General features: G+C 43.4%; 100 protein-coding genes, 2 tRNA genes, 2 rRNA genes, 1 riboswitch and 1 other annotated feature (2 of these 106 cut by a window edge). Of the genes, 20 read left to right on the forward strand and 84 right to left on the reverse strand.

Annotation, left to right across the window (positions count from 1 at the left end):
• From ACSYSR_RS02520 to dut, 7 genes are all read right to left on the reverse strand, one after another.
• A 23S ribosomal RNA gene (locus ACSYSR_RS02520) occupies nt 1–440 on the reverse strand; it reaches 2,466 nt to the left of the window's first position.
• Nucleotides 441–633: 193 nt separating this feature from the next.
• Nucleotides 634–706 (reverse strand) — tRNA-Ala (locus tag ACSYSR_RS02525).
• A gap of 95 nt (nt 707–801) precedes the next feature.
• Nucleotides 802–2,352, reverse strand: a 16S ribosomal RNA gene (locus tag ACSYSR_RS02530).
• Together the 16S and 23S rRNA genes with 1 tRNA gene alongside form the textbook arrangement of a ribosomal RNA operon.
• 538 nt (nt 2,353–2,890) lie before the next feature.
• Entirely contained in the window at nt 2,891–4,303 is a 1,413-nt protein-coding gene (gene cysS, locus ACSYSR_RS02535; protein ID WP_489816228.1) for a cysteine--tRNA ligase, read from the reverse strand.
• A 98-nt stretch (nt 4,304–4,401) separates the two neighbouring features.
• Nucleotides 4,402–5,898 carry a glutamate--tRNA ligase gene (gene gltX, locus ACSYSR_RS02540; RefSeq protein WP_252774378.1) on the reverse strand — a complete coding sequence of 499 codons (1,497 nt, stop codon included), beginning with the start codon at nt 5,896–5,898 and terminating at the stop codon, nt 4,402–4,404.
• Nucleotides 5,899–6,076: 178 nt separating this feature from the next.
• On the reverse strand, nt 6,077–7,447 hold the full coding sequence (radA, locus tag ACSYSR_RS02545) for a DNA repair protein RadA (RefSeq protein ID WP_489816227.1): 1,371 nt from the start codon (nt 7,445–7,447) through the stop codon (nt 6,077–6,079).
• Nucleotides 7,447–7,917: a dUTP diphosphatase gene (dut, locus tag ACSYSR_RS02550; protein WP_252774380.1), complete on the reverse strand. Its 471-nt coding sequence runs from the start codon at nt 7,915–7,917 to the stop codon at nt 7,447–7,449. The genes radA and dut overlap by 1 nt, the downstream gene beginning before the upstream one ends.
• A 116-nt stretch (nt 7,918–8,033) precedes the next feature.
• Between dut and ACSYSR_RS02555 the strand changes: the two genes are divergently transcribed.
• The gene (locus tag ACSYSR_RS02555; RefSeq protein ID WP_489816226.1) at nt 8,034–8,330 is read left to right on the forward strand and encodes a GNAT family N-acetyltransferase; all 297 of its coding nucleotides are present in this window, start codon (nt 8,034–8,036) and stop codon (nt 8,328–8,330) included.
• A gap of 394 nt (nt 8,331–8,724) precedes the next feature.
• Here the strand turns inward: ACSYSR_RS02555 and ACSYSR_RS02560 are convergent, their stop codons facing one another.
• Entirely contained in the window at nt 8,725–10,887 is a 2,163-nt protein-coding gene (locus ACSYSR_RS02560; protein ID WP_252774382.1) for an AAA family ATPase, read from the reverse strand.
• A 61-nt stretch (nt 10,888–10,948) separates the two neighbouring features.
• Nucleotides 10,949–11,230: a transcriptional regulator gene (locus ACSYSR_RS02565; RefSeq protein WP_252774383.1), complete on the reverse strand. Its 282-nt coding sequence runs from the start codon at nt 11,228–11,230 to the stop codon at nt 10,949–10,951.
• Between the two features lie 211 nt (nt 11,231–11,441).
• Between ACSYSR_RS02565 and ACSYSR_RS02570 the strand changes: the two genes are divergently transcribed.
• From ACSYSR_RS02570 to ACSYSR_RS02580, 3 genes are all read left to right on the forward strand, one after another.
• Nucleotides 11,442–12,614, forward strand: a complete 1,173-nt coding sequence (locus tag ACSYSR_RS02570; RefSeq protein ID WP_489816225.1) for a DUF998 domain-containing protein — start codon at nt 11,442–11,444, stop codon at nt 12,612–12,614.
• A 41-nt stretch (nt 12,615–12,655) separates the two neighbouring features.
• The gene (gene rlmD / locus ACSYSR_RS02575) at nt 12,656–14,155 is read left to right on the forward strand and encodes a 23S rRNA (uracil(1939)-C(5))-methyltransferase RlmD (protein ID WP_489816224.1); all 1,500 of its coding nucleotides are present in this window, start codon (nt 12,656–12,658) and stop codon (nt 14,153–14,155) included.
• A gap of 91 nt (nt 14,156–14,246) precedes the next feature.
• On the forward strand, nt 14,247–14,957 hold the full coding sequence (locus ACSYSR_RS02580) for a DUF6198 family protein (RefSeq protein ID WP_489816223.1): 711 nt from the start codon (nt 14,247–14,249) through the stop codon (nt 14,955–14,957).
• Nucleotides 14,958–15,104: 147 nt separating this feature from the next.
• Here the strand turns inward: ACSYSR_RS02580 and ACSYSR_RS02585 are convergent, their stop codons facing one another.
• The 14 genes from ACSYSR_RS02585 to ACSYSR_RS02650 form a co-directional block, all read right to left on the reverse strand.
• Complete coding sequence (locus tag ACSYSR_RS02585; protein ID WP_252774387.1) at nt 15,105–15,719, reverse strand: folate family ECF transporter S component; 615 nt, start codon at nt 15,717–15,719, stop codon at nt 15,105–15,107.
• Nucleotides 15,720–15,751: 32 nt separating this feature from the next.
• Nucleotides 15,752–15,846, reverse strand: a riboswitch (THF riboswitch).
• A 513-nt stretch (nt 15,847–16,359) separates the two neighbouring features.
• Nucleotides 16,360–17,121 carry a hypothetical protein gene (locus tag ACSYSR_RS02590; RefSeq protein ID WP_489816222.1) on the reverse strand — a complete coding sequence of 254 codons (762 nt, stop codon included), beginning with the start codon at nt 17,119–17,121 and terminating at the stop codon, nt 16,360–16,362.
• Nucleotides 17,114–17,743, reverse strand: a complete 630-nt coding sequence (locus ACSYSR_RS02595; RefSeq protein WP_489816221.1) for an ABC transporter ATP-binding protein — start codon at nt 17,741–17,743, stop codon at nt 17,114–17,116. Before ACSYSR_RS02595 ends, ACSYSR_RS02590 begins: the two co-directional genes overlap by 8 nt.
• A gap of 2 nt (nt 17,744–17,745) precedes the next feature.
• Nucleotides 17,746–18,372: a hypothetical protein gene (locus ACSYSR_RS02600; RefSeq protein WP_489816220.1), complete on the reverse strand. Its 627-nt coding sequence runs from the start codon at nt 18,370–18,372 to the stop codon at nt 17,746–17,748.
• Entirely contained in the window at nt 18,360–19,061 is a 702-nt protein-coding gene (locus ACSYSR_RS02605; RefSeq protein ID WP_489816219.1) for a hypothetical protein, read from the reverse strand. Before ACSYSR_RS02605 ends, ACSYSR_RS02600 begins: the two co-directional genes overlap by 13 nt.
• Nucleotides 19,058–19,804: a hypothetical protein gene (locus ACSYSR_RS02610; RefSeq protein ID WP_489816218.1), complete on the reverse strand. Its 747-nt coding sequence runs from the start codon at nt 19,802–19,804 to the stop codon at nt 19,058–19,060. The genes ACSYSR_RS02605 and ACSYSR_RS02610 overlap by 4 nt, the downstream gene beginning before the upstream one ends.
• A gap of 67 nt (nt 19,805–19,871) precedes the next feature.
• Entirely contained in the window at nt 19,872–20,315 is a 444-nt protein-coding gene (locus ACSYSR_RS02615) for a DUF2712 domain-containing protein (protein WP_489816217.1), read from the reverse strand.
• 468 nt (nt 20,316–20,783) lie between these two features.
• On the reverse strand, nt 20,784–22,295 hold the full coding sequence (locus ACSYSR_RS02620; protein WP_252774388.1) for a peptide chain release factor 3: 1,512 nt from the start codon (nt 22,293–22,295) through the stop codon (nt 20,784–20,786).
• 137 nt (nt 22,296–22,432) lie between these two features.
• Nucleotides 22,433–23,368: an ABC transporter ATP-binding protein gene (locus ACSYSR_RS02625; protein ID WP_252774389.1), complete on the reverse strand. Its 936-nt coding sequence runs from the start codon at nt 23,366–23,368 to the stop codon at nt 22,433–22,435.
• Nucleotides 23,368–24,420 carry an ABC transporter ATP-binding protein gene (locus ACSYSR_RS02630; RefSeq protein WP_489816216.1) on the reverse strand — a complete coding sequence of 351 codons (1,053 nt, stop codon included), beginning with the start codon at nt 24,418–24,420 and terminating at the stop codon, nt 23,368–23,370. The genes ACSYSR_RS02625 and ACSYSR_RS02630 overlap by 1 nt, the downstream gene beginning before the upstream one ends.
• Before the next feature lie 10 nt (nt 24,421–24,430).
• Nucleotides 24,431–25,456, reverse strand: coding sequence for an ABC transporter permease (locus tag ACSYSR_RS02635; RefSeq protein WP_489816215.1), 1,026 nt, complete (start codon nt 25,454–25,456; stop codon nt 24,431–24,433).
• Nucleotides 25,457–25,465: 9 nt separating this feature from the next.
• Complete coding sequence (locus tag ACSYSR_RS02640; RefSeq protein WP_489816214.1) at nt 25,466–26,383, reverse strand: ABC transporter permease; 918 nt, start codon at nt 26,381–26,383, stop codon at nt 25,466–25,468.
• A gap of 200 nt (nt 26,384–26,583) precedes the next feature.
• On the reverse strand, nt 26,584–28,224 hold the full coding sequence (locus ACSYSR_RS02645) for a peptide ABC transporter substrate-binding protein (RefSeq protein ID WP_489816213.1): 1,641 nt from the start codon (nt 28,222–28,224) through the stop codon (nt 26,584–26,586).
• A 226-nt stretch (nt 28,225–28,450) separates the two neighbouring features.
• Entirely contained in the window at nt 28,451–30,007 is a 1,557-nt protein-coding gene (locus tag ACSYSR_RS02650; protein WP_489816212.1) for an ABC-F family ATP-binding cassette domain-containing protein, read from the reverse strand.
• Between the two features lie 138 nt (nt 30,008–30,145).
• Here ACSYSR_RS02650 and ACSYSR_RS02655 point away from each other — a divergent pair, with 138 nt between their 5' ends.
• Both ACSYSR_RS02655 and ACSYSR_RS02660 read left to right on the forward strand, forming a co-directional pair.
• On the forward strand, nt 30,146–30,475 hold the full coding sequence (locus tag ACSYSR_RS02655) for a VOC family protein (protein WP_489816211.1): 330 nt from the start codon (nt 30,146–30,148) through the stop codon (nt 30,473–30,475).
• A gap of 119 nt (nt 30,476–30,594) precedes the next feature.
• Nucleotides 30,595–30,667, forward strand: a tRNA-Lys gene (locus tag ACSYSR_RS02660).
• 137 nt (nt 30,668–30,804) lie between these two features.
• On the opposite strand, the gene ACSYSR_RS02665 is transcribed toward ACSYSR_RS02660, so the two are convergent.
• Nucleotides 30,805–32,346, reverse strand: coding sequence for a peptidoglycan amidohydrolase family protein (locus tag ACSYSR_RS02665; protein ID WP_489816210.1), 1,542 nt, complete (start codon nt 32,344–32,346; stop codon nt 30,805–30,807).
• A gap of 322 nt (nt 32,347–32,668) precedes the next feature.
• Complete coding sequence (locus tag ACSYSR_RS02670) at nt 32,669–33,664, reverse strand: NAD(P)/FAD-dependent oxidoreductase (protein WP_489816209.1); 996 nt, start codon at nt 33,662–33,664, stop codon at nt 32,669–32,671.
• Nucleotides 33,665–33,740: 76 nt separating this feature from the next.
• Between ACSYSR_RS02670 and ACSYSR_RS02675 the strand changes: the two genes are divergently transcribed.
• Complete coding sequence (locus tag ACSYSR_RS02675; protein ID WP_489816208.1) at nt 33,741–34,697, forward strand: nucleoside hydrolase; 957 nt, start codon at nt 33,741–33,743, stop codon at nt 34,695–34,697.
• Nucleotides 34,698–34,852: 155 nt separating this feature from the next.
• On the opposite strand, the gene ACSYSR_RS02680 is transcribed toward ACSYSR_RS02675, so the two are convergent.
• The 8 genes from ACSYSR_RS02680 to ACSYSR_RS02715 all read right to left on the reverse strand — a co-directional run bounded on the left by ACSYSR_RS02680 (nt 34,853) and on the right by ACSYSR_RS02715 (nt 45,094).
• Nucleotides 34,853–35,497: a deoxynucleoside kinase gene (locus ACSYSR_RS02680; protein WP_489816207.1), complete on the reverse strand. Its 645-nt coding sequence runs from the start codon at nt 35,495–35,497 to the stop codon at nt 34,853–34,855.
• A gap of 147 nt (nt 35,498–35,644) precedes the next feature.
• On the reverse strand, nt 35,645–36,778 hold the full coding sequence (locus tag ACSYSR_RS02685) for a S1C family serine protease (RefSeq protein WP_489816206.1): 1,134 nt from the start codon (nt 36,776–36,778) through the stop codon (nt 35,645–35,647).
• 71 nt (nt 36,779–36,849) lie between these two features.
• Complete coding sequence (locus ACSYSR_RS02690) at nt 36,850–38,727, reverse strand: ATP-binding protein (RefSeq protein ID WP_489816205.1); 1,878 nt, start codon at nt 38,725–38,727, stop codon at nt 36,850–36,852.
• Nucleotides 38,728–38,764: 37 nt separating this feature from the next.
• The gene (gene yycF, locus ACSYSR_RS02695) at nt 38,765–39,478 is read right to left on the reverse strand and encodes a response regulator YycF (RefSeq protein ID WP_252773238.1); all 714 of its coding nucleotides are present in this window, start codon (nt 39,476–39,478) and stop codon (nt 38,765–38,767) included.
• Nucleotides 39,479–39,635: 157 nt separating this feature from the next.
• The gene (locus ACSYSR_RS02700) at nt 39,636–40,625 is read right to left on the reverse strand and encodes a ribose-phosphate diphosphokinase (protein ID WP_489816204.1); all 990 of its coding nucleotides are present in this window, start codon (nt 40,623–40,625) and stop codon (nt 39,636–39,638) included.
• 133 nt (nt 40,626–40,758) lie between these two features.
• Nucleotides 40,759–41,577, reverse strand: coding sequence for a Cof-type HAD-IIB family hydrolase (locus ACSYSR_RS02705; protein WP_252773239.1), 819 nt, complete (start codon nt 41,575–41,577; stop codon nt 40,759–40,761).
• A gap of 114 nt (nt 41,578–41,691) precedes the next feature.
• A complete protein-coding gene (locus ACSYSR_RS02710; protein ID WP_252773240.1) occupies nt 41,692–44,145 on the reverse strand; it encodes a phosphoketolase family protein in 2,454 nt (817 codons plus the stop codon).
• Between the two features lie 220 nt (nt 44,146–44,365).
• Nucleotides 44,366–45,094, reverse strand: coding sequence for a GntR family transcriptional regulator (locus tag ACSYSR_RS02715; protein ID WP_489816203.1), 729 nt, complete (start codon nt 45,092–45,094; stop codon nt 44,366–44,368).
• Between the two features lie 91 nt (nt 45,095–45,185).
• Between ACSYSR_RS02715 and ACSYSR_RS02720 the strand changes: the two genes are divergently transcribed.
• The gene (locus ACSYSR_RS02720) at nt 45,186–45,692 is read left to right on the forward strand and encodes a YbaK/EbsC family protein (protein ID WP_489816202.1); all 507 of its coding nucleotides are present in this window, start codon (nt 45,186–45,188) and stop codon (nt 45,690–45,692) included.
• A gap of 75 nt (nt 45,693–45,767) precedes the next feature.
• Here the strand turns inward: ACSYSR_RS02720 and dnaB are convergent, their stop codons facing one another.
• From dnaB to ACSYSR_RS02760, 8 genes are all read right to left on the reverse strand, one after another.
• Entirely contained in the window at nt 45,768–47,252 is a 1,485-nt protein-coding gene (gene dnaB, locus ACSYSR_RS02725) for a replicative DNA helicase (RefSeq protein ID WP_252773243.1), read from the reverse strand.
• A gap of 1 nt (nt 47,253) precedes the next feature.
• Nucleotides 47,254–47,706, reverse strand: coding sequence for a 50S ribosomal protein L9 (rplI, locus tag ACSYSR_RS02730; protein WP_252773244.1), 453 nt, complete (start codon nt 47,704–47,706; stop codon nt 47,254–47,256).
• Nucleotides 47,707–47,789: 83 nt separating this feature from the next.
• Complete coding sequence (locus ACSYSR_RS02735; RefSeq protein WP_489816201.1) at nt 47,790–49,823, reverse strand: DHH family phosphoesterase; 2,034 nt, start codon at nt 49,821–49,823, stop codon at nt 47,790–47,792.
• Nucleotides 49,824–50,041: 218 nt separating this feature from the next.
• Entirely contained in the window at nt 50,042–50,305 is a 264-nt protein-coding gene (gene rpsR, locus ACSYSR_RS02740) for a 30S ribosomal protein S18 (RefSeq protein WP_047974917.1), read from the reverse strand.
• A 30-nt stretch (nt 50,306–50,335) separates the two neighbouring features.
• The gene (gene ssb / locus ACSYSR_RS02745; RefSeq protein WP_252773246.1) at nt 50,336–50,860 is read right to left on the reverse strand and encodes a single-stranded DNA-binding protein; all 525 of its coding nucleotides are present in this window, start codon (nt 50,858–50,860) and stop codon (nt 50,336–50,338) included.
• A gap of 31 nt (nt 50,861–50,891) precedes the next feature.
• A complete protein-coding gene (gene rpsF / locus ACSYSR_RS02750; protein WP_489816200.1) occupies nt 50,892–51,188 on the reverse strand; it encodes a 30S ribosomal protein S6 in 297 nt (98 codons plus the stop codon).
• A gap of 192 nt (nt 51,189–51,380) precedes the next feature.
• Nucleotides 51,381–52,754 (reverse strand): Na+/H+ antiporter NhaC family protein, encoded by a 1,374-nt coding sequence (locus ACSYSR_RS02755; RefSeq protein ID WP_489816199.1) that lies wholly within the window; start codon nt 52,752–52,754, stop codon nt 51,381–51,383.
• A 6-nt stretch (nt 52,755–52,760) separates the two neighbouring features.
• Nucleotides 52,761–53,987 (reverse strand): MFS transporter, encoded by a 1,227-nt coding sequence (locus ACSYSR_RS02760; RefSeq protein WP_252773249.1) that lies wholly within the window; start codon nt 53,985–53,987, stop codon nt 52,761–52,763.
• Between the two features lie 234 nt (nt 53,988–54,221).
• On the opposite strand from ACSYSR_RS02760, the gene zwf reads away from it, so the two are divergent.
• A complete protein-coding gene (zwf, locus tag ACSYSR_RS02765) occupies nt 54,222–55,682 on the forward strand; it encodes a glucose-6-phosphate dehydrogenase (protein WP_252773250.1) in 1,461 nt (486 codons plus the stop codon).
• 109 nt (nt 55,683–55,791) lie between these two features.
• Here zwf and ACSYSR_RS02770 read toward each other — a convergent pair whose 3' ends face one another.
• The 3 genes from ACSYSR_RS02770 to ACSYSR_RS02780 form a co-directional block, all read right to left on the reverse strand.
• Nucleotides 55,792–56,469 carry an HD domain-containing protein gene (locus ACSYSR_RS02770; RefSeq protein WP_489816198.1) on the reverse strand — a complete coding sequence of 226 codons (678 nt, stop codon included), beginning with the start codon at nt 56,467–56,469 and terminating at the stop codon, nt 55,792–55,794.
• An 18-nt stretch (nt 56,470–56,487) separates the two neighbouring features.
• Nucleotides 56,488–56,790: a helix-turn-helix transcriptional regulator gene (locus ACSYSR_RS02775; protein ID WP_489816197.1), complete on the reverse strand. Its 303-nt coding sequence runs from the start codon at nt 56,788–56,790 to the stop codon at nt 56,488–56,490.
• Nucleotides 56,791–56,979: 189 nt separating this feature from the next.
• On the reverse strand, nt 56,980–57,474 hold the full coding sequence (locus ACSYSR_RS02780; RefSeq protein WP_252773253.1) for a DUF1440 domain-containing protein: 495 nt from the start codon (nt 57,472–57,474) through the stop codon (nt 56,980–56,982).
• Between the two features lie 98 nt (nt 57,475–57,572).
• Here ACSYSR_RS02780 and ACSYSR_RS02785 point away from each other — a divergent pair, with 98 nt between their 5' ends.
• Nucleotides 57,573–58,121 (forward strand): YbhB/YbcL family Raf kinase inhibitor-like protein, encoded by a 549-nt coding sequence (locus ACSYSR_RS02785; RefSeq protein ID WP_489816196.1) that lies wholly within the window; start codon nt 57,573–57,575, stop codon nt 58,119–58,121.
• Nucleotides 58,122–58,371: 250 nt separating this feature from the next.
• Nucleotides 58,372–58,872: a hypothetical protein gene (locus ACSYSR_RS02790; RefSeq protein ID WP_252773255.1), complete on the forward strand. Its 501-nt coding sequence runs from the start codon at nt 58,372–58,374 to the stop codon at nt 58,870–58,872.
• Nucleotides 58,873–59,228: 356 nt separating this feature from the next.
• On the opposite strand, the gene ACSYSR_RS02795 is transcribed toward ACSYSR_RS02790, so the two are convergent.
• Nucleotides 59,229–59,639, reverse strand: coding sequence for a MarR family transcriptional regulator (locus ACSYSR_RS02795; RefSeq protein WP_489816195.1), 411 nt, complete (start codon nt 59,637–59,639; stop codon nt 59,229–59,231).
• A 106-nt stretch (nt 59,640–59,745) separates the two neighbouring features.
• On the opposite strand from ACSYSR_RS02795, the gene ACSYSR_RS02800 reads away from it, so the two are divergent.
• The gene (locus ACSYSR_RS02800) at nt 59,746–61,404 is read left to right on the forward strand and encodes an alpha-keto acid decarboxylase family protein (protein WP_489816194.1); all 1,659 of its coding nucleotides are present in this window, start codon (nt 59,746–59,748) and stop codon (nt 61,402–61,404) included.
• Between the two features lie 253 nt (nt 61,405–61,657).
• Here the strand turns inward: ACSYSR_RS02800 and lepB are convergent, their stop codons facing one another.
• The 5 genes from lepB to ACSYSR_RS02825 all read right to left on the reverse strand — a co-directional run bounded on the left by lepB (nt 61,658) and on the right by ACSYSR_RS02825 (nt 66,780).
• A complete protein-coding gene (gene lepB, locus ACSYSR_RS02805; RefSeq protein WP_252773258.1) occupies nt 61,658–62,287 on the reverse strand; it encodes a signal peptidase I in 630 nt (209 codons plus the stop codon).
• A 48-nt stretch (nt 62,288–62,335) separates the two neighbouring features.
• Nucleotides 62,336–62,650: a hypothetical protein gene (locus tag ACSYSR_RS02810; protein WP_489816193.1), complete on the reverse strand. Its 315-nt coding sequence runs from the start codon at nt 62,648–62,650 to the stop codon at nt 62,336–62,338.
• Nucleotides 62,651–62,681: 31 nt separating this feature from the next.
• On the reverse strand, nt 62,682–63,617 hold the full coding sequence (locus ACSYSR_RS02815; protein WP_489816192.1) for a ribokinase: 936 nt from the start codon (nt 63,615–63,617) through the stop codon (nt 62,682–62,684).
• A gap of 118 nt (nt 63,618–63,735) precedes the next feature.
• A complete protein-coding gene (locus ACSYSR_RS02820; RefSeq protein WP_489816191.1) occupies nt 63,736–64,296 on the reverse strand; it encodes a hypothetical protein in 561 nt (186 codons plus the stop codon).
• 786 nt (nt 64,297–65,082) lie between these two features.
• Complete coding sequence (locus ACSYSR_RS02825; RefSeq protein WP_489816190.1) at nt 65,083–66,780, reverse strand: BspA family leucine-rich repeat surface protein; 1,698 nt, start codon at nt 66,778–66,780, stop codon at nt 65,083–65,085.
• 590 nt (nt 66,781–67,370) lie between these two features.
• On the opposite strand from ACSYSR_RS02825, the gene rpiA reads away from it, so the two are divergent.
• Both rpiA and ACSYSR_RS02835 read left to right on the forward strand, forming a co-directional pair.
• Nucleotides 67,371–68,057, forward strand: a complete 687-nt coding sequence (rpiA, locus tag ACSYSR_RS02830; RefSeq protein ID WP_252773263.1) for a ribose-5-phosphate isomerase RpiA — start codon at nt 67,371–67,373, stop codon at nt 68,055–68,057.
• A 167-nt stretch (nt 68,058–68,224) separates the two neighbouring features.
• Entirely contained in the window at nt 68,225–69,586 is a 1,362-nt protein-coding gene (locus ACSYSR_RS02835) for a threonine/serine exporter family protein (RefSeq protein WP_489816189.1), read from the forward strand.
• 265 nt (nt 69,587–69,851) lie between these two features.
• Here the strand turns inward: ACSYSR_RS02835 and ACSYSR_RS02840 are convergent, their stop codons facing one another.
• Both ACSYSR_RS02840 and ACSYSR_RS02845 read right to left on the reverse strand, forming a co-directional pair.
• Nucleotides 69,852–70,808 (reverse strand): AEC family transporter, encoded by a 957-nt coding sequence (locus ACSYSR_RS02840; protein WP_252773265.1) that lies wholly within the window; start codon nt 70,806–70,808, stop codon nt 69,852–69,854.
• 174 nt (nt 70,809–70,982) lie between these two features.
• A complete protein-coding gene (locus ACSYSR_RS02845) occupies nt 70,983–72,605 on the reverse strand; it encodes a malolactic enzyme (RefSeq protein ID WP_252773266.1) in 1,623 nt (540 codons plus the stop codon).
• A gap of 201 nt (nt 72,606–72,806) precedes the next feature.
• On the opposite strand from ACSYSR_RS02845, the gene ACSYSR_RS02850 reads away from it, so the two are divergent.
• Nucleotides 72,807–73,724: a LysR family transcriptional regulator gene (locus ACSYSR_RS02850; RefSeq protein WP_252773267.1), complete on the forward strand. Its 918-nt coding sequence runs from the start codon at nt 72,807–72,809 to the stop codon at nt 73,722–73,724.
• Nucleotides 73,721–74,632 (forward strand): metal ABC transporter solute-binding protein, Zn/Mn family, encoded by a 912-nt coding sequence (locus ACSYSR_RS02855; protein ID WP_491708342.1) that lies wholly within the window; start codon nt 73,721–73,723, stop codon nt 74,630–74,632. The genes ACSYSR_RS02850 and ACSYSR_RS02855 overlap by 4 nt, the downstream gene beginning before the upstream one ends.
• 138 nt (nt 74,633–74,770) lie before the next feature.
• On the opposite strand, the gene argH is transcribed toward ACSYSR_RS02855, so the two are convergent.
• From argH to ACSYSR_RS02980, 25 genes are all read right to left on the reverse strand, one after another.
• Nucleotides 74,771–76,153, reverse strand: a complete 1,383-nt coding sequence (gene argH, locus ACSYSR_RS02860; protein WP_489816187.1) for an argininosuccinate lyase — start codon at nt 76,151–76,153, stop codon at nt 74,771–74,773.
• Nucleotides 76,154–76,164: 11 nt separating this feature from the next.
• Nucleotides 76,165–77,379, reverse strand: a complete 1,215-nt coding sequence (locus ACSYSR_RS02865; protein ID WP_489816186.1) for an argininosuccinate synthase — start codon at nt 77,377–77,379, stop codon at nt 76,165–76,167.
• Nucleotides 77,380–77,492: 113 nt separating this feature from the next.
• On the reverse strand, nt 77,493–78,236 hold the full coding sequence (locus tag ACSYSR_RS02870; protein ID WP_489816185.1) for an amino acid ABC transporter ATP-binding protein: 744 nt from the start codon (nt 78,234–78,236) through the stop codon (nt 77,493–77,495).
• The gene (locus ACSYSR_RS02875) at nt 78,229–79,692 is read right to left on the reverse strand and encodes an ABC transporter substrate-binding protein/permease (RefSeq protein ID WP_252773272.1); all 1,464 of its coding nucleotides are present in this window, start codon (nt 79,690–79,692) and stop codon (nt 78,229–78,231) included. The genes ACSYSR_RS02870 and ACSYSR_RS02875 overlap by 8 nt, the downstream gene beginning before the upstream one ends.
• Before the next feature lie 58 nt (nt 79,693–79,750).
• Nucleotides 79,751–79,978 (reverse strand) — a binding site (T-box leader).
• A gap of 437 nt (nt 79,979–80,415) precedes the next feature.
• On the reverse strand, nt 80,416–81,090 hold the full coding sequence (locus ACSYSR_RS02880) for an ABC transporter ATP-binding protein (RefSeq protein ID WP_252773273.1): 675 nt from the start codon (nt 81,088–81,090) through the stop codon (nt 80,416–80,418).
• A gap of 4 nt (nt 81,091–81,094) precedes the next feature.
• On the reverse strand, nt 81,095–82,147 hold the full coding sequence (locus ACSYSR_RS02885) for an ABC transporter permease (protein ID WP_489816184.1): 1,053 nt from the start codon (nt 82,145–82,147) through the stop codon (nt 81,095–81,097).
• A gap of 1 nt (nt 82,148) precedes the next feature.
• Nucleotides 82,149–82,664 carry a TetR/AcrR family transcriptional regulator gene (locus ACSYSR_RS02890; RefSeq protein WP_489816183.1) on the reverse strand — a complete coding sequence of 172 codons (516 nt, stop codon included), beginning with the start codon at nt 82,662–82,664 and terminating at the stop codon, nt 82,149–82,151.
• A gap of 363 nt (nt 82,665–83,027) precedes the next feature.
• Complete coding sequence (gene pgmB, locus ACSYSR_RS02895; RefSeq protein WP_489816182.1) at nt 83,028–83,720, reverse strand: beta-phosphoglucomutase; 693 nt, start codon at nt 83,718–83,720, stop codon at nt 83,028–83,030.
• Between the two features lie 45 nt (nt 83,721–83,765).
• Entirely contained in the window at nt 83,766–85,961 is a 2,196-nt protein-coding gene (locus tag ACSYSR_RS02900) for a glycoside hydrolase family 65 protein (protein ID WP_489816181.1), read from the reverse strand.
• 14 nt (nt 85,962–85,975) lie between these two features.
• Nucleotides 85,976–87,307, reverse strand: coding sequence for an SLC45 family MFS transporter (locus ACSYSR_RS02905; protein WP_489816180.1), 1,332 nt, complete (start codon nt 87,305–87,307; stop codon nt 85,976–85,978).
• 499 nt (nt 87,308–87,806) lie between these two features.
• Nucleotides 87,807–88,967, reverse strand: coding sequence for a PTS sugar transporter subunit IIC (locus ACSYSR_RS02910; RefSeq protein WP_489816179.1), 1,161 nt, complete (start codon nt 88,965–88,967; stop codon nt 87,807–87,809).
• A gap of 289 nt (nt 88,968–89,256) precedes the next feature.
• Nucleotides 89,257–90,360 carry a PTS sugar transporter subunit IIC gene (locus tag ACSYSR_RS02915; RefSeq protein WP_252774419.1) on the reverse strand — a complete coding sequence of 368 codons (1,104 nt, stop codon included), beginning with the start codon at nt 90,358–90,360 and terminating at the stop codon, nt 89,257–89,259.
• Nucleotides 90,361–90,882: 522 nt separating this feature from the next.
• Nucleotides 90,883–92,550, reverse strand: coding sequence for a formate--tetrahydrofolate ligase (locus ACSYSR_RS02920; protein WP_489816178.1), 1,668 nt, complete (start codon nt 92,548–92,550; stop codon nt 90,883–90,885).
• Nucleotides 92,551–92,560: 10 nt separating this feature from the next.
• Nucleotides 92,561–93,823 (reverse strand): phosphoribosylamine--glycine ligase, encoded by a 1,263-nt coding sequence (gene purD / locus ACSYSR_RS02925; RefSeq protein WP_252773280.1) that lies wholly within the window; start codon nt 93,821–93,823, stop codon nt 92,561–92,563.
• A gap of 18 nt (nt 93,824–93,841) precedes the next feature.
• Nucleotides 93,842–95,368, reverse strand: a complete 1,527-nt coding sequence (gene purH, locus ACSYSR_RS02930) for a bifunctional phosphoribosylaminoimidazolecarboxamide formyltransferase/IMP cyclohydrolase (protein ID WP_489816177.1) — start codon at nt 95,366–95,368, stop codon at nt 93,842–93,844.
• Nucleotides 95,365–95,970 (reverse strand): phosphoribosylglycinamide formyltransferase, encoded by a 606-nt coding sequence (gene purN / locus ACSYSR_RS02935; RefSeq protein WP_489816176.1) that lies wholly within the window; start codon nt 95,968–95,970, stop codon nt 95,365–95,367. The genes purH and purN overlap by 4 nt, the downstream gene beginning before the upstream one ends.
• Nucleotides 95,955–97,013, reverse strand: a complete 1,059-nt coding sequence (gene purM, locus ACSYSR_RS02940; protein WP_489816175.1) for a phosphoribosylformylglycinamidine cyclo-ligase — start codon at nt 97,011–97,013, stop codon at nt 95,955–95,957. Before purM ends, purN begins: the two co-directional genes overlap by 16 nt.
• Nucleotides 97,014–98,555, reverse strand: a complete 1,542-nt coding sequence (gene purF / locus ACSYSR_RS02945; protein WP_489816174.1) for an amidophosphoribosyltransferase — start codon at nt 98,553–98,555, stop codon at nt 97,014–97,016.
• 11 nt (nt 98,556–98,566) lie between these two features.
• Nucleotides 98,567–100,810, reverse strand: a complete 2,244-nt coding sequence (purL, locus tag ACSYSR_RS02950; RefSeq protein ID WP_489816173.1) for a phosphoribosylformylglycinamidine synthase subunit PurL — start codon at nt 100,808–100,810, stop codon at nt 98,567–98,569.
• Between the two features lie 30 nt (nt 100,811–100,840).
• Entirely contained in the window at nt 100,841–101,515 is a 675-nt protein-coding gene (gene purQ / locus ACSYSR_RS02955; protein WP_489816172.1) for a phosphoribosylformylglycinamidine synthase subunit PurQ, read from the reverse strand.
• A 14-nt stretch (nt 101,516–101,529) separates the two neighbouring features.
• Nucleotides 101,530–101,778 carry a phosphoribosylformylglycinamidine synthase subunit PurS gene (purS, locus tag ACSYSR_RS02960; protein WP_489816171.1) on the reverse strand — a complete coding sequence of 83 codons (249 nt, stop codon included), beginning with the start codon at nt 101,776–101,778 and terminating at the stop codon, nt 101,530–101,532.
• 16 nt (nt 101,779–101,794) lie between these two features.
• Nucleotides 101,795–102,547: a phosphoribosylaminoimidazolesuccinocarboxamide synthase gene (locus ACSYSR_RS02965; RefSeq protein WP_489816170.1), complete on the reverse strand. Its 753-nt coding sequence runs from the start codon at nt 102,545–102,547 to the stop codon at nt 101,795–101,797.
• A gap of 18 nt (nt 102,548–102,565) precedes the next feature.
• Nucleotides 102,566–103,690: a 5-(carboxyamino)imidazole ribonucleotide synthase gene (gene purK, locus ACSYSR_RS02970; protein ID WP_489816169.1), complete on the reverse strand. Its 1,125-nt coding sequence runs from the start codon at nt 103,688–103,690 to the stop codon at nt 102,566–102,568.
• The gene (gene purE / locus ACSYSR_RS02975) at nt 103,687–104,175 is read right to left on the reverse strand and encodes a 5-(carboxyamino)imidazole ribonucleotide mutase (RefSeq protein ID WP_252773290.1); all 489 of its coding nucleotides are present in this window, start codon (nt 104,173–104,175) and stop codon (nt 103,687–103,689) included. The genes purK and purE overlap by 4 nt, the downstream gene beginning before the upstream one ends.
• 248 nt (nt 104,176–104,423) lie before the next feature.
• Nucleotides 104,424–105,743, reverse strand: coding sequence for a chloride channel protein (locus ACSYSR_RS02980; RefSeq protein ID WP_489816168.1), 1,320 nt, complete (start codon nt 105,741–105,743; stop codon nt 104,424–104,426).
• Between the two features lie 1,115 nt (nt 105,744–106,858).
• On the opposite strand from ACSYSR_RS02980, the gene ACSYSR_RS02985 reads away from it, so the two are divergent.
• The 3 genes from ACSYSR_RS02985 (at nt 106,859) to ACSYSR_RS02995 (ending at nt 109,607) form a co-directional block, all read left to right on the forward strand.
• On the forward strand, nt 106,859–107,158 hold the full coding sequence (locus ACSYSR_RS02985) for a hypothetical protein (protein ID WP_489816167.1): 300 nt from the start codon (nt 106,859–106,861) through the stop codon (nt 107,156–107,158).
• A gap of 432 nt (nt 107,159–107,590) precedes the next feature.
• On the forward strand, nt 107,591–108,373 hold the full coding sequence (locus ACSYSR_RS02990; RefSeq protein ID WP_489816166.1) for a hypothetical protein: 783 nt from the start codon (nt 107,591–107,593) through the stop codon (nt 108,371–108,373).
• A gap of 706 nt (nt 108,374–109,079) precedes the next feature.
• Nucleotides 109,080–109,607 (forward strand): hypothetical protein, encoded by a 528-nt coding sequence (locus tag ACSYSR_RS02995; RefSeq protein ID WP_489816165.1) that lies wholly within the window; start codon nt 109,080–109,082, stop codon nt 109,605–109,607.
• Between the two features lie 56 nt (nt 109,608–109,663).
• Here the strand turns inward: ACSYSR_RS02995 and ACSYSR_RS03000 are convergent, their stop codons facing one another.
• Entirely contained in the window at nt 109,664–110,065 is a 402-nt protein-coding gene (locus tag ACSYSR_RS03000; protein ID WP_489816164.1) for a hypothetical protein, read from the reverse strand.
• An 80-nt stretch (nt 110,066–110,145) separates the two neighbouring features.
• Here ACSYSR_RS03000 and ACSYSR_RS03005 point away from each other — a divergent pair, with 80 nt between their 5' ends.
• The gene (locus ACSYSR_RS03005) at nt 110,146–110,793 is read left to right on the forward strand and encodes a TIR domain-containing protein (protein ID WP_489816163.1); all 648 of its coding nucleotides are present in this window, start codon (nt 110,146–110,148) and stop codon (nt 110,791–110,793) included.
• A gap of 518 nt (nt 110,794–111,311) precedes the next feature.
• On the opposite strand, the gene ACSYSR_RS03010 is transcribed toward ACSYSR_RS03005, so the two are convergent.
• The 6 genes from ACSYSR_RS03010 to ACSYSR_RS03035 form a co-directional block, all read right to left on the reverse strand.
• On the reverse strand, nt 111,312–111,944 hold the full coding sequence (locus ACSYSR_RS03010) for a hypothetical protein (protein ID WP_489816162.1): 633 nt from the start codon (nt 111,942–111,944) through the stop codon (nt 111,312–111,314).
• 34 nt (nt 111,945–111,978) lie between these two features.
• Nucleotides 111,979–112,266, reverse strand: a complete 288-nt coding sequence (locus ACSYSR_RS03015) for a hypothetical protein (protein ID WP_489816161.1) — start codon at nt 112,264–112,266, stop codon at nt 111,979–111,981.
• A 352-nt stretch (nt 112,267–112,618) separates the two neighbouring features.
• Entirely contained in the window at nt 112,619–112,819 is a 201-nt protein-coding gene (locus tag ACSYSR_RS03020; RefSeq protein WP_489816160.1) for a hypothetical protein, read from the reverse strand.
• Nucleotides 112,820–112,969: 150 nt separating this feature from the next.
• Nucleotides 112,970–113,686: a DUF4352 domain-containing protein gene (locus ACSYSR_RS03025; RefSeq protein WP_489816159.1), complete on the reverse strand. Its 717-nt coding sequence runs from the start codon at nt 113,684–113,686 to the stop codon at nt 112,970–112,972.
• A 488-nt stretch (nt 113,687–114,174) separates the two neighbouring features.
• On the reverse strand, nt 114,175–114,777 hold the full coding sequence (locus tag ACSYSR_RS03030) for an ATP-binding cassette domain-containing protein (RefSeq protein WP_489816158.1): 603 nt from the start codon (nt 114,775–114,777) through the stop codon (nt 114,175–114,177).
• A gap of 14 nt (nt 114,778–114,791) precedes the next feature.
• Nucleotides 114,792–115,343 carry the 3' portion of a hypothetical protein gene (locus tag ACSYSR_RS03035; RefSeq protein WP_491708343.1) on the reverse strand. Its footprint extends 51 nt past the window's final position, so 552 of the gene's 603 nt are visible here — the last part of the coding sequence; its start codon lies off the right edge, out of view — the gene reads right to left on this strand; its stop codon occupies nt 114,792–114,794.

The raw sequence follows: 115,343 nt of genomic DNA on the forward strand, positions 1-115,343 counted from the left end.
TCCGACCGGATTTCACGTGTCCGGCCGTACTCAGGATCCTGTCTAGAGGACAAAAGCTTTCGGTTACGGGGTTATCACCCTCTTTGACAACGCTTCCCAACGTTTTCACCTAACTTCTATCTTGGTAACTCAACGACAGTCCTACAACCCCAGCATGCAAGCACACTGGTTTGGGCTCTTCCCGTTTCGCTCGCCGCTACTCAGGGAATCGATTTTTCTTTCTGCTCCTGCTGCTAATGAGATGTTTCAGTTCACAGCGTATTCCTTCAACTATCCTATGTATTCAGATAGTGATAGCACTTCTATGTGCTGGGTTTCCCCATTCGGAAATCTCTGGGTCATAGCGTACTTACCGCTCACCAAAGCTTATCGTAGTTAGTCACGTCCTTCATCGGCTCCTAGTGCCAAGGCATCCACCACGCGCCCTTATTCACTTAACCACAACTTTTCAGTTGGATCAGTTTTATGAGTTGGTCTTCTTTCAGACCTGCGATTAAACCGTTCTTTTTTAAAGAACTTGTGTTGTTTCTCGGTTCATTTAGATGATTCACCTCTGAATCATTTTAAAAGAATTTCTTGATTATTCAGTTTTCAATGTACTAGCTTTTGGCCAAAAGGCTTTCTTCTGGCCAATGGAGAATAGCGGGATCGAACCGCTGACCCCCTGCTTGCAAAGCAGGTGCTCTCCCAGCTGAGCTAATCCCCCATGCGCTGGTTGTGCTTCACGCACTCAAAACTAAACAAAACTTTGCACAAATCAAATTGACTCTGACGTCCCTGTAACGCTCCGATTATCCTTAGAAAGGAGGTGATCCAGCCGCAGGTTCTCCTACGGCTACCTTGTTACGACTTCACCCCAGTCATCTGTCCTGCCTTAGACGGCTCCTCCCTAAAAGGTTAGGCCACCGGCTTTGGGCATTACAAACTCCCATGGTGTGACGGGCGGTGTGTACAAGACCCGGGAACGTATTCACCGCGGCATGCTGATCCGCGATTACTAGCGATTCCGACTTCATGTAGTCGAGTTGCAGACTACAATCCGAACTGAGACGTACTTTAAGAGATTCGCTTACCCTCGCGAGTTCGCTGCTCGTTGTATACGCCATTGTAGCACGTGTGTAGCCCAGGTCATAAGGGGCATGATGACCTGACGTCGTCCCCGCCTTCCTCCGGTTTGTCACCGGCAGTCTGTCTAGAGTGCCCAACTGAATGCTGGCAACTAAACATAAGGGTTGCGCTCGTTGCGGGACTTAACCCAACATCTCACGACACGAGCTGACGACGGCCATGCACCACCTGTCACTTTGTTTCCGAAGAAAACAGCACTATCTCTAGTACCTTCAAAGGATGTCAAGACCTGGTAAGGTTCTTCGCGTTGCTTCGAATTAAACCACATGCTCCACCGCTTGTGCGGGTCCCCGTCAATTCCTTTGAGTTTCAACCTTGCGGTCGTACTCCCCAGGCGGAACACTTAATGCGTTAGCTTCGGCACTAAAGGGCGGAAACCCTCTAACACCTAGTGTTCATCGTTTACGGTGTGGACTACCAGGGTATCTAATCCTGTTTGCTACCCACACTTTCGAGCCTCAACGTCAGTTGCAGTCCAGTAAGCCGCCTTCGCCACTGGTGTTCTTCCATATATCTACGCATTCCACCGCTACACATGGAGTTCCACTTACCTCTACTGCACTCAAGTTCGACAGTTTCCAAAGCACTTCCACAGTTGAGCTGTGGGCTTTCACTTCAGACTTATCGAACCGTCTGCGCTCGCTTTACGCCCAATAAATCCGGATAACGCTCGGGACATACGTATTACCGCGGCTGCTGGCACGTATTTAGCCGTCCCTTTCTGGTATGGTACCGTCATGTAAAGATCATTTCCTACCCTTACCGTTCTTCCCATACAACAGTGCTTTACGACCCGAAAGCCTTCATCACACACGCGGCGTTGCTCCATCAGGCTTGCGCCCATTGTGGAAGATTCCCTACTGCAGCCTCCCGTAGGAGTTTGGGCCGTGTCTCAGTCCCAATGTGGCCGGTCAGTCTCTCAACTCGGCTATGCATCATTGTCTTGGTAGGCCTTTACCCCACCAACTAACTAATGCACCGCGAATCCATCAAAAAGTGGTCCAAACGGACCTTTTAACGTTTTGTCATGCGACAGCACGTTTTATACGGTATTAGCATCTGTTTCCAAATGTTATCCCCTGCTTTTCGGTAGGTTATTCACGTGTTACTCACCCGTTCGCCACTCGCTTGAAGAGCGCAAGCACTCTTCGCTGCGCGTTCGACTTGCATGTATTAGGCACGCCGCCAGCGTTCATCCTGAGCCAGGATCAAACTCTCATGTTAAAAGTTTGAAGATTGCTCTTCGATTAAACTGACTAGTTGCTATCTCTCGATAACGCCTATCCGTTTATTGTTTGTTACGAATTGACTTCGCAAATTTGTTTGTGACTACTTACCAAGTAGCCACCGTTACAGATTTGTTTGTTCAAAGTTTTGTTCAGTTTTCAATGTGCGATGCCTTGTTGGGCAACTCATTTATCTTACCTTAGCTGTGACCTAAAGTCAACAACTAATTTAGAAAGTTATTTGAGTTGCTTTGTTAGGGCAACTTGATTAGTTTATCAGGAATGTTGAAGCTTGTCAACAACTTTCTGATGAACTTTTATCAACTGCCGGTCATCTCTGACAACCAGCGCCTCGCTCGAAGCAGCTTTGCTTCGTAACGAACAATAACTAGTATAGCGCCTACCTGACTACTCGTCAATAGTTTAGCAAATAGTTTTTAACTAAAAAAACAAAAACGTTTTTTAAATAAAAAACTCTTAAATTTGTTCGAATTAAAACAAATTTAAGCGTCCATTTAGCATTCAACGTTCGGATATTAATTCAATTCCCACGTTTGTCCCTGTGGACTATCACGAACAACCAAACCAGTTATCAACAATTGATCGCGGATGGCATCCGATGTTTGAAAGTCCTTAGCAGCACGAGCCGCTGCTCGTTCTGCTAACAAAGCCTCTTGTTCTGATGTAAGAACAATCTCCTTTGTTAACTGTTCAATCCCAAAGATACCAAGCCAAGTTTGCAAACGATTGGCCAGGCACTCTAAGTCTCCTTGAGTTGCATTCTCCTGATTTTGTACTTTATTAGCGAAAGTGGTCAAATCAAAGATCACGGTAACCGCGTTCTCCGTATTAAAGTCATCATCCATCGCTTCAATAAAAGCCTCTTCCAATTCCGCTACCTGATTTTGCACCTGTTGTGAAACCTGACCAGCCGCTGCTATTCCTTTGGCAGACAAAAGCCCTTGATATGTCCGGTACAAGCGATCAAGTTCGCCTTGTGTTTGGTCCAATCGATCCGGGCTGTAAGAAATAGCGCGACGATAATTGGTTTTCGCCAAGAAGAACCGCAGACCCTGAGGATCGATATCCGTTTTCAACAAGTCGTGAATGGTAACAAAGTTCCCCAGCGACTTCGACATCTTTTCATCATTAACGTTGACAAAGCCGTTATGCAACCAATAGCGAACAAACTGCCGGTGGTGGTAGGACTCCGATTGTGCCAATTCATTGGTATGATGTGGAAAGGTCAAATCAATGCCACCAGCATGAATATCAATCGTTTCTCCTAACAGCTGGTCATTCATCACTGAGCACTCAAGGTGCCAACCAGGACGTCCCAATCCCCATGGCGATGGCCAGGCAACCACATCCGGCCGACTTTCACTCTTCCACAAGGCAAAATCCGTGGGGTCGTGCTTATCTTCTTGATCCTCTTCCCCAAGACGACCGGCAGCATTTTCCTCTAACTGTTCCATGTTCTGATGGGAAAGAGCCGTATAGTTTTTAAACTTCTTCGTTGAAAAGTAAACATTACCATTGACTTCATAGGCCTGACCCTGGTCAAGCAACCGTTCGACGAAGGCCACCATTTCTTCCATATACTCAGTGGCCCGCGGACGACTAGTGGCAGGTTTAATATTTAGTTGTCGTGTATCGGCTGCAAAAGCAGCAGCGTACTTATCAGCCACTTCCTGCTCAGTTAGACCTTCCTTCTCACCCTGAGCAATAACCTTATCACCCAAATCAGTAAAATTGGAAACGAAGTTCACTTCAAAACCGCGCCACTCCAAATAGCGCCGAATCGTGTCAAAAGCGACAGCTGATCGTGCATTACCAATATGAATGTAGTTATAAACCGTTGGTCCACACAGGTACATGGTAATTTTGCCAGCTTCTTGTGGTACAAAATCTTCTTTTTCCAGGCTGTAAGTGTTATAGACTTGGAGCATATGCAGACCTCTTTTACTTTAGTAATCGTCATGGTTTGCTCTCATTATAACAAAACCAACAAAAAACAGCACTCGAAGCTGAGTGCTGTTTCAAAACCTTAGTCGAGGTACTTGCCCTTGACATCAGCCATCGTCTTCAAGACGGCTGGCTTGTCCAACAAGACAAGCATTTCAGGTAGGTTTGGTCCCTGAATTTGATGGGTTGTCGCAATTCGGATTGGGTTCCACAAATTGCGGCCCTTAATTTCAAGATCATTTTGAATCCCACGGATGGTCGCCATATAAGTATCAGCATCGGCATCATCTGGCAAGGCAGTATAAGCCTCTTCCCAGGCAGCAAAAACCTTGCGCCCATCATCAGAAGTCAAATAGTCGACCATTTCATCCGTCACTTCGCCCAATTGAAAGAATGGTTCGCGGACCAAGTCAACAATTTGCTTGGTATAAGAAATACCGTCAACACCAGCAACTTCGATGACTTCCTTGAGCCATTCGGCACGTTTTTGAGCTTCTTCCTTTGAAATCAGACCAGCAGCAATGATTTGGTCAAAGAGCTGTGGCATAATGCGGTCCTTATCCTTACGGATCCACTGGTTGTTAATCCATTCCAACTTCTTTTGGTCGAATTTAGCATTGGCCTTTGACAAGCGGTGTTCGTCAAACATTTCCTTGAATTCTTCTAATGAGAAGATTTCGTCTTCGCCCTTTGGTGACCATCCCAACAAACCAATGAAGTTATCCATGGCTTCCGGTTGGTAACCCAATTCGCGATATTGTTCCACAAACTGCAAGACATCATTGTCACGCTTTGACAACTTCTTGCCCGTTGCGCCATTGATAATTAAGGCCATGTGACCAAACTTGGGCACATCCCAACCCAAAGCCTCATAAATCATCATTTGCTTTGGCGTGTTCGAAACGTGATCATCCCCACGCAAAACGTGCGAAATCTCCATCAAGTGGTCATCCACAACAACGGCAAAGTTATAAGTTGGCATGCCATCAGCCTTTTGGATCACCCAGTCACCGCCAACTTCTTTAGCACCGATTTCGATGTGACCCTTAACGATGTCATCCCAAGCATAGACATTTTCTTCTGGAACACGGAAACGAACAACCGGCTTCAAACCCTGAGCTTCAAAATCAGCATACTTAGCTTCGCGTTCTTCGTTGGTCAAGCCCTCATATTCGTAAACATAGTGCGGGGCTTGCTTGGCAGCCTGCTGTGCTGCTCGTTCTTCGGCTAATTGTTCAGAAGTCTTGTAAGACTTATAAGCCAATCCCTTAGCCAAGAGTTCATCGATGAATTCCTGGTAAATTCCTTGTTCATTTCGTTCTGATTGGCGGTATGGCCCATACTGACCAGGCTTATCGGGTGCTTCATCCCAATCCAAACCTAGCCATTTCAAGTTTTCCAACTGTGACTGTTCACCATTTTCAATGTTGCGCGCAGAATCGGTATCTTCGATTCGAATTACAAAAGTTCCATTGTAGTGGCGGGCAAAAAGCCAGTTAAACAACGCCGTTCGGGCGTTTCCAATGTGTAGATAGCCCGTTGGTGATGGGGCATAACGAACACGAAAGTCATCAGTCATGAATATTGTTCTCCTCAGTACAGCCTAACGCTGAAAAATTCTTCCTTAAGTATACAACAAGTCGGACAGGCTTTCAGCCCCCCCGAAAAAATCAGGATCACCTTGGTCCTGATTTCAAAATAGTTCGGTCAATAAAAGGTGCTTAACCATTCCGCCACCGAGCAACGCTGCGCACTTACTAATCGCCAAGTGCTAATTGCAATGCCTCTTTAATCGTCGTCACGCCAACCACCTCAAGACCATCGGGTAAACGCAAGCCAGCCAAGTTATTCTTGGGTACAATTGCCCGCGAAAAGCCTAACTTGGTTGCTTCCTTCAGCCGACCTTCTAAGTCGGCCACGGACCGGATTTCACCAGTCAAGCCCAACTCACCAATAAAGACGTCACTAGCCCTAGTTTCCTTATCTTGGTAGGACGAGGCAACTGCGACCGCGACCGCCAAATCGATAGCCGGCTCATCAAGCTTAACGCCACCGGCCGCCTTGAGATAGGCATCTTGGTTTTGCAGCAGAAGGTTCGCCCGCTTCTCCAAGACTGCCATAATGACCGAAACGCGGTTACGGTCTAGGCCAGTGGCCGTTCGTTGTGCATTACCAAAGACGGACGGGGTCACGAGGGCTTGAAGCTCCGCTAAAATGGGGCGGTTTCCCTCTAACGTTGCCACAATCGCCGACCCAGTTGCGCCGGCCAAGCGCTCTTCCAGAAAAATTTCGGAAGGATTAGCAACTTCAGCCAGACCCTGGTCACGCATTTCAAAAATCCCAAGCTCGTTGGTGGCCCCAAAACGGTTTTTGACCGCCCGCAGAATCCGGTACTTATAGTGGCGGTCCCCTTCAAAGTAAAGAACCGTATCGACCATATGCTCCAAAATCTTTGGACCAGCAATGGCACCATCCTTGGTCACGTGGCCGACGATGAAGACCGTGATGTTATTGGTCTTGGCAATCTGCAACAGGTCAGCCGTCACTTCTCTAATCTGAGCAACAGATCCAATTGGCGAGGTCAAATCAGGTTCCTGCATCGTCTGCACGGAATCAATCACCAAGAAGTTTGGCTTCATTTCCTCGACCTGTTTTTTCACCGCCGTCATATCGGTTTCCGGGTAAAGGTAAAATTGCTGACCACCAACCTCTAACCGGTCTGCCCGTAGCTTAACCTGTGAGGCTGACTCTTCTCCGGTCACATAGAGAACCTTGCCATGGTTGGAAAGTTCGCCTGAAACCTGGAGCAAAAGCGTTGATTTCCCAATACCAGGGTCCCCACCAATTAACACCAGGGTCCCGGCCACAACACCACCCCCAAGAACGCGGTTCAATTCCTTCAAACCCGTGGTGACCTTCGGTGTGTCCTCCAAAGAGACTTCGTTAATGGCTTGGACCTTAGCGACCTTACCGTCAATGCCGACGCGAGCCTTGCGGTTCGTCGTTTCCGGTTGGACTTTTTCTTCCACAAAAGTTCCCCACTCGCCACAGTTTGGGCAGCGACCGAGGTAGCGGGCTGAAATAAAGTCACAATTTGAACAGATAAATTGGGTTTTCGTTTTGGCCATTAGCCCTCCCCAGTTGAACCAAAGCCACCGGCACGAACAGCCTTGCTGGTCTCTTCGTCCTGGTCAGCCAGTAAATAAGGCAAGAAGATTCCCTGAGCAATTCGATCGCCCTTCTTAATCAAAACGGCTTCTTGGCTAATATTGAGGACTTGAACCATAATTTCACCCTCATTTTGTTCATTATTGTAGTAATCCGCATCAATAATTCCAACCGCGTTTGGCATCACTAGGTGTTTTTTCTTTGGTAGAGAAGACCGTGACACCAATTGCAAGTACTCATCCGCCTGCATATAAGCCTTGATACCCGTTGGGATCAAAACTGGCTTTTGCACGCCTTCTATTGATGCTGGAATGACAATATCTGTTGCTGCAGCAAAGTCATAGCCCGCTGCCCGTTCAGTGGAGCGAGCTGGCAGGGTCAAACCAGCATTTGCATACTGACTAACAATTTCAAATCCACGCTTTTTCATTCCAAACCCCTTTACATTTCCATTAATCTGGCATATAACCGACTTATTATTTAACTAATTTATTATACGTCATTCCGGTTAATTTCTAAACCGTCATATCATTTCTGGAGGTTCTGATGACTATCACTGCAAAACCAGGAGCGTTCTATTACGAAAAGGACGGCTTACGACTCGGCGAAGTTACCTACTTCGAAAATCAGGCTGAAAATAGCCTTGTTTTAAATCACACTTTCGTCGACCCCAGCCTACGCGGCCAAAATATCGCACACCAGCTGGTTGACGAAGTCGTCAAAAAGGCACGAACGGAAGGCAAACTCGTCCAGCCGGCCTGCCGGTACGCTGCCGTTTTATTCCGCCGCTTCCGTGACGAATACCAAGACGTTGCCGCGACAAGCCAATTCAATCAAAAGTAGTCTGGCTGGCAAGGGTCTCCCCCAGCAATTAAAGGAACCGGGGTCAGGATAACGGTTGGTCTCATTTGCAGACGGGCTCTGCAATAAAAGATGACAAAAGTAAGATAAAGAAAAACCTCATTATTAATACAAAACCGACCAAGATGATTGGAAAAGTAGGACTTAATCCAACCATCCTGGCCGGTTTTTTGGAGCAATCAACCATAGCACAAGTGATACACCAATCGGTCGAGTAACCGTCACCAATCCGATTGGCCTTTTTAACGGGTTCGCAATCGAAAGCAAACACCCGCATATTGCAGGGATTACAGGATTTGATCCACCTCAACACTTCTGATCAACAAAAAAAGGCCCAGCCGCAACCTTTGCGACCAGACCTCTAATTGAAGAGCAATTACTTTGCTGATTTTTCATCAGCCTTTGCATTGTCATCTTCTTCAATAGCTGAAATGACAACCTTGCCATCAACCAAGTCAGCTGATAATGCCTTCTTACCAGGGTTATCCAAGTAGAAATCAGTTACTTGATCACGAATCTGTTGCTCAATTACTCGACGTAATGGACGAGCACCGAGGGCTTCATCATAACCATCTTCAATCAAGTGTTCCTTAACACCATCAGAAATCCGCAGCGTCAAATCCTTCTTAGCCAAGGTCTTATCCACATCTGCCAACATCAAGTCAACGATTTGCTTCAAATCCTCCTTCGTCAAAGCTGAGAACTCAACCACACCGTTGAACCGGTTCAAGAATTCTGGACGGAAGAACTTGGACAACCGGTCCATTAAGTCACCGTTTTCCACATCCTTGTTACCGAATCCGGCATTTGACGTGGCAATAACCACAGTGTTCTTGAAGTTAACCACGTTTCCTTGACCATCCGTCAAGCGACCATCATCCAAGACCTGCAAGAGCAGGGTCAAGACTTGTGGGTTAGCCTTTTCAATTTCATCTAACAAGACGATCGAGTAAGGATTACGACGAACCTTTTCTGTCAAAGTGTTGCTATTGTCATCATAACCAACATAACCGGCTGTTGCACCAATTAACTTTGACACAGCTGTCAAATCAGAATACTCTGACATATCCAAACGGATAATGGAATCCTTTGAACCGAAGAGGTCCTGGGCTAACTGCTTTGCCAATTCCGTCTTACCAACACCAGTTGGTCCAACGAAAAGGAACGAACCAATTGGTCGGTTTCCTTCGTCGAATCCGGCACGGTTTCGACGAATGGCACGGGCAACAAGGTCAACGGCCTCATCTTGACCAATAACCTTCCCTGCCAAACGCTTGTCGATTTGCTTCAAGTGTTCAATATCAGAAGCACCCATCTGTGAAACTGGGATACCCGTCAAACGTTCAACGGCTTGGGCCACGTCATTTGGCGTTGCCTTAATCTTTTCAACATTCTTAGCAGAATCTAACTGCTTTTGAACGTCAGCAATTTCGTTCTTAACCTTCAAAGCCTTCTCATAGTCTTCTTGACCAACTGCATCTTCTTGGTCCTTCTTCAAATTAGCTAATTTCTTTTCCAAAGAAACCTTGTCAGTTGCTGGGTTCTTAGCTGACAAGTGGGCAGCCGTCATATCAATTAAATCGATGGCCTTGTCAGGCAATGACCGTTGTGGAATATACTGCACTGAGTAATCCACAGCTGCTTGCAAAACATCCTTTGGTAGTTCAACATTGTGGTGCTTCTCGTAAAGGGGCGCAATCCCTTCCAAAATCTTCAATGTATCTGCTGCTGAAGGAGCATTGACCTTGACTTCGTTAAATCGACGAGCCAAAGCAGCATTCTTCAAAATCGTGTTCCGGTACTCATCTTGAGTCGTTGCACCAATCAATGATAATTCGCCACGTGACAAAGCTGGCTTCAAAATGTCGGCCAAGCCCTTACCACCATCTTCGCCGCCAGTTGAACCGGCACCAAGAATCTGATGAATTTCATCGAAGAACAAGACTACGTTACCAGCATTCTTGACTTCATCGACTAACTTCTGCACGTTTTCTTCAAAGGCACCGCGGTATTGTGTACCAGCCTCCAAAGCTGAAATATCAATTGAATAAATCTGCTTGTCCTGGATAGCTGCTGGCACATCCCCGGCGGCAATGGCCTGAGCTAATCCTTCAATCACAGCAGTCTTACCAACACCGGCATCCCCGACCAAGACAGGGTTATTCTTAGTCCGACGACTCAAAATCTCGGCTGTTTCTTGAATTTCCTTGTTCCGACCAATAACTGGATCAAGCAAACCATCCTTGGCTTCTTGGGTCAAGTTGCGACCTAATTTAGCTAACATACCATCTTGCTTAATTTGTCCCGGCTTGACGTCCTGAGGACGACCGTTACCTGCAGTTTGACCAGGTTGTCCACCATTTGGTAACTGACCAGTTTGCCGATATTGTGCAAACTCCTCTGGCGTCACTTCCCGTCCGTTAATTAAATAACGACGGTTTTCTGAGTTCAAACCATTCAAGTTACCCATCATACTATCAAAGATATTGTTCATATCTGAGTTAAATCCGTTGTTAAATGCATCGTTTTGATTTGCCATAAATTAATATACCTTCCTCTTTATATAAATTTACTTTCCTTTCGAAATTGGCAGTGTCATCTCAACCGTCGGATTTCGAATCCCGTTTGCTTCTAACGTATGATTCTTGATCTGGATCAGGTTTTTGATAACCGTGTTCCAATTCCTTTAGCACTTGCCACATTTCCATTTGCTGGGCCCGGGCTAAGGCATCTAAATCTCTTATATTTAGTGAAGTTGCTTGGCTCTGATCTTTATTGAAAGACCGATGAATCGTCGTATAACCGTAACCGGATTCTTTTGAAACCCGGTAAATTGTCAACGACTTATCCACCAAATAAGCCTTAATGTTAAAACGGACCATGCTGATCACCCCAGTTTTGATATCTCTTTTCTAACATTTTCTTCCACCTCCACATTTATTATTATAACACATATATGTTATAACACAAGTATGATATATATTTTTTTTGATTTTTTGATTAAAATAGAGTAGTCGCCTTAGAGCCAAGCGGTTATGGCTATAATGATTCCAGTAAAATAAAAAAACTATTTTCCTATAAAAGGGGTGCCGAATGGCCAACCAGCGTTACGAAATTGAAATTCCAGAAGAGGCCGTCAATGACCTCGACTTATCTGACGGAGCTCAACTAGGCCTCGTCGTCAATGATGCCTCTTTAACTTTGACACCGGTCCTGACTGAAACTAATAAACAAGAACTCTCAATCAGGCGGTTTTTGGTGCCATCCTTCTTAGCCACCATTGCCTTTGCCTTTTGGATTTTATGGCAAAAAGACCCCTTAATCCCCCTTACCGGCGAAAGCTCGCTAGCAACAGCCGTCATTTTCCTTGGTGAAATCACCGGTATCGGTTCCTTTATCCGTCTTCACCTACAAAATATCCGCCAAGAGAAGGACCCAATTAAAAAGAAAACAGATATGCGCCTAGCGCCAACCCTCTTTTTTTCAATTGCTCTGATTCAGGCATTTGCAGCCATCGCCTTTTTTTGGGCGATTGGCTACCTCTTCCAATCGGCGATTTTTGACCGCCTAACGGCGACCATTCTCTTTTTCATTTTTGTCAGTATCGTCAACTATTTGATGGTTTACTCTGCCACACTGATTTCGACCCCCTTTATGATGGCCTTGTTAATTATCACTATCGTCTGTGGTGTCCTAGTGGCCATGGTGACCAATTCAAGGCTTTTATGGTGGCAGCATAATTTTTCCTTTTTAGGAACGGCCAAGGCCCACTTTTCATGGACTTTTAACGCCACATTAATTATTGCCGGTATCCTCTGGGGAACTTTAATTGACTACCTGTTTGTTCCGATTCAAAAGCGTTACAAACAACACCGACGCCTATCAATCTTGCGTACCTTTTTGACTTTCGATGCCCTCTGCTTGTTGGCTATTGGCGCTTTGCCGAACAATCCCGGATTCTTGCATATCGCTCATGATACGGCAGCCAACCTATTGATTGTTGGTACGGGTAGTCCCATGCTCTTGATTTACTGGCTTTTGCCCAATGCTAACCGCGAATTTAAGCTCTTTTCATTAGGAACCGCCCTCAGTATGGTGGTCACCGCTTTTCTCTTCTACGGGATTCGCTACCTGTCTTTGACCGCCTTTGAGATCATCATTTTAGGCCTTGGTATTTCTTGGCTCTTGCTTTTAATGCAAAATATTCATATGCTGTACGAAACGAAGTCTCAATCGTACCAAGTCACGCTCAAATCCATTGAATAAAATCAGAACCCGCTTTTGTACCATGAAAAGGAATGACAACGATGTCAACAGAAAAAAATAACACTCATCAAAAAGGCCCCGGTCGGTCAAAGATTTCAGTCCGTAATCAAGGGCAGAACACCCCTCCCCGCCCAAACCGTTACTCAAAAAATCAGGGGAACCGCTCCAGCCGTGACCAACCCGTTGAGGTCAAAATTGGGCAAAAGTTCCCGTTAACCATCAAACGTCTTGGCATCAATGGTGAGGGGATTGGTTATTTCAAGCGCAAGATTGTCTTTATCCCCGGAGCCTTGCCTGGCGAGGTTGTCACCGCTAAGGTAACTGACTTTACCGACAGATATATTGAAGCAAAGGTCATCACGATCCGCGAAAAAAGCCCCGACCGAGTAGTACCGGAGGATCGGGCTGCCGACTTAGTTGGTGGCTTTGAACTAGCCCACCTTTCTTACCCGGCCCAACTGGCATTTAAGAAAGACCTGATTTTGCAGGCCCTTGAAAAGTTCCAACCAAAGGGCTTTGCCCACTATCAAATCAACGACACAATCGGGATGGCCGTTCCCTACCACTACCGCAATAAGGCTTCTTTACCAATCCGCAAAATTAAGGGTGAGGTTAAGTTAGGTTTGTACAAGCGTGGCACCCACGATATCGTCGACTTACCAACGATTGCTACCCAAGATGAAACATCAATGACCATTGTACGTCAGGTCAAAAAAATCCTCTCCGACGCTTCCGTTTCCTTTTATAATGAAGTCAAGAACACCGGTCTGATCAAAACTATTATTGTTCGTGCCAACCAAGCAGGCCAAGCGCAACTAGTTTTGGTAACGAATGTCGAAGAATTTCCTGGCCGTCTAGCGGTTATCGATGCCCTAACGGAAAAGATGCCTGCGCTGACTGGTATTTTCCAAAATATTAACTTTGGTAAAACATCGCTGATTTGGGGTGACGAGACCATCAAACTTTGGGGCGATGACTATCTTCACGAGGAAATCCTAGGACTAAACTTTGCCTTTTCCCCACGGGCATTCTTGCAACTAAACCACGAGCAAATGACCAAGACCTACGAAATCGCGATTAAGGCCTTGGACCTTAACAAGGAAGACACCCTAGTCGATGCCTATTCAGGGGTGGGAACGCTTGGATTATCAATGGCCTTCTTCGTCAAGGAAGTCCGCGGAATGGAAGTTATTCCAGAGGCTGTCGCAGATGCTCGCTTAAACGCTGCAGCAAACGGTATCGAAAATGCCTTTTACGAGGTCGGAACGGCCGAAAAAGTCTTCCCGAAGTGGGCACAAGAAGGCTTCGCGCCAACAGCCGTGGTTGTCGATCCACCACGACCAGGCTTGGATGCTGCCTTTAAAAGAGCATTACTCAAAACAAAACCCCAAAAATTAGTCTATATTTCTTGTAACCCATCGACACTAGCTCGCGACTTGGCAGACCTCGATGCTGCCTATCAAGTTGACTTTATTCAGCCAATTGATATGTTTCCGCAAACTCCCCGTTGGGAGGGTGTCGTGAAGCTGTCACTAAAATAAAAAGATGAGAACGAGCCGTTTGATTTAGCTGGTCTTTCTTTTATAATGAAAATAATTTAATTTTTTATCTTTTGGAAAGGCGGATCTTTCTATGTACCACCGCGATGGACGCTATTTTGAATTAAGTTGGCGACAGATTTACTTTTATTTTTTGCTTTCACTAATCCTCGACGCCCTTGGAAACGGTCTCTCCGTGGCAACAAACCTGGGTTCCGCTCCGTGGACTGCCGGCGCAGCCAATTTGGCCCACGTTACCGGAGCACCCATTTCGCTTTACCTGGCAGCAACGACTGTTCTGGTTGCGATTGCCAATATCTTTTTAGCTAAAAAGTTTGTTTTCAAGCGCTTCCTCGGTAATATTATCTTTGGTCTCCTTTTTTCCTTTTTAGCCGGCTTTTTCAATACCATTTTTGTGCAACTAGGGGTCCGAACAGTGTCACTGTGGCTCCGCATCCCACTCGATCTTTTTGGTGTTGCCGTCGTTGGGATCGCCATTTCGATTTACCAACGGGTTAACTTCATTCTTCATCCAATCGATGATATGACTAATATCCTGCGCTTTTCCTATTTCCGGGGCTCCGCCCCCAAAGCGCAAATTTCAAACTTTATCTTTGCCATCGGCATCTCTTTAGCCTGTTGGGCATACTCAGGCAGTATCGTCTCGATTAACATCGGAACAGCTGTTTCTTTCTTCCTACAAGGACAAATCATCGCTTGGTCCGACAATCTCATCTTCCCACACCTTGTCCACGGCAATATGGATTTAACCCACAAGGATATCCCAGTCCAAAACAAGGATTAAAAATCAGACTCAAAAACAAAAAGGCACCCACGTTCGAAATCGAACGTGAGTGCCTTTTAAGTTTATTGGCAAAAAACAGCAAAAGTCGTCTGACAGCTAATGCCAAAACCGCTTTAGGATTGGGTTTGACTTGATTTATGCTTTTATTTACAAGGAATCAGCTGGCGTAGTTTGCTTGCTCTGTGATGCAAAGAATTGTTGGCCAATTTGAGTCACAATTCGATTGTTCAAAACTAAATAAGTTAAGACTAATTGGATTGGGAAGAAAATCAATTGCTTTGGCAATCTTGCTGACAACATCGCCGTAAAGACAGACCATGAATGTTGTGGTGAATACATTACCATCAAGGCAAAGGTGTTCACCAAGAAGTTAACCACAAAGGTGATTAGCAAAACGGCCACGAGAATTTTACCCCAGTGAACGGTCTTCGTTAATGGCTGCTGGTAGAAGAATCCCCCATAAATGATTCCAGCAAGTACAACGCCAACGGCCATAATCGGTGACCAAGCGCCGTGGGCCACAAAAAAAGTCACATTAACGAAGTCTAGTAAGACCATCACCAACATTGTCCAGATTGGACCGAAGAACCGGCCCATCAAAGACGATGCCAAAAAGACAAAAGAAACCTTGATGGTTGGTGTCAGCATAACTGAAAACTTACCGATCACCAACGATAGGGCCATTAAGACCGCTAACAAAACGAGCTGTTGGATCGATAAAGAAGACAGCCCCCACTTCTTGAAAACTGTGTGCTTGTTCATATTCTTGAACCTCCTAAAGGAGCGTTCACCGGGTTGGTGAATGCGAAACCCGTACCGCACATAAATGTTTCGTCAGTGGCTCACATTCCGTTTCCACTGCACTTAACGCACGGGTTCCTACCCCATATTTATTTTTTTGCCAACTATTATTTTATTAAAGAATTTTTATTCCGTAATAAAACGAACAATCAACGCTATATATTATATCACGTTCGCTTGTAATAATTCAAAGAAAAAGTGTACCGCTGCCTGAACCTTAAAATAAGGGCAAATCAGTGGGACGGTTTTTGTTAATCTACCCTTGCTTACTGATCTTTATTAGGGGCAGCAGCTCTTTTCACCAGCTAAAGAGTCGATTATTACTACCAGCGGTCGCATCAAAAAAGTCGGTACAATTCCGGCATCGATCCAGGATCGTTCCACTTCTTCAATACAACTGAGGAAATTGATATGATTTATTATGTTCCTTTATCGCGAGATAATAAAAATATAAATTTTATTGTATTAGCTGCGAGGAAGACTAAACTTAAGAAAACTAGGAGTCCCATAACAGAAAACAAAGTGTACTAAAAACAACGATAAATCAAAAAAAGCCTCATCCAAAAGATGATGGCTTCCTTACTTGATTGACTTTTTAATTCTATTTAACTGGTGTCAAAATTATTTTAATATTCGGATCAGTGATAAAGGTCATCGATACATGTAGCAGACGATCTTTTTCAATATCAATAATTCCTGAACTAGGTCCCGCTTCTGAACCACCTGTTGTTTGGTACAAGGTGACATTATAATTATCTTTTTCAGTTGAATTTGGGATTGTCTGCTGGTCATACGTCAATAGAGTTATCAGCAACATTGATCCAGCTTTTGATGTTGGCATTGCTGATTGTGGGGTTAACTCCCCCTCATAAGTTACTTTATACTTTCCGGTTGGGATTTGCGTCACTGGCAGGTAATTGCCTGGATTGGTAATGACATAACTGTCCCCTTGCTTTTTTAAGGGACTAAACTTCGCCGGTGTAAAGATTAATTTTTTCCCTGCTTCCAAATTAAAAGGTTCATAATCATTTACCAGATGTCCATATTCATCTTTCAAACTCGTTGCGCTGTCGCCCCAATACTGCGAATCACCACCCTCGATATGAACATCATAAAATCCAGCATGATATCCTAGCTGCTTTGCATTTTTTTGAGAAGATGGACCATTAAGAGTAAAAGCTTTAGCAGGGTTATTTGATTTCGTTACAGTTTTTCCCGCGTTATTTTTGCTAACAGTGGGAACATAGCGTTTTCCCTCGCCCTTACTCATTTGTTTATGAACATAGTTAAAAAGAACAGCACCAAACAATGCTAATATAATCACTGCAAAGATGATTCTTGTCACTAATTTACTATTACGCATTCACTACTCGCCCTTCTGCCATATCAATTACTTTATCTGCTAGCACACTTAAGTCCTCTGGATTATGACTAGCCAAGATAATACTAGCCCCCCTCCTCTTCTCTTCTTCAAAAATAGCTCTCATCAATTTAACACCTTCCAAATCAATCGCGTTGGTCGGTTCATCAAGTAAGATTAATTTTGGCTGTTCAAAAATAGCTTGAGCAATGGCCGCACGCTGCTTCATCCCTAATGAATACTGGCGCACTTTACGACGGTCATCTGGATCTAGTCCAACACGAGCAATTGCTTCATCAATCATTTCATCAGTGGCAACTTTCTTGATTTTAGCTAGTAACTGTAAATTTTTTCTTAATGTAAAATCTGGTAGCACGTTATTACTTTCAATTAGTAAGCCTAAATCTTTTGGAAAATCAATCTCCTGATGCAGCAATTGACCATTAATGCTGATTGAACCCTGATCTAAATGAATCAAGCCTGCAATAGCACGTAATAACATGGTCTTACCCGCACCATTTCGACCACGAAGTCCATATATTTTGCCATCATCAAATGTTAAATTAATATTATCTAGCACAATTTTTTTATCAAGGGATTTAATCGCCCCTTCAATTTGAATCATGTTTATTCCTTTCCATAATAATCCTGATGCCTTACTTGGACGCTCTGCCACCAAAATAAAAACAATACAACAACTAGCAAACTAGCAACTTGCCAAAAGGAAGTTGTCTTTTGAAACACCAATGGCCCTAAAAATTTTAATTGTTGACTACCCAAAACAGCTCCTAAGATCAGAAAAGTTATCAGTAAAATTGCGTAACCTGCATCGAATCGTGACTCAAGTACCAAATAGATCATTAGTATAAATGCGTAAGAGGACGCTAAACTAAGCGTTTCTGATACATAAAAATGGCCTATCCATAACTGATCACCTAAACAAAGCAACATCACAGGTAATAAAACAATGCCTAATGATTGAAAATATATCCTAATCAATAAAGTTTCAACATGACGAATACGGATTATTCGATTTAAATAAGCACCACTTTGCCAAATAGTCATTGTACCCATAATAGTTACTATTGGTACTACTAGTAAGGCAAAATAAGTCAATTTAACCAAAAGGATTCGAGTACTGTTATCAACAAAATAAACTGGCAGGCCACCCATCTGTGTATACAAAAGCGTTTGAAATAGTAAGATCATAATCATAGTGGCTGCAAAATACATTTTTATATCTACGCGAACCATTCCCATCTCCAAACGAATCGTTTAATAACTGACTTTTGGTATGCTAAAATGCTTAACATTATCAAGACACTAAAAATAGTACTAAGAACAACAGACATGGTAGTACTTGTGGATAAAAATAGCGTTGTTTGTGTATCCACAAAAATAGACTGTTTTAATGGCCAAAGATAGTGCAAAGACGTGGTGACAACAATCAGAACCGTTAGGGCAAGCATTAATATATTCTTCTGCCAACGACTGTATAAAATCAAAACAAGGTAAATAATAATTAATAACCACAACCCAGATAACAACATTTGGCACGACCAAAAAGTGATAAAGCGACTGATTTGAGAAAAGTTTGGGCGTAAATAACCCAATCTGCTAAAGGGCACAAGGTAAAATAACAAAGAAAAGTTCAAGATTAAATAATTCGTTCTCTTAATAATTAATTTTCCTAATTCTCCCCTTCTATTCAAGCGCACGGCCGCTTGCAGTGATGGTCGATAATTATTTGACCAATAGATTAAGGCCATAACAGCAAAAAAAGTTTGCCAAGCTAAATTTTGAAAGTAGTTACCATAAATAACTTCATATTCAACAAAATCTGTATAACTAGTTGATGCCCAGTTAATGTTGATTAAATAAAAGATGGCCATAATAAATAAAATTGCAGCAGTTGATAACCAAATTTTCCGTTCATATCTCATCGTAATTCTCCAAAACGACGCCAATAATAAATCACAATATTGATGACTAACATTGTCAGCAATAATGTCACCCAACTATTAATCCAATCCGGTAAATATATTAGGTAAGCAAAAGTTTGCAGTAATCCACCAATGTTAAATAACTGAGTTCCCAGCAAAACTGAACTTAATACAACCAGGGCCAAAACTTGATAAAAACTATTAAAAATTAAGGTTAACGACACCATTAATACAGTAGTCATTATCACTGCTAGTAGGAAAAGAAAAAAATACAAGAAAAAAGTAACCACTGGATGTTCTAATTGCCACCACAAAAAATGATACTTTTCTAAATTAGGAATTCGACTACGATCATCTAACAATCTCATCTGACCACTAAATGTACGAAAATCAAATAGGTGAATCACCATCACAATCAACAAATTCACTAACAGTGGGACTGAAAATAAAATCGCACCAGCAATGCCAGCAGCATAATAATGCCCGCGAATATATTTTGCAAGGCCAACACGGCTGACAACATTGTAGGACTGACCAGAAGAAAAATCGCTTGATAAAGCGAAACCAACGCCTAAAAGAAGCCAAACTGGAAATAATCCTAACAAGAAAAATGTCAATAAATGACCGTATGGTCCAGCAACACTACTAGCCATAAATGTATTTAACCAAAAATTTGTAGCTAGTGAATTACCACTCAAAACAACAACATGCTGAATAGCATCTGTAGTAGTAATGGCTGTCATGATTAACATCACAAACCAAAATCGTTTTGTTTGTAAGATTCGTTGAAGACTATACTTTAACATTTAATTACCACACTTGATGATTCCAGCTTCCCGATACCCGAGGGAATACGGAAGTTGTCCATTCAGGGTTAAACATCACCATTCGAACATTCGTTTGACTTGCATTACTATAGGTAGTTGTGTAAACATATGGATACGCTGGACCAGTATATGCCGTTGCCAATGGAGAAGCAGCAGCCGCATTCTTTTGCCCTATCAAATAGGCACTATAGTAAGAGCCATTCCCTTCATCAGAATTATAAACACCGAGACCCCAAGGATTTGACGTTGATGTGGTACTTCTATAGTGGGCACTAGTTACCGATTCACCTTGACGTGTGCCCAAAGTAAACCAGAAGCCTTCCCAAAAACCAGAAGCCGAAGCAACAGTGGGTGCGCTAACACTTAGCAACAGTGCGCCAACTAATACAAATATACTCAACTTACTCTTAATACTTTTCGCGTTCATAGCTACCTTCTTTCTTTCTAAAAAGCATTCTAATTAAAAGCTTAGTTTAGAATATATCATATAGTTAAATTAATTACAAACTATGGATTGTAAAAAAGGCACCAACTAACCACTAACATTTTTTGTTTTTACATAGAATTGTGGTTATTTTTTCGAACATTTATTCCACACATTTGTTCCAAAGTTTTCTATTTCATTCCAAGCCTCACAGGATCTAGAAACACTTTTCCTAGTTAAATAACTCGTCTCCCAAGCGTACATCAGACATATTTTGAATTTTTTCAACAAGCAATCACTAAAAGTGCTAATTCTCTCTTAAAAATACCCGAATGGACTAGTAACATGCTATGAACCGTAAAAGTAGCGCCTGTCATTAAATAAGTAAACTAAAAAGACTGACGTCCGAAATATTTAAATCGGTGTCAGTCTTTTTAGTTTGCTCTTAATTTAATTTGATGGTATTTCGGCTTACATCTTTGCTTCCAGTTCAACATTTGGATACTTATCCTTGAACCAGTTCAATGCAAAGTTATTTTCAAATAAGAAGACGGGACGGTCATAGCGATCCTTGACCAACAGGTTCCGCGATGAAGCCATCTTTTCGTCCACTTGGTCTGGGTCAATCCATCGGGCAACCTTTGAACCGATCGGCTCAAATTGAATTTCAACGTTATACTCATTTTCCATTCGGAATTTGAACACTTCAAATTGCAATTGGCCAACTGCACCAAGAATATACTCGCTTGAGTTCCATGACTTATAAAGCTGAATTGTTCCTTCTTGGACCAATTGGGTGATGCCCTTGTGATATGACTTTTGCTTCATCACATCCTTAGCAATCACTTTATTAAAATACTCCGGCGTAAACGTGGGTAAATCAGGGAAACGGACAGCTTTCTTACCAGCAAAGATTGTATCACCGATTTGGAAATTCCCGGTATCATAGACACCGATAATATCACCCGGAACGGCGCCCTGCACATTTTCCCGTTCCTCTGCCATGAACTGGGTCACATTGGCCAAACGGAGCTTCTTGCCCGTTCTTTCCAGCGTAACATCCATACCACGCTCAAAGGCACCGGAAACAATTCGTACAAAGGCAATCCGATCACGGTGACGGGGATCCATGTTTGCCTGAATCTTAAAGACAAAACCAGTAAACTCGTGATTATCCGGTTCAATCACCTGGTCATCAACCGTCGTGACCGGTGCTGGCATTGGTGCATAGGCCAAGTATTCCCGCAAAAATTCGGTTACACCAAAATTTGCTAAGGCCGAACCAAAGAAAACCGGCGTTAACTGACCCGTGGCAACCGCTTTTTCGTCAAATTGGTTACCCGCATCTTCCAACAATTCAACTTCATCCAAGCCCTCTTGGCGAACTTCTGGATGATCAGCTGCGTTCTTAAAGGGGATCAGTTCCTTTTGCTTCAAGTCATAGATGCCCTGCAAAATTTGGCCAGAACCAATCGGCCAATTCATTGGGTAAGCTTGAATGCCCAGGATACTTTCTAATTCGTCCACCAAATCCAATGGTGACCGGGCATCACGATCAATCTTGTTAAAGAATGTAAAGACAGGGATGCCGCGTTTGGAAACAATTTCAAAGAGCTTCTTGGTTTGTGGCTCAATTCCCTTTGCAGCATCAACAACCATCACAACCGAATCAACGGCCATCAGTGTTCGGTAAGTATCTTCCGAGAAATCTTCGTGCCCAGGAGTATCCAAAATGTTGATGCGTTTGCCCTCATAGTCAAACTGCAAGACAGAAGAGGTAACCGAAATACCACGTTGTTGTTCAATGGCCATCCAGTCCGACGAAGCCATCTTCTTCGCTCCGCGGCCCTTAACCGTTCCAGCCTCACGGATCACACCACCGTGAAGAAGTAGTTGTTCCGTTAAGGTTGTTTTTCCCGCATCGGGATGGGAAATGATGGCGAATGTCCGCCGATTTTGTAATTCTTGTTCAAAGTTTTCCATAATAACTTATTTTACATGAAAAAAGCGCTCAGGGCTAGGGCTGAGCGCAGAAACATCTGCTTTCAGTTTATCCTGAAACGCTTTTTTAATTTAAACAATTTAAGTTAGAGAATAATGTGAACGTAAAGTAGCCGGGTTTACTGCTGTTCCGCCTTGTACTGTTCAGCTTCCGCTGGGGTTGCCAAGACAAAGTGGCCCGGTTCAACCTCAACCATCTTTCGTTCCTGACCATCCTTTTCAAAACTGGCATCGTACGGCTTAATCACACGTTGCTTTTCAACAATCGGATCAGGTTCAGGCACGGCCGAAAGCAAGCTCTTGGTATATGGGTGCAATGGATGGTTATAAACTTCATCCGCAGTACCCAATTCAACCAACTTTCCCCAGTGCATCACACCAATTCGGTCAGAGATATACTTGACCATGGCCAAATCATGAGCAATAAAAAGGTAAGTCAACTTGTTTTGCTTTTGTAAATCAGCCAATAAGTTGACAACCTGAGCCTGAACAGAAACGTCCAAGGCCGAAATTGGTTCATCGGCAATGATAAACTTGGGCTGAACGGCCAACGCACGGGCGATTCCAATCCGTTGCTTCTGTCCACCAGAGAATTCGTGTGGGTATCGTGAGGCGTGGTCCTTGTTCAAGCCAACCAACTTCAACAATTCCAATACTTTCGCTTCTCGTTCGGCCCGCTTCTTGCTGTAACCGACTTGGTCAAGACCCTCACCAATGATATCCTCAACTCGCAAACGGCCGTTCAATGAGGCCTGTGGGTCTTGGAAAATCATTTGCGCTTGCTTACGGAAGTCCTTCATGCCCTGTTTTTTCAACTGGCCCAAATCTTGACCATCAAAAGTAATGGTCCCTGAATCTTGGTTGTAAAGCTTCAAAATCGTCCGACCAATGGTCGTCTTTCCTGAGCCGGATTCCCCAACCAAGCCAAAGGTTTCACCTTCATAAATATCGAAAGAAATCTCATCAATTGCCTTGGTGGCATTGCTCTTACCAGCATTAAAAGTCAGGTTTAAGTCCTTAATCTCAACTAATTTCTTTGCATCTGAATTTTGCATTACTTGGCCCCCTCATTTTCTAAGGTCTGCCAAAATGCTTGGCGACGTTGAATCTCAAGTGGTGGTGTTACCTTTGGTGCCCGGTCATCTAAGAGCCATGTGGCTGCAAAATGAGTTGGTGACACTTCAAAGAGTGGTGGCTGTTTTTCATGATCGATTGCCAAACCATAAACGTTTCGGTCTGCAAAAGCGTCACCCTTTGGTGGGTAAAGCAAGTCCGGTGGCGTACCTGGGATGGCCTGTAAGGTACCAGACTCAGTCTTCGTTGATGGCATTGAACCCAACAACCCCCATGTATAAGGATGTTGTGGATTATAGAAGACTTCGTTCACCAGTCCGGTTTCAACAATCTTACCGGCATACATAACGGCCACCCGATCAGCAATCCCGGCCACAACACCCAAATCATGGGTGATAAAGATAATGGCCGTGTTATTCTTCTTTTGCAACCTCTTCAAAACTTGTAAAATCTGGGCTTGAATCGTCACATCCAAAGCAGTTGTTGGTTCATCGGCAATCAAGACCTTTGGATCAGCGGCCAAAGCAATAGCGATCACAGCCCGCTGGCGCATGCCACCAGACCATTGGTGAGGATAATCATTGATGTGTTCCTCGGCATTTGAAATCCCAACATCCTTCATGAGCTGCAAAGCCTTTTCCAGTGCTTCAGCCTTTTCAACTTCATGGTGCTTCATGATTGGTTCAGCAATTTGGTTGCCAATCTTCATCGTTGGATCTAATGATGTCATTGGATCCTGGAAAACCATTGCAACTTCAGAACCACGATAACTTTCCCATTCTTTTTCAGACAACTTGGCCAAATTCTTACCATTGTAAAGAATTTGACTTTCTTCACCTAATTCAGCGTTCTGAGCATTGAGACCGAGGAGGGTCTTTGTCGTCACTGATTTACCAGAACCGGATTCCCCAACAATCGCGATGGTTTCGCCAGCATTTAAATCAAAATTAACGCCTCGAATCGCCTGGATTTTTCCAGCATAAGTGTTAAAGTCCACGCGGAGGTCTTTTACTTGTAAAATTGGTGCTGCCATGAAGGCCTCCTTATTCATCTGCCATCTTTGGATCAAAGGCATCACGCAACCCGTCACCCAAAAGGATGAAGGCCAAGGATACCAAGACCAAGACAATCGATGGAATCAAAATTTGATATGGGTAGTATTGCAACATGTTCTGTCCATCAGTAATCAACGTTCCAAGTGAGGCAGTTGGTGCCTTAACACCCAAGTTGATGGCTGACAAAACAGCTTCGAACATAATAGCTGCTGGAATCGTCATCATGATTTGCACGATGATTGTTCCAGACATGTTTGGCACCAAATGCTTCAAAGCAATCTTCGGTCCGGACTCACCCAAGGTCTTGGCAGCCAAGACGAAGTCACGTTCTTTGTAAGTCAAAGTTAAGTTACGAACCTGACGGGCCATTCCGGTCCAACTGGTCAAAGCGATGGCCAAAATAATTGACCAAATACTGGACCCAAAGAGCATGGCCAAGAGGGTCACAACCACTAAGTTCGGAATTGCTGAAATCACTTCAATGACACGTTGTAAGGTGGTGTCAACCCATCCACCAAGCCAACCAGAAACCAAGCCATAACTAACACCAATCAAAAGGTCGATTGCTGTCGCTACGATGGCAATAAAGAGTGAAATTCTCAAACCAACCGTTACACGCTTGGCCACTGAACGACCAAGGTTATCCGTTCCCAAGAGGTAGTTTTGATCGACCCCATTCTTTTCATAAACATCCGTTGCGTCTACCGCCCCAGGGATTGTCGTCTTCCCATCCCAGCCGGGGATTGGTAAACCAGATTTTGGTGGCAAATTCTTATATTTAGAACCAGCATTAGTATTAAAATCGTTTGCAGAATTTTGACTAACTACCGGCACTGAAATCAAAGCGTAAAGCATGACCAAAACCAAGAAAATTAAACTAACAACTGCTAATTTATTCTTACGAAGACGACGCCAAACGCTTTGCCAAGTCGACAAGGCAGGCTTCACGATGTTTTCGCTGGCCGACTTATCTTCAATCCCAACGAGGGAAAATTCATTTTGTACTTCTTCCATGTTCTCCCCCTACTTCAACCGAACTCGTGGATCAACAATTGCCGTCAAAATATCAGTAATCAAGATGCAGATCATCAACATCGCAGCATAGACGATAGTGGTTCCCATAATAACCGGGTAATCTTTTGTTGGAATTGATGAAACGAACTGTTGCCCAATTCCAGGTATGGAAAAGATATTTTCAACCAAAGTTGACCCAGTCAGCAGGTTGGCAACCATTGGACCAACCAACGTCAAAATTGGAATCATTGAGTTTCGGTAAGCGTGCTTACGAATCAATTGTGTTCCGGTTAATCCTTTAGCGCGAGCCAACTGAATATAATCCGAATGTAAGACATCAATCATTTCAGAGCGAACAAACCGAGTAGTCGTTGCTGCGGGACCAACGGCCAAGGCCAAGGTTGGCAAAATTGTTTCAGAGAAGCTATCGCCCCAACCAGAAACTGGTAACCAACCAAGGTCATAACCAAAGACGTAAAGCAAGACGATGGCTAAGATAAAGGAAGGAACCGAAATTCCCAAAGTGGAAATAATTCCCAAGAAGCCATCCATCTTCTTATTTTGGTTTTTGGCGGAAACCGCTCCAAACCAAAGACCAAGCAGGATACCAACAACTAAGGCTTGCAAACCAAGCTGGGCAGAAACTGGCAACCGTTGGCCAATCAACATGGAAACTGATTGGTTCTGGTACTGGTAAGACGTTCCAAGATCCCCATGCAACAAATTGATTAGGTAATCAAAGTACTGAACAACGACTGGCCTGTCCAATCCATACGTTTGATTCAATTGGGCAATTGCCGAGGCCGACAAGTGCGGGTTATTGTAAGGTGTTCCTGGCAAAATCTGCATTAAGAAGAAAGTGGCCGTGACCACAATCCATAATGTAACTAGCAGGATTAACACTCGTTTTAAAATGTATTTGGCCATGAAAATGACTCTCCTAAATGCTTTAACAAGTTACTAAATCACGATGGAACTAAGTTTTGAGGGACTGTTTTGAAAAATTACCATTCACACCAAAGGCAGGTCACTTGGGAAACTATCCACATGATACTCGGACGCCTCTCTCTATGACCTGCCTAGTACTATTCACCGCTGTAGCAAATAGAATAAAATTTTATGAATTTTTACTTCCGGTAAGCGTTCGTCAAATCAAGTGGCAAACCGGCTGGGTTGGTAACAACACCCTTAACATTTGAACGGGTCAAGTATGCACCCTTCCATGAGTACAATGGGTTAAGGCTTGAGCTGTTCTTCAAAGCCGCTTCGGCTGCCTTCCAGTCAGCGTCACGGGCAGATGGATTATTAGCATCCGTGCTTTCTGCCTTTGTCACAGCATCAATGTAAGCTTGGTTGGTGAATTGACCATTGTTCATGCCAGTATCAGCTGCCTTGAACATGTCGTAGAAGGTTGAACCATCTTGGTAATCACCTGTCCAGTTTGAAACCACGATATCGAAGTTACCATTTTGTGAATCTTGCAAACGTTGCTTAAATGGCACAATCTTTTCAGTAACAGAAATTTGGTCACCGAATGTTGATTCCCAAGCCTGCTTCAAGTAATCCACAGTGTTCTTTGAAATTGGGCTATCAGCGTCCGTTTCCAGAGTAACGTTCATCTTACCCTTGTTGACTTCCTTGATTCCTTCTTCAAAGAGTTGTTTTGCCTTTGCCTTGTCATAAGAATAACCAGGGGCAACGTAAGTTGACAAGTCTTCACCGTTAGCGGCCTTCACCAAGTTGTTTGAAACCAAACTCTTAGCGGCATCACGGGTTCCACCAGTTGCTTGAGTTGCCAATTCCTTACGGTTGGTGGCCAGGTTCAAGGCTTCACGAATCTTTTCGTTTTGCAAGTAAGGGTTCTTAGCTTGGTTGTATTCCAGGTAAGTCGAAGCAGCAACAGCAGTTGTCTTCACATCCTTATTGTTCTTATTCGCCGCGTACATTTCAGGTGAGTTGTTCACTGCAGCGCGGTCCAACTTACCTTCCTTGTACAACTTGATGGCTGTTTCAGGGTTCTTAATTACCTGCCAGTTAACCGTCTTCGTCTTAACGGTCTTAGCATTCCAGTAATCATCGTTCTTCACCATCTTGAACTTATTGTTCGTTCCGTTCCAACCTTCCAACTTGTAAGGGCCAGAATAAATTTGGTTGGCAGCGGTTGTACCGTACTTAGAACCCTTTTCCTTCACGAAGGATTCCTTCTGTGGGGCAAACTGGGTAAAGCTCAACAGATACTTAAATTGTGGCATTGGCTTTTCCAAAGTGAACGTCAATGTATTGCCGTCTGCCTTAACACCCAAATCAGAAACAGGCTTCTTGCCAGCCACGATGTCATCGGCGTTCTTAACACCCGATGTCAGATATGAATACTGTGAGGCGGTCTTAGGATCAGCAATCCGCTGCCAAGTATAAACAAAGTCCTTTGCAGTCAAAGAAGAACCATCAGACCACTTCAAGCCTGAACGCAGCTGAACAGTATAAGTCAACCCGTCTGATGAGACGCTATATGACTTAGCCAAGTCAGGAGCCGGGTTGCCCTTTGAGTTGACCCGCAACAAGTTTGATTCCGTGTTTCCAAGAACCGTGTTTGAATACTGATCAGTACTCTTTGAAATATCTAAAGTCTGAATTTCAGCTCCTAAACCGTAGTTCAATGCTGATTTATCGTCGGAAGGGCTTGTGCCCCACCAGCCTGCAGCTCGAGATCCCCCAACTGCGGCCAAAACAACGACTGCCGCAACAGTCCATTTCTGCCATCGTTTCATGATGCTTCCTCCTCGGTACAACTTAATGTTTGTTTAATCTTATCAGACAAACACATCATTTTCAAATAATTTTTTAATAAAAATGATTACTTTGTTGTTTCAACGCTTAGTTTACCGCTTAAAATGCTCATTTTGCCGGGATTTGTTATTTTTCCTGACATCAAAAAAAGAATGATTTTGTTAACAAAATCATTCTTTAGGTATTGATTATTCACTTTTAACCGACTTATTCCGGATTTTCCTTGTAAGACAAAGCAGCCACGTTCAAGCTTTGATCCGCTAAATCCTTCGTAAAGGAAACTTCGTGAGAAACGATAATAGCGTTACCAGGAAAGGCTTTAATCGCCTTATACAAAGCTTGTTTCGTTTCTTCATCCAAGTGGTTCGTTGGCTCATCAAGGATTAAGAAGTTTGACGGCTTCATTTCCATAATGGCCAGCTTAACCTTCGTCTGCTCCCCTCCAGAAAGCTGGAACAATGGCTTTTGGGCATTTTCAGCATTAATGCCGGCGCCCGCCAAACGCTGCCGCAATTCTTTTGGCAAAATCGTAGGGAATAAGTCTTGCATCGCCTGTAATGGCGTCTGCTGGTCATTATCCCAGTCTAAATCCTGGTCAAAGTAATTCACGACAGCTGAAGGTGAAAATTCCACTTGACCGCCAAGTGAAGGAATTTCGCCCAAAATGGACTTGATCAACGTCGACTTTCCTGCCCCGTTGAACCCAGCAAAGACAATCTTCTTTTCCGTTGTTAATGAGAATGACACGGGTTCCAAGATTGCCTGATCATAGCCAACTGACAAATCAGTCACCGTCAAAGCGGCGGCCGACTGGGAGTTAACGTATGGGAAGTTAAATTTCGCCTTCAGGTTTTCTGAAGGTGGATCCACCTTATCCATCCGGGCCAGCATCTTTTCACGAGACTTGGCCTGCTTTGAAGTTGAAGCACGGGCCTTGTTCTTGGCAATGAACTTTTCAGCTTTAGCAATCTCAACCTGCTGTTTCTCATACTGACGCAGCTGCTGCTCAGAACGTTCTTCTTTTTGACGCATCGCCTTTTGGAAAGAACCGCGATACTTGGTAATTTTACCAAAAGAAACGTCAGCAATCGCGTTCGTTACCTTATCCAAGAAATCAAAGTCATGCGAAATAATCATGGCTGCGCCTTCAAATCCCTGCAAAAAGCCTTCCAACCATTCGATGTGCGCAACATCCAAATAGTTGGTCGGCTCATCAAGGATAATGACGTCGTCATTTTCCAAGAGCAACTTAGCCAAGATAACCTTGGCACGCTGACCACCAGACATGTGTTCTAGTTCGCGGTCCCGCCCAATGGCTTCCAAGCCTAGACCAGAAATCACCCGTTCGATTTCAGTATCAACGTCATAGAAACCAGCAGCATCCAGTTCTTCTTGTAGGCGTCCTGCTCGCTCAAGCAGCTTGTCATCGGCGGTAGCGGCGTACTTTTCATACAATTCCGTTGCGCGATCCTGCTTAGCATAGAGATCCTTGTAAGCCGTATGCAAGAAATCAACCAGAGTCATCCCCTCTGGAATTTCTGCATACTGATCCAAGTAGCCAATTTTCAGATTTTTCGCCCAGTCAATTCGGCCCGAAAGGGGCAAAACTTGCCCGGTCAAAATCCGAATCAAAGTTGACTTACCAGCCCCGTTTTGACCGACAATCCCCATGTGTTCGCCGGCTTGCAATTCCAAGTCAGCATCGTCATATAATGTTTTTTCTGCGTAGGCCATCGAGAGCCCACTTACTTCTAATAATGCCATAAGACTTAGTTTACCACACTTTGCCTTGACAAGCATGGTCAAGACCCCCTCTTTGGGCTATACTGAATAAAAGAACCTAGCAAATTACTATTCTTTGCTCTTATAACGTGAACCGCTTTTTTTGGAGAATCAAAGTAAATGAAAGCTCGTAAACTCAACCATAAAAAAATTCCCGCACAAGACCCCAACCGTGCCTTTCGTTTCTGGCGCGACGTCTTTGACCTTCCTCAAAGTGGTGCCCAAACTGACCGCATCTTAGTTGTTGACCACGAAGACCTTACTTTTGTTCAGAGTCAATCCAAAACTACTTTTGAGCTCTTGGTTCGTGACCACCTCCCTGAATTAAAACAGCACTTAGCCAATAATTTTGTTGTCATCGAAAAAGAGGAAGAACGTTTTAACAATAAAGTGGCGGTGACGGTTAGGGATTCCGAGGGTAATACCGTCGTCATTGAGGCGAATGCCTGATGTTGTATCACTGAACTCATTAAAAAATTTTATTGAAATATCGACTTATTTTCGCTAAAACACTTGCTCCACCGCTGTAACCATGGTATACTATTTTTTGTTGTTTAAGACAACTCCATGGTTAGTTAGCTCAGTTGGTAGAGCAACGGACTCTTAATCCGTGGGTCCAGGGTTCGAGCCCCTGACTGACCACTACAGCAATCCTTGAGGCAATCCCCAAGGATTTTTTTGTGTTCCAAAAAAATTGTTTAACTAAACTGATTGGTATTCAATAGATACCAAAAAAAAGCTAATGACACCATCTCTGGTATCATTAGCTTTTTAGCTACTTACGCTTGTCGGTAAACATAATAGGGCAGGTTACCACGATTGGCCTGCACCATAGAATTATAAAATGAATTATAATTCATTTCTTGAACAGCCGTTCCCGTTTGGCCACCCGTTACATAATTAACGGAAATGGCGCGGGCATTGGGATCATTTGAAACAATGATTTGAACGTGACCAGCTGCCCCACCTGAGGCACCCTGCTGACCCCAAATAACGATATCACCACGTTGAGCATCCCATGGCGTATTCGTTGCAATCAGTTGATAACCGTTTTGTTCCAAATAACCGTGCAAAGAATCCGTATTATACAAGTAAGCCGGCTTGGAAGCCCCCGCCTCGTACAAGGCTTCCGTCATTGCACCGGAACAATCGGCCGTCCCATCGGCGCCATCACGAGATCCCGTCATAGAATAAGTCAACTTGCCTTGATTGTCATAGAACCAATTAATAACCTGATCCGTGTTGACCTTGTTCGTGGTCGCCGTCGGTTGTACGGCTGCACTTGTCGAAGTTGGGGCTTGGGAGGTAGCTACCTGTGACGTTACTGCTTGTGAAGCCGGTGCCTCTGAAACGACAGCCTGTGAAACAGGTGCTTGGGATGCCACCGCTTGTGAAGTGGCCGCTTGAGAGCTTTGTACCTGAGAGGTAATTGCTTCTGAATTGGCTACTTGGGAAATACCAGCCTGTGAGCTAGGTACTTGTGAAGCCGCAGCTTGCGCTTGACTCAAAGACTGCGTCTGTGAGTACAAATCGGCTGATTGAGACCCAGCTCCTTGCGACACATTTTGCTCAATTGTATCGGTCTGGTCAGTATTTGACTGTTGTTCACCAGCAACAGACACCACTTGACTAACTTGATTTTGATTGACACTAGCTGCCATTGACTGGGCGCTAGCCTGGGAACTAGCCACGGACAAAGACTGGCTCTGAGCTAGTGATTGGGCAGCGACCGTTGTCGCTGTTTGACTACCCGTTTGGCTTCCCTGGCTGACTGCTTGTGCAGTGGCCTGCGAATCGGCAGCCACCTGAGCGGAATCAGTCGTTGGTGCACCTTTTTGCATCAACACCAAGTTTGGCTGACTAGTTTGGCTCTGGCTTACCTGAGCAACTCCAGCAGACAATAAGACACCATCATCTTTAAGCTTTTGGATCACTTGAGCCTGGGCACCCAAGCGATAGCCTGAAATCAACAACCCTTGGTCATCCAAGCCCAACTGCTGGGCCGCCTGTTCCGTGCTCAAACCATAAGCCTGGGCAATCACATCCAGTGTGTCCCCCCACTGTGTCGCATAGCCATGAATATTTTGTCCTTGGCCTTGCTTTGCAATGGCAGCCTTGACCTGGTCAAGCGAGTTTGCCTGCCATTGGCTTTGTTGGTCAACTTGAGATTGTGCCTGGCCCTGAACTTGGTCAGCACTGGCTGTTTGATTTTGGTTCAAAACGGTCGCCCCAAAAACAGCGCCCGTTGCTGCTAATGTCGTCGCACTTGCTGTAAACATTAACCGATGTCTAAGGTGCTTGTCTTGATTATGATCCGTCATGGTTGATTACCTCCGTTTTCTGAATGACAATATTTCGAGCATAGCTACTAAACCGAACGTCATGAGTTCGGCCATCTTTTTGATAGTTTTAAAATCAGACTGGTTATCCGAATTCAAAAAAATTTAATTATTCCCAAAGGAAAATAACTTGGCTACGCTATAAACCTTCTCCGACTCTATTGTACAGTATTGGCGTCAAAATTGTTACAGTAACAGGTCAAAAAAAGGCAACCCTATCAAAATCAGGCAAAAGATTTTGTTTTGATAACCAAATCGACAGTAAAAAAGTTCCCGCCCCCATCCTGGTAGCGAAAACTTTCTTTTACAAGTTCATTGAAGATGAATGGCCAGGTCCGCTTCGATCAGGGTCAATGGCAGCAATCGCTGCATTCACCGCCGCCGGTGCTTGACCAAAGCCAGTAGCCATTAAATCAACATGACCCAGATAAGATGAAGCATCCCCAATTGCAAAAAGAGCTGGTTGCTTCGTTTTGATCTGGTCAGTCACAACGATGCCAGCTGAATCCCAATCAAGGTCCACTTGCCAACCAGTATCGGCCTGTCCCTTTGTTAAAAAGCCATACTGAACAAGGAGATTATCCACCACTAACTTCTCTTGCTGACCTTGATCTTTAACATGTTGTAGCGTCAATTCTAGTCGACCATCAGCCGTTTGTTGTGCGCTTTCGACTTTTTTAGGCGTTTTCTTAATCACCTTTGTTTTCTCTAAAGCCAATACAGCCTGTTCCAGGGCCCGAAATTGGTCTCGGCGGTGAATCAGGTAAGTCTTCTTAGCAATCGCGTCTAATTGCTGGGCTAAATCAACCGCTGAATCACCACCGCCGAGGACCGCCACTTCCTGATTTTGATAAAGCGCAAGATTCGGGGCAAAATAAGACAAACCCTTTCCCTCTAGTTCAGCCTCATTTTCAATTTGCAACCGTCGTGGCTCAAAAGCCCCCTTACCAGTTGCCAAAATCACCGATCGACCAGTCACACTCGTTTGCCCGCCATTAATTGCGATGTGCCAGTTTTTACCGGCACGAACAATATCCGTGACCTTGGCCTCGGTCTGAACATCAACCGGAAACTTAGCCAACTGGTTTTTAAGGCGTTCAACCAATTCTCGGCCAGATACCCCTGGCAGTCCCGCGACATCCCAAATTTTTTTATCGGGGTAGAGTGTTTGCACCTGACCGCCAAGATCCGTTAAGGCTTCTAATAAAAGCACCTTGGTATTGCGCAAGCCAGCATAGAAGGCAGCAAAAAGGCCCACCGGACCACCACCAACAACAATAATATCGTACGTTTTTTCCATTTTGACTCGCTTTCTTCGTGTTTTACCTAACAATTTTGCTATAATGAAGTGTACCCAAACTAAAGGAGAATGCGCAATGTCTCGCAAAAAAATGATTTTAGATCTCGACACTGGTATTGATGATGCCCTAGCCTTGGCTTATGCCATCGGCCATGATGACATCGACTTAATTGGGATTATTGCCACCTATGGCAATGCCCTGACCAATGTCACGGCCAAGAATTCACTTGACCTCTTAGACCTCTTAGGCGCCCATGACGTTCCCGTTTTCATTGGTGAGTCACATTCATCGACCACCACTGACTTCACTGTCATGCCAATCTCACAGGCCATTCACGGCCGAAATGGTATCGGCGATGTCGAAGTTGAGGCCTCAACACGGACTGTTGACAGCCAAAACGGTATCGATTTCTTAATTGAAGCCGCTCACCAATACAAGGACGAACTAATTTACCTTCCAACTGGTCCTTTGACGAACTTAGCCAAGGCCCTTGAGAAAGATCCAAGCCTTGCCAAGTTGATTGGCCAAACAACTTTGATGGGTGGGGCTTTAACGGTTCCTGGTAACGTGACGCCCTTTACGGAAGCTAACATTCACCAAGACCCCGAAGCCGCCGACTTTGTTTTTAAAAATCAGGAAAACCTCACCATGGTTGGCCTTGATGTCACTCTACGAACGCTTTTAACCAAGAAGCATACACAAGAGTGGCGTAATCTCGGCACAACTGCCGGTCAGAACTACGCTGACATCATGGATTACTACATTGATGCTTATTATAACTTAGATATCGATAAAAAAGGAGCCGCCCTCCATGATCCACTAGCAGTGGCGGTTGCCGTTGACCCAAGCTATGTAAGCACTTTGGACTTAAACATGCAGGTCACTTACGACCAAAAATCAGGTGACTACGGTCGAACAATTGGCGACAAGACCAAACTTTTGGAACCAACGATTTCAAAGGCTGCCGTTTTAGTTGACCAAGACCGTTTTGTCTCTGATTTTCAGCAGATGATGCTCAAGGTTCTCGCCTGAAAATTCCCACCAAATAAAAAGACTTAACCAGTGACATGCGCATATTACAAGGTCCATTAGTCACTTAGCTAAGTCTTTTTTTGATGAAATTTTACCGATCCAGATTCTTGGGCATTAGCCCCTCTACTCAATCAGCAAAGTCAGCACCACTTTGATTACTTGTCAGTAGCCAATTCTGCTAGCTTTTGATCAACAAGGGCCAAAACCCGCTCCTTAGCAGCGGCATCCTCAACAAAGTTAAGCTCATCACCATTAATTTGGAGCTTTGGGGAACGGTCGTATTGGTCGAACCAAGCATCATAGCGAGCATTTAGGTCCGCATAGTATTGGTACAAGTCTGGGTCCTGCTCAATCTGCTCGTAAGGACGACCGCGCTTCTTAATTCGAGCTAACATTGTCTCCAACGAAACGCGAACATGGATTAACAAATCCGGCGTTTTCGTCTTGTTTTCCTCTGAAACTTCTTCCAAGACATTATTGACCAAATCCTTATAAATGTCGACTTCGGTCTGCGTTGCTCGACCTAAATCAGCATTGAGCTGGAAAAGTAGGGCATCTTCAAAAATTGACCGATCCATGACCGCATTCTTCTCTTTTTGTCCCTCGTGAATCTGGTCCAACCGGGTGTTCAAAAAGTAAACTTGGAGCAAGAAACTGTATTTCTTGGGGTCCTGGTAAAAGAGTGGCAAAATTGGGTTGTTATCCACACTTTCATAGTAGGCGCGACCACCCAAATGCTTTGCTAAAATCTCTGTCAAACTGGTTTTTCCAGCACCAATTGTCCCGGCTAATACAATCATATGTTCATCGTTCTCCTCATTTATCACTTTTTTAAGTATAGCAAAATCTCAACGGCAATTCCGCCTTCGTCGCTAACTTTTAACATAAAAAAGTCGACCAACATTTTGGTCGACTTTTTGTTTTGAAATCGATAGGTATTCGAAAGCTTATGACTGCAAAGTCTGATTTAACTTAAGGGTAACCGTCTTCTTTTCAGTACCACGATAGTAAGTCAACGTTGTCTTGTCGCCGACCTTATGCGTGTAAAGCTGCTCACGCAAATCAGCCTGGTTAGCAACTGTCTTACCATCAATACCAACAATGACGTCATACTTCTTCAAGCCCGCCTTATCTGCTGGTGAACCGCTGTTGACCTTGTAAAGAACCACACCACCATTAACGGTATTTGGAATTTTGAGCGTTGACTGCTGCTCATTAACGGGAACCTGTGACAGATTAATCATCTGAATTCCCAGGGCTGGCCTCGTCACCTTACCATCTTTCACCAACTTATTAACGATGTCGACAACCTGATCCGAAGGGATGGCAAAGCCAATCCCTTCAACCGCCGTACCGTTTGATGATGATGACAACTTCATTGAATTGATTCCAACTACCTGTCCCGCTAAGTTAATTAACGGGCCACCTGAATTACCGGGATTAATAGCGGCATCGGTTTGAATAACCGTGGAGCCACCATAGTTTTGGCCGGAATCATCATCAGCCTGAACCAAACGCTTCGTGGCCGATATAATCCCTTCTGTTACTGAGGAAGCGTACTGTGACCCCAGTGGTGATCCAATTGCCAATACCTGTTGACCAACAGAAATTTGAGCTGAGTCCCCAAAGGCGGCAGTTGAAATCGTTGAAGAATCAGTGATTTTCAATACGGCCAAATCAGTTAAAGCGTCCTTCCCAACCAGCTCGGCCGTAACTGTATTATTATCATTGGTAATGACCTGCAACTTATCGGCACCGTCAATCACGTGATTGTTGGTGACGATAAAGGCTGAGCCCTCAGCCTTTTTATAGACAAAACCAGACCCTTCCGTTGATTCATTATAAGTGTTACCACTCTTTTTAAAATTAAGCACCGAGACAACAGAATTGGCCACCTTGTTATAAGCATTGGTCGCCGTATCCTTGGACGTCATCGTTTTTGTTGCTGTCGCTTTGGTCCGAACAGGACTGTGCGTTACTTGATAATTTTGATAAATTTCTTGTCCAGCTAAAACAGCCCCACCACCAATTACACCGGCTAGGGCTCCAGCCAAAATCAAATTCGTTAGGTTCTTTTGCATGGTCGTCTCCAAAATTTGTTAACGCTACTATAACTGATTGAAATTAAGCAGAAATTAAGGTCACGAAAGACTTAATCTTCATCCCACTGCTTTTCAGTCGATAACAAATCGTCCTGCACATAATTAAGGGTCATCTTAAAGGTAGAGCCTTCATTTTCTTTTGATTCGACCCAGATGCGACCATTAAACTTTTCAATCACTTCTTTAGAGATTGCCAATCCCAGTCCAGTACCGCCTTGGGCCCGCGACCGCGACTTATCCACCCGGAAGAAACGGTTAAAGACCTTCTCCTGGTCAGCTACTGGAATACCCAGTCCTTGGTCTTTGATGCTAATCAAAGCCTTATCGCCTGATTTTTCAAGGGACACTGTAATACTGCCACCATCAGGTGAGTACTTAATAGCATTATTCATCAAATTATCGATGACTTGGGTCATCTTATCATAATCAATATCAACCCAGAATTCCTGATCTTTTGGGATGTGACGAACAATCTTAATCTTTCGATCCGAATTTAAATCCTTTGACGGTGACAACAAAATCATTTCAAACCGATCCAAAATAAAATTCAACATGGTATTCAGTTGAACCAATTCCGTCTTAACTTCCATCGTTCCCTGGTCCATTCGCGACAACTCAAGCAAATCGGATACCATTCGCGACATCCGGTCCGTTTCGTTTTGAATCACCGTCAAAAATTCACCAAGAATTTTAGAATCTTCCTTAGCGCCTTCTTGCAAAGACTCGACGTAGGACGCTACTGTGGTCAATGGTGTTCGCAGTTCGTGAGAGACGTTAGAAACAAAGTCACGCCGATCCTGATCAATTTTTTTCTGTTCCGTGATATCGTGCAAAATCAGAACCATGGCATTAATCAAACCAGAGGGATTCTTAATCAAAGACACCCGAACTTCAATAATTCGCTGACCGACATCAACCGTCATGGACCGTTGCTGTTTAATCAAATCCCGAATACTTTGGTATTCAGGGAGGTCCAATAGGTCAAAGACCTGCTGTCCCAGTGCCGCTTGTTCGCTGACACCAAGCAACTTGGTTGCTGCCTGGTTAATAATCGTTAGCTGTCCTTTAGCATTCGTCAGCAAAACCCCATCAGCCATATGATGGAGGACGGAATGGAGGCGGTTACGTTCATTGCTAATGATTTCAGTTGATTCTGCAATCCGGTTTGACAACGTATTGACCGAGTGGGCCAACTGCGAAATTTCATCCGAACCAGAAATTGTGTTGACCATCGAATAATCACCAGCCGCAATCCGCGCTGTTTGTTTATTGATGATTTCAATTGGCCGTGTCAATGTCCGAGACAGAATAAAGGCCAAATAAACCGAGGCCACCAGCGTGAGCAGACCAGCCAACAAGAACAAAAGCAAAATTTGACGAGCATTGGCGTAAACCTTAGCGAGGCTAGCATAAACCACCACCACACCAACAGGTTTCTCTCCAGATTTGCTAGGAGCATTCGTCCCATTCGCATAAAGTTGCCGGGTCACCACCGCCTGTTGGCCGCTTCCCTGATTGCGGTCTTGTGTCCGGATCTTAAGGTAAGAATTACCGCCATCCAGAGCAATCTCGCTATTAGAATCAATATTTTTTGGTAATAGCGACTTCTTTGTCGACTGACTGGAAACAACCTTACCGGACTTATCATAAACCACGACGTTTTCAACAAGGTTGGAATCGAAGTCCTTCACGGCTGTATCCATTTTTTCCCGGCTCGCCTTACCAGAACCCGCATCCAAACCCTCGACAATTTTTTTCGTAACATAGGTTGGCATTGTCAGCTCTGCCTCACTGGCAATGAGATCATGCTGCTCAATTTGATGAACGAAAAAAACGCCGAATGATTCTAAAATAACAATTAAAAAAAGGACAAAGACAAAGGTTATCCGGAATCGAATCGATTGTAAGAGTTTAACAATGACTTTCATAATCCCTGACAGCGAATGCCTGTCCTTTCATAATTTTTTATTTATTTTGGTTCTTACCAGATGAGAGGTAGTAACCAACACCACGTCTTGTTCCTAACCAAACTGGATGTGATGGTACATCTTCAATCTTTTCACGCAAACGACGAACGGTCACATCAACTGCTCGAACATCGCCAAAGTAGTCATAACCCCATACCTGACGAAGTAAGTTTTCACGGTTCATGACTTGACCAATATGTTGTGCCATATATGAGAGTAACTCAAATTCACGATGGGTCAATTCGAGGTCAACACCATCCTTTGTGACCATATAAGTCTTTGTATGGATAATTAAGTTGCCAAGCTGAATGTCTTCTTGGTTAACTGCTGGATCATCTGACTGGCTCGTTGTGTGACGGTTACGTAAGTTTGCCTTTACTCGGGCAACCAATTCACGATTCGAGAACGGCTTAGTGATATAATCATCTGCACCCATTTCCAAACCAATCACCTTGTCAATTTCAGAATCCTTAGCCGTTACCATAATGACAGGTGTCTTGTCTTTGGCCCGAATTTGACGCAAAACTTCAATTCCCTCGACTTCAGGAAGCATTTGGTCTAACAATACCAAATCAGGGTTTTCTGACTTGTACAATTCCAATGCCTCGGCCCCGTCACTGGCCGTTACGACCTCGTAACCCTCTTTTACCAGGTTGAACTTGATGATATCCGAAATTGGCTTTTCATCATCAACCACTAAAATTTTATACATAAGCGTCTCCAATTAAAACATTTTTCATTCGCTATTGTAACATAAAAAATTGGCCTTTCAGTCAATTTACGAATAATCTTCACAAAAAAAGACCTCTTTTGACACTTCAGCCAAAAAATAGTCCTTTATCAGAATCCTTTATCGAACTTAAGACGCCTTAGTCTTCTTGAGAACTACGACGGCGGAAGCGGTGTTTAAACATCGGGCTAATTGCTTCGTTCAACGAAACACGACGAATCGCTTCACCAATCAATTCCCCAACAGAAACAATTTCCAGCTTGTCAAACTTCTTTGAATCTGGCAAGTTAATCGAATCAGTCACAATAACTTTAGTGAAAACAGAATTTTGCAAACGTTCCAAAGCTGGTCCTGAGAAGACGGCATGTGATGCGGCCACGTAAACTTCCTTAGCACCATGTTCCAAAACAAGCTGAGCACCCTGCGTAATCGTTCCGGCTGTATCGATCATGTCATCGACCATGATGGCTGTTTTACCAGCAACATCACCAACGATTGAGCCAACCTCTGCTACGTTTGGCTTCGGACGACGCTTGTCAATCACTGCCACAGGTGCCTCTAAACCAAGCATGTTGTTCAAATTACGGGCACGGGTCATCCCACCGTGATCGGGTGAAACAACAACAGCGTTTTCTTTGTCGGCAATACCGGTTTCAATCAAGTAATCGGCCAAAAGCGGAGCACCTTGCAAGTGATCCATCGGTAGATCAAAGAATCCTTGAATTTGAGCAGCGTGCAAGTCTAAAGCCATCACACGAGTAGCTCCTGCTCGTTCAATCATATTCGCAACCAACTTAGCTGTAATTGGTTCACGTGAGCGCGCCTTGCGGTCCTGACGAGCATAACCGTAATAAGGCAAAACTACGTTGATTTGATTAGCTGATGCCCGCTTCAAGGCATCAATCATAATCAACAATTCCATCAGGTTATCGTTAACCGGTTGGGATGTTGATTGAATCACAAAGACATCTGCGCCACGGACAGATTCTTCAATGTTAATTTGCACCTCACCATCAGCAAAGCGCTTCACCGAAATGTCACTTAATGGCACACCGACTTCAGCAGCGATTTTTTCTGCTAAGGGGTGGTTCGATGAGAGAGAAAAGAGTTTTAGGTTTGACTTAGTCATTTTTGCTACTCCAGATTAAAGAACAACGATTTCTTATATATTATAACAATAAAATCAAGGTAACTGGGCAAAAAAAGCGACTGATTTTATCATCGCCGCTTGTCATCTTACGTTACTAATCTGTTGCTACTAATTATTTGGCTAAAATAAAGCGTTCGATAGCCTTGGCAACACCATCATGGTTGTTATCCGTTGTCTCCTGGTTGGCAATCGCCTTAATTGAAGGTACCGCATTTCCCATGGCAACGCCAATACCCGCAGCTTCAATCATTGTGTGATCGTTTTCCTGGTCACCAATTGCCATTGTTTCTGATTGATCGATTCCCAACTCCTTTGCCAATGCTAACAATGCCTGGCCCTTAGAAGCCGCCGTATTCATAAATTCCAAATTATTCGGGGTTGAACGAACAACATTGGCCTCTTGCTTCAACTCTGCCGGGACCTTTGCTTGAATCTGATCCATAAAGCCTTCGTCGCCAATAGCAATTGCCTTGACAAAAGAAGTTTCCTCCAGCTCTGAAACTTCATCTTTGATAGTTAGTGGCAGGCTGACCACGAAGTTTTCCTGGCTTGCAAAGACATTTACATTCGTCATCACCGTATAGGCGTCTGAGTCTGATTCAACCTGAATATAGGTGTTATGATCTTCTGCAAATTGTTGCGCCTTCAAAAAAGTAGTCCATGGCAAAGCAGCTCGATGAAGGGTCTTTTGTCCGTCTGTTGTTTGGACCAAGCCACCATTGTGCGTAATCACATAATGATCTTCACCCAAGAGATCTAATTCATTCAAAATCTTTTTAACGCCTGTTTCTGGTCGCCCAGTGGTAATGACCACATGAACCCCCTGTGCCGTCGCTTTTTGGATAGCACTTTTTACCGCCGGTGTAATCTCACGATTATCATTATAAAGCGTGCCGTCAATATCAATTGAAACAAGTTTAATTGTTTGCATAAAATTAGCCCCTTTTCAAGATTATGTCAATTATAGCAAAGTTTAGTTAGATTTTGCCGTCAAATGAGTATAAAAAAAAGAACCGCCGAGGCGATTCTTTCAAGTGTTAATAGCTTACTTCAAAGCAGACCATTGCCACTTAGTGAATTCTTCGATGTCGCGACCTTCTTCACGGGTCACCTTCAAGTGCTTTGCCAAGATGTCATCCATCTTAGTGATGAATGTATCAGCAGCAGCTTGGTCAACCGCACCACGGTCTGCAAGGACAGCAACAGCTTCCTTAGCTTGGTGGAAACGATCAAGGTGTGAGTAAACGCGCATGTCGTAAGTAGTTGTGATGTCACCATCTTCACGGTATCCGTGAACAAAGACGTCACCGCGGAACTTACGCTCGAAGAAGAATGATTCAACCAAGTCTTCGTATCCGTGGAATCCGAAGATAACTGGTGTATCAGCTTGGAAGAACTTGTTAAATTCGTCATCTGACAATTCACGTTCGTCGTTTCCGGCTGATTCTGACTTCTTCTGCAAACGAAGCAATTCAACAACGTTAACATAGCGGAACTTAACTTCAGGGAATTCCTGGTTAACCAACCACAATGCGGCCAAAGTTTCAATTGTTGGTTCTGTACCAGCAGAAGCAAATGTGATATCCACATCAGCTGATGGTGCAGTAGATGCCCAATCGATAACCTTCAAACCTTCAGTAGCCAACACTTCAGCTTCAGCAGCTGAGAACCACTGTTGACGTGGTTGCTTTGAGATAACCATGTGGTTAACCTTTGAGTGTTCGCTGAAGGCGCGTTCCATCACTGCCAAAGTTGAGTTACCATCGGCTGGCAAGTATTGGCGGATGAAGTCTGACTTCTTTTCGGCCAAGTGAGTCAACATACCAGGATCCTGGTGAGTGTAACCGTTGTGGTCCTGCTGGAAAGCAGTTGAAGTAGAAATCAAGTTCAATGATGGGTAGTCATTACGCCATGCTTGTTCTGATGCGTGACGCAACCACTTGAAGTGCTGAGTAATCATTGAGTCGACAACGCGCAAGAATGATTCGTATGAAGCGAAGATTCCAACACGACCAGTCAAAGTATAACCTTCAAGCCAACCTTCAGCTTGGTGCTCTGACAATTGAGCATCCAAGATACGGCCTTCTGGTGCTTCGTATTGGTCGTTAGGGTTCTTAACTTCTTCCATCCATTGACGGTTAGTAGTATCAAACAATGACCACAAACGGTTTGACATTGTTTCATCAGGACCAAAGACACGGAATGACTTAGGGTTCATTTGCATTACCTTTTCAAGGTAGTTTGACAAAGTGAACATGTCCATGTTGCGGTTACCATCTGGCAAGATCGTTCCACGGTTGTCAGCGTTGATGTCGTTTACGTAATCGCGCCAGTCTGGCAAGTCAAGATCCTTAAGATCTTCACCGCGCTTACGACCACCGTTAGCGATTGGGTTAGCTGACATCCGCTTGTCACCCTTAGGAGCAATAGCCTTCAATTCATCCTTCAATGAACCATCAGCGTTAAACAATTCTTCAGGCTTGTATGAATTCATCCATTCTTCGAATTGTGGCAATGTGTCCAACTTTCCTTGTGCCAAAGGCAATGGAACTTGGTGGGCACGGAATGAGTTTTCGATTGGCATTCCAGCTTGGTCATGGGTAGGTCCACCCCAACCCTTTGGCAAGCGAGCAATGATCACTGGCCATGCAGGAATTGTACCATCTTCATACTTACCATTTTCACGGGCATCCTTTTGGATAGCTTGGATGTCTTCAATAGCAGTATCAAAGATATCAGCAGCCTTTTCGTGGTAAGCCATGTAGTCATGGATGTCTGCGTTTTCAATGAAACGAGCTGAGTAACCAAGACCTGCAAAGAAGTTCTTGATTTCTTCATCTGACATACGTGAGAAGACAGTTGGGTTTGAAATCTTAAATCCGTTCAAATCCAAGATTGGCAAAACAGCACCATCATTCTTAGCATTCAAGAACTTGATTGAATGCCATGAAGTCATTGATGGGCCAGTTTCAGCTTCACCATCACCAACAACGGCAAAAGCGATTTGGTCAGGGTTGTCCAAAACGGCACCGAATGCGTGTGACAATGAGTAACCCAATTCTCCACCTTCATGCAATGAACCTGGAGTTTGGGCAGTCATGTGTGAACCAATTCCACCTGGGAATGAGAAGCGCTTGAACAAAGTTGACATACCCTTCAAGTCTTGAGTAACTTCTGGGTAATCAGCAGTATATTCACCATCAAGGTAAGCGTTCGTAACCATCACTTGGCCACCGTGACCAGGGCCACCGATGTAAAACATGTTCAAGTCATACTTGTTGATCAAACGGTTAGCATGAGCATACAAGAATGTTTGACCTGAGATAGTTCCCCAGTGTCCGATTGGCTTAACCTTAACATCTTCAGCTTGAATAGGCGTCTTAGTTACTGAGAACAATGGGTTTGACTTCAAAAAAATCATCCCAGCTGACAAATAGTTGGTTGCACGCCACCACTTATCAACAAGTTCCAAGTACTCTTTTGAGTTGTAATCAACCATGTAAATAGTACTCCTTTTTCTTTCAACGAAGCCCGCTTCTGCAAACTCCGGCTATATATTTACAAGTCCTATTATATCGAGAGTGTTCCATTCGTTCAAGAAAAAAAGGGCTTTGGGTCTAACTTTTTCGTTTTTGGTTGCATTTCTTTATTAATTGGACCGGTCCAATCAACCTTTTATTAAACACATTCCATAGAATTGTTTGCTAACTCAATTGGGCTTATTCCGACCCAAGTGAAACGAAAGCATTATAACGCAGGTATTTGTAGTGTAGGCGCATATTAGAATATTCCAATGGTGTCCCATCATCCATGAAAAAAATCCCTTCCATAATCCCGACCGGCTCAGTCGCCTTAAGCTTTAACAGCTTCTGCTCTTCAACATTCGACGGCTCGGTCATGATCGTCATAAACGACCTCGTCACTGTTTTTGACTTCCGTTTTTCAACATATTCATAAATAGATTTAGTCACCGTTTCCCGATTAAGTCCTGGCAATAAAGAAATCGGCACGTAGCCATATTCAATCATGAATGGCACACCATCTAACTTACGCAGACGCTTAATTTCGTAAACAAAATCGCCATCGTTTAAAAATAATGCTGATTGCTGCTCTGGCGTGGCCTGAATCACCCGGAAGTCCAGGAGTTCAATGCTGGGTGCTTGACCATTAATTCGAAAAGAATCTGAAACACCCAGGTTGGATCCCTCATGTTGAAAGATTGCCTGATTTTTCAGGTATAAAGGGTTGACAAATGTCCCTGATCCCCGCTTCTTAAAGATAATCCCCTGCTGGACCAATACGTTGAGGGCCCGTTTAATTGAAGAACGCGAAACCTGGTAATCAGCCGCTAATGTTCGCTCATCAGGTAACTTAAGGTCTTTATAATGACCCTGATAAATTTTTTGTTTAATATCGGCTTGCACCGTTACATAAATTGCTTCTGACATAATGTCTATTGTAGCATAATTGGTCCAACCACTTTTCAAAATTGGTTCCAACTGCTTTTTTTCTGCTTTTTGCTTATGCTAAAATAGAACCATGGCAAAGAAGAAAAAAGATAAAAAAACATTACCCGAACAGGTCCTCGACAAGCATGGCGTCGCCTATGAGCCACTCGAGCTAAACGCTTTGGACTTAACTGAAGCAGAAATTACGGCTAAGATGGATGAATTAGGCATTCAACAATCAGACATTTTTAAAACACTAGCTGTCAAGGGTGACAAAACTGGTCCCTTGATAGCCGTTGTCCCCCTCACCAAGCGCTTAGATATGAAAAAATTGGCCGCCGTTTCCGGTAACAAAAAGACTCACATGTTGCCACTCAAGGAATTAGTGGCGACCACCGGCTACGTCCACGGTGCCAACAATCCCGTTGGTATTTGGCAGAACCACGGTTTTCCCATCTATTTCGCCAAAGAGGCAGAAGCAGCCGACTACTTCCTGGTTTCAGCCGGCGAACTCGGTCGGTCCGATAAATTAAATCCCCAAGAATTGGCGACAATGATTGGCGCCCCCTTTGTTGATTTAACCGAAACGGAAGCATAAAACAAGCGTTTAAAACTAAGCAAAAGGCAGCACATCGATTTTGAATGTGCTGCCTTTTGCTTTGATTTTGGTTGTTTACCAACCCTGTGACATATCAGGAATTGGGCCAAAGCCCGATTGTTCCTGGCGATAAGTGCCGGCCATGTTCGAGAATTTGAAAGTTGGCTTGTTAAACATCAACTCCGCCTTTCCCCTGGCTCCAGCACGGTTCTTTTCCACAAGAACTTCAATCGGAACAACTGTTTCTTCCTCAACCTGGTTACCACCTTCATCGCCATCCTCACCCGCTCGGTTGGGATGGTAATCATCACGGTACAAAAAGGCCACGATGTCAGCATCCTGCTCGATCGAACCGGACTCACGCAAATCAGAGAGAATTGGCCGTTGGTCCTGACGCTGTTCAACGCCACGCGAAAGCTGAGCCAAGGCAATAATCGGCGTGTGCAATTCTTTTGCCAGTTTCTTGATAGAACGAGAAACTTCAGAAACGGCTTGCTGACGGCTTTCACTATTGGCAGATTCAATCAATCCTAGGTAGTCAATCATGACCAGACCCAATGGGTGGGGGTTTTCATCCCGCTCTTCTTCTGGCAACCGCCCAACAACTTCACGTTCTAGTTTTCGCAGCTTAGCCGAGATTTGAGCCATGCGAATTCCTGGCGTGTCATCCATATAAATCTGCATGTTTGCCAATGATTGAACGGCTAACGTCAATGCTGCCCAATCCTCATCTTGCATATTACCAGTGGTCAATTTATTAGAATTAATCCCACCTTCAGCAGCAACTAAACGAGTTACCAAGTCAACAGCCCCCATCTCCAAAGAAAAAATCACAACGGGTTTCTTTTCGGTTTTGGCTGCATTCTTAGCAATATTTAAGACAAAAGCCGTCTTTCCAACGGCCGGACGGGCACCAATGACAATCATTTGGTCTTCACGGAAGCCATGCGTTAACTCATCTAATTGGTCATAACCCGAAGCAATCCCGATAACTTTGCTATCGTTTTCACTGGCGGCCTGCAAATTTTCTTGAAACTCATTCAAAACATCTTTAATTCGACGTAAATCATCATCGCCCTGGTTTTGAGCCAGGCGGTCAAGCTGACGGCCGAGCTCCTCGAGCAATTCACTCGATGGCTCAGACCCATCATAGGCTAACGTCATGGACTCGGTTAACGTTTGAATCAAACGGCGCAAAATCGCTTTTTCATGGACGATTTGCGCATAAAATTTTAAGTTTGAAGCAGAGGCCGACGACTGTGAAATTTCAACTAAATAGTCGATACCACCTACATTTTCTAGCTGGCCCATGGCATTCAGTTTATCTTGCAGGGTTAGGATATCAACAGGTCTTTCCTCTTCCACCAACAGCTGCATCGCCTTAAAAATTTCTTGGTGCTTCTGTCGATAAAAATCGCTTGGGTCAAGGATGGCTTCCGCTGCGACAATCGCTGCCTCGGATTGAACATCAAAGAAAATAGCACCCAAAACGGCACGTTCAGCTGCTTCATCATTGGGTGCTTGTCGGTACTCATTGCCCATTACTGAAACATCAGCCATTTTAACCCTCGCTAACGTGTACGCGGAGATCTGCCATCACGTCGCGGTGCAATTTAACAGGAACTGTGGTGAAGCCCATTGCGTGAATTGGTTGATTCAAAAGCAACTTACGCTTATCGATTTTTACCTTGTACTGGTCAGACAAAGCGGCCACGATTTGCTTTGTAGAAACAGCTCCAAAAAGGCGGCCATCGGTACCAGCCTTCCCCTTAATTTCGATAACTGTTTTTTCGTTTTCTAGCTTTTCCTTCAACTGCTTAGCCTCGGACAATTCCTCGGCCGCCAACTTTTCTTCGGCCTTCTGTCGACCCTTGACTGCCCCGAGGTTTTTCCCAGTTGCTGGTTCTGCTTTTTTATTCTTGATTAAGAAGTTATTGGCGTAACCATCAGGAACTTCCTTCACTTCGCCCTTCTTACCACGCCCCTTGACGTCTTCCAAAAATACAACTTTCATCTTTGCCTCCTTTTGGGCTTGTTCATCACGAGCCAAATGCTTTGTTTTATCTTACTGATTTTATGACAACATTGTCAAAAACTTTATTCGGCTTCTTCCGCTTCTTGACTAGTAATGGCCTGTAAGAGTTGATCGGCCGCCTCGTCTGTCGTCACGTCAGACATTTGCGTAGCGGCATTAGACAAATGACCACCACCGCCAAGGTCTTCCATAATTGTTTGTACATTAAAGTCGCCATTTGACCGGGCGGAAATTGCCACTCGACCATCATCACGCTTTGTGAGTACAAAGGAAGCCTTGACCCCTTCAACTTGCAGCAACTCATCAGCAGCCTGAGCCGCGATAACACTTTGATAGACGGTATCGTTATCACCAACAGCAATCGCTGAATGATTTTTAATCTCAGCCAAGTGAATCAATTCGGCACGTGCCTTAAAGTCAGAAAACTTTTCCTTCAAGAAGGACTGGAGTAACTCGTTATCGGCGCCATTAGCCCGCAAATAAGAAGCCGCATCAAAGGTTCTTGATCCCGTCCGCAAAACAAAGTTTTTCGTATCGACTTGAATTCCACCGAGCATGGCAGTGGCTTCCAGCCCGGTAATTGATGCACCCTTTTGGTTCTGGTACTGTAGCAATTCCGTGACTAATTCTGACGTTGATGAAGCATAAGGTTCGATATACGTCAGCATTGGCTTGTCCGGTAGGCCATTTTCCGCCAAACGGTGGTGATCAATAACCACAACTCGGTCCTTCAAATCCTTCAATAAATCAGGTGCCCCATCCAATGCTTCCTTGGCATGGTCAACCAAAATCAGCAATGACTTCTCCGTTGCTAAATCGAGCGCTTCTTTTTCGCTAATAATCGATGCACCGAGATCAACACCCGGATTTCCTTCGCCCATTTGGTCTGCTCGAACAGTCGCCAAGAGAGATTGGATATCTGAAAAAATTTCACCCTCATTAACAACAACAAAGGCTTTCTTGTCTCGTGTTTGGCTGAAACGCCACAGGCCCATTGCCGAACCAACGGCATCCATATCTGGCCTTTGGTGACCAACCACAAAAATTTGATCAGACTGATCCATCAATTCAGCAATGGTTTGTGAAATCACCCGGGCACGGACACGTGTTCGCTTTTCCATCGGATTCGTTGTGCCACCATAGAAGCGGGCCGGCAGATCTTCGGCCTTCACAACTACTTGGTCACCACCACGACCCAATGCCAAATCCAGGTTCGTTTGCGCTAACTGAACCAAAGAGTTGATATCCTGTTCACCGTAGGCAATTCCCATTGAAAGCGTTAATGGTGAATTTTGCTGAGCCGTTGCTTCACGGATCATCTTGACGACCGAGAATTTTTCGTCTTCTGCCTGCGCCAAGTCACGTTGGTATCCCATCAATAAATAGGTCACCGGCGACAAACGGCGAACGTATAAATGGTACTTTTTAGCCCAGTCCGTCAACTGTCCCGTCACATAGGTTCGCAACTTCGACGTTTCAGAATCAGGCATTCCTTCTGTCACTTCTTCATAGTTATCGACCGAAACCAGCCCAGTTACCAAACGGTGATCTGTCAAATCACGATTTAAAGCCTCATTTTCACTCACATCCAAGAGGTAAATGACACCTAACTGCTCCTGGTAGGCAATGTCAAAAGAACGTTCCAACCAGGAAAAACGGTTAACCTTATCGTTTTCATAATTTTTCACAGCAAAGGCCAGGTCACCATCTGCTTCAGACAAACTTTCCCCAATTAAATCTTGATCCATCAATAGGTTTTGGAGGTAGGGGTTCACCCAGACAATCCGCTCCCCCTTACCCAAAAGGATGATACCCATCGGCATTTCTAAGATGGCCTCTTGCTGACCTAGTTTAACTCGGTAAGTCAGCTCCTCTAGGTAGGACTCATTTGATTGGCTAGCTAGAATTAACCCATTGAGCATGATGGTAAAAAAGGTCACCAAGCACACAAACCAAACCAATCCTAAGATCCAATTGGTCAATAGCGCCAGAATCAAAGAAACAAAGGCCACGATAAACATGCCAATGGTTCCTGTCATAAAGTTTTTATTTTGTTGATAGCGGGATAACGCCCGCAGCTTCGAAAATGTTTTCATGAAGGCCTCAACTATTCTTTGCTTACATACTTACCTAACATTTTACCATACGAACAAAAGACTGTTGAAAAGGAAGCTACCAAGCTACCCAAAAGAAAAAAGCCAGACCTACTCTGACATATACCGCAAAAGTGGTAATCCTTTTTGAGCATACGACCAGCAAGGGTCTGACTTTTAGAACAAAAAAACCAAGACGATTGTCTTGGTTTCCCTGCACATTAGTCTTCAGTGACGAATGGCAACAAGGCCATAATCCGAGCGCGCTTGATAGCGGCCGTAACCTTGCGTTGGTTCTTTGCTGAAGTTCCAGTCACACGACGTGGCAAAATCTTACCACGTTCTGAGATGAAACGTTCCAACAATTCTGTATCCTTGTAATCCACGTATTCGATGTGGTTGGCTGCAATAAAGTCAACCTTACGACGACGACGTGGTCCACCTTGTGGACGACGACGTTGTGGACGTGCGTTTTGTTCAGGCATAATCTGTCTCCTTTCAAATGAGATGTAAAATTAAAATGGCAGGTCATCATCAGAAATATCAATTTCTGAATTATTATTGGCCGCAAAAGGATTTGCCCCTTGCTGGTTACCACTTTGTTGGTTGTTATTTTGATTTGCGGATGCAAATGGATCAGCGTTACCAAAGTCCTGGCTGTTGCCAGAGAAGTCTTGCGCTTGACCAGACCCGTTTTGGGCCCGACGGCGTTCACTTTCAGCCTTTGATTCAAGCAATGAGAAGTTGTCAACGACAACTTCTGTTACATAAACACGTTGTCCGGCGTTATTTTCATAATTACGCGTTTGCAACCGACCTTCGATTGCCACCAAAGCCCCCTTGCCAGTAAAGTTGGCAAAGTTTTCGGCTGACTTTCGCCAGATAACAGCGTTAATAAAATCAGCTTCACGGTCTCCATTAGCATTAGTGAAGTTCCGATTCACAGCAAGTGAAAAGGAGCCCACCGCTACACCGGATTGGGTATAGCGCAATTCCACGTCACGGGTTAACCGTCCAATTAAAACAACTCGATTAATCATCTTTTAGGTCCTTTCCCGGTGGAATTGTGTCTTAGTCTGCGTCGCGCTTAACAATCATTTGACGCAAGATGTCAGATGAGATCTTAGCCAAACGGTCAAATTCAGTTGATGCTTCGTCTGATTCAGCGTTGAAGTTGATGACGTGGTAAGTACCTTCACGGTAACCAGCGATTTCGTAAGCGAAACGACGGTTAGACCAGTCAGCTGACTTGATAACTTCCGCACCGTTGTCAGCCAAGATTTTGTCAAAGCGTTCAACGAGCGCCTTTTTTGCATCTGCTTCCATGTCAGGGCGAATAATGTATGTTAATTCGTATGCTGTAGCCATGTATTTTTCCTCCTTTTGGTCTCTGGCAGCCAAGTGGCTGCAAGGAGTGCGTGCATCCTTTGCACTCACATCCATTTACTATACTAAATCAAACGCTCTTTTGCAAGTACACATCTTCTTCCACCGTTAACTAATTAGACGAAAGGAGTCGGCCATTTCTGACCGACTCCTAATTGTTTTCAACTTAATTCATTATTTGGCCACTTCGTCTTGGGAAGCCTGACGTAATCCAATACCGGTCAGTGCTGAAAGTAGTGAAAAGACTGGCGAGAAGAGGGCTAAGAAAGTAAAGGGCACGAAGGACAGAACCGGCACATGCAGTGTCTGGCTCGCAAAGGCCCCAGCAACGCCCCACGGAACCAGATAGTTTGCAATCGCTCCCGAATCTTCCATTGCCCGTGATAAGGCCAAGGGTGACAAACCAAAGCGCTTGTAATCTTCTTTAAAAATTTGTCCAGGCAACATTACTGAAAGATATTGTTCACCTACTAAGAAATTCGTAGCAATCCCTGTCAACAAGGTGGCAAAGACGATTGACTTCTGACTCTTAAGGTACGAAACAATGGGGTTCATCACTGCCCGCAAAATACCAAGGTTTGATAGGAGGCCGCCCAGAGCCAAGGCCAGCATGATCAGCATGATGGTTTCCATCATTGCCGTCATTCCACCACGGTCCAACAAGGCCACCAAAGTTGCATTTGTTGACGGTGTTTTATAACCGTTGACAACCAAGTTTGCCCAGGTCTTCAAAGAGTGCCCAGACAACAGGTAATAAACCGTATTAACCACAACGTTAATCAATAGTGACGGAATGGCCGGAATTTTAGCCAAGGCCGAAATTAAAATCAAGGCAATCGGCACAATTGTCCACCAGGTTGGCTGGATCAACTGCGTGACCGCTGCCGTCTTGACACTGACCCCACCGGTATGGTGGGCGGAAAAACCAAAGACGAATGCTAAAATCAGCGTCACAGCCATTGCCGGCAGAGTTGTCCACATCAGGTTTTTCAAGTGGGCAAAAAGATCAGTACCAGAAACGGCCGCCGCCAAGTTAGTCGAATCAGCTAACGGTGAGCTCTTATCACCGAAGATAGCGCCCGAAATAATCATCCCAGCTACTAAGGCCGGGTTAAAGCCTAGGGTTGTTCCAACCCCCATCAAAGCTACCCCAACTGTTGACATCGTTGTAAAGGCAGAACCAATCATTGTTCCGACTAAGGCGGATGTTAACAAGGCAGTTGGCAAGAACCAGGCTGGGTTAATCAGCTTAAAGCCCAACCAAATCATGGTTGGAATCACGCCCGTCCCTAACCAAAGGGCAATCATTGAGCCAATGAGTAAGAATAAGAACAAGGGCGCAATCCCGGCTTCAATCCCCTTAATCAGGGCCGCCTGTGCGTCTTGAAAAGTGACACCCGCTAAGCGCATGACTAAGATAATCCAAGCAATGGCCACCAACAAGGGTGCAATTGGTGCAAGGCCCAGGCCAATAATGCCGCCGGCCAAAATAAAAATGACACCAGCCAGAAGGGCAACTGCCAATTTACGATTTACTTCACGTTGCATAAAAAACTATTCCTTCTTTTTTCGGGCCACAACCAATAGGCCCACATTTGCCACAATCATGGCGATAAAAACGGAGAAGAACAGCGGGTTAAACCAGCCGTGGTCCAACATAATCCCTCCGTACAGAGGCCCAACCATCCGTCCAAGTGAAATCATAATGCTGACAAAACCTTGCGCTTGACCAGAAACTTCCTTCGGCGTTAACTGGGCCACCCATGCTGGTACCTGTGGTGAAGCTAACATCTCACCCAAAGTCAGTAGTTCAAAAACTAAAACAATTTGCCAGAATTGGTTCACAAAGAGCATTAAAATAAATGATGAGGCAAAGACAAAGCCACCCGTAATCACCGAGAGACGATATGGATGCTTATTGGCCCAAGTTGAAATTATCTTTTGAAAAAGGATAATTGTCAAGCCATTTAAAACCCAGAGGTCTGCATAATGACGGGTTGAAATGCCAATCGAGCGCAGATGTGGGGCCATAACGGTCTCCCACAACATATAAGAAAGATAAATGACAAAGAGGAAAGCTGCCAAAAACCAGAGTAATGGTGACATCTCAAACTTGGCGGGCTCCTTAACCGATTCCTGCTCGTGTGTCATGATTGAATCGGCATGACCGGCAGAATTGATTGTTTCAACTGAATCATCATCCAAAACCGGCGCAATGTCTGTATTAACATTAAAAATGCCAATCGCAATTCCAGTCAAAATTAAAAAGAGTGTTGCAGCCAAGAGCATCAACCACTGGAATCCATAATCAAAAAGATAACCGACAGCTAAGGTTCCAATCACCACCCCAACATTGAGCACGATGTACATATTATTAAATATAATTCGTGTATTCTTGCTGGTTACAGTCGTTGCATAAGCGTTCAGCAATGTGTTAACCGAACCAATCCCAAAAGAGGCCGTCATCATCAAAAAGGCAAAGACCGGCCAACCATTATAGAAAAATAGTGTGACCAGTGAGAAAAAAGCAATTAAACTTGCCCCAATCAGCGTTGGATAAGGTCGCCAGCGGTCAAAGAGCTTACCGGCAATGTAGGCGCCCAAAATATTCATCAGGGACGAAAACAAAATAACAACGCCCGACATCGTCAAGTCCTGTCCCAAAGAAACGGTCATGTGGAGGGTTGTGACGGGCCAAATCATGGCATTACCAGTATTGGCGAACAAGTTAGCCGTTAAGAGCCAGCGTTCTGATAATTTTTTGCTTTGAATGACTTGCATATTCCCTCCTTATTATTACGTTAGTATAACATGAATGTCCTTTTATGCTGGTTTATTTACCTTTTTTCACCAACAAAATGTAAGTGCTTACTTTTTGTTTAGAAAAATAAATGTAAGTGCTTACTTCTTTTTGGCTCTAAGGGTGAGAGTTTTTTCAATTTTGACCTTTTTGTGATTTTTTTGCTCATTTCCGTTATAATAATAACGAACGCAAAATAGATAAAGGGGACTCTTATGGTTGCAGAACTTAATACTTTAGTAACTTTCTTCGGCGCAACTGGCGATTTGGCCAAGCGCTTGCTTTACCCATCAGTCTTTAACTTATATAAAAAGGGCTACTTGGCAGAACATTTCGCGGTTGTTGGAACCGCTCGTCAGGATTTGACGGATGCTCAGTACCAAGACATGGTGAAGGAATCCGTCTCAGCTGGTCAAGACGAAAAGCAGGTCGCTGATTTTATCGCCCACTTTTCTTACCGCGCCTCTGACGTGACCGATCCCGCTGGCTACGTTGGCCTTAAAAAGGAAATCGAAAATGCCTCTGAAAAGTTTGATATAGCCGGCAACCGGATCTTCTACATGTCTGTTGCTCCTCGCTTCTTTGGCACAATTGCCAAGTTCTTGAAGTCAGAAGGTCTCTTGGCCGACAAGGGCTACAACCGGATTATGATTGAAAAGCCATTCGGGACTTCTTATACAACCGCTGAGAAGCTCCAAAGTGAATTAACAGAAGCCTTCAGCGAAGACCAGGTTTACCGCATCGACCACTTCCTGGGTAAGGAAATGGTCTTGAACATCGCACCATTGCGCTTTGGTAACCCACTCATTAGCAATGCTTGGAACAAGGATTACATCAAAAACGTCCAAGTTACTTTGGCCGAAACATTGGGTGTCGAAGAACGAGCTGGTTACTACGACACTGCTGGCGCTCTTTTGGACATGATTCAAAACCACACGATGCAAATCATCGGTTGGTTGGCCATGGAAGAACCAAAGGACTTCTCTGACGTTGCCATCCGTGACGCCAAGAACGCCGCCTTCTCTGCCCTTGAAATTTATGACGAAGCTGGTGTGAACCGTTACTTCGTTCGTGGACAATATGGTGCCGGCAAGACTGCTGGTCATATCGCCTACAACCAAGAGCCAGACGTCCCAGCTGATTCAAAAACAAACACTTATATCGCAGGTGAATTGCACTTCGACACTCCTCGTTGGCAAGGTGTGCCATTCTATGTCCGTTCAGGAAAGCGCATGACCAAGAAAACGACTCGGATTGACGTTGTCTTCAAGGCTGGTGCTTTCTCATTTGGCTCCGCCCAAGAACCACAAGAAACTGTGCTTTCAATCGTGGTTTCACCAGACGAACAAATTACTTGGTCATTGAACGCCAAGGAAGTTTCCGACAACTTCAACACTCAAATGATCCAGTTGAACTGGGCACCGACAGCTGAACAAAAAGCTGTTACGCCAGCACCATACGAGCGGATGCTCCACGATGCCATGGACGGCAACGGATCAAACTTTGCAGACTGGCATGGTGTTGCCACTGCTTGGAAGTTTACTGACGCCATTTCAGCTGTCTACGCTGCCGACAAAGCACCGCTTGAAATTTATGAATCGGATACTATGGGTCCACAAGCTGCCGATGACCTTTTGGCCAAGAACGGCGACGCCTGGGTTTTCCAGGGTAAATAAGTTTTTTCAGACTAAGAAAGTCCACTCATCAGTGGACTTTTTTTGTACAAAAAAAGGCAGCGCTACTGCCTTTGAATCAGTTAGTCATCAATACCAAAAATAATTGATACTATTGTACCCGAAAGGCTGGATCTGCCAACGCCTCTGTTTCGCGTTGAAATTCAGCCAAAAAGTTTTCCATAAAAGCAGACCGTCGCTGACCCTCAGCTTGTCCAGCCGGCGTATTGAGTTGGTCGGCTAATTTCAATAACTTTTCATAAAAGTGATTAACAGAAGTTGTTTGATGGTAGCGGTACTGGTCCTTATTTTTTAGTGCGACCGGTTTAATCTCCGGATCATACAGAGGGTGACCCTTTTGCCCACCATAGGCAAAGGTCCGAGCAATCCCGATGGCTCCCAACGCTTCCAAACGATCGGCATCCTGCACATACTGCCCTAATAAGGGAAGGTCATAATGCTTTTGCAGGTTGGCGGAATAAGACAGATGGGTAATCGTTTCAGCAACCAACGCCTGGCCAATCGGTGCAATCCCAGACTGGCGAAGTAAGGTTTCAACTAAAATTGTCTGGGCAGCAATGTCAGCGACCACCTTATCATCAATCGTATCGTGAAGCAGGGCCCCGGCCTCTAGGACTGCCTGGTCTTGTTCACTGACCTGACCATGGTCGTCTTCATAAAGGGCAACTGCTAACCGAGCCACTTGCTTAGCATGCAAAAAATCATGCCCCGAGGTGTCGTTTTTCAATGTTGCTCTTGCAAAGTTTCGAATCGCTGTTAAGTCAATCACCCTAGCTATCCCTTCTATTCAAAAACGTTCCTTCGTTCGAATATTTAACCGGAGTAAGAACTCCTCAAATGTCCAACCGTAGAGGTAGCAAAAAGACAGTAAGAGGGTCAAATCAGGACTGATTTTTCCCGCCTCATACTTAGAAACTGCACTCTGACAAATATTCAAGGCATCTGCCACCTGAACCTGTGTCAAATGGGCTTCCTTGCGCCCAACTTTGAGTGCATGCGCAATCTTCTTTTGGAGCCGATAGCGAAAAGAAAGGTCTCGTAAAAACTTTTTCAAATCACTTGACGGTCCCCAGCTGAAATTTGTGACCATATTACGTCCTCCAATCAATGAAGAGCGTAATCAAAAAATTCCTATACTAAATTCTTGTCTCTATTGTAACCAAAAATGCGTCAATTTGCACCAAAGCTTTGCACGACCAGCGAGCCACCCTATCTCAAATCAAAAAGCCCCGAGTACTGATTTTCAGCAATTCGGAGCACTTTTTCAGCATATTCATTTTTATAAGTAGACACCAGAGACCGGTAAGCCAAGGGCAACCAGGTAAACGGCCCAGCCAAAGATTAAATAACCGGCCATTTCGACCGTCAATTCGTAAACAGAACGATGCCAGAAAAATGGAATAGTCTTCATGGCTGGCAGGAAGACAATATCAATTACGACCCAAAGAACAAAACCAAACATCGTGCCCAAACCATAGGTTAAGCGACCATCAAAGTTAGCGGCTAAAACAAAAAAGATGGCCATCAGCATCGAATAAACATAATAAACACTTAAAGCCACGACCGGAACATTTTGGTCAAAAGCAACCGTTAGGCTTTTTTGGGATTCCTTTTTGGTTAAACCAAGTTGCTGTAAGAAAGTTGTAATCGGACCGTTTTGTGTTGCCAGCTGATTGCGGGGAGGCAGGGTTTTTGTCCAACCGAATCGGACCATGCCGCCAAACAAACCAGCAAGGGCACCAACCCAGGCTGCGTTAAAAATGATGTTGAACATAGAACTGTTTCTCCTCAAATAATTCTTTTTAATCATAACACTTTGACCTTAGAAAAAGCAGTGTTATAATGCAGAAAAAGACGATTGGAGTCACACTTATGCAGATTCAAGTGACAACCGAAGATGGCTACTTACCAGCCGCTTATAGCAAGTTTGCCACCGAGAACGAAAAATCAGGTCGCTACCCGATTCAATCATTTCCGTTTGAGGTAAAAGACCTCCCCTCTGGTACCAAGTACCTAGCGTGGGCCTTCATTGATTTTGACTCCATTCCCGTGATGGGCTTCCCCTGGATTCATTGGCTAGCCGCTAACTACCCCGTAACACAGGATTCGGCCTCTGTGCCAGCCAATTTAGCTCAACTGGCTGCTAATCAAGCAACGGACATTGTTAATAGTGGCTTCGTTCAAGGGGAAAATTCCTCTTATTCTCGCTATATTCAAGAAACAGATCCCAAACTCAAGCAGACTTATATCGGTCCTGTACCACCAGACCATGACCATCGGTATACTTTGATGGTTATTGCTTGCAAAGATAAATTATCTGTCAAACCCGGCTTTTTCTTAAACGAACTCCACCATCTCGACCAAGACAACCCAGCGGTCATTTTAGCCAAGGCCAGCGTTGATATCTTAGCCAAAGCTTAGTGGTTTTCACCAGCAAAATATTTTTTAAAAGTTTAAATTTCACATTTTTTGTCTAAGAAATGCTTAAACTTGCCCTGGTCATTTTTTTCTTTGGTATACTTAACCCTTGGATGGCACTTGCAAAGCCTGATTTTTTCAGGAATTCTCGGTAAATTTTTTCATAAAAGCTGTCAATCAACTACTGCTTTTTTGACAACCCGAAAACAAGTTCTATATCCTGGTATTTAAGATACAAACGGAGGATTGTCTGTTGAAAATTAAACGCGAAAATATGAAAGATTACTATACTTTCTCCTCGACTGCCGAACTAACACTATTCTTAGGCATCGAGCGTGAAACGCTCTTTCAACGAGCTAAGATGCGCGGGATTGATTTAAACGGCACGTATACCGAAGAAGAATTAACGGCGTTAAAGCCCGCCAAACAGTCCGCTCTTGCTGATTTAAGCATCGATAGCGAGGCTGAAATTGAAATCTTAAAAATGCGTCTGGAAATGTTGGAATCCCAGCTTGGCTATAAGGACCAACAACTCGATGATCGCAAACAACACATCGATACTTTAAAATCGACCTTGGAAAAAGCCGAACAAAATCTGGAAAAAACGCAAACAACCGTTGACCAGCAGCAGCATCTTCAAATGGCGACCTTATCACAGTTAGACAAGGTTACCTCTCGTGTTCAACGAATTGAAATGGAAGACGAGCAAAAAAAGCACTGGTGGTCTCGTAATAAAAAAGACAAAAGCAAGTGAAAATCTAGACCGCAAAGGCCAGTTACCGACATTTATCGGCAACTGGCCTTTTTGCTTGGTAATTATTTTTTTTGCATTATGCTGGTAAATCTACTTTTTAATGCGTGAAACTGGCGTTTCTCAAACTTTTCCGAAAAATACTAGCACTAGCAAGCGCTGACTAAAATCAAGCACAATAGCATGCCACAGGTATCGAACAGATAATTGATTGACCCCTATTACTGTGAATGAATAAGATTAAGCAAAACAACAAAAAATTGTCAAAGACAGTCATTCAAAAAACAAATACAAATCATTTTGCTTGAACTTGCAAGGCACGTTCCAATTAAAAAATAAAAATTCCAATTGGCTGTACCTTATTCAACCCGGTCAAGGTATTTTTGCGCCAACTTTGTCATCGCCGTTTCCCAGTCGCCGTCGGCTTCATCAAAATAGCGGTCCAAAAGACGTTTTTGCTCCAGGTTGATTTGATCATTAAGGGCGAACCCTGCTGGGGTTAACTGCAAATATTTGACGCGCTTATCCACCGTCGACCGGTGTTCCGTCACCAGGCCTTTATCCATTAGATCGCGAATGGCGACATTAGCCGCCTGTTTAGAGATGCCAATCAGGACCAAAATTTTCTTGATACTCACGTCCTCTAATGAAGAAATAATAAAGAGCATCCGGTGTTGGTTCTTGGTTAAATCGTATTGCGAAAGGTCAACCAGTGAAGCAAATTCCTGATAAGCAAAGAAAATTGTTGGTAATTTTTGATCGATTTCCAAAGGAAACCCTCCTTTTTAGGTCAATTATGTTGACATAATTAAAAACAGGGTCTATAGTTCTTGTTATAGGTAAACTTAATTGACCTAAAAGAAAGGAAGAACTTTTATGACTGAATATACTATATCAGATTATCTCTTGGATGTAATCAAAACCATGGGTGGCGACGAGATTCTCGGTGTCCCCGGTGATTACAACCTCCAATTCCTGGACCATATCACCCATCGTAACGATATGAAATGGGTCGGCAATGCCAACGAATTGAATGCCTCTTACATGGCTGACGGCTATGCTCGCGAAAAAGGTTTTGCGACCTTTGTGACAACCTTCGGTGTTGGTGAATTAAGCGCCATCAACGGTTTGTCCGGAAGCATCGCTGAACACGTTCCTGTTTTGGAAATTGTTGGTGCTCCAACAAACGGCGTACAACGCGCTGGTAAATTAGTTCATCACACCTTTGGTGACAGCGACTTCGACCGCTTCATCAAGGCTCACGAAACATTGGGTATCAAGACAACCGTCTTGGATGAAGACAATGCCATTGACCAAATCAACGAAACGTTGACTTACATTGCTAATGAAAAGAAGCCTGCTTACCTTGTTTTGCCAAGTGACCTGGTCAACGCTCCTATTAACCCTGCCTTGAAGGAAGCGATTAGCGCCTTGTTCACCACCACAAAACAAGAAACTCCTGCTTCAATCGCAGCAATCAAGCAGGCCGCAGCCAAGGCTAGTCACCCTGTGATTGTTGTTGGACACGAAATCGATCGCTTTAACTTGGGCCAAGCTGTTCAAGACTTCTCATTGAAGAACAACATCCCCGTTGTTGATCTTGGCTTTGGTAAGGCAGCCGTTGATGAAAGCTTTGCCAACTTCGTTGGTACTTATAACGGAACAATTTCTGACGAATCGATTAACCATTTCGTTGCCGATGCAGATGTTGTCTTTGTCTTAGGTGCTAAGTTGACCGACTCTGTTACTGGTGGCTTCACGCAGGAATTCGATGAGAGCCAAACAATCACGCTCTCAACACGCCGTGGCACAATCTTTGGTCAATCTTTGCCAGGAGACTTTGACTTTGTTGCCACTATCCAAGGCTTGGCCACAACTGATTTGAACTTGTCCTTGCCTGCCGTACAAAAGCCAGCAGAACCTGCTGCCTTGCAAGCTAGCGACCGACCTTTGACTCAAGCCTTCTATGACCGGGCCTTGCAAGACTTCATCACTGGCAACAAGACTTTGATTGCTGAACAAGGAACCTCTTTCTTCGGTTTGGCAAGCCAAAACTTGGCCAGCGGTGCTAAGTTCTTCGGTCAACCATTGTGGGGCTCAATTGGTTACGCCTTCCCTGCCGCAATTGGTGCTCAATTGGCCAACCCTGACCGCCGGGCCGTTTTGACTACCGGTGAAGGTTCACTGCAATTGACTATCCAAGACTTTGGTTTGGCTTTGAAGGAACGCTTGAACCCTGTTTTGTTCATCATTGAAAACACCGGCTACACGGTTGAACGTGTTATCCACGGTATGGATGAACCTTATAACGATGTACCAAAGTACCGTTATGACTTGATTGCTCCTGCTTTTGGTGCCAGCGACGACCAATACGACTTCATCGAAGTTTCAACTGAAGAAGAATTGATTGCTGCCATGAAGAAGGCCGACAAAGAAACTGACAAGATGGTCATCGTTCAAGCCAACATGGGTATGAAGGATGCACCTGCTCAGTTGATTGAAACTGGTATCCGCTTCGAAGCCCAAAACCATTAATCTTTATTCTCCTCACCATTTCCTTTTCTGCTTACAGCTTATATAAAATCAGCACCCCCTTCGCCTTGGCAAAGGGGGTGCTTTTGAGTGTTAGAGGTACGGGCATCCCAAATTTGAGCCAGTCGCCAGCACTGAAGCAGCAATGCGGGCACAAAAAAGCCGTCCAGCAGGTTTTCCTGACTCGCAGCCCCGAAATTGATTGGTTCCAATTGCGGCGTTGTTCGTCTCTTCCTGCCAAACGGCTGATTATTTTTTAATTAGTGGCAAAGAAGTGGTCCCGTTCTTTTTCAACATTCTTCTTGACGGTATCACTATACCAGAACGGCACGATCACCCGACCAACAACGTGTTCCTTGGAAACAAAGCCAAAGTAACGACTATCGTTGGAAACAGAACGATGATCACCAAGAACAAAGTAAGCCCCCTTGGGAACGACTGTCTTTCCCTGGTCTGATTGCTTCCACATTCCCGTTGAAGAAAGCGTACCCAACGACCATGTCGAACCGAAGCTAGCTTCGGTCCCACTCTGCTGTTCATCTGACGAGATAAAGGACTCGTTGACCTTTTTATTGTTGACGTACAAGTCGCCATCGCGGTATTCGACTGTGTCACCAGGCAAACCAATCACACGCTTAACGTAGTCCTTATTACCGGCCTGGATTCGCGGATCTTCCTTGCGGGCATCAAAGACAATGACATCCCCACGCTTGGCTTCATGGGTCTTAGTCACCAAAACCTTTTGCTCGTCTAACAAGTTTGGCGCCATCGAATCACCATTGATGGTCACAACGTTGACCAAAAACGTTGTCACAGCCAAGTAAACTGCAATACCAAAAGCAATTGGAGCAATCCAATTCCAAAGAAAGCTCAAAAATTTTTTCATATTCATTTCCTTAATTGATTTTACTATGATGCAGCCCCGAACTAAAAATCAGGAGCGCTCTGTATTAATCGTTATATGATAGATTCTATCACTTGTCCGCCCTTTTGTATCAAAATGATAGATACCATGCGCCAAATGCAGGTCTTTTATGTCCGAATCCATGTACAAATCAGGAACGATATCCGTCGGATTAGGACCAGGAAATGCCTTCTGCCAGTCAATAATCAAGTTGTTTTCAAAAGAAAAAGCCAGGACACGGTAATCCAATCCGGCCGGTTGAGCAACTGCACCTCCTTGTTCAACCTTTTCTTGGACCGACACCCAGTAATCCCTTCTGGCTAAGTTCATCTCAGCAATTTTCAACGCTCAGGGCCTCCTTTCTTCTGTTATCTTATTACTTAGTCTTTGGTAATTGGGCCAAAATGGCATCCTCAAACGGAATCGATGGCAGGGCCCCCGGCTGAGCAACCGTCAAAGATGCCGCTGCAACCCCGTACTTGATTGCACCTTCGATATTGGCAAAAGATGGCATCAAACGTGATAATAAGGCCCCAATAAAGGTGTCCCCGGCTGCGGTAGTGTCGATGGCAGTCGTCTTAATGGCATTAACCATGACTTCCTTGCCATCAGCTGATTTATAAAAAGCACCCTTGTCTCCAAGAGTAATCAAAACGTGCTTAACACCCGCCTTGAAGAAGAAATCAGCATTCCGAATCAAAGACTGGCGGTCCGTGACCGGAATATTAGTCAGCAATTCCGCCTCATGCTCATTTGGAATAACCAAGTCACTTTCCGCCAGTAATTCTTTTGGAAAATTTTCTTGGTCTGGTACCGGTGCCGGGTTCAAAACCGTCACAGCCCCGGCCTCGTGGGCATCTTTAAAGGCTGAAAAAACCGTTTCCAATGGGATTTCCAGCTGTGCCAAGCAAAAGGCGGCATCCTCAAAGGCAGCCCTTTGGTCCCAAACGTCTTTTGCTAAAAGTTGACCGTTAGCGCCTTCATAAACATAAATAATATTATCACCAGTGGCCTTGGAAACCGTGATGTAAGCCTGACCCGTTTCGGCATCCTGCGATTGCAAAACATAGTCAAGGTTCAACCCCTCCTCGTGGACTCTGCCAGCTAAATCAAAGCCGGCACCCACCTTGGTAATAAAGTTGGCTTGGCCACCAGCGCGGGCAACAGCAACCGCCTGGTTGAGGCCCTTGCCACCCATGACCTCTTCTTGGTGCTGGGGCGTTGCGAGTGTTTCCCCGCTATTGGCTAACCGGGGCACCCGGGTAACTTTATCCAAATTAGTTGAACCGATAATTGTTGTCTTCTTGACCATGACGAAATCCTTTCGCAGCCGTCAGTTACTTCACTTTCCTTCTACTATTTTACAAGAAAAGCGACCATTTTTCTGCCTGCATGGCAGACTTTTCCAGACCAAAAGGTGTGTCCGTCAATTAAGTCGTCTTTTGTTGCCCCTGATAAATCAGTTTCGTAAACCGTTCTGATTTTGGATCATAGTGCGCTTGATAGCCATCAACAATCGTACTCTTCGTACTTGAACCGGACTTCGTCACGGTACTTTTAACCTCAATGGTCATGTCACCGGCCGTCTTGCCCTTTTGAAAGGCTTGCGAGCCCTCATAGGTTGACTGGAGTTTCGTCGAATTGATTTGACTTTGGCTGTCGTCATCTGGCATTACCTGATTAATCACTTCAGCGTTGGTCACATCATTTTGAATAATCTTCTGCTTGTTATTGGCGTACTCTTGATCATTTGACCACTGATAAAGGTTCTTCATCAAGTCATCCGCCTTCGTTCCTGCCGTTTTTGCCTGGCTTTGACTGAGTTTTACGCTCGGTTGCTTCTCCTGGTTGTTGCCAAAGACATGGGGCAAAACTGCCAAGGCAATAATCTCAACCACCGCTACGATGGCTAAAACTAGGTAAATAATTTTTGCTTTTTTACTCACTGATTTCCCCTTAAATCGGCCAAGTTGATCTTGGCCTACTCTCATCTCGATTCTTCTATTATAGGTTGCAGATAATTCGTAATCAACGCCAGAATTAGCCAAAGTTGCTCGAAGCGTTGTTAAAAATGGTCAAAACAATCACTTTAACCATCCCTTAAAACAACCCTCCCTAATCCCGTTTTGGGCCCAGCCCCTCAGCCCCAGCAATTGATTGGACCAGACCAGAAATAAAATTTTCAAGCGACATTCTAATCATGGCCATTGCGACTAAGAAAAGTCGATCAAACATAATGGCGATTAACGAAAATTAAAAAATTTTTTTACTCAATTTAGACCGAAACAATTGGTTTGACTCTCAAAAAGCTATTCTCCTTTGTGAAATTAACCTTGCTGAGAATCTTGCTGCGCTCATTTTTTAAACCTTTTACTAACGATAAAATAAGCTGTCATCACAATATAAAAGACAAGTGTTGATAGTAAATCTTGTAAGAGCGAATTCGTATGGAACACAAAATGAAGAATCACAAAATAGACGAGTGCCCCAAGTAAATTATTCATATAGATTGACCCGATAAATTTTTTCATCGATCCTTCTCCTATTTTCTGATTTCAATGTCAATATTGTATCTTACTTTTCCTCGTCAACAAAATGCACCATTTTTAAACAAAAATAGACTGCTTTTCGATTGATCTGATTGGCAGCAAATACAAGGTTTAGAACAAATGGCGTCAGTGTCCTTTTCATCAAAAAACCGGCCCTGAAACTCCAGAAACCGGTTTTTTTAGCTCTTTTCAGGAAACATACTGTTATGTCACTAAACTAAATGCCTTTTAGTTCTTCTTTTTCTTCATAGCAGTAAAGACAGTCGCGATTGCATAAAAAAGCAATGCTGCTAATCCTAACAAAATATTATTCTTTCCTGCAATCTGCTTTGTAGCAGTGTTCGGTAATGATGAATTAGTGCTATTGGTTATAGTACCGCCGTTTGCGGTTGTGTTATCACCATTATTGGTTGTTGAACCATTGTTAGTGGTACTACTGTTCGTATTAGTGCTATTCGTAGTACCCGCATTATTGGCGGTGCCGCCGTTGGTGGTTGTGCTGCTGTTGGCACTGCCTCCATTATTGGCTGTGCCGCTATTTTTAGTGCCACTGTTGGTAGTACCACTATTATTGGAGTTTTGATTATTCTGTGGTTTTACATTCTCTGCCCATTCGTAAACACCAGGATTTTCACCATTATAGCGGTTCATAAAGTCTTCACTATTGTCATACTCAACACTTGGCTCACTTGGGCTTGTTCGAACCCACTTGCCCGTATAAGGCAATTCAACTCCCGCTAAGCTCTTAACATTCGGTCCTAAAATGACTTTAGAAAGCTGAGAATTACCATAAAACATACCAGACATGTTTAATAAGGGTTTAGATGTGTCAAGGTTACTAATATCAACACTCGTTAGACTGGTGTCCATAGCAAACATAGCTGATACATCCGTTAGATGGTCCATATCCCAGTTTTCTAAAACATCGGCATTCGTTAGACTGGTGTCCATAGCAAACATCGTTGTCATTTGCGTCACATTGCTTGTATTCCAGTTCTGCAAACCATCAATATTAGCTAAACTATTATTCCCAAAAAACATTCCCAACATGTTTGTGACTTTCGATGTATCCCACTTTTGCAAGGCATCAACATTCACTATATTGACCCCTCTAAACATCTCTGGCATTTGCGTCACATTGCCTGTATTCCAGTTCTGCAAACCATCGACATTCGTCAGAGCTGTATCCCCAACAAACATATCCGACATGTCCGTCACATTGCCTGTGTCCCAGTTCTGCAAACCATCGACATTCGTCAGAGCTGTGTTGTAATCAAACATATTCAACATGCTGATAACGTTTGATGTATTCCAATTCTTCAAACCATCGACACTCGTCAGAGCTGTGTTCCCTGAAAACATACTACTCATGTCTCTAACTTTTGATGTATCCCAGTTCTGCAAACCATCAACATTCGTCAGAGCTGTGTCTCCACCAAACATATCCGACATGCTTGTGACTTTTGATGTATCTAAATTACCATTAATTCCAGTTAAATTAGCAAATTTTGCAAAAAGATTCGAACTATCTTCTGGTGCTGAGACATTATCTCCAAAGGTAATCGTTTGAATATTATTTTTAATATCATTGCTTAATTGATTTGCAGTGCTATCTTGAGCCGATGGAAGTTCCCCATTAGAGACAGTTAATACTTTACTATCTGGATTATACGAGTAATCAGCCGTGCCCCACTTACCTGTTTGTAGGTCACTCTGATCAGCACCAGAACGATCTGATAGCCCATCATTATTTTGACTTGCCGTTCCATCAACGGCTGCCGTAGTCGCGTTAACACTAGCGTTATTATCGGCAGACACTGAATAGGATTGTGCAAAACCAGCTAAAGTTAGCCCAACTAATCCGGCTAATCCAGTCATCCATACTTTATTTGACTTATATAATTTATACCGTTTACTGTCATTCATAAAAAAGCCCCCCAAAAAAACATTTTCCTAAGTCACTCTACCCGCATTTTGCCCTGAAAGTTACTAATACTCGATAGTCCAATTCAGTTTTTCAACAGAAAGATTCGACTGCCTAGCAGCAATCGACTTTTCTAATCTCAGCGTGGACAAAATGCTCAATTTCATTTAACCACAATGTTTTTTTTGTGTCAAAAAAATTACATTTTAAATAAGGCTATTTTACGAAATTTAAATCACCCATTGTTGCCTTAGACAAATTGGATATTCTACCAATTTTTTGCTGAAGAATTTCAGGTCCATCTTTTGATCCTTACTTCTAGATCAATCAGGCCGTTCTTTCAGAATACCCTACTGCTAATATCCCCCAACTCTTGACTTAAAAATATTTATCTAAGGGAGGAATCGGTTAATTAATCAGAAAATAAGTAAACTTCAACTTGTTACAACCGTATTAAATAAATTTTGTTGTGCCCACAAACTGGGCCTCAAAAACTCAGCCTACATTAACTGAAAGTCACAATTGGTTTAAGGGGCATTTCTGCTATAATAAGAATGATAAATATTCCTTGCCGGTTGTTGGAGGATCGAACGTGAATGATGACAAAGTAAAAGCGGCCCAAATGGCCGTCGAGTTGATTCCCAACCAGGCGATTGTTGGCCTGGGTTCGGGATCAACGGCCTCAATCTTTATTGATTTATTGGCCAAAAAAGCCCATGAAGAACAGATGGACATTACCTGCGTAGCCACATCCGTCCAAACTTCTCAACTTGCCCTTGGTTTTGGTTTAAAGGTTGTTGATATCGACGCCGTCGACCGTATCGACGTGACCGTCGACGGGGCTGATGAAGTCGATGGAAACCTAAACGGCATTAAGGGTGGTGGTGCCGCCCTTCTTTTTGAAAAGATTGTGGCCACGAATTCAACCAAGAATATCTGGGTTGTGGACTCTTCCAAGCAGCATCAACGCTTAGGCTCTTACCGTCTTCCTGTGGAAGTGGTGAAGTTTGGTGTCCACCATGTGTTTAATTATCTTAAAACCCGTGATTTAAAGCCTGTTTACCGTCAACAAGAGGACGGCAATTACCTGACAACCGATTCCGGTAATTACATCATCGACGTTGATATCACTGGTCAAGAGGATTTGCCCCAGTTGGCCCAAGACCTTAAGAGTTTGACCGGTGTTGTTGAACACGGTCTCTTTATCGATATTTGTGATGTCTTATTGGTCGGTAATACGGGTCAAGCAATTTACAAAGATCAATTAAGTAATTCATAATTACAAACAAAAAAGTCCGGCAAATTCGCCGGACTTTTTTGTCGCTTTTTGTTGGTAAAAGCAGCTTGACAGACCGCTGAAGACCGTCTTGAAATGCTGATTTAAAAGGCCTATCATATAATTTATATTGACTCTTTTTTAAAAGCTCATGAGAAGGATAAAGAACCATGACGACCCCCACCACAAAAGCTGCCATCGAAGATACCATTCATCCTGAACGCCTCCACCACCACATGGCAATTCGCTGGGAAAAAGTGATTGAAAATGATCAAGCGCCCGCCCGTCAGGCATCCCTCCGGGTAAGAGCTTCAATTGTTGGCCGGGTTGGTCTCATGCTCCTTGCCTTTGGAACTGGTGCCTGGCGTGTGCGCGATGCCATGAACACGGTCGCTAGAGCGCTCAGACTGACCTGTTCCGCTGATATCGGCTTTACCTCCCTAACATTAGCCTGCTTTGACGGAGTTGAGTCCTTTACCGAAAGCCTCTCGCTCGCCAGTTCAGGCGTCAATACCGACAAACTGACCGAGCTTCAAGACTTCGTCCAACGCTTTGCCAGTGACTATGCCGACCAAAAGCCGGCCCTGATCCACCGGCGACTTGACGACATCAAAAAAGAACCCGGAAACTACCAGCCCTACCAATCCGGCCTAGCAGCCGGCCTAGCCTGTGCCGGCTTTATCTTCCTGCTCGGTGGCGGCCTGATTGAGATGATTTGCTGCTTTGTTGGAGCCGGATTGGGACAGTTTACCCGTAAGCTCCTGGGAAAACGCCATTGGACCGCCGTCGCCACCACAACATTAGGCGTTGCCATTGCCTGCTTGTCTTATTTTCTATCATTACAAGTTTTGGGTCTCTTTTGGGCCAATACCTCAGTCCATGAAGCTGGCTATGTTGGCGCCATGCTCTTTGTCATCCCCGGCTTCCCCTATATCACGAGCATTCTCGATATCACCAAGAACGATATGCGGTCAGGGTTGGAACGTTTAACTTTTGCCCTGACAACCATTATCACGGCAACCTTTATTGGTTGGCTCTTGGCCCTTGGTCTGGGCCTCAAACCGCAAAATTTCTTGCCACAGGGGCTATCCCTTGGTCCATTAATTATCCTGCGCTTATTGGCCTCATTTGCCGGTGTTTATGGTTTCTCGATGATGTTTAATTCAAAGCAGAAGATGGCCATCACGGCTGGCTTGATCGGAGCCGTCGCCAACACGGTCCGACTTGAATTAGTCGATCTCGTTCACTGTCCGCCAGCGGCAGCGGCCTTCATTGGCGCCTTGCTTGCCGGGCTCCTGGCTTCCCTGGTCAACCAAAAATTACGGTACCCCCGAATCACTTTGACCGTACCATCAATCGTAATCATGGTCCCTGGACTCTACATCTACCGTGGCGTTTACAACCTCGGGCTCAACCACGTTGGAACCGGCGCTGAATGGCTGACTAAGGCCCTCTTAATCATGCTCTTTTTGCCCTTTGGCCTCTTCGTGGCCCGGTTTGTCCTCGATAAGCAATGGCGAATCGTGGATTAGTTTGAGAAAAAGCCCCCTCCTCGATCAGAAAGGGGCTTTTTTGACATTCAAGGGATATTGCTCAAAAAGATTACAAACTTTTTGATCTAAAAGCCGTCCATAAGAGCACCGCCCGCTGACGGTGATATGTTATCCTTCATTATTCAAGTAGAGCGGTACTTTTTTCACCTTTTTACAGGCCTATTTTTTCTTCAATTGTAACTAAATCAGTCAAAAACCCGCCCTCTCAAGACGAGAAGGGCGGGTTTTCTTACCGAAAGATTTCTTATTTAAAAAGCAGTGTCGCAATGGTATTTACGACGGGCACAATCACCACAAAGAGAACGGTTGATGTGGTGACGACGTTCGTGGCGTACTTCACGTCACCATTGGCCTCATTGGCCAAGATTGGCAGAACTGCCAAAGCCGGCGTGGCAGCTTGCACTGCCAAGGTTTGAGCTTCAAGGTGTGGTAAGTGACCCAAAAAGCCGCCGGCGAAAACCAAAAGGGTCAACATAACGGTTGGTGCAAAGATAAAGCGCCCAACTAAGGCAACAACCGTGTCCTTGTCAAAGTGAATACTGGTTAAACCAGCATCCGCAAGAACAATCCCGATATAAATCAAGGACAATGGCGTGACCAAGTTACCAACGTAAGTCAATGTTGACGTTGCAAAATCAGGAACCGGAATGGCCAAAAGTAAGAAGACCAAGGCCACCAGGAACCCAACCAAGGGAGCAGGTAAAAGCTTCTTCCAATTGAAGGCCTTTTGTCCCTTATCTGGGCGATCATTGGCGATAATCAAAGCACCAATGGCCCAGGTTGAAATCGTGTTCATCACATAATAAACCAGGAAATAAGACAGCGCCTGATTACCAAAAAGCGCCACATTTAAAGGTAAACCAATAAAGATCGTATTGGCATTGACGACAACATTAATAAAGGTCCCTTTGCGGCCAGGACGGACCTTGAAGACATAAGCCAAAATGTAGGCAACTAGATAGCTGATGGCAAATGAGAGGAAGGCATAAACCAATCCTCCAGACAAGGACACTAATTTATCACGTGTCAAAAACTTTAATACTGAGACAAAAATCGATGCCGGTAAGGCAATATTAGTAATCAAACGAGAAATATTCCCGGAAAAACTATCAGCAAACCAGCCCCGCTGGCGCAAAACAAAACCCAGGGCAATCATCAAGATGATTGTCACAACACTTTCAACCGAATTTAAAAATGCCATAAAGAACTCCCTTCTACGGGTGGCGCTCATAGTAGCCCCATCCACTTATCAATCAGTACTTATGAGTACTGACCTGCCATGAACTTCACTAATTTTAAAAAATTGCACATAAAAAAGGACTTTTCGCCCTTTTCCATGTGTTGTTGCTTTGCTTTGTTTTTTGTAAGTTAAATCTTAATACTTAGGTTCCCACTTCAAGTCTTCGATGGCCTTCTTCACGTCGGCGATCTCTTCCTTCGTGATCTTTTGGTCAACGGCTGACTGAGCAGTGGCGATTGCAACTGTCTCTGAGAAGACAGTCAACTTTGAAACTGGTGGCAAAACGGCTGCCCCTGGCTTGGTTGCATCAACGATCCCACCCAATGAGTGAGCAGCGGCTGAAATCATTTCATCATTCAAGACCTTTGCCGTTGAAGCAATTGTTCCAAGACCAAGTCCTGGGTAAACCAAGGCGTTGTTGGCTTGACCGATTTCATAGCTAACACCCTTGTATTCAATTGGGTCAACTGGGATTCCAGTAGCAATCAAGGCCTTACCATCAGTCCATTCAAGCAAGTCTTCTGCCTTTGCTTCGGCCAACTTCGTTGGGTTTGACAATGGGAAGATGACTGGGCGCTCAGTGTGAGCAGCCATTTCTTGCACGATTTCCTTTGTAAAGGCACCTGGTTGCGTTGAAGTTCCAACCATAATCGTTGGGTGAATTTCCTTGACAACAGCTGCCAAGTTTGTCAAATCAGCAGCGTTTGCAAATTCTGAACGTGAGCGGGCGAATGGCTTTTGTTCAGGAGTCAAATCATCCATGTCGTCAAAGAGCAAGCCTTGCTTGTCCACCATGTAGATGTGTTTGCGAGCTTCTTCTTCAGACAAACCTTCTTGCAACATTTCTTCAAACATCCGGTTGGCGATACCTGCACCGGCTGAACCTGCACCAAATGTCAAGTAAGTCTGGTCAGACAACTTTTCACCTGTGATGGTCATGGCACCCAAAGCGGCTGCCAAAGTGATGATTCCAGTTCCCTGGATGTCATCATTAAACGTTGTAATCTTGTCCTTATACTTGTCCAAGATAACAGCGGCGTTTGAACGGCCAAAGTCTTCCCAGTGCAGGTACAAATTAGGGAACAAGTTTTCAGCAGCTTCAACGAAGCTGTCAACAAATTTTGTATACTTTTCGCCACGGACACGTTCGTGACGGTTACCCAAGTACATGTCGTTGTCCAACAATGATTGGTTGTTTGTTCCGTTATCCAAGACAACTGGCAAAACGTTTTCAGGGTTAACACCGGCAGCAGCCGTATAAACCATCAACTTACCAACGGCGATATCAACACCGTTCGTACCCCAATCACCGATACCCAAGATTCCTTCAGCATCAGTCACAACAATCAACTTAATGTCACGACCATTGGCACCGGCCTTCAAGGCTGATTCCATCACGTCTGGTTCGTCAATTGACAAGTAAACTGCATTTTGTGGGTTAACAAACAATTCTGAGTAATTTTCAATCGTATCAGCGATAACTGGATCATAAACGATTGGCATAAACTCAACCACGTGTTGTCCGAACAAGTAGTAGAACAATGTGTGGTTGGTATTGAAGATTTCCATCAAGAACAAACGCTTTTCCAAATCAGAAGGCTTTGATTGGTATTGTGCGTATGCTTGTGCTGATTGTTCTTCCAAAGTTTGCACGCGGGGAGGCAAAAGACCGGCAACGCCGAGTTCCTTACGTTCTTCCATCGTGAACCCTGTTCCCTTGTTGAGGAAGGGATTATTTAAAATCTCAATTGGTGTCATGAGATAGGCTCCTTTTTTCTTTGTTTTCTAACTCGAATCGAAGTTCGAATCACTTAACGCTGTTATTCTATAACCCGAAGAAAATTATAGTCAAACAGGTGGCATACCCACACTTTTCCCTATAGTTCATGAAGGGGGGTTGACAGATTTTGCTATAATAGGAGTAGGCTTGAATGTTAAGAACTGAATTTGGAGAAAACCTTGCGCATAACCGATTTACAATACTATTTAGCCCTCGCAACTTACCGAAACTTTTCTCAGGTTTCTGAGAAATTTGGAATTTCTCAACCAACCGTCTCGCTTGCGATGCAACGGTTGGAAAAAGAGCTTGGCGCCAAGCTCATTTTGCGACAGGCTGCGCATAAAAACGTGACACTCACCCATGCCGGCGAACTTTTGCGACAACATGCTACCTTAATTGTGGAACAATACCAAGTTGCCCAAACGGAAATCAAACGCGACAGTGAGGACTCACTTTTGATTGGTTTGCCACCCATTATTCAAGTTGCTTACTTTCCAGCCATTGCAACGGTCTTATCTGACGATTCCCTCGCCCATTTGAAAACAGTCGAGGTTGGGGCCCAAGAAGCCATCGACCAGTTAAAAAATGGTGAGCTCGACGCTTCCTTTGTCGGCTATCTCGATGACATCGATCAAAGCGAATTTAATTTAATCCCCTTTGACGAGCAGCCGTTTGCTATTCTGGCTGCCGACGACTACCCCTTGGTGCAAAAAGGGTCCGTGTCATTTGAAGAAATCAAAGACGAAAGATTCATCTTACTGAAAGATAACTTCGTTCATACCCAGGCTTTCGACCAGTTGGCCCGAGCCGCCCATTTTCATGCCAACGTTTTGTTTAATTCCTCGGAACCCTACGGAATTCTAAGCCTGATTCGACAAAATCGTGGGATTGGCTTTATGGTTCACCACCCAGCGTTGACTTTCCCGGGTGTGACCACATTGCCAATCACAGATGACGACCAGCCCATATTTAAGGTCGGCTTTGCTTACCGAAAAGACATCGTCTTAACGGACGAACAACAGCTGATTTTTGATGAGCTCTTGGCCGCCACCAAAATTGGCTGGCCGGATCACAGAACACCCCCATTGGAGGAATGATGATGCAAAAGAAGAAAACAACCATCGTGGTCACAATCTTAGTACTGATTTTGGCTGTCGCTGGTAGCTTAGTTGCTTGGCAAAGCAACAGTCAAAAAGATGACAAAAAGTCTGACAAATTAACCATTGTCGCCTCAACCAATGTCTATGCCGAATTGGCCAAGACGGTTGCCGGCAACCATGCTGATGTTTCAGCCATTATTACCAAACAGTCCGTTTCACCAGAAGATTATGAACCAACTAACGCCATTGCGAAAAAGGTTGCCAAGGCTGATATTGCCTTTGGAAACGGCTTGGGCTACGATGCTTGGTTGCAGAAATTAGCCAAGACGTCGAAGTCAACCCAAGTGCTCTATGTTGGTAACGATATTTTAAACAAGAAGTCTGGCTCAAACCCCCACTTGTGGAACGACCCAGCCAACATGATTAAGGCCGCGCAGGGATTGGCTGACACGCTCAGCAAGAAGGACCCTAAGCACAAGGCTGATTATCAAGCCAATGCACAGGCCTACGCTACAAAGCTGAAGCCAGTGACCGACAAGATCGCCGAATTGAAATCTGCAGTCGCCGGTAAGGAAGTCATGGAAACTGAACCAGTCTATGAATACATGTTGGACGCCTTAGGTGCGAACGTGGTCGGAACTGATTTCGCCGAAGCCATTGAAGAAGGAAATGATCCTTCTCCAGCTGTCTTGACTGACATTCAAAACAAGATTAAGAACCACGAACTCGCCTTTTTGGTTTACAACACGCAAACCACAGGTGGTACAGTTGATAAAATCGTCAAGTTGGCCAAGGACAACAACATTCCAATCGTCAAGGTGACAGAAACTTCACCTGAGAAAACTTCTTACGTCGACTGGAAACTCAGTGAATTGAAGCAAGTTCAAGAAATTGTTGCGAAGTAAAAATCAGCAAACAAAAAAGTGAAGGCAGATTACCTTCACTCTCATGAGCACCGAACGAACCTGTTCGGTGTTTTTTTATTGGTTTGAATTAGCGCAGTAACCCTAAGTTAGTGGTTATTCAAAAATCATTTGTACCACCTACCGTGCTGCCAATCGTTCCTGTCCCCGACTGATTTCCTGGAGAACGTTTGCAACGGCCGTACCACCAAGAGAAGTTCGGCGGTTAACGGCCGCCTTGGAAGTCAGCTCTTCATAGACATCTTCTTCAATATGGCTATCAGCGGTTTGGAGATCAGCCAAAGACATCTCATTGAGTGTTTGCCCTGTCTGAATGCCCTTCAAAACCAACTCACCAACAACAGCGTGGGCTTGACGGAATGGCACCCCCTTCGTAGCCAAATAATCGGCCAATTCAGTCGCATTCGAGAAATCATCCTTCGTAGCGGCTTCCATCCGATCAGCATGAACTGTCATCGTTGATAACATTCCCGTAAAGACCTTTACGGAGGCCAAGATCGTATCCATGACCTCGAAGGTGGCTGCCTTATCTTCCTGCATATCCTTATTGTAGGCCAAAGGCAGCCCCTTCATCACCGTTAACAATCCCATTAGGCTACCAAAGACGTGCCCGGTCTTTCCCCGAACAAGTTCGGCAAAGTCCGCATTCTTCTTTTGAGGCATAATCGATGATCCGGTTGAGAAGTTATCCGAAAGTTCGATGTAATTGAACTCATAGGTTCCCCACAAAATCAGTTCTTCCGCCATCCGTGACAAATGGACCATCAAAATGGAGGCGTTCGAGAGAAACTCGAGGGCAAAATCCCGGTCCGAAACCGCATCTAAACTATTGTGGTAGATAGAGTCAAAGCCCAATTCGTCTGCCACTAGTTGGCGGTCAATGGGGAAGGTCGTACCAGCTAGGGCCGCAGCTCCAAGCGGAAGCATATCCGTATGCTTTTCATTAAATTCAAACCGCTCAAAGTCACGTTGAAACATCTCAAAATAGGCCAACAGGTAGTGGCCATAGCTAATTGGCTGGGCGTGTTGCATGTGCGTATAGCCGGGCATAATCACACCCGCATGTTTCTTGGCTAAATCAAGAAGGGTCTGCTGCAACTCAGTGATGGCTTCCTTGACTGCTGGCAAGCGGTGCTTAACCCACAGATGAAAATCAGTAGCCACCTGATCATTCCGTGACCGGCCAGTATGCAGCTTTCCCGCAACCGGACCAATTTTTTTCGTCAACAAGGACTCGATATTCAGATGAATGTCCTCATTGGCAACGGAAAATTCCACCTTGTCAGCGGCCAAATCAGCCTGAATAGCGTGGAGACCAGCACTAATTTGTTCAGCTTCCTCAGCTGAAATAATGTCTTGCTGCCCTAACATTTTCACGTGAGCTAATGAACCCTCCAGGTCTTCGGCTGCCAACCGATAATCAAAGCCGATTGAGGCGCCAAATTCATCGACCCATTCTGCTGCTTTGCCGGTAAACCGGCCACCCCATAATTTATCGGACATTTGATTCCCTCCTATTTCTTTTGTTCTGAATGGATGTGGTTGACTTGCTCAAAGACCATACTTGGCAATGACCACAACTTAATGAAGCCTCCAGCAGCAACTTGGTCAAAGCTATCGGCTGCCGTATAAGTGGCTAAGTTCTTGTTATACAGTGAGTTTTTCTCAGACTTCCGCGCAACGGCAACGGCTTGGCCCTTGTAGAGCTTCATCTTCACCGTGCCGTTGACAACCTGTTGTGTCTGATCCATGAAGGCCTGCAAGGCATCAAAGAGTGGCGTAATCCACAGTGCGTTGTAAATCAAATCCGTCACCTTCTGTTCCAATAAAGGTTTGTAGTGCGCAACGTCACGCTCCAGGGTCAGGTCTTCCAAATCCTTGTGGGCAGCCATAATCACGGCTGCGGCTGGTGCTTCATAAACCTCACGAGACTTAATGCCAACCAAACGGTTTTCAATTTTGTCAATCCGCCCAATGCCATTGGCACCAGCAATTTGATTCAACTTCACAATTAACTGCGCCAAGGTCAACTTTTCCCCATCAAGGGCGACCGGCAACCCTTCTTCAAAGGTCAAGTCCAAAAATGTCGCTTCTTCTGGTGCCTCTTCTGGTGCAACCGTCATGCCCCAAGCATCATCGGGGGCAATGTTCCAAGGATCTTCGAGGATACCGGCTTCGTTGGCCCGGCCCCACAGATTGGCATCAATCGAGTATGGTGATTGCTTACCAATTGGCACCGGAACATTGTGGTCCTTGGCGTAATCGATCTCTTCTTCACGTGACCAGTGAAAGTCACGGATTGGGGCTTCGATGGCCAAATCAGGATCCAAGGCATGAATCGCTGCTTCGAAACGAACCTGGTCGTTGCCCTTACCAGTTGAGCCGTGAGCAATTGCATCGGCCCCGTTTTCATGGGCAATTTCAACTAATTTCTTAATAATCAATGGCCGTGAAAGTGCTGAAACCAAAGGATAGGCACCTTCATACAAGGCATTGGCCTTGATTACTGGGGCAACGTATTCGTTGGCAAATTCTTCCTTACCATCAACAACGATTGACTGAGCTGCGCCCACTTGGAGGCCCTTCTTTTGAATTTCATCCAAGTCCTTGCCGCCTTGACCAACGTCCAAGACAACGGCGATGACTTCATAGCCCTTATCAATCAACCATGGAATTGCCACAGAAGTATCGAGTCCACCTGAATATGCCAATACAATTTTCTTTGTCATTTTGTTTCTCCTCTATTTTTCCATCAATTTCACTTGTTTATTTGGAATAACTACTGGTCTTCGAATCAGCCACTTAGTTATTCGCACCGACTGCCACAGTTTAGTTCCTCTTTTTAATCAGCCAAAACTTTACTAATAAAGTCCTGGGTCTTTGGATTTTGTGGGTGGTCAAACAACTCGTTCGGTGTATTCTTTTCTTGAATCACACCATCAGCCATAAACCAGATTTCATCAGCGACCTGCTTGGCGAAGTTCATTTCGTGGGTGACGACCACCATGGTCATCTTGCCATCCGCCAATGACTTCATGACCTTGAGGACTTCACCGACATTTTCAGGGTCCAAGGCAGAAGTCGGTTCGTCGAAGAACAAAACCTGAGGCTGCATTGCTAGAGCACGGGCAATGGCCACCCGTTGTTTTTGCCCACCAGACAGACTGTTTGGGAAGGCATCAGCCTTGTCAGCCAAACCAACACTCGTCAAGTATTTCATCGCTACGGCAGTCGCTTCTTCGTCGGGCATGCCCTTGACTCGCATTGGCGCTAATTTCAAATTAGCCAAGACCGACATATTGGGGAAGAGATTAAAGTTTTGGAAGACCATGCCGATTTGTTCACCAAGCTTGGCCAATTCCTGATCAGATTGTTGAGCTAAGTCAACACCGTTGAAATCAACAACACCGCTAGTTGGACGTTCCAACTGGTTGATGCAACGAAGCAAGGTACTTTTACCAGAACCAGAAGGGCCGATAATGCAGACCACCTGACCGGCATCAATGTCGCCGTTAATATCTTTGAGAACTTCATTGCCACCGAAGTCTTTTTTGAGATGTTTTACAGAAATTAATGGATTAGTCATGGTTCATCTTCCCTTCTAAGTAGTTCAAGCCCCGCGTCAAGATAAAGGTCATCAAGAAGTAAATCACCATGACAACCACGATTGGCGCAATACCACGGTAAGTGTCAGCGCGGACGATGTTCAATTCATAAACCAAATCAGTCACACCAATGATCGAAACAATAGAACTTTCCTTGATGACTGAGATAAATTCATTACCCAATGCTGGCCAAATGTTCTTAAAGGCTTGTGGCAAAATCACAAAGCGCATCGTGTCTTTTTGGTTCAAGCCAAGACTCTTGGCTGCTTCCTTTTGTCCCTTATCCAATGAAGTAATTCCACCACGGATAATTTCAGCAACATAAGCACCGGAGTTCAAGGAAACGGCGATGATACCAGCCGTTAGGGCTGGAATATTAATCAAAGCACCAAGACCAAAGTAAACCAAGAGGATTTGAACCATCATTGGTGTTCCCCGGACAATTTCGATGTAAGAAATAGCTGGCCAGCTCAAGACCTTAAACTTTGACATTTTCATCAAGGCCAAGATAATTCCTAAGATAATTCCAAAGGCAACTGAAACAAAAGCAATTAAGGTGGTGTTTAAGAAGCCACTATAGAAATAGTGCCAGTAGCGCAGCATTGACGTGTCCACCGTATTTTCGGACATGTTCTTACCGGCATTCTTCAAGTAAGTATTAATCCAGCCATGGTCCTCAATCTTATCGATCGACTTGTTGACTGCTGCTACCAATTCAGGGTTTCCCTTAGCAAAGGCAATCGCTGCACCGGTTTGGTTGATGTCCAACTGGTAACCGGAATCAATCATCTTCAAATCTTTGTCATTAGCAACGTAAGCTTGGGCCACTGGCTTCTCAACCCCAACAGCTGCTACCTTGTTGGTCTTCAAGGCAAAAATCAGGTTTGGTGTCTTGTCCATCCCCACAACCGTGGCTCCCGAAATTTTTTGTTGCGCCAAATCGTATTGCAAGGTTCCAGTTTGGGCGCCAATCTTAGTTCCCTGTAAATCACTAGCCGTCTTATATTTCGCAGCGTTTGTCTTACTAATCAAAAAGCTTTGGCCACCGTTGTAATAAATCTTTGAAAAGTCGACGCTTTGACGACGTTCGTCGGTTGGGTTGATTCCCCCAATGGCCATGTCAACCTTGCCGGTTTGGACGGCAACCAAGACAGAACTAAAGTCCATGTTTTTGATTTCTAATTTCACGCCCAGGTCCTTGGCAATCTGCTTGACAATGTCAACGTCCATTCCAACATCAGTTGAAGTGCCGTTTTTGTTCACCTGGAATTCGTATGGTGGGTAATCCGGCGAAATTGCTACCTTCATCACTCCCGCTTTTTTAATCTTTTGCAAACCATCATCAGCGTGGGCCACTTGGGTCATGCCTAATCCGGCGACAACCAAAATAGTGATTGTGATGAATGCTTGTTGCAACCACTTCGTTATGTTCTTCATCTTCTCGTCCTCTTCCCTTTTTTCCTAACCAATAAAAAAACGTCCTTTAGTCTTTCGACTAAAGGACGTTCTGCACGCGGTACCACCTTACTTATACCCAAAAAGGGTATCTCTCATTATTCGATCTAAACTTCAAATCGTCAGCTCTGTAATGGGAGCGCCCAGTATGGTTTTCATCGCATACAACTATAGGTGACGTTCATCTTCGCCTGTACGTGTTTCACACCAACCAACACTTCACTGAGCTACAAAACGGAGATTACTACTTCCTAATTAACGTTTTATTATTAGTTTTTAATAATTATAGCACTGAAACCTAATCTTGCAAGAGTTTTTGCAAATTTTTTTCGTTTTATTCGTTCTTTTTAGGTAAAAAAGCTGATTTTAAGGGAAATGATCATGGAAAAACATTTGCTTATTTTAATTTAAAAGAACTTTATTAGAATTAATCACTCCAAAAAAATTTACTGACCGTTCTGAAGATCATTTTATGCTAGCGCATTTGCTTAGTTAGCTAAGTTATAACTTGCAAACTTCTCTTTAAAACATAGTTTTTTTGTTTTACTAAATTAAAACGAGGAATGGCACGATCACTTTTGTGATTGAAATAAAAAGGCGAAGACCATCAACCGGGTTCGCCTTTTTCTATTTTTCTTTTACTTCCTAATCAAATTAGAACAAAGAACCGACCTTCTAATTGACACGGATTTTAACGAAACTTTTCTAATTTGATCCCTTTATACGACCATCGACTAATTCGTAAATTCGATCAGCATCTTCTTTTAACCGTAAATCATGCGTAACGACGACCACGGCCTTATTTTCACGTCGAGCAATTTCCTGAAAAAGTTGACCAACCTCTGCCACCCGCTCGCTATCCAAAGCAGCCGTTGGTTCATCGGCCAAAATAAAATCAGGATCCGCATACAATGCCCGCGCGATTGCCACTCGCTGCGTTTGCCCACCGGACAACTCACCCGGATACTTATCTAATAACTGCGTAATTCCCAGTCGTTCTAAATAACCATCCATAGCAGCTGGTGACAAGTTTTCGGTTTTTTTAACCTTATCCACTAAAGCGAATTGTTCCTTGACCGTCAAATACGGCACTAAATTATAGGATTGAAGCACAAAGCCAATATGATCTAACCGAAAGCGGTCAGCTTCTTTGCCAGTTAACCGGCTAATATCTTGACCATTAATCAAAACTTTCCCTTTAGTTGGACGTTGTAAGCCACCTAAAATCGTCAGCAGGGTACTTTTCCCGGAACCAGATGGCCCCAAAATCAGCGTGAGCTCACCACGGTTGGCAATAAAATCGACACCCTGCAGCGCTTGAACCTGATTTAACCCGTGACCGAAGGTCTTATTCACTTGCTGTAGTACTAAATTTTCCATGTACTTACCCTCCAATCACTGTTACTGGATCAATTTTAGCAATCAACCGCATCGGAATCACAGCACCCAATAGCCCCATAACAACCAAAGCCAAGCCTGTCAGACCAATCAAACTAAAGTTAAAGAACATTGGCACCGCTGCTGGCATAATAGCACTCGTGCCGAGAGCCAAGGCCATGCTAACAACTACCGCTACACCCATCATTAAAATGGTTTGCGACAAGGTGTTTAACACTAAATAGCTAACCGGAATTCCCTGTGCCCGTAAGACAGCAAAGTTTTCCATCTTCTGCACCGTCAAAATATAGAGGAAGATGGCCACAATCACAACTGAAATCAGGATCAAAAAGGCAATCATCAACACGAAAGTCTTATTTTGCGCACTATAACCAGGCATTTTTTCAAACAATGCCGCCTTCGTAACTACCTGTAAGTTCCCGTCACGCACGGTCAGTTTTCCCCGGCTAACAAAGCCTGAACCAACAAATTGAGCAGTTGTCCCCTTAATGGCAGCCCACTGTGACTGGTCGCCATATACAACTGGTGCCATATTATATTCCGCATTTTTGGCAAAACCGACAACCGTTAGGGGCTGACTTTGCAGCCCTAGGGTTAATTGCTGCCCTAACTTGATCCCCTGATTGGCCAACTTACTAGAAATGACAACTTCATTCTTAGTTTGCCACAAGCGGCCCTTTGTCAACGAAATACTCTGGGCCACCTGACTGTTTTTACTCAAGCCAATAAACATCGCCGAGTCGCGGAGCTCACCCTTCTTTAAGATGCCTGGGGTTAAGGCGAGTAAATCAGCCCGCTTTCCCAAAACCCGGTCAGCATCTGCCTGCGTCAACAAGGACTGACTAAGGTCGCCGTTAGCATCTTTACTCAACACCACTGATTTGGTCTGCCAACTATTCACCGCCGCCGTATTTTCATTGGCCAACCCAAGTGCTAAGGCACTTAGAATAAAAATTAAATAGGCAATCATCGCAATGACTGCTACGATCAACCCGTAACGTAACTTTTCTTTTTTAATTTCATGCCATGCTAAAAACATCTTAAACCTCCTGCTTGTTCCAGCCTGACAAGGCATCTAATAAGGCCAAAATCTGCTCTTTGTCGGTTGGTGCTAAAAAATATTCGCGAATCAAATGGTGAACGGCAACGTTGGCCAGCCATTGTGGCAAATCAGCCGTCGCTTGGTCCCAGTTTTTACTGCTGGTTTCTTGGTGATGAGCCGCCAAAATAGCCTCATCAACGACATAATAATTACTTAAAAAGGCGTAATACGGATTTTGTTCCACTCGGCCAATAAAAGATCGAGTCGCTTGAAATGGGTTATCCCCAACAAAACCCTCATGAATCGTCGCCATCACCTGGCCCAACGTGTAGCGGTAGGCATCTTCTAGGTCAGCAAAGTAAGTATAAAAAGATCCGCGAGCAATTCCGGCCGCTTTGACAATATTGTTAACATTGGCGTCTAAGAGCGAAGAGGTCGAAAATTCCTCTAAGAGAACCTGACTAATTTTTTCCTTTTTGTCTGCATTTAAGTTTAAAAATGTTGGTTTTGGCACTTTTATCCTCCCTGAAATGACACCGTGTCATTATTCATTCTCTAGTTTACTCGTTTATGACACACTGTCAACAATAAATCGTAATTCGCTCTTGAACACCCGCCCTTGTTTTGCTGAATAACTTAGTCGTTCCTTGCTGTTAGGCAACCTCACTAAATTGCATTTTTATTTAAAAAAAGCAAAAAAATAAGCCAACATAGTGGCTTATTAAAAAGAACCTGACCAAATATTGAAACAATAACGAGTTAATTCATGATCGACCGTTACTCTAAAATGGATAAACTTAACAGCTATTATTACCTGAAAAATGACAACCTTCACGTCAATATCATAACTGTATAATCTGGCCATGAAAATCTATTTTTAAATTGTTTGTCGCAGTTCTCTTTGTTCAAAATATTCTCGGATATTGTTTAATGTTAACAAGTTAGTATTTTCAAAAACGATGCCAGCATCTTTTAAAATAACTTGCTCACCAATACCGATTGAAAAAATATTAGCTGCGTTAATCGCTTGTATTCCCATTGCAGCATCTTCAATACCTATGCATTGATCTGGTTTAAGGCTTAATAATTTTGCTGCCGTTGTAAAGATTTCCGGATCTGGTTTTCCCTTAGATAATTTTTGCGGGTCAACAATCTCAGAAAAATAATGACTCAGCCCTATTTTTTCTAATACCCTTGACGAATTTTTGGATGCCGATGCTAAAGCCAATTGATAATTGTTGTGTTTTAAACTTTCTAAAAACGGGACAATTCCGGGAAGAATATCATTTTTAGTCATATTATCAACTAACCTTAAATAATGCTTATTTTTATCATTGGCTAATTCTTGCTTTTCCCTTTCATTATATTGGTGGTCAGCAGGTACCGCTTGTAAAATTAATTCGAGTGAATCCTGTCGACTAACTCCTTTCAAGTTATTCGAAAGACTCTCCGTCCATTTTGCTCCGACTTGCTTGGCCACCTGCTGCCATGCAACATTATGCAGCCGCGATGTATTCGAAATAACACCATCTAAATCAAAAATAACTCCCTTGATATCCTCAAACTTCACTTTTTATTCCCTCCATTGCTAGCGGTACTTTCCCATTTGATTACCTTAATTATTAATTTTGATTATTTTCGATAAGGTGTATTTTTTTTGATTAATAATAACTTCCAATGGGTCACCATTTATCAAGGTAATTTCTGTTGTCTGCTGATCGATTACAAACTTTAGTAACCGTTTTTTAAACATTAATCTAAATTCAAATGAATTCCATTCTTCTGGTAGATGTGGCAATATTTTCAGAATACCTTGAGCGGTTACTTGCATACCGGCAAATCCCTGAACAACATCGAGCCAGCTCCCACCCAAATTAGCCAAATGTAATCCGTCTTCTGTATTTCCTTGAAGGTCAATTAAATCCATCCGAACAGTATCAGAAAAATAACTATATGCCTTCTTCACGTTCCCCATTCTGGCAGCTACTGCACTAAAGATTGAGCGAGACAAGGAAGAATCATGTGTCGTAATTTTTTCATAATAATCAAATTCTCTGCCAAGTTGGGATTCAGTGATTGTTTCCGGAAATAAGAAATCAGCAAGGATGGTGTCGGCTTGCTTATTAACTTGATAGCGATAAATATGAAGTGGATGATAGTGCAGCAGTAACGGATATTGCGAATTTGGGGTCGTTTGAAACGGCCAGATTGGTTTACTGAAGAAACTATCATCCTGGGCATTAATAGCATATTGCGTATTTCTTGAAAAATATATATTGGTCGAAAGATGTTGGAATTGACGTAGCTCATTTTCGGAGGTATTTAATTTTAATAATATTTTCGGATTTGATACCGCTAATTTGTGCCCCACCGTGTAGGCCAGTTGAAGGTTATTTTCAGCCATTCGATTAGTAAAATAATTATTATCGACCATTGCCGTGTACTCATCTGGGCCGGTAACCGTCAAGAATTCAAACTTTTTTTGCCCATTTTTCTCTGTCCATGACCCGAATTCTCTCCAAAACCGAGCTGTTTCGAGTAGAATTTCGAAACCATATTTTTCCATGAATTCATCATCGTCAGTAGCCTCATAGTATTTCCCAATTGCATAGGCTATATCCCCGTTAAGATGGTATGCTGCTGTACTTGCTGGATAATATGCCGATGTTTCTTCGCCATTAATTGATCGCCAAGCAAACAATGCACCACTATCAACACCTAATTCCCGCGCCCGTTTCCTTGCAAAAGCTAACGTATGATATCGATAAATTAACAGACTTTTAGCAATTTCTGGATTCGTATAAATAAAATAGGGCATCATATACATTTCTGTGTCCCAAAAAGTATGTCCTTCATAGCCAGGACCAGTTAAGCCTTTAGCGGCAATATTAGTGTGCCCATCCCTCCCCGCAGCCTGATTTAATTGGAAAATATTAAAGTGGAGAGCCAAGTTGATCTCATCGTTACCTGAAATCATTACTGCACTTTGTTGCCAAACCTTTTCCCAGAACTGATGGCTATTCTCTTTTATCTTTACAAAACTATGTTGCTCTATTGGAACAACCTTATTTTCATCCCCTTTACTAACTTGATAGATATAAGTGAGGTCAAAACTTGTTGTTAAATCACGTTCAGTTAACAATTTTTCGGATATTGAACGCCCTTGAATTGTGATTGATTGATTGGATTTTTTTGTTGCGATTTTTAGCATTTCTCGATCATCAGCACTAGCAATAATCTGCTTTGCTGCACTATTAACTCTGCGTGTTTTCCGTGGATCCTCCTGTGCCCCAAAATCAGCAGCTTCACTGATTGCGTCCAATTTAAAACGTTTATCAACTATTAATTTTCCTTTGTACGAAAGCGGCTTAAAAGAAAATTTAATCCCATAAAAAGATAAATTCTTTTGATCAATGGCTGAAACCACTGTCATTTCGATTTTTTTATGAGCTTGATTACTGACTTCATAAACTTCGTGTAATTGTCCGTTCTCCAAATTGAGGGAAATATCTTTGATTGTGGCAGTATCAAACCGATGATGATTTTCATCTAGCAAAATGATTTTTCTCAGATTTAAGACCGGAACAATCGTTTGATTATTTTTTGGATAAAACGCGGCGGCTTCACCATATGTGATTGGACTATATTCAAAAAAACCGTTAACTAAAGTACCAGTATCATTTGATCCATTAATTGGATTACTAGCTTGTATGCCAACATACCCGTTTGACAAAGAAAATATAGCGGCAAGATTTCCATGTTTTTTAGAACTTATATCGTTTAATTTTAAAACCATCTGCTGACCATTCATCACACTACTCCTCATTAATCATTGACCGTTTTGACAAATCTAATCATTACTGCTGCTACTAAAGCTGAAATTCCTGCAATCAACATCATTGCACTCATCGATTTGTGTACCATAGGGAAAATTGCAAAGCTCGAAACGGAGGCGATAATTTGAGGAATACAGATTTGCCAATTAAACAAACCTAAATAGGCCCCTTCATTTTCGCCCTTAATACCACTTGTAATCATTGCAAAAGCTTCCGTTCCAATCGTTATATACATAATGCCAAATAAAGCAAATGGCACGATTGTTAACATTTTAGTCGAGATGAAAAACAGCATCATCAAGCCAATTCCGCCTAAAATCAGTGCAAAGAAGAGTGCCCCCCTTCGCTTTGACGGTTTTAGTTGAGCCAAAACTAAAGTTCCCCAAAGCACACCGGTTAATGACTGCACAAAAGTTAAAATACCATTCCAATTGCCAGCCGCTTGGAAGCCAACACTAGCTGGATCTGTCGTATGCCACACATTTTCTGCTAATGCGCCAGTACTATAAGTCCAAACAAATTGAACAGAAATAAAACTAAACAACATCACAGCAGAAAGTTCCCAAAAAATTGATGGAGCGTTTTTTAAGAGTGAAATAAAGCTTGGTGTTTTTTCATTTTTATTTTTTTTCAATCCATGATACTGCTGATAATCTTGCGGGTTATATTCTTTGACATTCATAATTGTATAGAACGTCGTTGCCATAATAATGATTGCCCCCAGATAAAAAGAAATCTTAACACTGGCTGGAACCTCACCCTTCGGCGCAATATTGGAGAAGCCAATAATCGTAATTACAGCTGGTAGGATAGCGGCCAACATTCCTCCCGCATTCGAATAAATATTTTGTAACGACCATGCTTTATCCTCTTGTCGTTCATTAACCATGTCACCAATTAACATCTTAAATGGTTGTTGGCACATATTAGCAGAAACATCTAACATCATGATGCTAACAGCTCCAAAGATTAAAGCGGTCGAAGATCCATACCCAAATCCTAACGAACCAGCATTGGGTAAAAGAATCAAAACCAAAGCTGAAATAATTGCTCCGAATATCAAATATGGCAGCCGTCTGCCAAATCGATTCCAAGTCTTATCGGACATTCTACCGACAATGGGTTGAACAATCATCCCTGCTAATGGCGGTAAAATAAAGAACCAGCCTAATTTAGTAGGATCCGTTCCGATGGTTTGGAATATTCTACTCATCTGTGATGTTTGTAAAAAAAAGGCCATATTTAATCCAAAATATCCAAAGGTAAGATTAAATATTTGTTTCTTTTCTAGAACAGGTAATTCATGTTGATAGTTTTCCATAAAGATTTCCTCCTTATCTTTTGTAATTTGATTATAGCATCTTTTTCTGAAAGCGCTTACACTTTTTTGTAAGCGTTTTTCTTTTCCTGAAAAAATGTTTATTTTTAAAATAAAATGATAAAAACAAAACATTTTAAATTTTTCTTTTCAAGTGACTTTCTACTAGCGCTAACCTTCACTATGAAACGCCAAAAGAATGTTCTTATTTTTACGTACCACTGAAACTTGCCCGCTCCATCATTGTTAGTTATGTTTTTCTTTTCACGACAGTGACTGATTCAGACTGTGTCCACTGGTCACGGTTAACACAATCACAATCCTAATCTAACTATCACTGTTTGAATTCATGAACCATGGATTGGAACCCTGCAATACTAATGGATTTTTTCACGGATAATCACTGATTGACTTTATCGACAATGACTAATTTAGACAGTATAAAACCCCAGAATTTGTCTAAATTCTGGGGTTTCTACAACCTTTACGGTGAAATTTGAAATTAGATAACATCCAAGTGCGTTTGACCGCTCTTGACCCAGCCCATCTTTAAGAGAACACGGTACAGCAAGAAGGACATCAAGGCAGGCAAAACAACCCCAAAGACTAGGAAGGTTCCCAACATCCCGGGATTCTTCGTTGCCAAATCAAGTGGCACAATTAATGAAGTCAAGCCCATTCCCGCCAAAGAGAATGGCACCGTCAAATGAAAGGCAACGGCAGCAATTGGTGCACAGACAGCTGCTGATACAACTGGTGGTAAGAAGAGCCATGGATTGCGGACCAGGTTTGGGAACTGAATCTTAGGCGTCACGAAAGCCTGTGCGATAAAGGTTCCTGGCTTGTTTTCGTGGAAAGACATCGCAGGATAAGCCGCAAACATAGCAGCCGTTCCAACTAGCATGGCACCAGCACCCATTGGTGAACTAACACCAGTTGCCCCGATGGCCACCGCTAAAGCTGCTGATGATGCTGGTGACATCAAGAAGACAGCGAACAACATGGCAACCAATGCTGTTCCAACAACTGGACTCCAACTAACAGTAGCAGCAATACCTTTACCCATTCCAACTAAGAGGGGCGTCGTCACACGAGCCAGGTAGTAACCTGAAACAGTTCCAACCAGCGTCGTTAATGCCGGCACGATAATCATATCTAACGGCGTTTTACCAGTTAACCACTTTCCAAAGAGAACGGCTACCACAGCAGCCATAACCGCTGAAATTGGTTGTCCTGTCGTCAAAACAATCGAACCCGGGGCTTGCACACTCGCAAAGCCAGTCACCGTTGATAATTTCATCGTCGTCGTCGTGAAAAAGGCCGCGTTAGCACCAACCGTTGCAGCAGCCATCGCTGAGAACATCACCATGGTATTGGTCTTTAACTGTGAGGCAACTGCCACGCCAAAGGCAGCCGGCAACATAACCTTAGCAATCAAACCTAATTGCACCAGTACTGGCCAATGAGTCAAGCCACCGATTGACTGCATCAAAAATCCCATTCCCAGCGTGACCAGGATCGCATTTGAAATCGCCGCACTAACGTTATAAACTTTCTCTTTTAATGTTTCTTGATCTTTTGGAGTTGCTTCAACAGCTGTTTCTGATTTTTCAAAGTCCAAAACATCTTCTTGAACTTTGTCTTCTGTTACTCGTGCATCCATATGCATCATTCCCCTTTTTTCTCTTAACCAATCGCAAATAAAAAAGGTCCTAACGCTAAGCGTTAGGACCTTTAACACTCAGTTACTAAGAACTAGTAACTGGTGCACTTAAAACCAACCTACTAGTTTAATTGTTTAGTAAGCTGATAATAATAATGACTTGTGATTGGGCCTGATTTGTTTGCATGAACTTGTACATAATCTTTACCCTCTTTTCTGCTCTTCTTTATATGATAAATTAATTATAACATTAGAATTTTATTAGTCAACACTAATTTTGATAATTTCATTAAACCATTTCCAGATGGGTTTGGCCTGACTTGATCCAACCAATTTTATGCATGATTCGATACAGAATGAAGGAAACCACCACTGGCACAACCACGCCGAAGACCATGTATGCACCAAAAACTGTCATGCCTCGACCGAAAAGAGCCAAAGGAACGATAAAGGAGTTGAAGCCAATTCCTGCCATTGCAAATGGTACGGTAATATGGAAGCCAATTGTTGCAATTGGTGCCGCAATTGCTGCGCCTACCATTGGCGGAATCAGCAACATTGGGTTCTTAATAATGTTGGGAAACTGGATTTTCGGAGTAACAATTCCTTGGGCAATTGTTGCCCCAATCTTATTTTCATGGAAGGACATCGCCGGATAAGAAACAAAGACAGCCGTCGTCCCAATCAAAATTGCACCAGCTGCTTCAGGTGAGCTAACACCGGTGGCACCAATCGCTACCGCCAAAGCAGCTGCAGAAGCAGGCGTCATTGTCAATGCCCCGAAGACCATGGCCACACAAGCCGTCCCAATAACAGGATTAACTGCAATACTTGCTGTAATCATTTCACCCATCTTAACCAGAATTGGTGTAGTCACAATTGCTAAGTAGTAACCAGATACCGTTCCGACAATCGTCGTCAAGGCTGGCACAATCACCATATCTAACGGTGTTTTACCAGACAACCACTTACCAAAGAGGACGGCAATCAAACCAGCCAAAACGGCTGAAATTGGTTGTCCGGTCGTGATAACGGTTGATCCAACCGCCTGTGCACTCGAAAATCCTGTCACCGTTGCCAGCTTCATGCTTGAAGTAGTAAAGAAAACGGCGTTTGCGCCAACCGTTGAGGCAGCCATCGCTGAAAACATCACCATCGTATTCGTCTTTAGTTGTGAAGCAATGGCAGCACCAAAGGCAGCCGGCAAAATGATTTTCGTAATCGCCCCCAACTGAATCATTGGTGCCCAGTGAATGAAGCCGGCAATCGTTTGCAACAACAAGCCCATCCCCAAAGTAACCAAGATGGCGTTTGAAACCGCCGCACTAACGTTATAAACCATCTCCTTCACGGACTCTTTGTCCTGTTTCCCTTCATTTTGATTGACCACCATTGCTTCGGCCTTTTCAAAATCAGCTACGTCTTCCTCAATCTTTGCTTGACGACTAATGTCCATCGCTTCTCTCCTTTACTAAATAAAAAAGGCCCCGGCAGTTTTTACACTGCCGGGGCCCTTTGCCCAAGCAGCTACTGGAAGTTTCCTCCCAGTAGCTGACAAACTCAAAAATCAACTTACTAGGAGTACATTAGCAAGCTGAGCAACAACGCGAATTGAGATTGGGCGATTTGACTTTGATTCATAATATTCTTCATCAGTGAAACCGCCTTTCTTTCTTCGTCTTGTTTAATAATGATTTTATTATAACATGAGAATTTGATGAGTCAACACTAATTTTATTTTTTTATTAATCGCTTATAAAATAAGACCAACACGTTGGTCGTATCACCACATCAGTACAAAAGGTTTCTGAAAATTCAGAAACCTTTTTATTAATCGTGCACCTAATTTTGCGGCCACCGCCAGCTTAAGTAAGAAAAAGGCTAGCCAAAACAAAACCTTTCATCATTGATATCATTAGAACAAACCGCTAATCTGGCCGTTTTCATCGATATCGATATCCAAGGCGGCCGGATGCTTTGGCAAACCAGGCATAGTCAAAATGGACCCAGTCAGGGCCACTAAGAATCCTGCGCCAAGCTTAGGTACAAACTCACGGATATGAACCGTAAAGTCCTTTGGTGCACCTAATTTCTTCGGATCATCAGAAAGCGAGTATTGCGTCTTCGCCATCACGATTGGCAATTTATCCCAACCGTATTGTGCAAAGTCCGTCAATTGCTTTTCCGCTTTAGCAGATAGTTCGACAGCTACGCCGCCGTAAATATTTTCAACAATGGCCTGCAACTTCTCTAATGCAGGCGCATCTTCCTGGTACAGTGGGGTAAAATCAGCATCCGCCTGGGCGCTGGTTTCAATCACCGTTTGGGCGAGGTCCTGGGCGCCAGCACCGCCTTGTGCCCACACATCGGCCAAGAAGACCTGGGCACCAAGCGTTGCCACAAAGTCCTCGATCAGCTTAATTTCAGCGTCGGTATCAGCCGTAAACCGGTTCACGGCGACCAAAACTGGGCGACCATAGCGTTGCATGGCCTTAATGTTTTGACCAAGGTTTTCCAAGCCGCCCTTTAAAGCCAGCAGGTCTTCTTGGTTCAAATCAGCTAATGCGGCACCACCGTGATGTTTCAAAGCACGGACGGTCGCAACAACGACAACCGCATCGGGTGCCTTACCAAGCTTTGGCACCTTGATGTCCATAAACTTTTCACCACCAAGGTCCGCACCGAATCCAGCTTCCGTGACAACATAATCCGCCAGCTGCAATGCCGTCTTCGTTGCCAAAACTGAGTTTGTTCCCTGGGCAATATTGGCAAAGGGACCGCCATGAATAATAGCTGGTGTGTGGGCCAACGTTTGGACCAAGTTTGGTTTAATCGCGTCTTTCAAGAGCACTGTCAGGGCACCAGCCACACCTAAGTCAGCAACCGTTACCGGTTTTTTATCATAATTATAGGCGACGACAATTTTTTCAATTCGCTGTTTCAAGTCTTGCAAATCAGTTGATAGTGTCAAGATAGCCATCAACTCGGAAGCAACCGTAATATCAAAGCCATCTTCACGCGGCACACCCGAGGTGGGTCCACCAAGACCAATCGTTGTGTGCCGCAAAGCGCGATCATTAATATCTAAAACCCGCTTCCACAAAATGCGACGTGGATCAATCTTTAACGGGTTACCTTGGTAAATACTATTATCCATCGCTGCCGCTAACGTATTATGGGCACTAGTCAGGGCGTGGAAATCACCAGTAAAATGCAAGTTGATATCAGCCATTGGAATCACTTGTGAGTAACCGCCACCGGTTGCCCCACCCTTGAGACCCATTACTGGTCCTAAAGAAGGCTCCCGCAAGGCAATCATGGTCTTTTGTCCAGCCAGGCTTAAGGCATCCGCCAAGCCAACCGTTACAGTTGACTTTCCTTCACCAGCTGGTGTCGGATTAATCGACGTTACCAAAATCAGCTTGCCCAATTCTGATTGACGATCAACGCTTTTATCTAGGTTAATCTTAGCCTTATCATAGCCGTAAGGTTCAATTTCATGCGCCTTCAAGCCTACTTTTTCAGCAATCTCGCCGATTGGTTGAACAACCGCTTCTTGTGCAATTTCGATATCTGTTTTCACTCGCACATCCTCATTCTTTCGCTAAGTCAACCGCCCAATGACCAATGTCATGACGGTAAACTAAGTCACCATGGGTCTTATCCAAAACATCATATACTAAGGCTTGCGCACGCACCGTGTCCTCGCCATGACCAACAACCGTGGCCACACGACCTCCGCTAGCAACCAAGCCATTTTCAGCAAGTTTAGCACCAGCATAATTGACCGTCAATGGTGACAACTCGACCGTCGTTGGTACCACACCACCCTTTTCGGGTGCCTGTGGATAGCCTGGCGCAGCCAATACCACCCCTAAGTATACATCATCGCTTTGCCAGTGTACTTCGGGCTTTTTACCTGCTAGCAAATCCAAAATCAATTGATAAAAATCAGATTGGAGCTGAGGCAAGACAACCTGGGCCTCTGGATCACCAAAGCGAACGTTAAACTCAATCACCTTTGGCCCGGCTGCAGTTAGCATCACTCCGGTATATAAGACACCGGTAAAGGGTGTTCCCCGATCAGCCATGGCGGCTAACATGGGCATTACTAATTCATCAACTGCCTGTTTCGCATCTGCTGGACGCAACCAAGAAAGTGGGCTATAGGCCCCCATTCCACCAGTATTTTGTCCACGGTCATGGTCATAGCGACGCTTATGGTCTTGGGCCATTGGTGTATGCACAACCCGGCCATCTTGGCCGACTAAGGAAAAGATGGAAAATTCAACACCGTTCAAGAATTCCTCAATCACTAATTTAGCAACCGGGTCTTTCTGATACAAGCTTTGCAGATATTCATCGGCACTCGATTGGTCTTCAATAATCGTAACACCCTTACCAAGGGCCAACCCATCAAGCTTAAAAACCATTGGCCAATCAAAATTTGCAATCGCTGTCTTGGCTTCGTCTTGGCTTGTCACCGTAACAGCCTTAGCCGTTGGAATTTGGTTAGTGGTTAAAACTTCCTTGGCAAAGGTCTTTGACCCTTCCAATTGTGCAGCAACGGCATTGGGGCCAAAAATCTTCAAACCGGCGGCCTCAAAACGGTCGACAATCCCTAAAATCAAAGGATCTTCGTTGCCAACGAAGGTCAAATCGACCTGTTGCTCTTGAGCAGCCTGCACCAAGGTGTCTAAGTCGTTTGCTCCAATGGGTAACCGAGTCAGGTTTTCTTCCTGCATGCCATCATTACCAGGCGCTACGAAAACTTCATCGACCTGGGGACTTCTCAAAAATGTTTGGGCGAGCGCATGTTCACGTGCACCTGAACCAATTACTAATACCTTTGCCATAACGATTGTTCCTCTTGCTTAATGCTTGAAGTGACGACGACCTGAGAAGACCAAAACCAAGCCCAATTCATTGGCCTTATCAATTGAGTCTTGGTCCTTGATTGATCCACCAGGTTCAACCACTGCCTTGATACCGTTTTCAGCGGCATAAGCCACTGAATCGTCCATGGGGAAGAAGGCGTCGGATGCCAAAACAGCATCCTCAAAGCCAGGCTTTGTCTTAGCCTTTGCAATGGACATCTTCACTGAATCGATTCGGTTCGGTTGACCAGCCCCAACCCCCAATGTTTGGCCATCGCGGGCCACTACAATGGCGTTGGACTTGGTATGCTTAACAGCCTTTTGGGCAAAGACCATTGCCTGCAACTGTTCGGCAGTTGGCTGCGCCTTTGATACTACCTTAAAATCAGCTACCGTTTCGGACAACAAATCACGATCCTGGGCCACAAAGCCACCCAAGACAGAAGTGACTTCAGTCTGATTTGGAATAGCCGTTGTAAAAGGCAAAGTCAAAAGACGTAAGTTCTTCTTCTTAGCCAAAACTTCATAGGCTTCCTTGGTAAAGCTTGGGGCAATAATGATTTCCAAGAAAATCGCGTGCATTTTTTCGGCAGTTGCCAAGTCAACTTCGCGGTTCAAGGCGACAATACCACCAAAAATTGAAACATCATCAGCAGCAAAGGCTTGGTCCCAAGCTGCTTCAACCGTTTGACCCTGACCAATTCCGGCGGGGTTCATGTGCTTAACTGTGACGACTGTCGTTTCCTCATATTCAGCGATGATGCGCAAAGCCGCATCGGCATCGCGGATATTATTGTAAGACAATTGCTTCCCGTGCAAAATATCAGCATTTAAGATTGAATACTTTTCAGGCAAAGCGCTCGTATAAACGGCAGCGTTTTGGTCTGGATTTTCCCCGTAGCGCATGTCGTCAAACTTTTCACCAGAAATCGTCAATTGTTCTGGGAATTCCTTGTCAGTCAAGTAAGAAGCAATCAAGGCATCATAAGCGGCTGTGTGTTGGAAGACCTTCGTTGCCAATTGGCGGCGGAACTTTTGGTCGTCTTCGCCACTCTTCAAGTGGGCAATCACTGCTTCGTAATCAGTTGGATCAACAACTGGCAAAACAGCAGCAAAGTTCTTGGCTGCCGAACGCAACATTGATGGGCCACCAATATCAATGTTTTCAATCGCATCCGCATCGGTTACGTCGGGCTTCAAGATGGTTTCCTTAAATGGGTACAAGTTTACAACTACCAGATCAATTGGTGTAATGCCATGTTCTTTCAAAGTCGCCATGTGTTCAGGCAAGTCACGCCGGGCCAACAAGGCACCGTGCACGCGGGGGTGCAAAGTCTTAACACGACCATCTAACATTTCTGGGAAGTTCGTAACCTCTTCAATCCCAATCACATCCAAACCAGCATCGGCCAAAGCCTTGTGTGTACCGCCGGTTGAAACCAATTCAAAGTCTAATGCTACTAATTGCTTGGCAAAGTCTACCAAACCCGTCTTATCGGAAACACTTAACAAGGCCCGTTTCATTGTAAAAATACCCCTTTTTCTAGTAAATCAGCTAATACTGCTGGATAAAGTTCATGTTCAACTGCGTGAATTCGTTCAGTCAAATCTGCCAGTGAATCTTCTGGCATGCGTGGCACAGCCTGCTGGGCAATTGCTGGTCCAGTATCAATGCCGTTGTCGATGAAGTGCACGGTCACACCCGTTTCCCCTACACCAGCCTCATAAGCATCGAGGATACTATGGCGACCTGGGAACTTAGGCAACAACGCAGGGTGCAGATTCACAATTTTTTGCGGAAAGGCGCAAAGCAGTGTTTCTGTTAAGATACGCATATACCCGGCCAGCAAAATACCATCAACTTGGTGCTCCTGTAATTGGGCGACAATCGCTTGTTCGGCAGCCGCCTTATTTTCATAACTTGGGTACCGAACCTTAAAAACCGGAATAGCCCACTTCGCTGCGCGCTGGATAACCGGCGCATCCTGGTGGTCAACCACGACTAAAACGATTTCTGCCGGTAGGTCCTGATTAACAATTGCTTCCTGCAGGGCGGAAAAGTTTGTTCCCGTTCCAGAAGCAAAAACCGCCAACCGGGCCTTTCGTTGCTTTATTTTTCTGGCCATGGCGCATCCCCCTCAAAGAAGACCGGTTCACGATCTGGTTCAGCTGGCACGATTTCACCGATCCGATAGGCTGGTTCAGAGCGTTCTGCCAATTGATCCAAAATCACACCCGCTTTGTCAGCCGGAACCATCAAAACCATGCCCAAGCCGTTGTTAAAGGTCAACAACATATCATCGAGCGATAAGTTACCGGCCTCTTGCAACTTCTTAAAGATGGGCAAAATCGGCCATGTGCCCCAGCTGATTTTTGCTTGAACATTCTTTGGTAATGCTCGTGGTAAGTTTTCAACAAGGCCACCACCCGTAATATGGGCGGCTGAGTGTACCAACTCCTGCTCAACCAATGGCCACAAGGCGTTAGTATACAACTTCGTTGGCGCCAAAATTTCTTCCTGCAAGTGATCTGGCAAATCATTAAAGGCTTTGGCATCATCATGGATACCCAAGACCTGACGAACCAGCGAATAACCGTTGGAATGAACACCAGAGGATGGCAATCCAATCAAAACATCGCCTACCTGAACGGTCTCATTTGTTAGCAATCGGCTTTTTTCAGCCACACCAACCGCAAAGGCAGCTAGATCATAGTGATGAGGCTGGTACAAACCGGGCAATTCTGCGCTTTCTCCCCCAACCAGGGCAATTTGCGCTTCCTTAGCCGCCTTGGCAATCCCCGTCACGATTTCAGCAGCAACTGTTGGTCGCATCTTATCGACGGCCAGGTAATCCAGCATAAAGGCTGGCTTGGCACCCTGAGCTAAAATATCATTCACAACCATCCCAACCAGGTCTTGACCAATCGTATTATGCCGGTTAGCGGCAATTGCTAAAAGGAGCTTAGTGCCAACACCATCAGTTCCGGAAATCAGGACCGGTTCCTGCATACCCGCATCAAGGGCATAAACAGACCCAAATCCCCCTAGTCCGGAGACAACATTTGGTGTGTAAGTATCCGCAACGGCCTCGGCCATTAACTCAACGGCCTGGTTACCGGCCTCAATGTCAACCCCAGCTGCCTCATAAGCGTTGTGCTCTTTTGCCATTTAATTTGCTCCTTCTACTCGCTGATCTTCTGCTGGATTTTGCGGAACATACAAGCTGGTTGGTTCTTCAGCAAAAGTGACCTCACCACTTGCTTTGGCTTCAGCCATTTCTGGGCTATAGTCATAAATCGGGCTTGGATAATGGCCGCTAAAGTAAGCCGTCGTTAAGCCAGTTTCACCATCTGGCATCTGCAAACCGATTGATGCCACCAAAGCCTCGTTACTCAAGAATTCCAATGAATCCGCTTCGATTAATTCAGTCATTTCGTCCAAGCTATGATTATTGCCCATCAATTCAGCCCGGGTTTGGACATCAATCCCATAAAAAGCTGGGTACTTAAAGATTGGACTCGCAATCCGAACATGGACTGATTTCGCCCCAGCTTCTTTGAGCATCCGGACAATATAACGACAAGTTGTACCACGAACCAAGGAGTCATCAACGAGGACAACGTTTTTGTCCTTCACCACAGCTTCAACGGCAGATAACTTCATCCGCACGGCGCGTTCGCGCTTATCTTGGGTGGCCTCGATAAATGTCCGGGCAATATACTGATTTTTGACCAAACCCATTTCGTTTGGCAGTCCAGCGCCTTCGGCATAACCGCTGGCGGCAGACAAACTGGAGTTTGGTACGCCAACAACGATATCAGCTCCAGGAACCGGCTGTTCCTTTGCGAGCGCAGCCCCCATTCGCTTCCGCGCTTGGTGAACATTAATGCCGTGAATATCCGAATCAGGACGGGCGAAGTAAACATATTCCATCACATCGACATTCAATGTCGTCTTTTCTGTGTAATGAGTGATGTTCATGCCATCCTGATCAATACGAATCAACTCACCAGGTTGGACATCACGCACATACTTTGCCCCAACAACATGGAGCGCAGCCGTTTCGGAAGTAACCACATAAGAACCATTATCTGGCATTTGTCCAATAACAAATGGTCGAAAACCGTGTGGATCCAACATGGCATACAAAGCGTGTGGGGTCAGCAACAAGAAAGCAAAGCCACCACGCAATTGATTCAAGGCGTCCTTGATTTTTTCATCAAAGGTCTCGGCCTGTGAGCGACGAATCAGGTGCAAAATAATTTCAGAATCCGATGAGGACTGGAAAATAGAGCCATCTTCTTCCAACTGGTTGCGCAATGTTTGTGCATTAGTTAAGTTCCCATTGTGGGCCAAAGCCAGTTGCATGTCATGAAAATTAGCCATCAAGGGTTGGATATTTTCAATTCCATGGGCCCCGGCCGTTGCATAACGCAAGTGGCCAATCGCTGCCTGGCCCTTGAGGGCTTCCAAACGACGGGGGTCAGCAAAAACTTCGGCAACAAGGCCGATCCCGCGTTCCTGCCACAGGTGTCCCTGATTATTGGCAACAATACCGGCTCCTTCTTGACCACGGTGCTGCAAAGCGTGCAGACCATAATAGGTCAAATTGGCCGCATCATCACGACCCCAGACACCAAAGATGCCACATTCTTCATTTAATGATGAGTAAGCCGCTTGTTCGGTCACTTCATTCACATATTGATCCATTGGTGTGCTCCTTATTCAGCCATCAATTGCGGAATCGCGTCTTGATAGCTTGCCTTGGCGGCCTTTTGGTCAACCATTACTTGGCCATCCTGTGTTTGAATGGCGATGACTGCATCCGTCGTTACTTGACCCAACTTAGCAACCACTGCCTTCGTTTCGGTCATCTTTTGTTCAAAAGCAACTGCTTGTTCGCTCGGTACTGACAATACAAAGCGGCCTGGCACTTCCGCAAACAGTTGTGCAGTCGTTCCTGGAAAATCAGCTTGCACTCCAAAGTCATTTGGGAAGGTCGCTTCAGCCAAAGCCACGGCCAAACCACCTTCGCTTAAGTCGTGTGCACTGGTAACCAAACCGGCTTCGATTGCCTGCAAAACAAATTCCTGATTTACTTGGGCAGCGTCTACGTCAAAATCAGCTAACTGACCAGCAATTTCACCAGTCTGCATCTTTTGAATTTCGCTACCGTTAAAGGAATCCCCAATAGTTCCTACCAGGTAAACCTGGTCGCCTTCGTTTTGGAATTCGGCACGGGTAATGTGTTGATTATCAGCAATCAAACCAACCATGCCGACCATGGCTGTTGGTAAGATGGCCTGGTTGTCAGTTTCGTTATAAAGACTGACATTGCCAGAAATAACGGGAGTATTTAAGCGCTTGGCCATCTCCGTGATGCCTTCAACTGACTGATGTAACTCATAATAAACTGCTGGATTATCGGGCGAACCAAAATTCAAGCAGTCCGTCATTCCGATTGGCAAAGCACCTGTCGCTACCAGGTTTGAGGCAGCTTCGGTCACAGCCATTTGACCACCCACAAAGGGGTTCAAGTAGGCGTAGCGACTGTTAACATCGGTCGTCATCGCCAAAGCCTTCTTTGTTCCGCGAATGCGCACAACCCCAGCATCCCCGCCCGGCTTGACCACAGTATCGGCACGGACTTGGGAATCAAAGTGACGAAAGAGGCTGGCCTTGGAGGCAATCGTTGGCTGTGCCAAAAGATCAAGCAAGACCTGGTTGGCATCTGCCACGTTTGGTTGGTATTGGTCAGCACGAGCTTCCTTCAAACGAGCAGGTTCTTCCTGGGCCAACTTTGGCTCAGGTGCGTTTGTCAAAAAGTCAATGTCCACATCAGCCACTGTTTCGCCGTGGAAGTTCAAACGGTAACGGCCGTCGTCTGTCACCGTACCAACTGCAACGGCATCCAAACCGGCCTTTTCAAAGAGGTCGATTACTGGTTGTTCCTCGCCCTTTTGGACGACCAGCAACATCCGTTCTTGTGACTCGGACAACATCAATTCGTACGGTGTCAACGAAGCTTCTCGTTGGGGAACCAAATCAAGGTTCAATTCGATTCCAGTACCGGCCTTTGAGGCCATTTCAGAACTTGATGACAGTAAACCAGCAGCGCCCATGTCTTGGATTCCGATAATGCTCTTACCATATTTCTTAATAGCATCAATCGTGGCGTCCATCACCAACTTTTCCAAGAAAGGATCTCCAACCTGAACAGCAGAACGGTCGGATTCTTCTGTTGATGAAAATTCTGCTGAGGCAAAGCTTGCCCCATTGATGCCGTCTCGACCCGTTTTCGCGCCAACATAGATAATCGTGTTGCCTGACCCCTTAGCCTGACCAACTTGCATTTCATTTTGGTTAACCAAACCAACTGACATCACGTTGACCAGTGGGTTTCCCGCATACGATTCATCAAAGGCAATTTCACCACCCAAGTTCGGAATCCCGATGGCATTCCCATATCCGGCAATCCCGGCAATGACACCATCAACGATTTGACGGGTCTTGGCATTGTCTAATTGACCAAAGCGCAAAGAATCCAAAACGGCGATTGGTTGGGCACCCATGGAGAAAATATCGCGTAAAATACCACCAACACCGGTTGCAGCCCCCTCATAAGGTTCGACAAAGGAAGGATGATTGTGGCTCTCAGCTTTAAAAACGACGGCCTGGCCATCCCCAATATCTAAGATACCGGCACCTTCACCAGGGCCTTGTAAGACACGTTCGTTTTTCGACCAGAACTTGCGCAACGCGGGCTTTGACTTCTTGTAAGAGCAGTGTTCTGACCACATTCCAGAAAAAATACCAGCTTCGGTATAATTTGGCCGGCGGCCAAGGTGTTCCACAATCAAATCATATTCATGGTCTGTTAGGCCCCAATCGGCATAAATCCGCTTTTCAGCGATCATATCTGGGCTGGGCTCATTTGCCATTGGGTTAGTTTGTTGGGTACTCATCCAAATTCTCCTTTAAAACGGATGTCTTGCTTAGGCGTGGGCTTTTTGATCAACTGCGTGTAAGAGGCTTTCGAAGAAAGCACGGCCACTGTCATTACCAGTTAAAGCATCAACAGCTCGTTCAGGGTGGGGCATCATGCCATAAACGTTGCCTGCCTTATTTGTGACACCGGCAATTTTATTCATTGAACCGTTAACGTTTTCTTGGTAGCGGAAAATGACTTGCTGGTTATCTTCCAACTCTTTGAGAGTGGCTTCATCAGTAACATAGTTTCCTTCACCGTGAGCGATTGGAACCTTCAAGACTGCCCCCTTACCCATCGTGTTGGTAAAGTTACTCTCTGCATTTTCCACCACTAAGTTGACTTCATCGCAAATAAAACCAGGCTGCTCATTAACCAGGAGTTGACCAGGCAACAGCCCAGCTTCCGTCAAAATCTGGAAACCATTGCAAATACCAACAACCAACTGACCGTTTGCGGCAGCGGCCTTCACAGCGTCCATTGCCGGTGAAAACTTAGCAACAGCACCTGAACGGAGATAATCACCGTAAGAAAAGCCGCCTGGAATAAAGATGGCATCGTATGCTGAAAGGTCACTGGCCTGATCGTCTAACAAATCAACATCAACATCAAACGATTCCAAAGCGTGATACATATCCATATCACAATTAGAACCTGGAAAAGTAATGACAGCAGCTTTCATGGGTGGTCTCCTTTTTAAATTTCTTCCAAATCGTAAGTATAGGTTTCGGTATTATGGTTAATTAATAATTCTTCAACCAATGATTCAACTTCCTTGGCAACGGCAACCTGATCGACACCGGTTAACTTCACCTGGAAGTACTTTCCTTGACTAACATCTTCGATTCCTTGGTATTCCAAGCGCTCCAAGGCTGATTTAATAACAACCCCCTGCGGGTCCAAAATTGATGGCTTGTAGGTTACGTAAATTTTTGCCAAATACATTTTTCCTGTACTCCTTTTACTTCAACGCGCCTTGGAGGCGTGCCAATACATCCTGGTAGCCAACACGCAAGTCCCCCTGCTTTTGGCGGAAAACATCTTTATCAAGTGACTTGCCCGTCTTTTGATCAACCAAACGCATGTTATCCGGTGAAAGTTCATCAGCCAAGATGATTTGCCCATCAGCTAAACGGCCAAATTCTAATTTGTAGTCAAGTAACGTAATGTCAACCTTGTTAAACAAGGCCACCAAGAGTTCGTTGACCCTGTCAGCCAACCCATAGACCGTCTTTAAATCAGCTTCGCTGGCAAAGCGCAAGGATACTGCCTGTGAGTCGTTCATAAAGGGGTCATCCAGCTCATCCGACTTGTAATACAGTTCCTGCACACGGGGTGACAACTTTTGCATTAGTTCGACCCCGAAGCGAGAAACAAAGTGCCCCGCTGTATAGTTACGAGTAACCACTTCCAAAGGAATAATATCCACCTTCTTCACCAGCTCATCGGTTGCAGAAATTGACCCCAACCAATGGTGTTGCAAGCCTTGGTTAGACAGGTAAGTAAAAAGGAGATTTGAGATGTTTGAATTTAACTCGCCCTTGCCACTGTATTCTTCCTTAACTTTTCCGTTCAAGGCAGTGACCTGGTCCATGTAATGCATCCAGATAATGGCCGGATCATTAGTCGCAAAGACCTGCTTAGCCTTTCCTTCATACAGCAAGTCACCGCGGGTAAGCTGCTGTCCGTCAAATTCAACTGTATTTTCTATCATTTTTCCTTACTCTCCTGATTAAATTGTTTGGAAATATGTGCTTAAATCTGCAATAGCCGGTTGACCAACCACCGTGAGGTGGCCCATTTTCCGACCGGGCTTGACGGCCGCCTTGCCATAATCATGGAAATGCCAATCGGCATGGTCAGGGAAGGCTTGGCGTGCCTTTAACAATTCATCGCCAAGTAAATTGACCATCATCGCACGGTCATGGAGCTTAATTGCTGGAATTGGTAGGCCGACAATGCTGCGAATATGTCCTTCAAACTGAGAAATATTGCAGGCTTCAATCGTGTAATGACCAGAATTATGTGGCCGTGGCGCTAACTCATTGACCCACACCTGATTGCTCTCCTGGTTAACAAAGAGTTCGATGCCTAAGACCCCGCGCAAGTCAAGCTGATCGGCAATCGTCTTGGCAATTTCATGGACTTGGCTATCTTGATCTTTGGCAATCGCTGCGGGAATCATGCAGGTCTTCAAAATATGATTTTGGTGGACATTTTCAGAAATTGGCCACGTGACCAATTGACCCTGCTTCGTTCGAGTTACCATGACGCTGACTTCCTTGGTAAAGGCAATCTTTTCTTCTAAAATCAGCACGCCACCAGGCCAATTCCCCTTCAACTCTTCAACATCAGCAGCGGTGTTCAAGTCAAATTGACCGTGGCCATCGTAACCACCACTAACCGTTTTTAAAATACCTGGCAAGCCCACCTTGGTGATCGCCTGCTCTAAATCCGCTGGGCTCTCAACCCGGGCAAACTTAGCAACCGGTACTTGTGCTTCATCGCGGATAAAGGCTTTTTCCGCCAAACGATTACTGGTGATTTCTAAGAGTCGCACGCCCTGTGGGATATAGGCATCCTTCAATTCCTGTAAGGCCGCTTGGCTGACGTTTTCAAATTCATAAGTCAAAACATCCGACCGATCCGCCAACTCTTGGAGGGCCATTTGATCGTCGTATTCAGCCACGATTTGGTCATCACAAACTTGAGCGGTGGGACAGTCTGGGGTTGGATCTAAGACCAGTACCTGATAACCCATTTCTTTTGCTGAAAGGGCCATCATTTGCCCCAACTGACCACCACCGATGATTCCGATGGTCTTCCCTGGTTCGAGGTAACGGTTTGCCTCTGTCATTGCAACTCCCCTTCGCTTTCAATCGAGCTAGCAGTTTGCTTAGCGCGGAAATCAGCCAAATTAGTGGCAACTTCTTCATCTTGTAATGACAAAATCGAAGCGGCATATAGGGCCGCGTTCTTGGCACCAGAATTCCCGATGGCCATTGTGCCAACCGGCACCCCGCCGGGCATTTGAACAATACTCAAGAGTGAATCAAGACCATTTAAGTTGCTGGACTTAACTGGGACCCCGATGACGGGGATTGTTGTACTGGCAGCTAACATGCCAGGTAAATGAGCGGCCCCTCCCGCTCCGGCAATAATAATTTCTAAGCCATTCTCTCTGGCCTGTGACCCAAACTCCTGTAGTTGAACTGGCATTCGGTGGGCTGAAATTACGTGCTTCTCTGCTGCAATCCCTAAGTCTTGCAACAAATCAACAGCCAGCTTCATCGTTGGCCAGTCACTTTTAGAACCCATCACCACTGCTACGCGCGCTGTCATGCGGTACGCCTCCTGTATTGTTCGTTTTTTATCGATATAGAGCCACTTTAAAAAAATGGAGTTCGCTTTAAAGACATGATAACAAAACTAACATGACTTGTGTTCGTTATTTAATAATAATTTTCTCATATAAAGAGGGAATTCCAGACCAAAACCGAACAATCGTTTAAAACCCGCATCTTTCCTATGTATTATCTGTAATAAAAAAATGCCAGAATGTTAAAAACATTCTGGCATTTCTAGTGAAATTAGCCTAATTTAGATTTTACTGCAGCACGGCGGTCACACCAATTCAGATAAATCTTAGCTGTTGACGATGACAGGGCCACCGCAAGGGCGAAGATAATCAGAGCCGAATAGTCCAGGTGACTGATTTCAAAGACCATAAACATTGCCATCAATGGTGCTTGCTGAGAGGCTGCTAATAGGGCAACGGCACCAATCAAAGCAAACTGCCATGGTAAGATTCCTGGAAAAAGTGGTGCCAAGGGCACGGAGAAAACCAAGCCCAAGACACTTCCCAATGCAATCGAGGGTGTCAATGTACCACCAGTACCACCAGCGTAGAGACTCAAGAAGGTCATGACAAATTTAGCTAAACCAAGGGCAATGAAAAAGTACAGCAAGTGATGGTTCGTTTGCAAAAAAGCATACTGGGCCGTGGCACGGCCATTCCCCATCACGTAAGGGAAGACCCAGGCAGTTAGCCCAGTGACGATTCCGACCAATGGCATCGTCACCCAAAGCCACTTTCCCTTTGCCTGGTATTGCTGTGCCCAAGCAAAGGCTTGCTTGGCCCACGCCCCAAAGATTCCGGCAATTGGGCCGATAATCAAGGAAACGACCAATAAAATCAGTGAGAAGTGGTCAGCCTTTGATAAGGCATAGTATGGATCAAAGCCCTTAACAATCGCTCCCATTAAAGCAGCAATCGTCGACATAATCAAAGCCACCGAAATGGTCTTCACAGATGCTTTCTTCAATAGCAGTTCAACGGCAAAGAGCATCCCCGTAATTGGCGAGATATAAACACCGGCAAAACCAGCACCAGCCGCGGCGGCCAAGAGTAGCTTTTGGTCCTCTTGACTTAACTTCAAGAACTGCCATTTAGCTGTTTTCTTTTGATAAACTTGGGCTAGCATGACCCCGGCCTGCCGAGGTGCTAACTCACGACCAACGGACCCACCCATTCCGACAAAGAACATCTGAGCCAAGACGTTGAAAGCCGTCTTAATTGGTGGCATTTCGTCACCCTTTAAGGCAGCATTAATACCAACGATTTTGCGACCACGAGAACGAATCGCCCACCAGACAAACCCGGCAATTGTTGATCCGATGACAACCGATAGAAAACGGCGCATTGGACTAGCGCTGTTTGGGCTATAGTGCCGGAACGATTCATGAAAATGTAAGAACAAAACTTCCACATGTTCTAAAAAGAGTGACAGCAAGAGTGCAGCAAAGCCGATAACCACCGCCAAGACGATTGTCGCAATCCCCAGTGACCAAAAGGCGCTGTCCTCTTCTTTGAATTCAGCCGCTAACGGCTGTTGATTTTGATTAACCATAATTTCCCCTTTAGATCGGTAATTGGATTATTTGAAAACAATTAAATTCTGACAATTTCATTGGGCAAATCAGGGTCTCCTTTTGGCCGAAAATGGCTCAACCATGCGCAGAATAAGTGGTAAATAACCGCATACTAATGTACATAATTTGTCCAGAAAATGCAAGAATCTGGTTAAAAGTCTTTACTATTGAATTCCGCTTTTATGCCAGCTTGATTTTTACCAGAAAAGAACGGTCGCGTTATAAAGCAAGAATAAATGCCTGCGGCCATTATTGTGCTAATCGATTAAAGTTCAACTTGTCATCAATGTCTTTAACTTCCCTTTTTTGAGCAGTACACTAATTGATTTGGCTGAAATTGAGCAAAAGACTTTTTGAGAAAAGAAACGCCCCTAAAAAATAAAGTCTAACACTTTGGCTTTCCTATCAGCACATATCAATATTCCTTTGAAAAAAGTACTATCAATATTCGAAGGTTTAAATTATGCTGTACATTACTATGCTGCTTTGATCGGAATTATCATTTTACTAACACATGCCAAAAGCTTTTTTAAGAAACTCGACTTACTTGAAAAAATATGATTTACCATTACTAGCATTGGTATTATTATTCCCATAGTGTATGGCTTTATCAACGGATTCTTACACCACTAAAATTCGACTTAATATAACGTAAATTAACGAAAACAAAATAGAGAATCATGAAAATAAACACAGAATAATACAGATATTAGGTATTGTTTTTAGCAATAGGAGTTATTGGATTTTTTGAAGGAATCACTGTTGATCTCTCTCACGTTAATTCTATAGGATAAACACTATCTTTCTAGGTATAATCAGTCGCTGTTAACATAATGTGCGTTAACGAAAAAAGCAGATCCCATTAATTGGGATCTGCTTTTTCTTTTGTTAAAAAGTCTTTTGCTCATATTCCTATCATTAAGCCGTTTATACTGTGTTTGACGACTAATACTCAGTTCTTTTTCTAGTGCTGTTAGGATGTCAAGTTTTGCATTGTCCATATTGACAGTATAACATTGACACCGATGACCATTAAAAATACAATTCTATCTTTTATTAACGTATACTTAAACACAAAAATAAGGAAAAATAAATGTCCAAAAATAAAATAAAAGACTTACATGACATGGTAAAAGAAAACTATGAGAACGACACATATAGTCGTGATTATAGTTACTATGGACCATATGCCCATAACGATGAAAAGGGTGATAATCTATCAGATTTTGAAAGAGGGCGCGATAAATATCGACACGATAAATCGAATGGTCACATTAAAATTTGGTATTATGCACCATTTATCAGAATTTTGAATAAAATTGTAGGTGGCAGAATGCAAGAGATTGTCGATTTTCTTAATGGCTATCGTTATGAAAAAAAGGAAAATAAATAATCTCTCGGGTGCCTATTAACAAAATATATATTTCCCAAATACCCGGATAGCGTATGTACAAATTTTAGTTAATATAATGTTGGTTAACGAAAGTAAAAAAGACCAGCCCTGAAATTTCGGGGCTGGTCTTTCTTTTATGATAAGCACGCTTACTCAATTTGAACCCCAACAATTGGTCTACTTCTCAGAAAGCCCATTTCAAGGGCTTGAGCTTTGTGAAAAAATCAATTCTGAGAACCTTCATGAGAAGCATTTTGAGTACTAAAATAAAGTGGGTTTGATACTAAAAGCCTGTACTTAAGTTGTATGGTTATTTGGAAAGTGCACCTTATATTTTGTCTCTTCTTGCGTATTCATGTGCAAACGGATAGACTTTCATTAGTATTCAATTTATTTTTAAATAAGTATTATTTTAATATACGTGGAGATGTAATGAAAAAGATAATCACGGTTGTTGTCATTGTATTGCTATTGATTTCAGGAACGTTCCTGATTTCTAAAAATAGTTCTTCTCAATCTGGGAAACATGTTCGGCAAACTTCTTCAGTATCGTCGGGTAGTAGTCGAACATCACAATTTCATAATGCAAGGAATAGCTCTGGAGAGAAAAAATCTTCAACAGCAGGTGCAGGCAGTGATGAAAATATGATCTCAAATTTGCCTAGCCCCAATACTAATTCGACAGTTCCTTTATCGCAGCAAAAAGGAGAAATAGGTCAAGGTCAACCAGTTGCCAATGGTCAAGAGGCTATTAGCCTGGTGAAAAGCCTCCCAGGTCAAGATCAGAATGATAGTTATCAATTAGTACCTGATAAATTATTTGGTGATAGTAATGAAAATATTTTTGACGTCAAAATTTTGTCTAATAGTAATAATTTAGTAAATGGGCCTACCGGAGTTTATAGGGTGTATCGAGATGGTCATTATGAGCTATTGCAACCTTATACGTATTTTGATTTTTCACCGAGTTCTGACCAACTTGGCCAAGGATCCCCAGTCAGTAATGGTCAAGAGGCAATTAATTTAATTTCAAGTATTGATTATGATCCCGATCATAATTACCGCCTCGTTTATGATCCACTTTTCTTAACAAATAATCCTGATATTTTTGATGTGCAGGTACTATCAAAACAAGAGCAAGCACTTGGTAAGCTTGGCATTGAGGGAGTATACCGAGTATATAAGGATGGTCATTATGAATTTTTAAGGCCTTGATATGTAGTTAAGTAATAATTTTTTTAACCAATACAGTCCCTTCGTAATGAAATAGCCTTAAGTTTTATTGTTGTAAAGTTAAAAACGGAACCTAGACACTGGACAATCTAGGTTCCGTTTTTAACTATTTTGCCACTGTTAAAGTAGTTTAACTACAATTTTTATTTTTTATAATCGGAATATATACTAAATTGAAAAATCCAGTTCCCCAGGTAGTTGATGATGAACCATCGTCCGGTCCAACAGCTACATAACGGCGTTGACCGGATTGTCCAATATAACTAATCCGAGCATATCCGTTTACTAGAATGTAACTGTCAGCCCCCCAAAAAAACTTTCTGGTCTCGTTTTTTTAATTAAAAACGAGACAAATAAGAGAATAATTTTGAAAAAAAAGAATAATTACATTAACAATAAACATAAGTTTTTCGGGATTTAAAAAAAATACTATTATAAAAATGATTTCCTAGAAATATGAACGTCAAATACTCTTTATTAGACTGTTTTTTAGAGAAAAAAATAAGATGATAATATTAACTAGAATAAAAAAGAGAAAGTTTTAAGCAATGCTATTTAAAGATACTGAAGACATATTTAACCAAGCAAAAAAATCGACTCATTTAATGATTTTATCAATAACTTCCAAAATGAATTAATTATTGCAAACGATAGCATTCAACCACTAAAAGAAATAGAACCAGATACATTGGATCCCGAAGAGATAAAAAAACAAAAAATTATATCAAATTTAGAAAAAATAAAAAATGATGTTTTTTTAAAGAAAAGCGACTTATCACAACAATTTAACGACTATGACATCAAACCCCCAGTTACTTATATATTTCTATCGTACTCTATGAAAGATCTCAGAACTGCTATTTCTCTTTTTCATATTTTCAAAGAACAAAATATTTTTTTGTATGCAGATTTTATTTTTAACTCAAAAAATAGCAACATCAAAAAGGCTTTATCTGATGCATTAGATAAAGCCGATCAATTTTTATTTTTAGACGCTCCTAATGCTCTTATAACTGTAGATTCAAACACATATATTCGTCCTTGGTGTTTTTGTGAACATGGGTACTTTTTAAACAAAATAAAATTACAAAATAAATTTAAAAAGGGTAAGTCTTTCAGAATGGGATTTGCTCAATTAGATGGGAATTCAAAAAAAAAAGAATTACTAAAACATTTGGATATAGGAAATACAATTCATAATCATTTCATTCAATAACGTTAATAACAAAACTTATCTTCAATACAAATCATTAATGTCTTGTTTGAAAAAAATTATATATACATTACAACAAAAGTTATTAGTAAAAGTGAGACATACTGACACAGTAAGACTGGTCTTCGAAATGTTTTAAAAAATGATTCTTGTAATTTAGGCTTAATTTCAAAATTATATTTATCATAATTTTCTGTTCTGACTTCGTTATAAAAATTCCTAAATCCTCTCTCCAATCTCAAAAAATACGCATCGGCGCACCATAAAATAAAAATCGCAACCCAAGCGATAAACAATATTTCAATATTTGTATGATTTTCCTTCAGGAAGAATCCATTAATGGCTACAGTAAAAGTGACAGTCCATCCTTTAATGAAAAAAGAATTATTTCCCATTCTATTCACTACACCTTGTATCATAGCCAAATGTGCTCGCCTATCTGCTGATTGTTCACTATTCATTTTTGACATTTCCTCTACATCTTCGTTTAATATATACATATATATTAATACAACACCATTTTATTATAGGAGAAGTATAATTGGCACATAAAACTTTCATTTCGTATAAATATTCTGAATCTGTACTATTAAGAGATAAAATAATTGAATCTTTAAAAAGTGATGTTCAATACTATAAAGGTGAAGATGCTAACTCAAAAGACGTTTCTGATACGAGCAATGATAATATAAGAAGTATTCTTAAAGATAAAATATATGATACTTCAGTTATGATTGTTATCATATCTCCAAACATGAAAAATTCAGAATGGATCGAGTGGGAAATAGCATATGCCTTAAAAGACATTAAACACCATGATAAAACATCACATTCAAACGGAATTGTTGGAGTTATACAAAATATCGGAGGTAATACTAATTGGCTATCCAAATCTTACAAGCATCCGGATGGCCACACTACAACTATTTATGATACGTCAAAATTATTAAAAATAATTAGTGAAAACAGATTCAATCAAAAACAAAAAATATTTTATTGTGAAAACTGTATGAGTGTAGACAGTTTAGAAGGATCTTATATTTCATTAGTGAATGAAAATGATTTTTTAAACAATCCAAATAAATACATTGAGAATGCCTATGAAAAAAGTCAAAATTTAGATGATTATAATATCATCAAAGCCACTTCTGATAACTTAACATATGGTGGTATTAGTGATTTAATATAATGTTATTTTAGATATTTTATAGTTAGTTAACATAACGTCTATTAACGAAAGTCAAAAAGACCAGTCCCAAATTTTCTGGGCTGGTCTTTCTTTTATGATAAGCACGCTTGCTCAATTTGGACCCCAACAATTGGTCTACTTCTCAGAAAGCGGTTTTCAAGCCATTCTGGTTTTGTGAAAAAATCAATTCTGAGAACCTTGATGAGAACGCTTGTTTAAAAGTGAAAAACTAACCATCACAAAATAAAAAATAATCGTGGATAAAATATCATGTAACAAATTATTCGATCTGAACATAAAATGCATAACCAAAAAAAAGACCAACGCTCCGATTAGATTATTCGTATAGATTGACCTATTCATATAGATTGACTCAATAAACTTTTTCATAAATAATTCTCCCATTTTCTCATTCCAGTAAAAACATTGTATCTTACTTTTCCTGTCAACAAAAGTCGTTTTAACACCAAAAGTCTGTACATAATTTTTCTTTAAAAAAATGTAATTACATTAAGTAACTAGTCTTTGACGTAAAAAACAAATGATGAGTATAAATACTTCAATAATGGGTTGTTAAATTTTTCATACCTTTTTTGCGTGCGTCGAATCCATTTTGTAATGGTACTCTGATGATAATATTGTTTAAATTCTTGCTTATTTATATTTAGGATAACTAACTGATCACTCTCCGAAGTATTAAGCATTGTCAGTCGATAACATTCTTCTGTTTCAATTACCCCCCACAGTAGGTAAAATTTATATTTTTTTGAAAATATATTGAAAAAAGCCATTTTCTTACTCGTTACATGGTCCATATGTTTTTTTAACCATTCATTATTATGGGAAACAGTTTTTAAGTTAACAACGCCATTCTGTTTACTAAATGAATACTTGATTGCTTGCCGTATAAAGTAGACAATTTTAATCCAACTAATGAGCATTATGCAAGTGATGAGTATAATAAGGTACTGAAAGATAATTACTCTAATCGATGGTATAGTATTATTTTTAACTGCATGCATCAGTGATAGATTATCCATAAATAAATAGATATCTATCTTAATCAGAATAAAAGCGAGTAATATTTGCCATTTTAAATTTTTTTTGGCTTTTCTTTCAAGTGATCTTTGAAGGTACTTAAATTCGTTCATTAGTTACTTACTCCTCTAATTTAACAGGTAAATATTAAACTGCCTCTGGTGCAAACAAAAAGATGACAATGAGGGCTACCATACTATAAAGGTTATTTTTGGCTGTTGTGACTGATGGCAATTGATTAGTATCAGCCAAAACGGATGTAATAACACTTTGTAGTCCGTAGGCTAATTGACTATTAACGTTTAAACCATCCTGGATTAAGGTTAACATAGCTTGGGAAGTCTTTTGCAAAGTCATATCAATTGGATTGGTTAAGTTCTTGACCAGCTCTTTTTGTGTATTCACCCAGTTCCAATCAATATCAAAGACAATCACATCTTGATTATTGAAGGTGGTGTTCTGTGGTTTGATTTTTTCATCTGAGATTTCAACAGATAGATGATTGATATAGAGACCCCCTTCGTTAGTTCCGTATTAATCGTTACATAACCTGATTCCAGTCCTGCAGTAAATTTGTTCATCATGTCAGCAATATTTGTTCCGACAGTCAATTTAATTGGCAGATAACAAGTTTCATTCGAATGAATCCGCAAATATTTCCAACAGTGTTCGATAATGACATTTCTCTGGGGTCGGCTTTTTCTTTTATTAAAAAGTCGTTTGCTCAATTGGTCTACTTCTCAGAAAGCGAATCTTAAGCCTTTCTTGTTTTGTGAAACAGTCAATTCTAAGAACGCCGATGAGAAAGCTCTGTTCTTAAGACTCCTGTGACAAAAAAAGACATGCCGACAACGTATACACTAGCAACAATAAGGTCAAACCAAAAACTCAATTTGTTCGGATTGCCATTCATAATATCGGGTACGAGATAAAAAATAAAAACCAATAAACTGGTGACTGTTATTAAAAAAACACCTAAAAATTTCATCTGAAACTCCTTCTCAAACCTTTGTTGTCAGATATTATACCTGACTATTACTCGTCAACAAAAGTCATTTTAACACTAAAATTCGGTACATAAGCTGTACGTACAAACGGTGAAACCGACAAAATTTATCAATACAATGAATCAGATTCCTTATGTGAGGCTAACTGAGAAAGAAGGAATTCGGTCATTAGTAGACGATTGATTCTGGGATTGTCCATAGACTAGTTTAGGTTGACTATTGGCTGGGACTTCAGCATATAGGGTGCCAGTGATACTACCTTTAATAGCGATTTTGCCTTGTGCAGGGATTTCGTTTGGTAGATTTTTTCCTGTAATTAAAGGAATGTCGCTGTTTCCGGATTGAATGTGAAACATGTTTGTTGCATATGGTAGGTCTGCGTCACCTGTGCCAAAGTCTTTTGTGGCCGTATTTTTAATCGTCAACGATATCGCAATGATTTTATTCCCTGAATTGGGTGAATAGTTGGCAATATGATTTAAAAATGAAACACTGTTAACTCGGTATTGGTCAGTTTCAATCGTGATGGCTTGGCCAATCTTGAAAGCCTTGCTTTTGAGTTGTGCACTTGATTTTTGTAAGGTTATTTGATGAACGTAGTGGACGCTCATTTGCACTGTTACGGTGATGACAATAGCCAAAATGGAAATTAAAAGACTAACACTATACTTTTTCCACCCCTTTCCTTTTGACTTAATCAGGATGCTAATGATTAAGATCACAGCCATCAGGGAAGACAGCACACCGATTAAGTTCACATATGGAATCCATGCTGTGATTAAAGAAAAGGCCGATAATATAACAGTTATGATGTATAGTACTTGATTGTTTTTCGATTCGTTTTTCATTCAACTTCCTTTATATAATTGAAAAAAATAGTCGGATGGATACTAAGGAAACGATTACAATAATCGTTGTATATGAAGTGTTAAGTTCGGTAGTCGATAATATCAGGAGCAATAACCACCAAAGAATTACCGCAATTAGGATGGCCCATATTGCATATGGGCTGACGAACAGTAAACCTAAACATTTAGCAATGAAAAACGCTATAAAAAAGGGGTAGAACGTACCAAAATATAGGGTTATTTTCTGATGGAATTTGACAGGACGGATTTGTATAAAACGTCGGATATCTAAAAGACCTTGTAATGGCATCATCAGTGTTAAATAGTCGAACCAAAAGTAAAGAATAGAAGACATGATGACATAAATATCATCACTGCCAAATCCGTATAGTAGGTGTATTTGTTGCGTTCCTGTGAGTTGTGGCTCTTTGATTGGTAAAACAAAAAAAATAAAAATCGCTGATAGGAAATACATTCCGAATCCTATTTTATTTTTCACGTATCAACACTCCGTCTGTCAATCGATACCACGCATCGTAAGACAAATCATGATCAAAACTATGCGAAGCAATGATGACCAGTTTCCCTTCTTCTTTTAATTGAGTAACCAAAGTAGCAAAGTGTTTTAATGATCCCTGATCAAGCCCTCTTGTTGGCTCATCTAGCAGGATGATACTTTGCTTTTCCATAATGGCTTGGATAATGCCAAGTTTTTGCCTCATACCAAGAGAATACTTAGAGACTGCCCTTTTGTTTTCCGGGTTTAATCCGAAATCAGACATTAATTTCTTAATCTTTTTTTCGTCATAGTGATGATTTAGCTTAGCTAAAAACTTTAAATTCGTTAACCCTGACTCAAATTCCAAAAAACCGGGATTTTCAATCAGGGCACCAATCGTCTTTTGGGGAGCAATGGCAATATTTCCTTTATCCGGTTTTATAATGCCCGTAATAATTTTAAAAATAGTGGACTTACCCGAACCATTTTCCCCACTAATATGAATCAGCTGACCTGGTTGGCCAGTTAGTGATACGTCTTTTAATACGACTTGATCGTTAAATTTTTTTTGTAAATGATTGATTTCTAACATAAAAGCTCCAATGATTATTTTTGATGAAAAATTTGCCATAGCGGGTCATAGTATTGACTATACTTTCCGAGTAAAAATAGGGTTTCAATAATATAGTGATAGAACAAGTTCAAAACCAGTACACTAAATAAAATAATGCCTGGATAAGATGATGTATAGATAGAAATTAGTAGTATCCCAAGGAACCATATGATAAAAATTCGGAAAAGTAAAAGGCAGATGCCAATTACAGGAGAACCATCAATAAAAAGTGAATGACCTGTTAGTAAAAATGAAGCATCAAACAAAATAAAGTAGGTCAATACTTCAAATGTCACCAAGCCGAATAACTTTTTTTGAATCCAGTCATCCATCCCTCGAACAGCTACTAGCGGCTGAATTTTACAAAATGAACTGACTTGCCAAGCGATGAAGAGTAGTAATATCGTCTGCGAAAATAATACGGGTCCATGCCAAGAAATGGTGGCAAATACAATATCTTTCCCTAGAGGTAAATTTCGATAGCTTTGTATTGACAGGCAACTAATCATAAAAATGATCGTTACTGTCATCCATGATGGTTTGAG

This window comes from Fructobacillus sp. ESL1096 (genome assembly GCF_058511985.1).

Excerpts from the sequence above, each read along its gene's own strand:
- ACSYSR_RS02735 (WP_489816201.1), bottom strand. The coding sequence starts at position 49,823 with ATGAAAACATTTTCGAAGCTGCGGGCGTTATCCCGCTATCAACAAAAT.
- purQ (WP_489816172.1), bottom strand. The coding sequence starts at position 101,515 with ATGAAAGCTGCTGTCATTACTTTTCCAGGTTCTAATTGTGATATGGAT.
- ACSYSR_RS03010 (WP_489816162.1), bottom strand. The coding sequence starts at position 111,944 with ATGAACGAATTTAAGTACCTTCAAAGATCACTTGAAAGAAAAGCCAAA.
- rpsF (WP_489816200.1), bottom strand. The coding sequence starts at position 51,188 with ATGGCTACAGCATACGAATTAACATACATTATTCGCCCTGACATGGAA.
- ACSYSR_RS02865 (WP_489816186.1), bottom strand. The coding sequence starts at position 77,379 with ATGACAAAGAAAATTGTATTGGCATATTCAGGTGGACTCGATACTTCT.
- ACSYSR_RS02880 (WP_252773273.1), bottom strand. The coding sequence starts at position 81,090 with ATGGAAAATTTAGTACTACAGCAAGTGAATAAGACCTTCGGTCACGGG.
- dnaB (WP_252773243.1), bottom strand. The coding sequence starts at position 47,252 with ATGGCTGATGTTTCAGTAATGGGCAATGAGTACCGACAAGCACCCAAT.
- ACSYSR_RS02565 (WP_252774383.1), bottom strand. The coding sequence starts at position 11,230 with ATGGTCCGTTTTAACATTAAGGCTTATTTGGTGGATAAGTCGTTGACA.
- purF (WP_489816174.1), bottom strand. The coding sequence starts at position 98,555 with ATGGATCAATATGTGAATGAAGTGACCGAACAAGCGGCTTACTCATCA.
- rplI (WP_252773244.1), bottom strand. The coding sequence starts at position 47,706 with ATGAAAGTTGTATTTTTGGAAGACGTCAAGGGGCGTGGTAAGAAGGGC.
- ACSYSR_RS02690 (WP_489816205.1), bottom strand. The coding sequence starts at position 38,727 with ATGAAAGTCATTGTTAAACTCTTACAATCGATTCGATTCCGGATAACC.
- ACSYSR_RS02715 (WP_489816203.1), bottom strand. The coding sequence starts at position 45,094 with ATGTCAGAAGCAATTTATGTAACGGTGCAAGCCGATATTAAACAAAAA.
- ACSYSR_RS02840 (WP_252773265.1), bottom strand. The coding sequence starts at position 70,808 with ATGGCATTTTTAAATTCGGTTGAAAGTGTTGTGACAATCATCTTGATG.
- ACSYSR_RS02720 (WP_489816202.1), top strand. The coding sequence starts at position 45,186 with ATGGCAAAGAAGAAAAAAGATAAAAAAACATTACCCGAACAGGTCCTC.
- ACSYSR_RS02635 (WP_489816215.1), bottom strand. The coding sequence starts at position 25,456 with ATGGAAGAAGTACAAAATGAATTTTCCCTCGTTGGGATTGAAGATAAG.
- ACSYSR_RS02835 (WP_489816189.1), top strand. The coding sequence starts at position 68,225 with ATGACGACCCCCACCACAAAAGCTGCCATCGAAGATACCATTCATCCT.
- ACSYSR_RS03020 (WP_489816160.1), bottom strand. The coding sequence starts at position 112,819 with ATGAAATTTTTAGGTGTTTTTTTAATAACAGTCACCAGTTTATTGGTT.
- ACSYSR_RS02900 (WP_489816181.1), bottom strand. The coding sequence starts at position 85,961 with ATGAATGGTCAGCAGATGGTTTTAAAATTAAACGATATAAGTTCTAAA.
- ACSYSR_RS02875 (WP_252773272.1), bottom strand. The coding sequence starts at position 79,692 with ATGAAGAACATAACGAAGTGGTTGCAACAAGCATTCATCACAATCACT.
- ACSYSR_RS02620 (WP_252774388.1), bottom strand. The coding sequence starts at position 22,295 with ATGGAAAACTTTGAACAAGAATTACAAAATCGGCGGACATTCGCCATC.
- yycF (WP_252773238.1), bottom strand. The coding sequence starts at position 39,478 with ATGTATAAAATTTTAGTGGTTGATGATGAAAAGCCAATTTCGGATATC.
- ACSYSR_RS02680 (WP_489816207.1), bottom strand. The coding sequence starts at position 35,497 with ATGATTGTATTAGCCGGGACAATTGGTGCTGGAAAAACCAGTTTGACA.
- ACSYSR_RS02710 (WP_252773240.1), bottom strand. The coding sequence starts at position 44,145 with ATGGTTGATTACAACTCAAAAGAGTACTTGGAACTTGTTGATAAGTGG.
- ACSYSR_RS02780 (WP_252773253.1), bottom strand. The coding sequence starts at position 57,474 with ATGTTCAACATCATTTTTAACGCAGCCTGGGTTGGTGCCCTTGCTGGT.
- ACSYSR_RS02615 (WP_489816217.1), bottom strand. The coding sequence starts at position 20,315 with ATGAACGCGAAAAGTATTAAGAGTAAGTTGAGTATATTTGTATTAGTT.
- ACSYSR_RS02645 (WP_489816213.1), bottom strand. The coding sequence starts at position 28,224 with ATGAAACGATGGCAGAAATGGACTGTTGCGGCAGTCGTTGTTTTGGCC.
- ACSYSR_RS02670 (WP_489816209.1), bottom strand. The coding sequence starts at position 33,664 with ATGGAAAAAACGTACGATATTATTGTTGTTGGTGGTGGTCCGGTGGGC.
- ACSYSR_RS02910 (WP_489816179.1), bottom strand. The coding sequence starts at position 88,967 with ATGGATGCACGAGTAACAGAAGACAAAGTTCAAGAAGATGTTTTGGAC.
- ACSYSR_RS02595 (WP_489816221.1), bottom strand. The coding sequence starts at position 17,743 with ATGATTCAAATTGAAGGGGCGATTAAATCCCTTGATAAAAAAATTGTG.
- ACSYSR_RS02665 (WP_489816210.1), bottom strand. The coding sequence starts at position 32,346 with ATGACGGATCATAATCAAGACAAGCACCTTAGACATCGGTTAATGTTT.
- ACSYSR_RS02845 (WP_252773266.1), bottom strand. The coding sequence starts at position 72,605 with ATGACACCAATTGAGATTTTAAATAATCCCTTCCTCAACAAGGGAACA.
- ACSYSR_RS02905 (WP_489816180.1), bottom strand. The coding sequence starts at position 87,307 with ATGGAAAACTATCAACATGAATTACCTGTTCTAGAAAAGAAACAAATA.
- ACSYSR_RS03000 (WP_489816164.1), bottom strand. The coding sequence starts at position 110,065 with ATGAATAGTGAACAATCAGCAGATAGGCGAGCACATTTGGCTATGATA.
- ACSYSR_RS02755 (WP_489816199.1), bottom strand. The coding sequence starts at position 52,754 with ATGCAACGTGAAGTAAATCGTAAATTGGCAGTTGCCCTTCTGGCTGGT.
- ACSYSR_RS02570 (WP_489816225.1), top strand. The coding sequence starts at position 11,442 with ATGGCCAACCAGCGTTACGAAATTGAAATTCCAGAAGAGGCCGTCAAT.
- ACSYSR_RS02580 (WP_489816223.1), top strand. The coding sequence starts at position 14,247 with ATGTACCACCGCGATGGACGCTATTTTGAATTAAGTTGGCGACAGATT.
- ACSYSR_RS02700 (WP_489816204.1), bottom strand. The coding sequence starts at position 40,625 with ATGACTAAGTCAAACCTAAAACTCTTTTCTCTCTCATCGAACCACCCC.
- ACSYSR_RS02675 (WP_489816208.1), top strand. The coding sequence starts at position 33,741 with ATGTCTCGCAAAAAAATGATTTTAGATCTCGACACTGGTATTGATGAT.
- rpsR (WP_047974917.1), bottom strand. The coding sequence starts at position 50,305 with ATGCCTGAACAAAACGCACGTCCACAACGTCGTCGTCCACAAGGTGGA.
- ACSYSR_RS03025 (WP_489816159.1), bottom strand. The coding sequence starts at position 113,686 with ATGAAAAACGAATCGAAAAACAATCAAGTACTATACATCATAACTGTT.
- ACSYSR_RS02785 (WP_489816196.1), top strand. The coding sequence starts at position 57,573 with ATGCAGATTCAAGTGACAACCGAAGATGGCTACTTACCAGCCGCTTAT.
- ACSYSR_RS02585 (WP_252774387.1), bottom strand. The coding sequence starts at position 15,719 with ATGAACAAGCACACAGTTTTCAAGAAGTGGGGGCTGTCTTCTTTATCG.
- ACSYSR_RS02825 (WP_489816190.1), bottom strand. The coding sequence starts at position 66,780 with ATGAATGACAGTAAACGGTATAAATTATATAAGTCAAATAAAGTATGG.
- ACSYSR_RS02605 (WP_489816219.1), bottom strand. The coding sequence starts at position 19,061 with ATGAGATATGAACGGAAAATTTGGTTATCAACTGCTGCAATTTTATTT.
- argH (WP_489816187.1), bottom strand. The coding sequence starts at position 76,153 with ATGTCCGATAAATTATGGGGTGGCCGGTTTACCGGCAAAGCAGCAGAA.
- ACSYSR_RS02560 (WP_252774382.1), bottom strand. The coding sequence starts at position 10,887 with ATGGCAAATCAAAACGATGCATTTAACAACGGATTTAACTCAGATATG.
- lepB (WP_252773258.1), bottom strand. The coding sequence starts at position 62,287 with ATGAAAAAATTTTTGAGCTTTCTTTGGAATTGGATTGCTCCAATTGCT.
- ACSYSR_RS02705 (WP_252773239.1), bottom strand. The coding sequence starts at position 41,577 with ATGCAAACAATTAAACTTGTTTCAATTGATATTGACGGCACGCTTTAT.
- ACSYSR_RS02885 (WP_489816184.1), bottom strand. The coding sequence starts at position 82,147 with ATGTTTTTAGCATGGCATGAAATTAAAAAAGAAAAGTTACGTTACGGG.
- dut (WP_252774380.1), bottom strand. The coding sequence starts at position 7,917 with ATGAAAAAGCGTGGATTTGAAATTGTTAGTCAGTATGCAAATGCTGGT.
- purL (WP_489816173.1), bottom strand. The coding sequence starts at position 100,810 with ATGAGTACCCAACAAACTAACCCAATGGCAAATGAGCCCAGCCCAGAT.
- ACSYSR_RS02685 (WP_489816206.1), bottom strand. The coding sequence starts at position 36,778 with ATGCAAAAGAACCTAACGAATTTGATTTTGGCTGGAGCCCTAGCCGGT.
- ACSYSR_RS02760 (WP_252773249.1), bottom strand. The coding sequence starts at position 53,987 with ATGCAAGTCATTCAAAGCAAAAAATTATCAGAACGCTGGCTCTTAACG.
- ACSYSR_RS02640 (WP_489816214.1), bottom strand. The coding sequence starts at position 26,383 with ATGGCCAAATACATTTTAAAACGAGTGTTAATCCTGCTAGTTACATTA.
- ACSYSR_RS02655 (WP_489816211.1), top strand. The coding sequence starts at position 30,146 with ATGAAAGCTCGTAAACTCAACCATAAAAAAATTCCCGCACAAGACCCC.
- ACSYSR_RS02590 (WP_489816222.1), bottom strand. The coding sequence starts at position 17,121 with ATGCGTAATAGTAAATTAGTGACAAGAATCATCTTTGCAGTGATTATA.
- ACSYSR_RS02600 (WP_489816220.1), bottom strand. The coding sequence starts at position 18,372 with ATGGTTCGCGTAGATATAAAAATGTATTTTGCAGCCACTATGATTATG.
- ACSYSR_RS02815 (WP_489816192.1), bottom strand. The coding sequence starts at position 63,617 with ATGGTCAAGAAGACAACAATTATCGGTTCAACTAATTTGGATAAAGTT.
- ACSYSR_RS02820 (WP_489816191.1), bottom strand. The coding sequence starts at position 64,296 with ATGAGAGTAGGCCAAGATCAACTTGGCCGATTTAAGGGGAAATCAGTG.
- ACSYSR_RS02775 (WP_489816197.1), bottom strand. The coding sequence starts at position 56,790 with ATGGTCACAAATTTCAGCTGGGGACCGTCAAGTGATTTGAAAAAGTTT.
- ssb (WP_252773246.1), bottom strand. The coding sequence starts at position 50,860 with ATGATTAATCGAGTTGTTTTAATTGGACGGTTAACCCGTGACGTGGAA.
- purN (WP_489816176.1), bottom strand. The coding sequence starts at position 95,970 with ATGGCCAGAAAAATAAAGCAACGAAAGGCCCGGTTGGCGGTTTTTGCT.
- ACSYSR_RS02980 (WP_489816168.1), bottom strand. The coding sequence starts at position 105,743 with ATGGTTAATCAAAATCAACAGCCGTTAGCGGCTGAATTCAAAGAAGAG.
- ACSYSR_RS02855 (WP_491708342.1), top strand. The coding sequence starts at position 73,721 with ATGATGATGCAAAAGAAGAAAACAACCATCGTGGTCACAATCTTAGTA.
- purS (WP_489816171.1), bottom strand. The coding sequence starts at position 101,778 with ATGTATTTGGCAAAAATTTACGTAACCTACAAGCCATCAATTTTGGAC.
- ACSYSR_RS02915 (WP_252774419.1), bottom strand. The coding sequence starts at position 90,360 with ATGGTGGTCAATCAAAATGAAGGGAAACAGGACAAAGAGTCCGTGAAG.
- ACSYSR_RS02555 (WP_489816226.1), top strand. The coding sequence starts at position 8,034 with ATGACTATCACTGCAAAACCAGGAGCGTTCTATTACGAAAAGGACGGC.
- purE (WP_252773290.1), bottom strand. The coding sequence starts at position 104,175 with ATGACAGCGCGCGTAGCAGTGGTGATGGGTTCTAAAAGTGACTGGCCA.
- ACSYSR_RS02965 (WP_489816170.1), bottom strand. The coding sequence starts at position 102,547 with ATGATAGAAAATACAGTTGAATTTGACGGACAGCAGCTTACCCGCGGT.
- ACSYSR_RS02985 (WP_489816167.1), top strand. The coding sequence starts at position 106,859 with ATGTCCAAAAATAAAATAAAAGACTTACATGACATGGTAAAAGAAAAC.
- radA (WP_489816227.1), bottom strand. The coding sequence starts at position 7,447 with ATGGCCAAAACGAAAACCCAATTTATCTGTTCAAATTGTGACTTTATT.
- purK (WP_489816169.1), bottom strand. The coding sequence starts at position 103,690 with ATGACAGAGGCAAACCGTTACCTCGAACCAGGGAAGACCATCGGAATC.
- ACSYSR_RS02800 (WP_489816194.1), top strand. The coding sequence starts at position 59,746 with ATGACTGAATATACTATATCAGATTATCTCTTGGATGTAATCAAAACC.
- ACSYSR_RS02630 (WP_489816216.1), bottom strand. The coding sequence starts at position 24,420 with ATGGCAGCACCAATTTTACAAGTAAAAGACCTCCGCGTGGACTTTAAC.
- purM (WP_489816175.1), bottom strand. The coding sequence starts at position 97,013 with ATGGCAAAAGAGCACAACGCTTATGAGGCAGCTGGGGTTGACATTGAG.
- zwf (WP_252773250.1), top strand. The coding sequence starts at position 54,222 with ATGGTTGCAGAACTTAATACTTTAGTAACTTTCTTCGGCGCAACTGGC.
- ACSYSR_RS02625 (WP_252774389.1), bottom strand. The coding sequence starts at position 23,368 with ATGCAAAATTCAGATGCAAAGAAATTAGTTGAGATTAAGGACTTAAAC.
- gltX (WP_252774378.1), bottom strand. The coding sequence starts at position 5,898 with ATGACTGATGACTTTCGTGTTCGTTATGCCCCATCACCAACGGGCTAT.
- ACSYSR_RS02610 (WP_489816218.1), bottom strand. The coding sequence starts at position 19,804 with ATGACAGCCATTACTACTACAGATGCTATTCAGCATGTTGTTGTTTTG.
- cysS (WP_489816228.1), bottom strand. The coding sequence starts at position 4,303 with ATGCTCCAAGTCTATAACACTTACAGCCTGGAAAAAGAAGATTTTGTA.
- ACSYSR_RS03030 (WP_489816158.1), bottom strand. The coding sequence starts at position 114,777 with ATGTTAGAAATCAATCATTTACAAAAAAAATTTAACGATCAAGTCGTA.
- ACSYSR_RS02990 (WP_489816166.1), top strand. The coding sequence starts at position 107,591 with ATGAAAAAGATAATCACGGTTGTTGTCATTGTATTGCTATTGATTTCA.
- purH (WP_489816177.1), bottom strand. The coding sequence starts at position 95,368 with ATGAAACGGGCCTTGTTAAGTGTTTCCGATAAGACGGGTTTGGTAGAC.
- rlmD (WP_489816224.1), top strand. The coding sequence starts at position 12,656 with ATGTCAACAGAAAAAAATAACACTCATCAAAAAGGCCCCGGTCGGTCA.
- purD (WP_252773280.1), bottom strand. The coding sequence starts at position 93,823 with ATGGCAAAGGTATTAGTAATTGGTTCAGGTGCACGTGAACATGCGCTC.
- ACSYSR_RS02870 (WP_489816185.1), bottom strand. The coding sequence starts at position 78,236 with ATGACTAATCCATTAATTTCTGTAAAACATCTCAAAAAAGACTTCGGT.
- ACSYSR_RS02650 (WP_489816212.1), bottom strand. The coding sequence starts at position 30,007 with ATGGCATTATTAGAAGTAAGTGGGCTCTCGATGGCCTACGCAGAAAAA.